General features: G+C 48.4%; 76 protein-coding genes (1 of these 76 running past the window's edge). 33 read left to right on the forward strand and 43 right to left on the reverse strand.

Annotation, left to right across the window (positions count from 1 at the left end; genetic code table 11):
- On the reverse strand, positions 1-885 hold the 5' portion of the coding sequence (gene dsdC, locus ACVA53_RS04390) for a DNA-binding transcriptional regulator DsdC (RefSeq protein ID WP_446504572.1). It extends 18 nt beyond the left edge of the window; the window shows 885 of its 903 coding nt (coding positions 1-885); the start codon lies at positions 883-885; the stop codon falls past the left edge of the window.
- Between the two features lie 144 nt (positions 886-1,029).
- On the reverse strand, positions 1,030-1,617 hold the full coding sequence (locus tag ACVA53_RS04395) for a TfoX/Sxy family DNA transformation protein (protein ID WP_255044730.1): 588 nt from the start codon (positions 1,615-1,617) through the stop codon (positions 1,030-1,032).
- A 292-nt stretch (positions 1,618-1,909) separates the two neighbouring features.
- Between ACVA53_RS04395 and ACVA53_RS04400 the strand changes: the two genes are divergently transcribed.
- The 3 genes from ACVA53_RS04400 to ACVA53_RS04410 all read left to right on the forward strand — a co-directional run bounded on the left by ACVA53_RS04400 (position 1,910) and on the right by ACVA53_RS04410 (position 4,692).
- Positions 1,910-2,491 carry an LON peptidase substrate-binding domain-containing protein gene (locus ACVA53_RS04400; RefSeq protein ID WP_255044729.1) on the forward strand — a complete coding sequence of 194 codons (582 nt, stop codon included), beginning with the start codon at positions 1,910-1,912 and terminating at the stop codon, positions 2,489-2,491.
- A 98-nt stretch (positions 2,492-2,589) separates the two neighbouring features.
- Positions 2,590-3,513: an HDOD domain-containing protein gene (locus ACVA53_RS04405; protein ID WP_446504573.1), complete on the forward strand. Its 924-nt coding sequence runs from the start codon at positions 2,590-2,592 to the stop codon at positions 3,511-3,513.
- A 279-nt stretch (positions 3,514-3,792) separates the two neighbouring features.
- Complete coding sequence (locus ACVA53_RS04410; protein WP_446504574.1) at positions 3,793-4,692, forward strand: lysine exporter LysO family protein; 900 nt, start codon at positions 3,793-3,795, stop codon at positions 4,690-4,692.
- A gap of 531 nt (positions 4,693-5,223) precedes the next feature.
- On the opposite strand, the gene ptsG is transcribed toward ACVA53_RS04410, so the two are convergent.
- The 14 genes from ptsG to yceD all read right to left on the reverse strand — a co-directional run bounded on the left by ptsG (position 5,224) and on the right by yceD (position 17,665).
- Positions 5,224-6,654, reverse strand: a complete 1,431-nt coding sequence (gene ptsG, locus ACVA53_RS04415) for a PTS glucose transporter subunit IIBC (RefSeq protein WP_446504575.1) — start codon at positions 6,652-6,654, stop codon at positions 5,224-5,226.
- A 463-nt stretch (positions 6,655-7,117) separates the two neighbouring features.
- On the reverse strand, positions 7,118-7,897 hold the full coding sequence (locus ACVA53_RS04420; protein WP_446504576.1) for a TatD family hydrolase: 780 nt from the start codon (positions 7,895-7,897) through the stop codon (positions 7,118-7,120).
- 51 nt (positions 7,898-7,948) lie between these two features.
- Positions 7,949-8,926 (reverse strand): DNA polymerase III subunit delta', encoded by a 978-nt coding sequence (holB, locus tag ACVA53_RS04425; protein WP_446504577.1) that lies wholly within the window; start codon positions 8,924-8,926, stop codon positions 7,949-7,951.
- A gap of 1 nt (position 8,927) precedes the next feature.
- The gene (tmk, locus tag ACVA53_RS04430) at positions 8,928-9,557 is read right to left on the reverse strand and encodes a dTMP kinase (protein ID WP_255041435.1); all 630 of its coding nucleotides are present in this window, start codon (positions 9,555-9,557) and stop codon (positions 8,928-8,930) included.
- Positions 9,557-10,570: an endolytic transglycosylase MltG gene (gene mltG / locus ACVA53_RS04435; RefSeq protein ID WP_446504578.1), complete on the reverse strand. Its 1,014-nt coding sequence runs from the start codon at positions 10,568-10,570 to the stop codon at positions 9,557-9,559. The genes tmk and mltG overlap by 1 nt, the downstream gene beginning before the upstream one ends.
- Positions 10,564-11,373 (reverse strand): aminodeoxychorismate lyase, encoded by an 810-nt coding sequence (gene pabC / locus ACVA53_RS04440; RefSeq protein WP_446504579.1) that lies wholly within the window; start codon positions 11,371-11,373, stop codon positions 10,564-10,566. The genes mltG and pabC overlap by 7 nt, the downstream gene beginning before the upstream one ends.
- A gap of 88 nt (positions 11,374-11,461) precedes the next feature.
- A complete protein-coding gene (gene fabF / locus ACVA53_RS04445) occupies positions 11,462-12,700 on the reverse strand; it encodes a beta-ketoacyl-ACP synthase II (protein ID WP_255041432.1) in 1,239 nt (412 codons plus the stop codon).
- Between the two features lie 88 nt (positions 12,701-12,788).
- The gene (gene acpP, locus ACVA53_RS04450) at positions 12,789-13,025 is read right to left on the reverse strand and encodes an acyl carrier protein (RefSeq protein WP_016961388.1); all 237 of its coding nucleotides are present in this window, start codon (positions 13,023-13,025) and stop codon (positions 12,789-12,791) included.
- Positions 13,026-13,182: 157 nt separating this feature from the next.
- Positions 13,183-13,917 carry a 3-oxoacyl-ACP reductase FabG gene (fabG, locus tag ACVA53_RS04455; RefSeq protein ID WP_255041431.1) on the reverse strand — a complete coding sequence of 245 codons (735 nt, stop codon included), beginning with the start codon at positions 13,915-13,917 and terminating at the stop codon, positions 13,183-13,185.
- Positions 13,918-13,942: 25 nt separating this feature from the next.
- A complete protein-coding gene (gene fabD / locus ACVA53_RS04460) occupies positions 13,943-14,866 on the reverse strand; it encodes an ACP S-malonyltransferase (protein WP_446504580.1) in 924 nt (307 codons plus the stop codon).
- Between the two features lie 96 nt (positions 14,867-14,962).
- Positions 14,963-15,919, reverse strand: a complete 957-nt coding sequence (locus ACVA53_RS04465; protein WP_446504581.1) for a beta-ketoacyl-ACP synthase III — start codon at positions 15,917-15,919, stop codon at positions 14,963-14,965.
- Positions 15,920-15,924: 5 nt separating this feature from the next.
- Positions 15,925-16,950, reverse strand: a complete 1,026-nt coding sequence (gene plsX / locus ACVA53_RS04470) for a phosphate acyltransferase PlsX (protein WP_255041428.1) — start codon at positions 16,948-16,950, stop codon at positions 15,925-15,927.
- Between the two features lie 9 nt (positions 16,951-16,959).
- Positions 16,960-17,130: a 50S ribosomal protein L32 gene (gene rpmF / locus ACVA53_RS04475; RefSeq protein WP_006231206.1), complete on the reverse strand. Its 171-nt coding sequence runs from the start codon at positions 17,128-17,130 to the stop codon at positions 16,960-16,962.
- A 19-nt stretch (positions 17,131-17,149) separates the two neighbouring features.
- Complete coding sequence (yceD, locus tag ACVA53_RS04480) at positions 17,150-17,665, reverse strand: 23S rRNA accumulation protein YceD (RefSeq protein ID WP_255041421.1); 516 nt, start codon at positions 17,663-17,665, stop codon at positions 17,150-17,152.
- Between the two features lie 302 nt (positions 17,666-17,967).
- On the opposite strand from yceD, the gene ACVA53_RS04485 reads away from it, so the two are divergent.
- Entirely contained in the window at positions 17,968-18,549 is a 582-nt protein-coding gene (locus tag ACVA53_RS04485) for a Maf family protein (protein WP_446504582.1), read from the forward strand.
- Between the two features lie 114 nt (positions 18,550-18,663).
- Here the strand turns inward: ACVA53_RS04485 and rluC are convergent, their stop codons facing one another.
- Positions 18,664-19,617: a 23S rRNA pseudouridine(955/2504/2580) synthase RluC gene (gene rluC / locus ACVA53_RS04490; protein ID WP_255041419.1), complete on the reverse strand. Its 954-nt coding sequence runs from the start codon at positions 19,615-19,617 to the stop codon at positions 18,664-18,666.
- A 438-nt stretch (positions 19,618-20,055) separates the two neighbouring features.
- Here rluC and rne point away from each other — a divergent pair, with 438 nt between their 5' ends.
- On the forward strand, positions 20,056-23,451 hold the full coding sequence (gene rne / locus ACVA53_RS04495) for a ribonuclease E (protein ID WP_446504583.1): 3,396 nt from the start codon (positions 20,056-20,058) through the stop codon (positions 23,449-23,451).
- A 275-nt stretch (positions 23,452-23,726) separates the two neighbouring features.
- Positions 23,727-25,283, forward strand: coding sequence for a SulP family inorganic anion transporter (locus ACVA53_RS04500; protein WP_446504584.1), 1,557 nt, complete (start codon positions 23,727-23,729; stop codon positions 25,281-25,283).
- Between the two features lie 161 nt (positions 25,284-25,444).
- Here ACVA53_RS04500 and ACVA53_RS04505 read toward each other — a convergent pair whose 3' ends face one another.
- Complete coding sequence (locus ACVA53_RS04505; protein WP_255041416.1) at positions 25,445-25,909, reverse strand: low molecular weight protein-tyrosine-phosphatase; 465 nt, start codon at positions 25,907-25,909, stop codon at positions 25,445-25,447.
- Between the two features lie 207 nt (positions 25,910-26,116).
- Between ACVA53_RS04505 and ACVA53_RS04510 the strand changes: the two genes are divergently transcribed.
- The 3 genes from ACVA53_RS04510 to ACVA53_RS04520 all read left to right on the forward strand — a co-directional run bounded on the left by ACVA53_RS04510 (position 26,117) and on the right by ACVA53_RS04520 (position 28,133).
- The gene (locus ACVA53_RS04510; protein WP_446504585.1) at positions 26,117-26,902 is read left to right on the forward strand and encodes an adenosylcobinamide-GDP ribazoletransferase; all 786 of its coding nucleotides are present in this window, start codon (positions 26,117-26,119) and stop codon (positions 26,900-26,902) included.
- Between the two features lie 17 nt (positions 26,903-26,919).
- Positions 26,920-27,525: a cob(I)yrinic acid a,c-diamide adenosyltransferase gene (gene cobO / locus ACVA53_RS04515; RefSeq protein ID WP_446504586.1), complete on the forward strand. Its 606-nt coding sequence runs from the start codon at positions 26,920-26,922 to the stop codon at positions 27,523-27,525.
- A gap of 173 nt (positions 27,526-27,698) precedes the next feature.
- Positions 27,699-28,133, forward strand: coding sequence for a phosphate-starvation-inducible protein PsiE (locus ACVA53_RS04520; protein WP_255041413.1), 435 nt, complete (start codon positions 27,699-27,701; stop codon positions 28,131-28,133).
- Positions 28,134-28,734: 601 nt separating this feature from the next.
- Here ACVA53_RS04520 and ACVA53_RS04525 read toward each other — a convergent pair.
- The gene (locus tag ACVA53_RS04525) at positions 28,735-29,775 is read right to left on the reverse strand and encodes a metal-dependent hydrolase (RefSeq protein ID WP_446504587.1); all 1,041 of its coding nucleotides are present in this window, start codon (positions 29,773-29,775) and stop codon (positions 28,735-28,737) included.
- A 191-nt stretch (positions 29,776-29,966) separates the two neighbouring features.
- On the opposite strand from ACVA53_RS04525, the gene ACVA53_RS04530 reads away from it, so the two are divergent.
- Both ACVA53_RS04530 and ACVA53_RS04535 read left to right on the forward strand, forming a co-directional pair.
- Entirely contained in the window at positions 29,967-30,419 is a 453-nt protein-coding gene (locus ACVA53_RS04530; protein WP_255041410.1) for a CBS domain-containing protein, read from the forward strand.
- Between the two features lie 122 nt (positions 30,420-30,541).
- Positions 30,542-30,949: an ester cyclase gene (locus ACVA53_RS04535; protein WP_255041406.1), complete on the forward strand. Its 408-nt coding sequence runs from the start codon at positions 30,542-30,544 to the stop codon at positions 30,947-30,949.
- A 76-nt stretch (positions 30,950-31,025) separates the two neighbouring features.
- Here ACVA53_RS04535 and ACVA53_RS04540 read toward each other — a convergent pair whose 3' ends face one another.
- From ACVA53_RS04540 to apbC, 3 genes are all read right to left on the reverse strand, one after another.
- Positions 31,026-33,179, reverse strand: a complete 2,154-nt coding sequence (locus ACVA53_RS04540; RefSeq protein WP_446504588.1) for an AsmA family protein — start codon at positions 33,177-33,179, stop codon at positions 31,026-31,028.
- Positions 33,180-33,372: 193 nt separating this feature from the next.
- Entirely contained in the window at positions 33,373-34,017 is a 645-nt protein-coding gene (gene udk, locus ACVA53_RS04545; protein ID WP_255041403.1) for a uridine kinase, read from the reverse strand.
- A 206-nt stretch (positions 34,018-34,223) separates the two neighbouring features.
- Complete coding sequence (apbC, locus tag ACVA53_RS04550; RefSeq protein WP_446504589.1) at positions 34,224-35,315, reverse strand: iron-sulfur cluster carrier protein ApbC; 1,092 nt, start codon at positions 35,313-35,315, stop codon at positions 34,224-34,226.
- A 169-nt stretch (positions 35,316-35,484) separates the two neighbouring features.
- On the opposite strand from apbC, the gene metG reads away from it, so the two are divergent.
- The 10 genes from metG to ACVA53_RS04600 all read left to right on the forward strand — a co-directional run bounded on the left by metG (position 35,485) and on the right by ACVA53_RS04600 (position 48,822).
- Entirely contained in the window at positions 35,485-37,536 is a 2,052-nt protein-coding gene (metG, locus tag ACVA53_RS04555) for a methionine--tRNA ligase (RefSeq protein ID WP_446504590.1), read from the forward strand.
- A gap of 784 nt (positions 37,537-38,320) precedes the next feature.
- Positions 38,321-39,694 carry a V-type ATP synthase subunit B gene (locus tag ACVA53_RS04560; RefSeq protein WP_255041396.1) on the forward strand — a complete coding sequence of 458 codons (1,374 nt, stop codon included), beginning with the start codon at positions 38,321-38,323 and terminating at the stop codon, positions 39,692-39,694.
- Between the two features lie 3 nt (positions 39,695-39,697).
- Positions 39,698-40,321, forward strand: a complete 624-nt coding sequence (locus ACVA53_RS04565; RefSeq protein WP_255041395.1) for a V-type ATP synthase subunit D — start codon at positions 39,698-39,700, stop codon at positions 40,319-40,321.
- Positions 40,318-42,123, forward strand: coding sequence for a V-type ATP synthase subunit I (locus ACVA53_RS04570; protein WP_446504591.1), 1,806 nt, complete (start codon positions 40,318-40,320; stop codon positions 42,121-42,123). The genes ACVA53_RS04565 and ACVA53_RS04570 overlap by 4 nt, the downstream gene beginning before the upstream one ends.
- A 3-nt stretch (positions 42,124-42,126) precedes the next feature.
- A complete protein-coding gene (locus tag ACVA53_RS04575) occupies positions 42,127-42,576 on the forward strand; it encodes an ATP synthase subunit C (protein WP_255041393.1) in 450 nt (149 codons plus the stop codon).
- 10 nt (positions 42,577-42,586) lie between these two features.
- Positions 42,587-43,270, forward strand: a complete 684-nt coding sequence (locus ACVA53_RS04580) for a hypothetical protein (RefSeq protein WP_255041392.1) — start codon at positions 42,587-42,589, stop codon at positions 43,268-43,270.
- A 47-nt stretch (positions 43,271-43,317) separates the two neighbouring features.
- The gene (locus ACVA53_RS04585) at positions 43,318-43,998 is read left to right on the forward strand and encodes a DUF2764 family protein (protein WP_446504592.1); all 681 of its coding nucleotides are present in this window, start codon (positions 43,318-43,320) and stop codon (positions 43,996-43,998) included.
- A 20-nt stretch (positions 43,999-44,018) separates the two neighbouring features.
- A complete protein-coding gene (locus ACVA53_RS04590) occupies positions 44,019-45,857 on the forward strand; it encodes a V-type ATP synthase subunit A (protein ID WP_255041390.1) in 1,839 nt (612 codons plus the stop codon).
- Positions 45,858-46,420: 563 nt separating this feature from the next.
- Entirely contained in the window at positions 46,421-47,731 is a 1,311-nt protein-coding gene (locus tag ACVA53_RS04595; RefSeq protein WP_255041389.1) for a dicarboxylate/amino acid:cation symporter, read from the forward strand.
- A 239-nt stretch (positions 47,732-47,970) separates the two neighbouring features.
- Positions 47,971-48,822 carry a hypothetical protein gene (locus tag ACVA53_RS04600; RefSeq protein WP_446504593.1) on the forward strand — a complete coding sequence of 284 codons (852 nt, stop codon included), beginning with the start codon at positions 47,971-47,973 and terminating at the stop codon, positions 48,820-48,822.
- 50 nt (positions 48,823-48,872) lie between these two features.
- Here ACVA53_RS04600 and ACVA53_RS04605 read toward each other — a convergent pair whose 3' ends face one another.
- The 6 genes from ACVA53_RS04605 to lrp form a co-directional block, all read right to left on the reverse strand.
- Entirely contained in the window at positions 48,873-50,246 is a 1,374-nt protein-coding gene (locus tag ACVA53_RS04605; protein WP_446504594.1) for a YjiH family protein, read from the reverse strand.
- 235 nt (positions 50,247-50,481) lie between these two features.
- The gene (gene serS / locus ACVA53_RS04610; protein WP_255041386.1) at positions 50,482-51,789 is read right to left on the reverse strand and encodes a serine--tRNA ligase; all 1,308 of its coding nucleotides are present in this window, start codon (positions 51,787-51,789) and stop codon (positions 50,482-50,484) included.
- Positions 51,790-51,916: 127 nt separating this feature from the next.
- A complete protein-coding gene (locus ACVA53_RS04615; protein WP_255041384.1) occupies positions 51,917-53,257 on the reverse strand; it encodes a replication-associated recombination protein A in 1,341 nt (446 codons plus the stop codon).
- 109 nt (positions 53,258-53,366) lie between these two features.
- Entirely contained in the window at positions 53,367-53,981 is a 615-nt protein-coding gene (gene lolA, locus ACVA53_RS04620) for an outer membrane lipoprotein chaperone LolA (protein WP_446504613.1), read from the reverse strand.
- An 83-nt stretch (positions 53,982-54,064) separates the two neighbouring features.
- Complete coding sequence (locus ACVA53_RS04625; protein ID WP_446504595.1) at positions 54,065-57,421, reverse strand: DNA translocase FtsK 4TM domain-containing protein; 3,357 nt, start codon at positions 57,419-57,421, stop codon at positions 54,065-54,067.
- Positions 57,422-57,834: 413 nt separating this feature from the next.
- Positions 57,835-58,329 carry a leucine-responsive transcriptional regulator Lrp gene (gene lrp / locus ACVA53_RS04630; protein ID WP_255041380.1) on the reverse strand — a complete coding sequence of 165 codons (495 nt, stop codon included), beginning with the start codon at positions 58,327-58,329 and terminating at the stop codon, positions 57,835-57,837.
- Positions 58,330-58,485: 156 nt separating this feature from the next.
- On the opposite strand from lrp, the gene ald reads away from it, so the two are divergent.
- From ald to cydC, 4 genes are all read left to right on the forward strand, one after another.
- Positions 58,486-59,607, forward strand: coding sequence for an alanine dehydrogenase (gene ald, locus ACVA53_RS04635; protein WP_255041379.1), 1,122 nt, complete (start codon positions 58,486-58,488; stop codon positions 59,605-59,607).
- 198 nt (positions 59,608-59,805) lie between these two features.
- Positions 59,806-60,768, forward strand: coding sequence for a thioredoxin-disulfide reductase (gene trxB / locus ACVA53_RS04640; protein ID WP_255041378.1), 963 nt, complete (start codon positions 59,806-59,808; stop codon positions 60,766-60,768).
- A 79-nt stretch (positions 60,769-60,847) separates the two neighbouring features.
- Complete coding sequence (gene cydD, locus ACVA53_RS04645; RefSeq protein ID WP_446504596.1) at positions 60,848-62,620, forward strand: heme ABC transporter permease/ATP-binding protein CydD; 1,773 nt, start codon at positions 60,848-60,850, stop codon at positions 62,618-62,620.
- Positions 62,613-64,334, forward strand: coding sequence for a heme ABC transporter ATP-binding protein/permease CydC (gene cydC / locus ACVA53_RS04650; RefSeq protein WP_446504597.1), 1,722 nt, complete (start codon positions 62,613-62,615; stop codon positions 64,332-64,334). Before cydD ends, cydC begins: the two co-directional genes overlap by 8 nt.
- A gap of 121 nt (positions 64,335-64,455) precedes the next feature.
- Here the strand turns inward: cydC and rimJ are convergent, their stop codons facing one another.
- Positions 64,456-65,037 (reverse strand): ribosomal protein S5-alanine N-acetyltransferase, encoded by a 582-nt coding sequence (rimJ, locus tag ACVA53_RS04655; RefSeq protein WP_446504598.1) that lies wholly within the window; start codon positions 65,035-65,037, stop codon positions 64,456-64,458.
- 168 nt (positions 65,038-65,205) lie between these two features.
- Here rimJ and ACVA53_RS04660 point away from each other — a divergent pair, with 168 nt between their 5' ends.
- Positions 65,206-65,685: a methylated-DNA--[protein]-cysteine S-methyltransferase gene (locus ACVA53_RS04660; RefSeq protein WP_255041374.1), complete on the forward strand. Its 480-nt coding sequence runs from the start codon at positions 65,206-65,208 to the stop codon at positions 65,683-65,685.
- 102 nt (positions 65,686-65,787) lie between these two features.
- Here ACVA53_RS04660 and tyrR read toward each other — a convergent pair whose 3' ends face one another.
- The 6 genes from tyrR to pspA form a co-directional block, all read right to left on the reverse strand.
- Complete coding sequence (gene tyrR, locus ACVA53_RS04665) at positions 65,788-67,323, reverse strand: transcriptional regulator TyrR (protein WP_255041373.1); 1,536 nt, start codon at positions 67,321-67,323, stop codon at positions 65,788-65,790.
- A 405-nt stretch (positions 67,324-67,728) separates the two neighbouring features.
- Positions 67,729-68,763: a YcjF family protein gene (locus tag ACVA53_RS04670; RefSeq protein WP_255041372.1), complete on the reverse strand. Its 1,035-nt coding sequence runs from the start codon at positions 68,761-68,763 to the stop codon at positions 67,729-67,731.
- Positions 68,760-70,157, reverse strand: coding sequence for a YcjX family protein (locus tag ACVA53_RS04675; protein WP_255041370.1), 1,398 nt, complete (start codon positions 70,155-70,157; stop codon positions 68,760-68,762). The genes ACVA53_RS04670 and ACVA53_RS04675 overlap by 4 nt, the downstream gene beginning before the upstream one ends.
- Before the next feature lie 220 nt (positions 70,158-70,377).
- Positions 70,378-70,764, reverse strand: coding sequence for an envelope stress response membrane protein PspC (pspC, locus tag ACVA53_RS04680; RefSeq protein ID WP_446504599.1), 387 nt, complete (start codon positions 70,762-70,764; stop codon positions 70,378-70,380).
- Positions 70,761-70,991, reverse strand: a complete 231-nt coding sequence (pspB, locus tag ACVA53_RS04685; RefSeq protein ID WP_255041367.1) for an envelope stress response membrane protein PspB — start codon at positions 70,989-70,991, stop codon at positions 70,761-70,763. The genes pspC and pspB overlap by 4 nt, the downstream gene beginning before the upstream one ends.
- A gap of 90 nt (positions 70,992-71,081) precedes the next feature.
- Entirely contained in the window at positions 71,082-71,747 is a 666-nt protein-coding gene (pspA, locus tag ACVA53_RS04690) for a phage shock protein PspA (protein WP_255041365.1), read from the reverse strand.
- A gap of 171 nt (positions 71,748-71,918) precedes the next feature.
- Here pspA and pspF point away from each other — a divergent pair, with 171 nt between their 5' ends.
- From pspF to ACVA53_RS04720, 6 genes are all read left to right on the forward strand, one after another.
- Complete coding sequence (pspF, locus tag ACVA53_RS04695) at positions 71,919-72,953, forward strand: phage shock protein operon transcriptional activator (protein ID WP_446504600.1); 1,035 nt, start codon at positions 71,919-71,921, stop codon at positions 72,951-72,953.
- 127 nt (positions 72,954-73,080) lie between these two features.
- Positions 73,081-74,706 carry an ABC transporter substrate-binding protein SapA gene (gene sapA, locus ACVA53_RS04700; RefSeq protein ID WP_446504601.1) on the forward strand — a complete coding sequence of 542 codons (1,626 nt, stop codon included), beginning with the start codon at positions 73,081-73,083 and terminating at the stop codon, positions 74,704-74,706.
- Position 74,707: 1 nt separating this feature from the next.
- Complete coding sequence (locus ACVA53_RS04705; protein ID WP_255041361.1) at positions 74,708-75,670, forward strand: ABC transporter permease; 963 nt, start codon at positions 74,708-74,710, stop codon at positions 75,668-75,670.
- Positions 75,657-76,544, forward strand: a complete 888-nt coding sequence (sapC, locus tag ACVA53_RS04710; protein ID WP_255041360.1) for a putrescine export ABC transporter permease SapC — start codon at positions 75,657-75,659, stop codon at positions 76,542-76,544. The genes ACVA53_RS04705 and sapC overlap by 14 nt, the downstream gene beginning before the upstream one ends.
- Positions 76,544-77,545, forward strand: a complete 1,002-nt coding sequence (locus tag ACVA53_RS04715; RefSeq protein ID WP_446504602.1) for a peptide ABC transporter ATP-binding protein — start codon at positions 76,544-76,546, stop codon at positions 77,543-77,545. Before sapC ends, ACVA53_RS04715 begins: the two co-directional genes overlap by 1 nt.
- The gene (locus ACVA53_RS04720; RefSeq protein ID WP_255041357.1) at positions 77,542-78,366 is read left to right on the forward strand and encodes a peptide ABC transporter ATP-binding protein; all 825 of its coding nucleotides are present in this window, start codon (positions 77,542-77,544) and stop codon (positions 78,364-78,366) included. Before ACVA53_RS04715 ends, ACVA53_RS04720 begins: the two co-directional genes overlap by 4 nt.
- 85 nt (positions 78,367-78,451) lie before the next feature.
- Here the strand turns inward: ACVA53_RS04720 and ACVA53_RS04725 are convergent, their stop codons facing one another.
- The 8 genes from ACVA53_RS04725 to aroA all read right to left on the reverse strand — a co-directional run bounded on the left by ACVA53_RS04725 (position 78,452) and on the right by aroA (position 86,841).
- Complete coding sequence (locus ACVA53_RS04725; RefSeq protein WP_446504603.1) at positions 78,452-79,717, reverse strand: MgtC/SapB family protein; 1,266 nt, start codon at positions 79,715-79,717, stop codon at positions 78,452-78,454.
- 142 nt (positions 79,718-79,859) lie between these two features.
- On the reverse strand, positions 79,860-80,555 hold the full coding sequence (gene pyrF, locus ACVA53_RS04730) for an orotidine-5'-phosphate decarboxylase (protein ID WP_446504604.1): 696 nt from the start codon (positions 80,553-80,555) through the stop codon (positions 79,860-79,862).
- A 312-nt stretch (positions 80,556-80,867) separates the two neighbouring features.
- The gene (lapB, locus tag ACVA53_RS04735) at positions 80,868-82,037 is read right to left on the reverse strand and encodes a lipopolysaccharide assembly protein LapB (RefSeq protein WP_446504605.1); all 1,170 of its coding nucleotides are present in this window, start codon (positions 82,035-82,037) and stop codon (positions 80,868-80,870) included.
- Positions 82,038-82,043: 6 nt separating this feature from the next.
- Entirely contained in the window at positions 82,044-82,328 is a 285-nt protein-coding gene (locus ACVA53_RS04740) for a LapA family protein (RefSeq protein WP_255041352.1), read from the reverse strand.
- Positions 82,329-82,525: 197 nt separating this feature from the next.
- Positions 82,526-82,816: an integration host factor subunit beta gene (gene ihfB, locus ACVA53_RS04745; RefSeq protein ID WP_107349510.1), complete on the reverse strand. Its 291-nt coding sequence runs from the start codon at positions 82,814-82,816 to the stop codon at positions 82,526-82,528.
- A gap of 72 nt (positions 82,817-82,888) precedes the next feature.
- Positions 82,889-84,559 carry a 30S ribosomal protein S1 gene (rpsA, locus tag ACVA53_RS04750; protein ID WP_107349509.1) on the reverse strand — a complete coding sequence of 557 codons (1,671 nt, stop codon included), beginning with the start codon at positions 84,557-84,559 and terminating at the stop codon, positions 82,889-82,891.
- Positions 84,560-84,658: 99 nt separating this feature from the next.
- On the reverse strand, positions 84,659-85,342 hold the full coding sequence (cmk, locus tag ACVA53_RS04755; RefSeq protein ID WP_446504606.1) for a (d)CMP kinase: 684 nt from the start codon (positions 85,340-85,342) through the stop codon (positions 84,659-84,661).
- 218 nt (positions 85,343-85,560) lie between these two features.
- Positions 85,561-86,841, reverse strand: a complete 1,281-nt coding sequence (gene aroA, locus ACVA53_RS04760) for a 3-phosphoshikimate 1-carboxyvinyltransferase (RefSeq protein ID WP_446504607.1) — start codon at positions 86,839-86,841, stop codon at positions 85,561-85,563.
- Between the two features lie 134 nt (positions 86,842-86,975).
- Between aroA and ACVA53_RS04765 the strand changes: the two genes are divergently transcribed.
- A complete protein-coding gene (locus ACVA53_RS04765; RefSeq protein WP_446504608.1) occupies positions 86,976-87,521 on the forward strand; it encodes a lipocalin family protein in 546 nt (181 codons plus the stop codon).
- The last annotated feature ends 169 nt before the right edge of the window (positions 87,522-87,690 follow it).

Consider the following 87,690-nt stretch of genomic DNA (forward strand, 5'->3'; position numbering starts at 1 on the left):
CCAATCAATAAACGCTTTCACCCGTGGTGACGTTGCCATTTCGTTACGGCACACTAAGAAATAGTTTTGGGGTGAGGCCACCGAAAGCGTAAAGGGCCTAACAAGCCGCCCGGACTCGAGCTGCTCGGCTATAAACGACGCCCGACCAATAGCGACACCAATTCCCCGCTCCGCAGCCTGCAGTGCCAAATCAGCTCGGTCAAATGTACAACCCACCTCTGGCAACACCACGCCATTTTGCTGTGCCCAGTACTGCCATTCATCGTTTATGCCTGCTCTTGCCCATGGCGCGGCATCATGCAACAACATGCAAGAAGTTAATTTTGCAGGATTACCGTATAAGCCATGTTGATCGGCATACTCATGGCTACAAACAGGTACCATGCTTTCGTCCATCAGCTTGACCACATGCAGCCCGGTGTATTTTCCGTTGCCAAAGTAGATAGCACAATCGAAAGACTCGGTATGGAAGTCCACCAGCTCATTACGAGTTCGCAGATGAAAACGCAGTGCGGGGTATTTTTCCAAGAAACTATTCAGTCTTGGTAACAGCCAGCGCTGAGCAAACGTGGGGGGGACTGACACATTGAGATCACCGCTTAACTCAAGGGTACGCAGATCCCTCAGCTCATTCGCTATATCACCAAAATTAAGCGCAAGAACTTCCTTTAGCCGCTTGCCTTCATCGGTTAGTGTGAGCTTTCTAGGCTGGCGAATAAACAGTTTTACGCCTAATGAATCTTCCAAATTTTTGATTTTATGGCTTACCGCACTTTGCGTCAGGCATAAAATCTCCGCCGCGCGTGTAAAGCTCATCTGATCGGCTGCAATAAGAAAGCAATGGAGCCCAGATAACACAGGCCCAGTCAAACGTGGTAGTCGCATATATCATTAAACAACATGGATTTATCAACACATGATATACCTAAATGTCCTCAGATTCTTGCTTCTAATCACTGGTGGACATAAAGACAAAAGCCACTGCTCATGACAGTGACTTATTTATCATTTAAAATTATTTGTTAGATCTTATTGTACATCTCGTAATAAGCGTTGCTTTTGTTCTTCTTTCAGTAATGTCCAATGGCAACCATCAATGGCTCCAGCAAACATCCACAACAACTTCACATCAAGATCTTTACCGTGGCTCTGCCGGACTTTACGAAAGACCTCAACCGCTCCCAGCGAGACAAAGCTACTAACATCTGGAACGCCGGCTTTTTTCACCATCCGCTCCAACGTCAAACGCATGTTAGGTAAGTCCCTAATTCTTTTGCTTTTATCTGACATTTTGTAATTCTTATCAGACGTTGAAATAGCAATTGACTCCTTAATTAAGTTCGCACAAGCCTTTGCATCTGTTTGGTAAATTTGGGTAATGTCGTAGTAATTGACAACGGCAGTGGTGCTACGTTTGATGTGTCTGAACTTTTCGCAACCGAGTAAAGTAAAATGTTGGTCGAGATTGCTCCCCCCCCGAAGGAATACAGCCTTATCGGTAATGATGGCGTACATTGCGTTTTCTATAAAAATGCCTGTACCACCGAACATGGAGCGTTTTTCAAACACGCCAAATTCACGCAAATAATTAAAGATCTCTTCCCTGAACCCTAGCAAAATTCATCTCCCATTAATTGTTAATGGCTTATTTTTCCTGAAGCGCCGAATAGAATCGCGTCATTAAATTGACTTTGACACAGCAAATTAATAATCGCCACATATGAAACAGTGAACACTTAAAAGTGAGAATTCAGACATATTACAGGACAAAAAATAAGCACTTTGGGGCAAATACGACCGTATTTTTTTATGGTGAAAACTGAACGAGTATCCCAAAATATACAGTAGGCACTATCTTTATTCTTATCGTCGTCTTGCACACATTGGGTATCCTTTTTTAGGCAATATCATGAATGAAATCGCCCTTTATCCATCCAATGTCCATATACTGCCAGGTGGCAGGGGCTCATTTACCCTGATAGAAAAGCGCTACCTGAGGATGCTAAAGGAAGCGTTAGCTAAGGATCTTCCTTTTGCCGTTTGTATGATTAACGAATCAGAGGTCGATAGTGAACTCAAACAAATCCCTGCTATAGCAACCCAATGCAACATCATCAACTTTGATCAGTTGGAGTCTGGCTTGTTATCTATTGTGGTTGAAGGGGTACAGAAAATTCGTATTCATGACATCCATCTCGAACAAGACGGGTTGATGAAAGGCAATTGCACACTTTATCCAAACTGGGGGGGTGACACTCTAAGGCCCAAAGATGAAGAGTTGGTTGATAAACTAAAGCTATTTTTTCAATCCATGCCAGAAATCAGCTCTCTGTACCCATCACCACATTGGGATGATATATCTTGGGTATGCCAACGCTGGATTGAGGTGCTACCGCTTGAGGTTCACTACAAGCAACTACTGATCACCCAAAATAACGCTACGTTAACCGCCCGCTTCCTACACAAATTGTTTCACTTGCCTGAAAACTAGTCAGATAAACATCCTGTAATGAATTTGTGCCATCGCCACTATCTATCCCCTCTCAGTCCCGATAGAATAGCCATGTCCAGACTTTTCGTAATGCAGTAATGACTCACGTATCTTTTTTTTGGCTAAAACCTGAAAACGACAAGATAATTAAGGGATTAGAGTCAGAATTCTGCTCTCTAGTTAAATCAGCCGTGCAAAAAGACAGGCTTATCCTTCCCCCTATCCCGTCCGTTCTCAGCAAGCTTCAACAGCTATGCAATAACGACGAAACTACCGTTCGCGATGTTGCCGATCTTCTCATCGATGATCCTGGTATCACCGCCTATATCGTCAAAATATCCAACACAATGATGTTCAACCGTCGCAATGTGGTTTGCCATGATATCTATAACGCAGTCAGTCGGTTAGGTATTTTTAGGGTAAGGGATATCATTACCGCGAAGGCCATCGAGGAGCTCAAGCTGCGGTATCACTTCAGCAAAGAATGCAACCAACTCCTCAAGCAGAGTGCCATTCGCTCGCGTCAGCTCGCTGCCACCATGGCATTAATCAGCCATGGCTTGGCCAACCACGAAGAGTTCCCCAAAGAACTAGAGCCGGAAAAAGCGTTGCTAGCAGGGCTGTTTGCCGATATTGGCCTATTCAGCCTGATCCATGAATACCAGTCCTATCTTGATAGTGGTAACTATCTCGATATCGATATCGCCAAGTATGTTTTCCAGCATAGCTGCCAAGAAGCCAGTAAGGTGATCCTTAAGCACTGGGGCTTCGACGACGATTACCTAGAAGTCGCAACCAACCAACCTCTTAAACACCCAACGCTAAATGACAATACTGGCTATCTTGATGTCGCACGTATGGCCCATCACCTGCTGATGTTCAAGAGTAATGATGATGCTATCGACGAACACCATGTCGAGCTTGATCTCGCTGGTGCCGAAGTGATGTATGAATTAACCAACCTCCCTGCGAAAGAATTTAATCTGCGCCTCAAAATGGTCATTAGCAATAGCGGCCTTTAGAGTTCTGTTCTGAAACTCTCTTCCGGCATACAGTAAGCGCATCAATTTGCTGAGAATGGTTATTGACCCATTCTCAGCCTTACTGATAAGCTGCTGAAAATATACCAAACCCAGTCATATTCTGTTCATATCAGAGTCATCTCGCCATTTGAGTTCAACCCAAATTGATGAAGACATAGTCGCTTTACATCAACGCAATTTTAGGTAGAAATCGAGAGGTAAAGAGGCTCCCAAGGGCTAGTTTATGGATAACCAGCCTCAACACTCACAAGGACCCACATGTTCTCTGGCATGCTCTATATTTTCCTGCCGTTGATTATCGGCTACTTCATTACCATCAATAAGCCTGCAGTACTGGCGTTTATCAACACTCAGACCAGCAGGCTGGTTCTGGTGATCCTGACCCTTATGGGGCTCAGTTTGGCCGGACTGGATAATATTGGGCAAAACCTCAACCAGATCCTCACTTACACCCTTGTATTCTTTTTAATGATCAGCGCCTGTAATCTGCTTGCCCTGCCAGTGCTAGACAAACTGATGCCAACTGAGACGGCTCATGGACACCAAACACTGCCATTGCGCGATATGATTTTAGAATCAATGAAGCTCATCGTAGTGGTTGCAGGCGGGTTGATTGTCGGTCTAATGACAGGTATCGAACTAGGCTGGGTAGATCAAGCTAGCGAAGTGATATTGCTATTACTGCTTTTCCTTATTGGCATCCAGCTCAGAAACAGCGGGATGACTCTGAAGCAGATTTTGCTCAACAAGAAAGGAATCATCATCGCGTTAACGATTATTGCTACCTCTCTGCCTGGCGGCTTGATTGCCGCATGGCTGCTTGACCTTCCCTATAACCAAGGCTTAGCGATGGCTTCTGGGTTCGGGTGGTATTCTCTGGCGGGTATCTTAATTGGTGACAGCCTTGGCCCTGTCATGGGCGGCGCTGCTTTCCTTAACGAATTATTGCGCGAGCTAGTCGCCCTGAGCCTGATCCCTATGATGATCAGCCGCTACCCGAGTACTGCGATCGGCTATGCTGGTGCCACCGCGATGGACTTCACCCTACCGGTGATCCAAAACTGTGGCGGCATACGCTGTGTTCCGATTGCAATTGTCAGCGGGTTTATTCTCAGCTTACTTGTACCAGTATTGATGCTGTTCTTTTTGTCGTTGTAAGAGTTGGCTATTGGCTATTGGCTATTGGCTATTGGCTATTGGCTATTGGCTATTGGCTATTGGCTATTGGCTATTGGCTAAAAGAGTTTAAGCAAAACTATTTTTGCATCAATTAACTCAGATCCTTGTTTATCTAAATGAGGGTACCCAAAATCTAAGGTATCCTCTTTTACTCTTATCAATGCATTCCTATGACACTAGCCAATAACTGTGTGCCTTAGGCTAAGTCACTTTACTGCCAACCAGTAATTCCAATCTCTTTACCACTAGCCTCCTTACCACTAGCCCATGACCTAGCGCCTCTAGCCAAGCTCTTATACCAACCTACATAAATATTTGATCAGTCTGCAGGTTAAAATCGCTGTTCTCTACGTTAGATATTTTTAATTAGAGCCACTAGTTACTGCAATATCTGCCTTGATAACAACGATTTTTCCAGTGCAAATACTTGATCAACGACTTATCCAGATTGGTATTAAAAGCAAAAAGGGAAGCCGAAGCTTCCCTTTGTTATAGATTTAATGGTTCGTATTAGTTGTTACGAATCCACTCATCCATGTCTGATTTCAGGTTGTCAGACTTAGTACCGAAGATAGCCTGAACACCACCACCAGCAACAACCACACCGGCTGCGCCTAGTTTCTTCAAGCGATCTTGGTCAACATTATCAACGCTTGCTACAGCAACACGTAGACGAGTGATACATGCGTCAAGGCCTGTGATGTTATCTTTACCACCGAATGCCATCACTAGGTCTTTCGCTAGCTCAGAGCCTTCAGCTGCAACGCCTTCGCCTGCTTCTTCTTCTTCACGACCTGGTGTTTTCAGGTCAAGCTTGGTGATTACAGCGCGGAATACTACGTAGTAAATTGCAGCGTAAATTAGACCAACACCAATCATTAGACCCATCTTCTGTGCGTTACCAGACAGAACTAGGAAGTCGATTAGACCGTGTGAGAAAGAAGTACCGTGTACAAAACCAAGGGTGTTTGCAACAACGTATGCAGAACCTGCTAGTAGAGCGTGGATTCCGTACAGTACTGGAGCAACAAATAGGAAAGCGAATTCGATTGGTTCAGTAATACCTGTTAGGAATGACGTTAGTGCAGCAGAAACCATGATACCCATTACTTTTGCACGGTTTTCAGGCTTAGCACACTGAGCAATAGCAATAGCTGCAGCTGGTAGACCGAACATCTTAAACATGTAACCGCCTGCTAGCTGACCGAAGCCATTACCAGCAATACGAGATGCTTCATCAGCAACAAGGTAACAAGTAAGAACACCGTTCTGTGTTTCGCCAGCAGCGTTAATACACGTACCTGCTTCGAAGAAGAAAGGTACGTTCCAAACGTGGTGTAGACCAAATGGGATCAGAGAACGCTCAACGATACCGTAGATACCGAATGCAACTGTTGGGTTCTGGTGAGCAGCCCACTCAGAGAACGCTGCAATTGCACCGCCTACTGGAGGCCAAATGATAGAAAGTAGAATCGCAAGACCAATTGCACAGAAACCTGTCATGATTGGTACAAAACGCTTACCAGCAAAGAAACCTAGGTATTCTGGAAGTTGGATACGGAAGAAACGGTTAAATGCCCAAGCAGCAACACCACCGACAAGGATACCACCAAGTACACCTGTGTCGATTGCTTCTACGCCCATTACGCTAGCCATAACACCAAGCGTCGCCGCCATAATGCCGTAGCCAACGATAGCAGCAAGACCTGCTACGCCATCATTGTTAGTGAAACCTAGTGCTACACCTACTGCAAATAGTAGTGGCATTTGGCCGAATACAGAACCACCTGCGGATTCCATAGTTTGAGATACTACTTCTGGTAGCCAACTAAAATTAGCGGCACCAACGCCTAACAGAATACCTGCAACCGGTAGTACTGATACTGGAAGCATCAGCGACTTACCGACTTTTTGCAGGTTTGCAAAAAGGTTCTTGAACATAATGTGCTCCTGAGTGAGTGTTTTATTTAGATTTTCAGTTTTATCAGCGGCCTACCCCCGTAGCCATCTGCCGATAAGACCGTCATTTTTAATACAAGTTAAGTATAAAATGTGGTGCTAAATATAACTTGATAACCATCAAAATTACCAATAGGTCATGAAATATAATTTCAAAACTCAATATAGATCACAGTTGAAATTTCGACTACCAAAGAGAAAAAATAACCATAAGATCATGAAAAATATAAATAATACGCCATAAACACACACCTACAACAACCTGTAATTATCTTTCAGTAATGTAAGCTGTGTTACTTTACGTTACGAAGTTAACTATCAACTTTTCTTGGTGTTTTTTAATGCTATTTGCAGGATTAATTTAAACATATTGAATACTGAATAATTAAAAGACAAATAGTATAAAAAAAAGGAGCCTTAGCTCCTTTTTTCCTCCTTCTCGACCTCAACTTCGTTTTGCGTGCGAAAAAAGGGTAAAGAAGTTGTCAGTGGTTACCCGTTCGACTTCTTCGACCGACACCCCTTTCAACAGGCCAATATGCTCTGCAACTTCACGTACATAAGCTGGCTGGTTCTGTTTACCACGGTAAGGGATCGGGGCAAGGTACGGTGAATCGGTTTCGACCAGTAGGCGCTCCAATGGCAACTGGCTAACCACATGCTTGAGTTCCGACGCTTTGTTGAAAGTAACGATACCCGAGATAGAAATATAGAAACCTAACTCGATAGCAGCCTGTGCCATTTCAAGGCTCTCGGTAAAACAATGCAGCACACCGCCACACTTTTCGGCGCCTTCTTCGCGCAAGATCTGCAAAGTATCTTCACGCGCCATGCGGGTATGAATAATAAGAGGCTTATTGAGTTCAACCGCCAAACGCACATGCTGGCGGAAAATCTCTTTTTGTTGCTCGGCAAGCTCCGGTTGATAATGGTAATCAAGGCCGGTTTCACCGATGGCAACGACACGCTCATGTCGAGCAAATTCTTTCAGCGTATCGAAATCAAAGCCTTCTTCAATATCCAAGGGATGGACACCGCATGAAGCAAATACATTGTCATGCGGTGCAATCATCTCCATCATAGTCGGAAAGCTTTTCAGCGTTACACCAACCGACAGGCAGTAATCAATGCCACGGGCTTTTGCCTTGGCCAACACATCATCAATCCCTGTATGAAGTTGCTCGTAATCTAATTTATCCAGGTGACAATGCGAATCAACTAGCACGTTTCTTTCCTCAGTATTCTGTACATTAACGGAGCCTCGTTCATTGAGGCACTATGGGTGGTTCATGAAACCTGTTAACCACTCGACAATCAACAGCTCTGCATTCAGCCCCGGATGACGTTCCAGTTTCTGATATAGGCTGTTGGCCTCTCTGATTTGCTCAAGCAAGGTCATGGGTGCAATAACCGCTGCAGCCTGCTCAACCAAAGGCAGTGACTCACTATGGACCAAGTGCGTCGTCACGCCTTGTTGCCACTTCATGCAATCGACAAGGAAGTAGCTCAACCACTTGAGACTGTTGTGGCCTTCTTTGGTACATAACCCAGCAACATCATATAAGCCGAAATTCGGCGGCCGCAAAAAATCACCAAAAACAGCCAATAATTTGGTGTAACGAATATCTTGGCCCTGCTCAATGAACTGCTGGGTTGCAATCGGTGCGGAACCATTAAGCCTGACCGTTTCCAACTTGATACTCTGCATCAACTGCTTTTCCACCCAGCGCTTGGTTTCCTGCTCTTGTGGCATCGCCAACCGCCACTTGTTACAGCGACTGTTGATAGTCGGCAGCAAGTTATCCAGTGACGACGCCAACAAGACAAACTGGCAGCCGGACGGTGGCTCTTCCAAGGTTTTCAGCAACGCATTTGCCGCCGCTTCCCCCATGCTATCCGCACCATCAATCAGAAGTATGCGCTCACCACCAAGCTGTGAGGTTTCAACAGCCCAACGGTTACATTGCCTGATCGCATCAACCCCGATCTGCTTACCATCTTGCACAGGGGCTATTACGTGAAAATCTGGGTGGGTGCCAGCGTCAAACAACTTACAACTATGGCATACTCCACAAGGCTCACCACCAGCACCTGCAGCCCCGTTCTGACACAGCACGGTTTTTGCCAGGTGCCTAGCGAGCGCTTCTCGTCCGCTGCCATGAGGCGCCACAAGAAGAATAGCATGATGCATCCGCCCCTGAACCAGCAGCTGTTGCCAACCTTGCCATAGATTTTCCTGCCACGGATATAGCATGTTACTGCTGCTCCAACCAGTGTTTAACCGCACCGCGAATATCAGCCGTTACATCTTCTAGCGACTGACTCGCGTCAATAATGACAACACTTGAATCGGCTTTAGACAATTCCAAAAAACGTGCTCGAGCACGGTGGAAAAAATCGATATTCATTTTTTCGATACGATCCAACTCACCTCGGCCACGGGCACGCTCAAGGCCTAGCACCGGATCGATATCCATATAGATCGTAAAATCAGGACGAAAGTCACCCAGTACTGTATCGCGAAGCCGCTCCATTACCGCACGGTCGAAACCACGGCCACCACCTTGGTAGGCTTGAGAAGACATATCATGACGATCACCGACCACCCAACGTCCTTGGTTCAAGGCAGGCTTGATGACGTTTTCAACCAGCTGCGAGCGAGCAGCGTAAAGCAGTAACAGTTCAGCCATGTCTGTCAAAGGTTCGTCAGGGTGGCCTTCCTTAACCAAGGCACGCATTTGCTCGGCCAGCGGTGTACCGCCCGGTTCGCGGGTCGACGTAAACTCTTCGATCCCCTGCTCAGCCAACACTTGAGTTACTTGCTGGATGGCAGTGCTTTTCCCTGCGCCTTCCAGCCCTTCAATTACGATAAATTTACCAGTCATTATTGTTGTCTTAGTATTCTTAAATATTCACGTACAGCACGGTTATGTTCTGTCAGTGTTCTCGAAAATTTATGGCCGCCTTTGCCATCAGCCACAAAGTAGTAATAAATGCTGTCATCCGGGTTGACCGCGGCGAGAACCGATGCCTCGCTTGGCATTGCAATCGGCGTCGGCGGCAGGCCGAAAATGGTATAGGTGTTATATGGTGTCGGTGTTTGCAGATCGCGTTTGCGGATCCTGCCTTCGTACTTATCACCCATACCGTAGATCACGGTTGGATCCGTCTGTAAGCGCATACCTTTATGCAGACGGTTCATAAATACCGATGACACCAAGCCGCGTTCGTTATCCACCGCCGTTTCTTTCTCGATGATTGATGCCATAATCAGGGCTTCGTACGGGGTTTTCAGTGGAATTTCAGCATCACGCTCATCCCATGCCGTGCCCAACAGGTTCTGCATGTCACTGTAAGCGCGGCGAAGCAGTTCCAAATCTGACGTACCAGCTGTGTAATGGTAGGTTTCAGGCAGCAGGTAGCCTTCCAGCTTTTCGATATCGGCACCCAGAGCTTGAGCAATTTCCGCTTCGCTCATCCCGTCTGTTGCATGGGTCACGTGCGGGGCTTGTTGGAGCTGTGCCAACCAGTCAACAAAGCGCTCACCTTCAACCAACGTGATGGCAAACTGGTGTTCACGGCCAGAGGCAACCAGCGCCAATACGTCCTTTAGCGTCATCGCCGGGGTCACTTGGTACGTACCCGACTTCAGGTTTGCCAGTTGCGGTTCTAGCCTTGGGATCCATCGCGTCCATGGCGACTCTACTATGATGTCTTGGCTAGCCAACTGATTGAGCAATCCGCGGTATGATGTCCCGGCCCTTACCGTCAATAAGACTTCTTGTTGGTTTTCCACTTGTACATCAAGTGATGACTTCACTTGCTGATACGACCAACCCAGTCCACCGGCAGCCGCCAGGCCCAGCAGGATTACAGCAATCGCCAATTTCTTTAGCACGAATACAACCTCTTGTTCAGCTCATTCAGCAAGGTCTGCTGAGTGAATGTTATTCCATTTATTTCATTTACTGGCACTAACGCCATAAGGGCATTAGTAATAAAGACTTCATCAGCACAAAGCAAGCAATCGAGAGTCGAATTGACAATTTCTAAACAATAATCCAGTTCGGTTACCAACTGAAATATATGCCGCCGCATTACCCCCCTCACACCGGACAATTGTAGGCTTGGAGTGTATAACGTATTCCCCCGGCGCCAAAAGATGTTCGAAGCGATGGACTCCACCACGTTACCGACAACATCCAGTACCACGGCATCCAACCACTGGTGCTGCTCGGCTTCCCGCTTCAGCAGCACTTGCTCAAGGCGATTGAGGTGCTTGTATCCGGCCAGCATCGGTGAATGTGACAAACGTTGCTGGCACACCCCTAAGGTAATACCGTCTTGTTGCCACTGCAGGTAATGTTCGGGCCAAGCAAACTCCGACACTACCACCTGCGTATCGCTGCAACCGGAAGCACTGTACCCCCGGCCACCGCTCCCACGGCTGATCAGTACCTTGAGCCCACCTTTGTCAGGGAAACGGGTAGCAAGCTTACTGACAGTTGTCGCTAATTCATCCCAGTTCGGCTCGGCTATATCCAGTAGCGAGAGCGTTTCTTTTAAACGCTCAAGGTGAAAAGGCCAAAGCCGGATCTCACCACTTTCTACCAGCATAGTCGTAAAACACCCATCGCCGTACTGCATGGCTCTGTCGGTCACTGTTATCTGGTTGTCAGGTTTTCCGTTGATCAGGATCATCTTGCTTCCTGCTCGATATTCTCGAAAGATAGATAAAAAAAACGGCCCGGTGCATAACACCGGGCCGCTCAATGATAACAGGTTATCGTTAGATTTTCTTGAACAGCAACGAGCCGTTTGTACCACCGAAACCAAACGAGTTACACAGTGCGTACTCAAGATTTACCTGACGCGCTTCGCCTGGTACGTAGTCCAGATCACAGCCTTCATCAGGGTTTTCTAGGTTAATTGTTGGCGGCACCACTTGATCAATCAGAGTCATCGCCGTGATGATGGCTTCAACAGAACCAGCAGCACCTAATAGGTGGCCAGTCATAGACTTAGTCGAAGATACCATGACGTTATCAGCAGCAGCACCCATCGCACGCTTAATGCCAAGCGTTTCGGCAACGTCACCAGCAGGGGTTGATGTACCGTGTGCATTGATGTAGCCGATTTTATCAGCATTGATACCCGCATCACGGATACATGCTTCCATTGCCAATGCGCCACCAGAGCCGTCAGCGCTTGGTGATGTCATGTGGTAAGCATCGCCACTCATGCCAAAGCCAACAAGCTCAGCATAGATTTTTGCACCACGTGCTTTTGCGTGCTCGTACTCTTCTAGCATCATCATACCGGCACCGTCGCCAAGTACGAAACCGTCACGGTCTTTGTCCCATGGGCGAGATGCGCCCTGAGGATCATCGTTACGGGTAGATAGTGCTTTCGCAGCGGAAAAACCGCCCATGCCTAGAGGTGTTGATGCTTTCTCAGCACCACCTGCTAGCATCGCATCGGCATCACCGTATGCGATCATGCGTGCAGCATGACCAATGTTGTGAAGGCCAGTTGTACACGCTGTAGAGATTGCGATGTTTGGACCACGTAGACCATGCATGATCGACAGGTGGCCAGCAATCATATTGACAATTGTCGATGGAACAAAGAATGGGCTGATTTTGCGCGGACCCTTTTCCATCAAAGATTGATGGTTAGCTTCAATTAAGCCAAGACCACCAATACCAGAACCGATAGCTACGCCCACGCGGGCTGCATTTTCTTCAGTAACTTCAATACCAGAGTCTTTTAACGCTTGTACGCCTGCTGCAATGCCGTATTGGATAAACAAATCCATTTTACGGGCATCTTTCTTCGTCATGTATTCTTCACAGTTGAAGTCTTTGACCATACCAGCAAAACGAGTAGCGAATGCACTAGCATCAAAATGTTCAATAGTGCTGATACCGCTAGTACCGGCTAGAAGTGCTTTCCAAGATGATTCAACAGAATTACCTACCGGTGATAGCATACCCATGCCAGTAACAACTACGCGACGCTTAGACACGATTTATTTCTCCGGGAATTGAGGATAAAACAGATTTCAAAAGAAAAATTCAGGCGGTCATGGTGACCGCCTGGGGGGAGTTCTTTAATTACTCAGAAGCGCCAACAACGTAGTCGATTGCAGCTTGTACTGTAGTAATTTTTTCAGCTTCTTCGTCTGGAATCTCAGTGTCGAATTCTTCTTCAAGAGCCATTACTAGTTCAACTGTATCTAGAGAGTCAGCGCCTAGATCGTCAACGAAAGATGCTTCGTTCTTAACTTCAGCTTCGTCTACACCTAGTTGCTCGATGATGATTTTTTTTACGCGTTCTTCGATGTTGCTCATTAATCTATTTCCTTAAAACAAGAATTCGCTAATGCGATTTGCTGTAGTTTATTCAATACTGCAAAAGTTGCAATACTCAAGATGCTGGTCAAACCACGATTTTCAGTGAAAACAAGTTGAGTTTGACTTGCATCATCAAGTTATGCAACTTTTTTGATTAAATCATGTACATGCCGCCATTGACGTGCAATGTTTCACCGGTCACATAACCAGCATCTTCAGAGGCTAGGAAAGCCACAGCGGCTGCAATTTCACGCGGATCGCCAAGACGGCCAGCCGGAACACCAGACAGTGTCGCGGCGCGCTGATCGTCTGTCAGAGCCTTGGTCATGTCCGTTTCAATGAAGCCCGGAGCCACAGCATTTACTGTAATGCCACGAGAAGCCACTTCACGTGCCATCGACTTGGTAAAGCCAATCAAGCCCGCTTTAGCGGCTGCATAGTTAGTCTGGCCTGCGTTACCCATAGTGCCCACAACCGAGCCAATGCTGATAATACGGCCATGACGTTTTTTCATCATCGCGCGCAATACCGCTTTCGACAAACGGAAGATAGAGGTCAGGTTAGTGTCCATGATGTCCTGCCATTCGTCATCTTTCATACGCATTAGCAAGTTATCACGGGTAATACCTGCGTTGTTAACTAGGATGTCAACATCACCAAATTCTTCTTTGATCTGCTTAAGCACTGCTTCAATAGATTCAGGAGAAGTGACATTCAGCGCAAGGCCCTTACCATTGTCACCCAGATAAGCGCTGATAGCTTCTGCGCCGTTCTCAGAGGTTGCAGTACCGATAACGGTTGCACCACGTTCAACCAGAATCTCGGCAATCGCACGACCGATACCACGGCTCGCACCTGTTACCAGCGCAATTTTTCCTTCCAGGCTCATTGTTAATCCTCTTTGATGAAATTGGTTACTTAGCAGCGTCAAGGCTGGCGGTGTCGTTAACCGCTGCGCTGCTCAGTGAACGATTGATTCGTTTTGTTAGGCCAGTCAATACTTTACCCGGGCCGAACTCAAGCAGAGACTCGATACCTTCAGCAGCCATGCGCTCCACAGACTCGGTCCAGCGTACTGGGCTGTGCAGCTGCTTAACTAGCGCAGCCTTAATTGCCGCAGGATCCGTCTCGGTCGCCACGTCAGCGTTGTTGATAACGGATAGTACTGGCGCTGAGAAAGTAATGCTCTCGAGCGCTTCTGCCAGCTTATCAGCAGCAGGCTGCATCAGTGCACAGTGTGAAGGCACAGACACAGGCAGCGGCAACGCACGCTTAGCACCGGCTTCTTTACAAAGTACATTCGCACGTTCAACAGCGTCTTTGTTACCTGCGATAACAACTTGGCCTGGAGAGTTAAAGTTTACCGGTGAGCACACCTGATCTTGCGCGGCTTCTGCACACGCCTTGGCAATAGCGTCGTTGTCCAAACCGATAATGGCAGACATTGCGCCAACACCTGCCGGCACGGCTGCTTGCATTAGCTGACCACGTAGCTCAACCAGCTTAACCGCATCTTTGAAATCAATAACACCCGCACAAACTAGTGCTGAATATTCGCCTAGGCTGTGGCCTGCCACTACTTCAGGCTTTGCACCACCAACTTCTTGCCATACACGCCAAATCGCAACTGAAGACGTCAGAAGTGCAGGCTGAGTGCGGTGAGTTTGGTTCAGGTCTTCAGCTGGGCCGTTTTGTACCAGTGCCCACAGGTCATAACCTAATACGTCAGATGCCTCAGCAAAAGTTTGCTTAACCACATCATACTGCTCAGCCAATTCGGCCAGCATACCTACGGCTTGAGAGCCTTGACCCGGAAATACAATCGCGAACTTAGACATTCGAGAATCCTTATTCTATGTAACTGAAAACTCAGTTTTGCTAAATCGGGCGAGATGGCAACGCCAACCCACCCAAACTAAATATAAAGAAGATGTTTAGAACTTCACCAGCGCCGAACCCCAGGTGAAACCACCACCAAAGGCTTCAAGCAGCAATGTCTGGCCACGCTGAATACGGCCATCACGTACCGCTTCGTCCAGCGCCGTTGGCACGGTTGCCGCCGAGGTATTACCGTGGCGATCAAGGGTGACAACTACCTGATCCATAGACATAGAAAGCTTCTTCGCTGTTGCTTTGATAATGCGCAGGTTTGCTTGATGCGGTACCAGCCAATCAAGCTCTGACTTGTCCATGTTATTGGCGGCTAACGTGTTTTTAACTAAGTTAGACAGTTGGGTTACTGCTACCTTGAACACTTCGTTACCGGCCATGTATAGCCACTTGTCATCGCTGAAGTCCTGACCATGCTCAGGCACACCAAGGCTTAATAGCCCACCAAAGTGGCCATCTGCGTGCAGGTGGGTCGAGATGATACCCGGCTCTTCGCTCGCTCCGACAACAACAGCACCAGCAGCATCACCAAACAGGATGATCGTCGAACGATCATTTGGGTCACAACGGTGCGAGAGCGCATCGGCACCAATCACTAGGACGTTTTTCGCCATACCTGTTTTGATATGCTGATCGGCAATACTCAACGCATAGACGAAACCAGAACAAGCTGCAGCAATATCAAACGCCGGACAGCCTTTGATATCCAGCATACCCTGAACCTGACAAGCCGCCGATGGGAACGCGTGGCTCGCACTGGTCGTCGCGACGATGATCAGGTCAATGTCATCTTTCTCAATGCCTGCCATCTCAATAGCATTCAATGAAGCCTGATACCCCATTACCGCGACAGTTTCGTCTTCGGCAGCAATGCGACGCTCTCGAATACCGGTACGAGCGACAATCCACTCGTCATTGGTTTCAACCATATGTTCTAAGTCGGCATTAGAACGTACTTGCTCTGGCAGATAGCTGCCAGTACCTAAAATTTTGCTATACATGAAGACTAATAATGCCTCTCGAGTAAGACTTCTTCCAAACGATCACTGATTTTTGTCGGTATTTGTCGTTTGACCTCGTGTACCGCTTCACCAATCGCATTAGTAAAGGCGGTTGTATCAGCACTTCCGTGGCTTTTCACCACAATACCGCGCAATCCTAACAGACTCGCGCCGTTATACTGGTCGGGGTTCAACTGTTTCAAGCTGTTAAATAGGTCACTAAATAGCCACCTCGCTATCAGCCGTTTCAGTGGATTACCGTAAATAGCACGTTTAATCGCACCAATAAACAGATTTGCCACCCCTTCACTGGTTTTAAGGCTGACATTGCCTACAAAACCATCACAGACAATAACATCGGCTTTACCACTGTAGAGCTGATCCCCTTCGATATAACCGATGTAATTGATATCCGGTGACTCGGTCAGCATCTCAGCGCAGCGCTTGACGAGATCGTTACCTTTGATCTCCTCTTCACCGATATTGAGCAACGCAACCCGAGGTGGCGTCACATGTCCTTGCTCAGCCAGCACCGCCCCCATTACTGCGAACTGGAACAAGGTATCGGCATCACATGACACATTGGCCCCTAAGTCTAGCAGCCAGGTCTTGGTCTCGTTTTGAGTTGGAATAGCAGACACCAGCGCGGGACGATCCACTCCGGGTAGTTGCTTGAGGATATAACGAGACAAAGCCATTAAAGCTCCGGTATTACCAGCACTGACACAGGCATTAGCAGTGCCTTCGGAAACGGCTTCCAGAGCGGCGCGCATAGATGACCCTTGACTCCGGCGCAAAGCCTGAGAAGGACGGGTATCGTTTGCAATGACGTGATCGCAATGGACAATGCGTAGACGAGGGTGATTCGTTTGATTCAGGAGGGATAGTTCGGTAGTGATCGCACTTTGATCACCAAATAATATGACTTTGAGCTCAGGGAATTGCAACAGTGCCTGCACGGAGGCAGGCACTGTTACTTGAGGACCGAAATCCCCACCCATTGCATCAAGTGCAACGGTTAGACCACTCAAGGCTCAACCTTACTTGTTGATAACCTTGCGACCACGGTAGAAACCGTCAGCTGTCACGTGGTGACGTAGGTGAGTTTCACCACTTGCAGAATCTACAGACACAGCTGCAGTTGTTAGTGCATCGTGTGAACGACGCATGCCACGTGCTGCACGTGATTTTTTGCTCTTTTGTACGGCCATTAACCCTACTCCTGTTAAATTACTTACTTAGATTTTTCAATACTGCAAACGGATTCGGACGCTCATCAGCAACGGGGATCTCACCAAAAGTCATGTTTCCGCTGGCTTTGCAGTCAGCTTCCTCATGCATAGCGACTTGAGGTAATTCCAGAATCAATTCGTCTTCGACGATTTGAACCAGATTGATCTCACCATTTTCGTCGACATCAGCCGGCTCATAAGCTTCCGGTAAATCGTCTGCTGCCTCTGGTTTGAGGAGCGGACTGTAACAGAACTCAACACGATATTCGTGTTTGAACCCTTCCTGACATCTCTGACAGGTCAGCATCACTTCAACATCTGCGCTACCGCGCATAAATGCGATTCGACGCTGGTCCAAGTCAAATGACAAGGTGACGTTTGCATCACGTGTTACGCTCTGCGTTGATTCGGTCAGACGCTCAAGTAGTTCGGCTTTGATGATGCCATCATAGTCGAGTTTTTTTTGAGCAGCGCGAACCGGGTCAACCGTAAGCGGCAATTTTACCTTTTGCATAGGGCGCGAATATTAGCCTTGTAATCAGTTTGAGTCAAAGGAAATGTGCGTGAATTAACACCATTTAGTCAATTCGTATACTCAGTGTTAGATACAAGCACTGCAGCACTGCCACTTCCACCATTTTGTCTGTTATCTGCCTATCCACCAATAACTTGTATGGCAGTCAATATCAGCTCAAATAACACACAAAAACTGGCGAAAACCCAACCGATAGACCAACTTTACCTATCATTATAACGTAGCCATCGCAAAGCAAGGTGCGTAGACTACCACAACCTAGCATTAACCCGGTAATAGTCATGTGCCAACCTTTACTCTTGGCTTCAACCTCCCCTTTTCGCCAATCACTATTGCAAAAACTCGGCCTTCCTTTTACGACAGCCAAGCCTGAAACCGATGAAACACCACTACCCGGCGAGCAAGCGCAGCAACTTGTCACTCGCTTAGCCCAGAGCAAAGCCATGGCATGTGCCAGCGAGTACAGCGAGCATCTCATTATTGGCTCCGATCAGGTCTGCGTGATTGATGGCGCGATCATCGGCAAGCCCCATACGGTTGAGAATGCCTGTCGCCAACTAAAAGCAGCCAGCGGTAAAACCATCACCTTTTATACTGGCCTGTGTCTACACAACGCCAAAACAGGCGAGAGCGAGGTGATCTGCGAACCCTTCCATGTCCACTTCCGCCAGCTCACTGATACCGAAATCCGCCATTATGTTGAACGTGAGCAGCCACTCAACTGTGCGGGGAGCTTCATGTGTGAAGGACTGGGTATAGCGTTGTTTGACCGCCTCGAAGGCCGCGATCCTAATACCCTTGTCGGCTTGCCACTGATTGCGCTGCGAGAAATGCTCGCCAAACAAGGTATCAGCGTATTGTAAGCACAGTTTGATAAAGGCAATGTTGTAGCCCCACCATCACCCGAACAAAAAACGGCAGGAAACCCTGCCGTTTTACTGTATTGAACGCGCGTTATAGAAAAGGTTACACCTTTATTATTGCACCTTACTACTGCGTAACTTCTCCACTGCCAGCTGAAGCTTTCGCTCCATCGGCGCACTGATGTCCATCAGCTCTTCGCTTTGCGGGTGGGTGAACTTGATGTTCGCCGCGTGCAGGAACAAACGATTCAAACCTACCTTTTTAGTAAAGGCATCAAAGCGTGGGTCGCCATAGCGATCATCCCATGCAATTGGGTGGCCGGTATATTGGCAGTGCACGCGAATTTGGTGGGTGCGGCCCGTTACCGGGCTGGCCTGCACCAACGTCGCTTGGTCAAGTCGCTCCAGTACCTTGAAGCGAGTATCGCACGGCTTACCATTCGGGTTAACCCGGACGATACTGTTCACCTCATTTTTGAGAAGCGGCGCAGTCACTTTCTTGCAGCTCGCCTTCCACTCCCCCATTACCAAAGCAAAGTAGTACTTCTGTACTGTCTTATTACGGAACTGCTCTTGCAGCTTGCGCAACGCGGAGCGTTTTTTTGCCACAAGCAGAATGCCCGACGTATCGCGGTCGATGCGGTGGACCAGTTCGAGGAAGCGTGCATCAGGCCGCAATGCACGCAATGCTTCAATAGCACCGAACTTCAGGCCACTGCCGCCGTGTACTGCCGTACCGGATGGCTTGTTGAGGATCAGCATGTGGTCATCTTCATAGATAATGCACGCTTCAAGCTCTGCCACTTTATCTAACTTGGTGCTGATCGGTGCTTGGTCTTCTTTTTCCGGTATCTTTACCGGAGGAACCCGAACCAGGTCACCGTCCTGCAATTTGTATTCTGGTTTTATACGTTTTTTGTTCACTCGCACTTCGCCTTTACGCAGAATGCGGTAAATCATACTTTTTGGTACATTTTTTAGCCGTGCACGGAGAAAGTTATCGATCCGCTGGCCTGCAAAGTCATCAGATATTTCGATGAAGTGCACTTTTGGTTTATCATCTTTCATGGGTTTCATTCTAACATGCATGCAAAGCAGATTGCCGCAAAAAAGTCACCCTGCTATCATTGGCGTGCACAGGTAGGAAAATTTGCCTACTTTGCCGACAGGGTGAACAGAATAACACCCGATTGATGACTATATATACCGCTCTGATGAAAAACGCAGCATGTGGCGTAAGACGTTTAATTCTTCGGAGTGTTTTTTTAGTGCCCTTTAGCAACGAAAAAATTACTGGTGTGACAGATACCGCCGTAACCATCGGTGAACCAGCTGTGCATTTTCAGATCTAAACATCTTGGTACAGTTGGATGATACGTGTTGCCACATAGCACCCCTGAATTCCAGCCGTGAGGTTGCATTTAAGATCAGACTTGGGGTCCGGCACCACCAGTAAAGACACGTAACTAAGTGCACTAGCACATGAAAAAAAACGAGTACAATATAATGAAAAGAATGTTGATTAACGCAACTCAGAAGGAAGAGTTGCGCGTCGCATTAGTTGATGGGCAGAAGCTGTTCGATCTTGATATCGAAAGCCCTGGCCACGAATCTAAAAAAGCAAATATCTACAAAGGACGCATCACACGCATCGAACCAAGTCTGGAAGCAGCGTTTGTTGACTATGGTGCTGAACGCCACGGTTTTCTCCCTCTTAAAGAAATCGCCCGTGACTATTTCCCTTCTGACTACTCTTACCAAGGCCGACCGAACATTAAGGAAGTGCTGAAAGAAGGTCAGGAAGTAATTGTTCAGGTTGATAAAGAAGAGCGAGGCAACAAAGGCGCCGCCCTTACTACCTTCATCTCTCTAGCAGGTAGCTACCTGGTACTGATGCCGAACAACCCACGTGCAGGCGGTATTTCCCGTCGTATCGAGGGTGAAGAACGTACACAGCTAAAAGCGGCACTTAGCACGCTGGAATTGCCTCAGGGCATGGGCCTGATTGTACGTACTGCCGGTGTTGGTAAATCAGCTGAAGATCTGGAATATGATCTTAACTACCTACTTAGCCACTGGGAGCGTGTAAAAGACGCTGCTGACTCGGCGGCTGCGCCTTTCCTTATCCACCAGGAAAGTAACGTCATCGCCCGAGCTATTCGTGACTACCTTCGCCGTGACATCGGTGAAATCGTTATCGACAGCAAAAAAATCTTTGACCGTGCCCGCGATCATATCCAACAGGTTCGTCCAGACTTCCTGTCACGGGTAAAACTCTACGAAAACAGTGAAACACCACTGTTCAACCATTACCAGATTGAAAACCAGATTGAATCAGCGTTCCAGCGTGAAGTTCGTCTGCCTTCTGGTGGTTCTATTGTTATCGACCCGACTGAAGCGCTGACGTCTATTGATATCAACTCTGCCCGTGCAACCAAGGGTGGTGATATCGAAGAAACAGCACTACAGACCAACCTTGAAGCCGCTGACGAAATCGCACGCCAGCTTCGCCTACGTGACCTTGGCGGTCTAGTGGTTATCGATTTCATCGATATGACACCAGTACGCCACCAGCGTGAAGTTGAAAACCGACTACGCGAAGCCGTCCGCATGGACCGTGCACGCGTTCAAATCGGTCGTATTTCTCGCTTTGGTCTATTGGAAATGTCGCGCCAGCGCCTAAGCCCATCACTAGCTGAAGCCAGCCACCATGTGTGTCCTCGCTGTACGGGTACAGGTGTCATTCGTGACAGCGAATCGCTATCACTTTCAATCCTTCGTCTTATTGAAGAAGAAGCGCTGAAAGACAACACCTCTCAGGTGTTGGCAATAGTGCCAGTGGCAATTGCCTCTTACCTGCTCAACGAGAAACGTCGATCTGTACAGTACATTGAGAAATCTCACAATGTACGTGCAATCATCGTACCTAACGCCAGCATGGAAACACCTCATTTCGAAGTGGTCCGTGTCCGTTCTGGTGATGAGCACGATGCGTTGTCTTACAACCTGCCAAGCGCACTAGAAGCACTGCGTGAAGCTGAAGCGGCGGAGTCTTCTGCACCGCAAGAGCGTGTGACGAAGAAACGTGAAGAGCCTGTTCTACAGGGCTTCAGTGCGCCTACGCAAGCACCTACTACCCCGAAAGCTAAGCCTCAGCCAGCGAAGAAAGCAGCTGCGCCGGCTCAAGCTGTCGAGGAAAAGGCAGGTTTCTTCAGCCGTATTTTCTCTGCAATTGCGAACTTCTTCTCAAGCCCTGAGCAGGAAGAGCAACCAAAAGAGAAGAAAGAAGACAACCGCCGTGACCGCAAGGACAATCGTCGTAACCAAGACAACCGTCGCGGTGAACGTCAGGAAGGCCGCCGTGGTGATCGCCAGCAAGACAACCGTCGTGGTAGCAAAGATAACCGCCGTGGTCGTCAGGAGCGCCCTGATCGCCAAGAGACTGACAACAAGAAAAAGCAGCAGGTTGCTGAACAGCGTGAACAACGCCAAGCTCGTCGTCGCAATGAAAAAGCGAAAGACAAGCCTGAGCAAAACGATGAGAAGCCAACCCAGCAGCAGCGTAAAGACAAAGATCAGAAACGCCAGCGTCGTGACCGTGATGATACCCAAGCTCAAAAACCTCGTCGCGAGCGCGATCAGGAAGCCAAAGCTAAAGTAGAAAAACCGGTTGTCGAAGAGCAGCGTCAGGAGCAGGAAAAGACGGCGAAGGTGAAGCAACGTCGCCAACGTCGTGAAATGCGTAAAACAGTACGTATTACCGACAATGCAGAAGTGAAAGCTGTTGAAACAACTCAGCCTGCTGTCGCTGAAGTGCCTGTTGCTAAGTCTGAGCTTCAAGAGCTTGGCACCGCCATGGCTCAGGAAGCTAAAGCTGTTACTGATAATGCTGAAGAGAAGAACGGTGAGCAAGAAGGCCAACGCCGTAACCGTCGCTCTCCTCGCCATCTTCGTGCAAGCGGCCAACGTCGTCGTCGTATCCGTGATACCCGCCCAGAAAAGGGTGAAGAAATGGAGCAGATGGTGACAGAAGCTGTCGGTCACGCTGTTGAAGAAGTTACCGAAACCCTGAACGATATCGAAAATGTTGTTTCTATCGTCGAGAAGCCTAAAGCCGTTGTCCGCCTGAAGAACGGTGTCGCATCGCCTGAAATGGCAATGGGCAAAGTATGGCCTTCTGCAACGAAACCAGCCGTTGCCTCTCTTGAAGCACCGGTAGAAGATGTTGTTAAAGCAACTGAGGCACCTGCTGTTGTTGCTGAGCAAACAACCGCTGAAACCGCTGCAGTACTGGGTGGTGTTGCTATGCCAGAGCTAGCGATGGGCAAAGCCTTCCCGCTACGTGCAGATGTTGCAGAGGAAACAGCTGAGCAAGCACCTGTTGTTGATACACCAGCTGTTGAAGAGACAGTCGTTGAAACACCAGTTGCTGAAGAGCCAAAGGTAGAAGCACCTGTTGCTGCTGAACCTGCAGAGCCACAATCTGCAGAATCAGACGTAGCCGCCGCTATCGCTGCCGCTCAAGCTGCAATGCTGGGAATGCAGACTCAACAACCGGTTGAGGTTGAAGTGACTGAAGCAGCACCTGCTGCAGCGGTTACTGAGCCTGAGGTTCAGGTAGCAGAAGCTGAAACCAAAGCGCCAGAAGTTGTTGTAACTCATGCGGAAACGGTTGTTTCTAACGTTGAATCAACAGCTCAGGTTTGTGCAACGTCTCCGAAGGGGCTACATGCAACAGCTGCGATGGCTAAAGCACCAGCTCCAGTAGAAGCCGCAGAACCGATTATGGTTGCTATTGCACCACTTCGTGACGAACGCTTTGCTGCTCGCCAGGCCGGTAGCCAAACGGCAACCAACCACGCGACAGCGGGTGCTAAATCAACAATGCCAAGCGCTGAATAAGTTAACGCTTGCAACCTAACAAAAAGCCATGCATATAATTGCATGGCTTTTTTTTGCCATCCATTCTGCCATTAATATTGCTTTGCAACCGCTGCAATTTTTCACTCACAACATTACCAGCATCAAACTTTCTTACACTAAGTAACAGGAAAGACGAACAACTCAGCTTGAAAGTTGAACCTAGTCACACTTTTCTGTAGGATCAGCGACTTTGTAGTGCCTTAGTCGCCTAGCGGCTCCAATCAACGACCATAGTCAGAACAAAACCTATAAGCATGTTTGAATTCCCACAATTTTCGAGACAATCCGTCAAGAATGACGTTCTTTCGGGGCTAACTGTTGCCCTTGCCCTAATACCTGAAGCGGTTGCCTTTGCCTTCGTAGCAGGCGTTGATCCAATGGTTGGCTTGTACGCAGCCTTCATCGTCGGCTTGATCACGGCCGTGCTTGGAGGGCGTCCGGGAATGATTTCTGGCGCTACCGGCGCCATGGCTGTTGTTATGGTCAGCCTTGTGGCCGAACACGGTATCCAATACCTCTTTGCTGCCGTCATGCTTGCCGGTGTTTTACAAATCCTTGCCGGTGTGTTCAAGCTCGGTAAGTTTATTCGCATGGTACCGCACCCGGTAATGATTGGCTTTGTTAACGGCTTAGCTATCGTTATTTTCCTGGCACAACTTGGTCAATTTAAAGTACCAGATGCTTCAGGTGATCTGCAGTGGATGCAAGGCTCTCAGCTTTACATCATGCTGGGACTAGTTGGCCTGACCATGTTTATTATCCACTTCCTGCCAAAGCTGACCAAAGCAGTACCCTCTTCACTGGTGGCGATCATCACAGTAACGGTACTGGTACACGGTCTTGGCCTAGATACCCGTACCGTCATTGATTTCGTTCGCACCATGAGTGGTGATGGCAACGCAACACTAGCAGGCTCGCTACCAACCTTCGCGATTCCTGAAGTAGGTTTCAACATGGATACCCTGCGTATCATCCTGCCATACTCTTTGATTCTGGCAGCGGTTGGCCTGATTGAGTCGCTACTAACACTGACTGTGATTGATGAAATGACGGGTACCCGTGGTCAAGGTAACCGCGAATGTGTGGGCCAAGGTGTGGCAAACGTCACCTGCTCTGTGTTCGGCGCTATGGGTGGCTGTGCGATGATTGGCCAATCGATGATTAACATCAATTCAGGTGGCCGTGGACGCCTATCCGGTATCACCGGTGCTGTCGGCCTGCTGTTGTTCATTCTGTTCGGCTCGTCACTGATTGAAGTCATCCCGCTAGCAGCTCTGGTTGGCGTAATGTTCATGGTCGTGATCGGCACGTTTGAGTGGGCTAGCTTCAAAATGGCACGCAAAGTACCAAAACACGATTTCTTTGCCATCATTTTGGTTACTGGTGTTACGGTCGCATTCGACCTTGCCTTGGCAGTTATTGTCGGTGTGATTTACTCAGCACTCGTCTTTGCCTGGAAACACGCTAAGCACATCTATGCGTCTAGTTACCTCGATAACAACGGCTCAAAGGTATACGCACTTGACGGCCCACTCTTCTTCGGCTCAGTAGCAAACTTCCTAGAACTGTTTGATGCCAAGAACGATCCAGCAGATGTGATCATTGATTTTGCCAAATCACGCGTTGCTGATCACTCAGCAATTGAAGCTATTGATACCATCGCTGAACGTTACGCATCCCAAGACAAGACCCTGCATATCCGCCACTTGAGCCCGGAATGTCGATCTCTGCTTAAGAAAGCGGGTAACTTGGTTGAGGTTAACATGATGGAAGACCCAACCTACAAGGTCGCGACCGATACCCTAGGTTAATCTGCTGTATTAACCACGTGCTCAGTTAGCATTAGAAATAAAAGCGCCCGCATCTATTTAAAATAGATGCGGGCGTTTTTTAGTCAAAGTGACCGCATTTATAATACCAATCTGGATAAGTCGTTGATCAAGTATTTTCCAGTGCAAGACTGATCAAATATTTATGTAGGTTGGTATAACCTATCAAGTAACTCCTCAGAAGCTTCCTCGACCAAATCGAGTACATAGTCAAAGCCACGTTTACCGCCATAATAAGGGTCAGGGATCTCCTCGACATCAGGACGGCCATACTCAAGAAAGAGTGCCAGTTTACGCTGCAAATGGGTTGGGCAAGCACGTTTCAAATCGCGTAGATTATCGTTATCTGCCGCCAAAATCAGATCAAAGGCTTCGAAGTCCCCTTGGGTAACCTGTCTGGCACGGATCCCGTCAAAGCAGTATCCGCGCGCCTCAGCGGCGGCTCGGGCACGGTGATCAGGCTGTTCGCCTTGATGAAAACCAATAGTACCAGCAGAATCGACGTCAATATCCAGCCCACGCTCGGCCACTTTAGCCCGAAGAACGGCTTCAGCCGTTGGTGAACGACAGATATTGCCCATGCATACCACTAAAATCCGTTGTGTCATCGTCACTCCTTTATCAAGGCTTGTATTACTGAATTTGCTCTAAGCGTAACACTTCTCGATCATTTTAAAATCGTCCATATCCGTGTTGGCGCGCCTTATCTCCACCTCAGTATTGCCGTCCTTGGCCAGCCTCATCGATAACTGGTATCTTCTGTCTGATTGAAGTAACGTATTCGTTTTCAGACTCTTACAGCAAGGCTGCATACCATGAAGGTGCATTACCAGGCATTTAAACAGCAGGTGCAGATATTCCTAATCGCACTCGCCTTCTTTACCCGTATTCCCATCCCTGCCGATACACCCTATTCTCCAGAGTTATTAAACAAAGCAAACCGCTATTTTGCCTTAGTTGGCTTGGTTGTCGGGTTGGCAAGTGCGATAAGTTTCTGGCTGTCACAACTTATATTACCGGTTTCTGTCGCTGTGATCATTGCTATGGCGGTAAGCCTGCTGCTGACTGGTGCTTTTCATGAAGATGGCTTGGCCGATGTGTTCGATGGTTTTGGTGGCGGGTGGCAACCTGAGCAAAAACTCGAGATCATGAAAGACTCCCGACTAGGTACTTATGGGGCCTCAGCACTGTTTGTGGTACTGGCAATCAAATGGTCCAGCCTAACAGCCTTGGCTGAGATATCGCCGGCGTTGACCACGTTAGCACTGTTGTGCCTGCATGGTTTGAGCCGTGCCGCTGCTGCCAGCCTCATATTCAGCTACCCATACGTTCGCCTCGATGAGCAAAGCAAAGTCAAACCACTGGCTAATCAGCAAAGCCAACAAGATTTGTGGGTTTTAATTATCACCAGTTTCTTTATATTACTGTTATTCCCACTGCCAATGGCACTTTTACTCGCAGCAGCCCAGCTACTGATTCGTTATGTCTGTGGCCGCTGGTTTACCCAACAATTGGGGGGCTATACTGGAGATTGCCTTGGTGCATGTCAGCAACTTGCTGAAGTAACCGGCTATCTAGTCATATTGGCAATGGTAGCCTAACAATAATAAGGATCATCATGGTAGATCAAACCCAGAAAGACAGCCGCTACAAAGCACGGCAGCAAAAAGTAAAAGATGAAATTGATGCGCGTGTCGCTTCAGCCCAAGAAGAAAAAGGGCTCTTTCTGATCATTACCGGCAATGGCAAGGGAAAATCTACTTCAGGTTTTGGCACCATTGCCCGCGCTGTCGGCCATGGCCAGAAATGTGGTGTCGGCCAGTTTATCAAAGGGACATGGGACTGCGGTGAACGTGCCCTGCTCGAGCAGCACGATGTCGATTTTGCCGTTATGGCCACCGGCTTTACTTGGGAAACCCAAAATAAAGAAGCGGATACAGAAGCTGCCCAAGCAACGTGGGCGGAGTGTAAAAAAATGTTGGGAAATGATAGCTATGATGTCATTCTTCTTGATGAGCTGACTTATATGGTGACCTATGGCTATGTTGAGCTTGACGAGGTTATTGAAGCTATCACTAATCGTCCGAAGACCCAATCAGTCATCGTGACCGGCCGTGGTGCACATCGGGAACTTATTGAAATAGCTGATACTGTCTCCGAAGTTCGCAACGTGAAACATGCATTTGAACGTGGTGTCAAAGCCCGCAGGGGGGTTGATTGGTAAGCCGCCAATAAACAATGCTTCCCCAGGGTAGCCACTCGAATTGCAGCAGTGGCTACTTTTCAATCTCGACCTTTGTCACATTTTTTACTTGACCCTTGATGGGAAAAAGCCAATATTTGGCTCATAACAGGTCTTTGATGAAAGATCGATTACAAGTCTTACAAGGGACACAAATGCCTTCACATTTACCAAAGAAATTCAGTGCTATTTTCCTAAAACTATTTCATCTTCTCGAAGCTATCTTGCTGGTAGCTATCACCTTGGCAACCTTGGCAGCCATGATCAATGAATTCATTGTCATCTATACCAACCGCCAAATAGCACTAACTGATATCTTGCTCATGTTTATTTACCTTGAAGTGCTGGCCATGGTTCAGCAGTTTGTCACCAACGGTAAGATCCCGGTTCGCTACCCAATCTACATTGCTATTATGGCAATAGCCCGCTATATCACCCTCGGCATGAAAGAGCTCGACGGCGCCTACATAGTCTGGCTATCCGTTGCCGCCTTTATCTTGGCGGCATCAACCTTGCTTATCCGTGTTGGTCACCATTACTGGCCATACGAGGATGCGAAAGAGCCCGGCTATCGTAATTCGCACGACTAAATAGGCTCGGTAAAAAGTAAAAAGGGAGTGATATTCACTTCCTTTTTTTAAATACCGATATTATTCTTGATGTGATTGAGGCTTCTTGGATTTTCCCAGCTTATTCTTATAGTAAGCCTCTGCTTTTTTGACGATCTTAGTGTGCATTTTTGCCCTAAGTGACTCAACGTCTGTCGCCGTCAAAACCCGCTTTAAACTGTTAATTGCTACTTCTCTCATTCTCTAGGTTATATCAACCATCACAACCGTTAATCTTCAACCAATAAAGGCACTTTTTAACAATTATATACTCAATTAAATGCTTGGTTGAATGTTTTTCATCCGAATTTACATAAATTTAATTATTAAAACGTAAGTAATACCAACCTGGATAAGTAGTTGATCAAGTATTTGCACTGGAAAAATCGTTGTTATCAAGGCAGACATTGCAGTAACTAGTGGCTCTAATTACAAAATATCTAACGCAGAGAACAGCGATTTTAACTTGCAAGACTGATCAAATATTTTTGTAGGTTGGTATAAATATATAAAAACCAGCGACCTTAGTCACTGGCTTAGCTCTCAGTAAAGGCTAACAGGGGAAGACTGGTCGCAGTAACCCTTATCGGCTTACCAGCGGTACAGCTTGCTGCGGACATTCAGAAATATGGCATAAATTAGCATCAATATCTTGGCTGCCTAGCAAGCGAAGCCATAGGTTCGGGATCTGAGCCAATCTCGCCCTCGGGCTTTCAATTCGTACAGGCTCGATAGCTACCCACTCGTTACTCTTTTCTGCTAGGGCAAATTGGAAAGCGAGCTGCTCCCCCATTCCCAGGCGCAGATCAGATACAACTAATTCAGATTGACGCTGATCATAGCGGATAAACCCGCCAGTGAAATGCTCAAGCATCCGTTGGTGCTCGGAAACGACCCCTTTAGGCCATGTGCCTAGCGGTTTATCTAAAAAATCAATTTCAACATCAGCGTCAAGTATCGATGACAGGCCTTCGAGGTAGCTATGCTCACCTTTGACCACGACTCGCCATAGTAAAGTGTTCAACGGGGTCGGAGTAATAAACGTTGGCTGCCCCGCGAAAGGCGTGCCTGCCAACTGCTGTTCAACCCGACTTTCAATCGTATTCATTGCGACGAGTGACCAGACAATATACAGCGATGAAACAGCCAAGCCAGCACTACAAAGTTTTGCCATCCGGTCACGCCATATCACGCTTGCCAATACAGCTAACAGTAATGGCACAGTATAGAGCGGATCGATGATGAATAAGCTCGGAGTTGCAATTGGAGTATTAATTGGCCAAAACAGCTGGGTACCGTAGGCGGTAAAAGAGTCAAGCAGCGGGTGGGTCACCAAACAAGCTGCCACCAATAGCCAAAGATGACCGAGACTAAAACGGGTTGGCCGCATCTTTTGCCAGCCCCAACTTAGTAGCAACGAGAACGGGATGAGAACAAACAACGAATGGCTAAAACCACGATGCTTCACCATATCCGATACAGGATCACCATAGCTGATTATGACATCAAGATCTGGCAGCGTGCCCAAAGCGGCACCTGCCAACAAGATCTTCGGGGAACACTTCCTACCCGCCACCGCACCGGCGACCGCCGCACCCAATGCCGCTTGTGTTACTGAATCCACAACTATTCCTTCTTCATTTTTGAAGTTGCTACCTTAACAGAGCTAATATTCGACACGCAATTTATTACTATTATGTTTTTTTATTGAAACATCTCTGATAAAAAACTGGGGATGGCTCGCAGATCAGCTGCGCAATATTCGCTACGGTAAATCAGGCAACACCCATCAACTTTGAATAAAAGGAAGATGCAATGCCAACAAAAGTCTCTGAATACATGACCCGCAAAGTCATCACAATCTCACCTGACACTGGCCTAAGAGAAGCCTTCTTCTTGATGCGCGATGAAAATATCCGTCACTTACCCGTTGTGAATGATGAAGGAGCGCTCGTCGGTATCGTGAGTGACAGAGAATTACGCCGCCCGGGCTGGGTTGATGAATCCCCAGAGATCGGTCATGAATATCACCTAACGGATGAATGGCATATCAACGATGTCATGATCCGAGATATTGTGCATGTACGAACCTACGATACCCTCACCAAAGCCATCGGAACAGTATTGGATTTCCAGGTTGGCGCCGCACCGGTGCTGGATAAAACGGGACAATTGGTCGGGATGCTGTCGGCCATCGATCTGCTAAAAGCCTTCCAGGATATTCTGGAGAGCCAGAAATCCTCAAAAAAGAAGAAGCAGTTAGCTTAAACTAAATAATCATAGCCCTACCCAACTGTAGGGCTACTGATAAACATTTAACCCTGCCTAACAAAGCCTACTCAGATATATCGTCTATCTTTACCTATGAACTCCTTCATGAGTATATAGCGATGACCTTAGCAATTACCAAGTACGAGCAAGTATGGATTGATGGGCTAAACAGAGGTGATGTCTCAGGCGCTGATGAAGCCTTCGCTGCCAACAGTGTTATTCACATGGCGGGTGCGCCAAGCCCCAGTCTATCAGTAACAGAATTCAAAGAGTTGGTCAGTGGATTATTACGGGCTTTTCCAGATTTGCACCTGACCGTTGATGATCAGATTGTATCTGGTGACAAAGTAGCAACGCGCTGGACAGCCACTGGGACGCATACCGGCTCGCTTGGCGATATAAGTCCATCCGGTGAAAAAGTGCAGTTTGAAGGGCTAATTCTAGACCATGTTGTTGATGGCCAGGTTATTGAGCGGTGGGAGCAATGGGATCAAATGGGCATGCTTCAACAACTAGGAGCAGTATAACTTGCCATAAAATGAAAGAAGGAGAGCTATTGCCCTCCTTCTTACTTAGTCACATTGTCACTTGCGACATTAAGTGTTAATTAAACAGGCCCTTCAGCAGCTTATCCGCTGCCTTCTTGATATCGTCGTCCTTGGCCTTATCACCTAGCAACTTCTCTAGCCCACGTTCAACTTCGCGCTGCGCCTTCTGCTCCAGCTCATTGTTCTGCTTAAGCAACTGGGCAATATTGAGCGAGAATGTCGGCTCACTCCAGTTGCCTTTAACATCAATAGGCACGGTGAGATCAGCAACCTCATCAATCTCTTTCCCCCCCTGCCCTTTACTGGTGGCAACAACGGAAGTGTTTACCGAAAAATCAATCGTTTCATTAACCAAGCTGGTCGAGCCGTCACCATTGATACGGATCAGTGGTGAGTCGATATCAAGGTTGCTGGTTGAAGCAACACCATTACCCAGTTTGATGGTTGCAGTCATCGCCGAGAAGTCCGTTTTCTTCTCTTCCTTAACGTATTCTGCTTTCTGGCCTTTAAGCGTCGCACGGGCTTCACGGATCATTTCTGGAATATTGACGCCGTAAATTGCCCCGTCGGCAAAACGGATATCGATTGTACCGGTAATATTCTCGCGGATACGCTTCTCAGCCAGGCCGGTACCCGATACATTAACCGTGATATCGCCACTCCCTGCCAGGGTATCATTTTGCGCTACATCCACCAGCAAAGGTTGAACTTGTACGCCTTTGATCTTCTTGGTTACACGGTAGGTTGGCAGCTTGCCGCTAGCATCGATTTTGGCTGTGGTATGAATTGTGCCTTGATAAAGCTTGGCATCAAGACCGCTCAGATCAAACACACCATTTTTCACCGTCATCGCCAGCGTCACATCACTCATATGAGCATTAGCGGCTTTGAACTGGCCAACAGCAAGTTTACCGGCCAGATCGAGTGTTTTCAGCACACTCAGATCAGGCTCTTGGTCTGTTTCCTTCTCACTCGCCGCACCCGTATTCGCTCCGGCAGTGCCAGCTTGGTTCGAATCGTCACCTTGCTTAGATGAGGCACTCTCATTCCCTGTGCCAAGGAAAGCATCGACATCTATATTGTCAGACGACAAATCAAAGCGGATCACCGGAATATCAGCCGATTGGAAAGAGGCATTACCTTTCAAAGCCAGCTCATCAACGGCGGCTTTCAGCGTCGTTAATTCAGCCAACCCTTTCTCCAGGTTGTATTTAGCATCAGCTTCTAGGCCAACCTTCATTTCAGGCCGTGGCAAACTGGCCCCTTTAAGATCGGCATTAAGCTTGGCACCTTTCAAGCTGATAAGCTTGATCGCATCATCGACCATCAACTGCGTAGAGCCTTTAGTACTGAAACTCAGATCTGGTATTTCACCGTCAATAGCGAACTCAATCGTTGACCAATCACCCAGCTTAAAGCTATCAAGCGAAATCGTCGCATTGCGGATATCATTAACCGCATCTTTGGCACTTGCTTTTAACGACAGCGCTTTAATCTCGGCACCATCTAGCTTCTCGGCAATCAGTAGCTCCGTTTGTCCTTCAGCACTGAAGCCCAATTCTGCGGCACTACCTGCGATATTAAACTGGGCTGCCGTCCATTCTCCTGGGGCAAATTGATCCAAAGTGAAATCAAGTCGATCGACTTCCGTTTGGCTGCCCGCTTTATCATCAATGATAAGCGCACTGGCATTGCTGATTTCAACCCCCGCCAAGCTGATCTGCCAAGCTTGCTGTTCAGCTACCTGTGCCGGTTCGCTTACAGATGGCGGCTCTGCCGGTGTTCCTGTTGACTCTGCAGCAGGCTCGGTAGCTTCTTGACCCGATAAACCATCAAGGTTACTGACACCATTTTCGAGAGTTTGAATAAAGACTCGCCCGCCCAGCAAACTGACATTGCCAATTTCTAGCTGCTGGGAAAATAGCGGCATCACCGAAACTGACAGTTCAGCTTGATCGAACTGGGCCAAATTCGGCTCGGCAAATCCTTGCGGGTTTTTGAATTCTGTCTTGCCAATATCAAATCCGATACTCGGAAAAAAGCGCCAGCTAATGTCGCCTTCGATCACGAGGTCACGTCCAGTCGCTTTTTTTACCTGCTCGGCAATCATCGGCTTAAACTGATTCGGATCAACCAGTGCCACCAAGGCAGCAATACCGACAACGGCAATCACCACAACAGCGAGCAAAGCCATTATTATTTTTTTCATTACATCCCCATCTTTTCATCCATGCTCATCAAACGAGCCTAGCGCCAAAGTTACCTGATCCCATTGTGGCATATAGCCCAACGACTTCAAGTGATTGAAGTCTATACCCAACCTACAGCCGCTATGTTTTTTCCAGGTAAAAAAATAGGCAGCGTAATGCTGCCTATTGCTAATCAAGTATCAGAACGAACTATTAAGCACGTAGCAACTTGGCAATGTGTGCTTTCAGTACGTCAATCGCGATACGGTTCTTACCGCCACGAGGAACAATAATGTCTGCGTATTGCTTCGATGGTTCGATGAACTGCATGAACATCGGACGTACCGTCTTTTGGTACTGCGCAAGCACAGATTCCATCGTACGGTCGCGCTCAGCAACATCGCGTTGTAGACGGCGAAGCAAACAGATATCAAGCGGTGTGTCCATGAAGACACTTGCATGCATAATGTCACGCAGGCGTGGGTCAGTCAGCAGCAGAATACCTTCCAGGATGATCACCTTTTTAGGTGTCAACGACGTGGTTTCAGTCATACGCGTATGTTCGCTGTAGCTGTACTGAGGAACTTCCACCGCTTCACCGCGGATCAACTGCTCAAGGTGATCACAAAGTAGATCGTGATCCAAGGCATTTGGGTGGTCGTAGTTGGTCTTTACCCTTTCATCCATGCTTAGGTGGCTTTGATCGTTGTAATAGCAATCTTCCGTAATAACACCGATCTGATGATCGCCTACTTTTTCTTTTAGCTCTTTATAAACTGTGCTGGCAATCAGACTTTTACCGGATGCAGAGGCACCTGCAATACCGATAATAACGCATTGGTGAGAGTGTTCAGACATATCAGAAAGCACCTGTAAAACAACGTGGCGTAGTGGACAAACCGTAATAAACAGACCATCACCCATCACTCATTGTGTCGGGAAATGGCTTAAATAGGCATAAATAAACCGCATGATTATAGGCAGATGTAAGGGCAGATGCCAGAAAAAAAGCGGCATCTGCCACGTTTGCTCAGAAACTCTGCAGCTTTGACAAAAGCAATGGTTTACATTGTACGAATTGTGATCTGCTCGGCTACTGGCGTACCTTGCCAATACAAACGGCTGGCAACAGAGCCGGCCAACTGAATGTAAGCCTGAGCCTGCTCTGAATCAGGTGACGCAGCTACTGTAGGCTTACCATTATCGATATCTTCACGGATTTTGATATGCAAAGGCAACTGTGCCAGCAGCGGTACGGCATATTCCTGTGCCATGCGTTCAGCACCACCGGTACCGAAGATCGGCTCATGATGACCACAATGACTACAAATGTGGTAACTCATGTTCTCAACCACACCTAACACCGGCACATCAACCTTGTTAAACATACTGACACCCTTTATTGCATCAGCCAACGCCAAGTCTTGCGGGGTGGTCACCACTACCGCACCCGTCACCGGAATTTGTTGGGCCAATGTCAATTGGATATCACCGGTACCCGGTGGCATATCAATCACCAAGTAGTCCAAATCCGGCCACCAGGTCTCGGCGATGATTTGAGACAAGGCTTTCGACGCCATTGGACCACGCCAGATGGTCGCGCTGTCAGCAGGCACCAAATACCCCACCGAGTTGGTATACAAGCCACAAGACTCAATCGGCATCATCATCTTGCCATCCGATGACTGAGGCTTCTCATCAACCGTACCCAGCATCATCGGCACTGATGGGCCGTAAATATCGGCATCCAATAAACCGACTTTGGCACCTTGGGCCTGCAGACCCAATGCAAGGTTTACAGATGTCGTTGATTTACCTACCCCGCCTTTGGCAGAGCTGACTACGATAATGTTCTTCACACCATTTAACGGCGGCTTGTCACCAGAAGCCAATGGCGCGATACGACACCCAATATCAAACTTGATGTCGCTGCCGATATGGTGGAGCTGTTGCTGGCTGATGATCCACTGCTCTAAAAGTTCAGCCACTTGGCTAGCAGCAAACGGAAAAGTCACTGAAATTTTACCGTCAGCCGACACCGATACGACATTCGTCGTCTCGGCCCATTCGTCATGCAACCAAGGATGCTCAAACTGGTTCAACCAACGGCAAATATCTGCCACGCTTTCAAAACGGGTTACTGAGTCACTGCTCATGATCTTTTAGCGCTCCACATTTATTGTTTCTTTACATCCTAACACCTATGCCTATTTAGCGCTCCATTTTACCGTGATTTACAGCAGATCCTCCTAGGCAAGGTGCTATCCATCAGGTAGTATTTACAGCTACGTTTTTTATTACCCATCATGAGCGAAATAAGACATTATGGCTGCAAATCCAAGAAAAATTCTGGTGACCTGCGCCCTACCGTACGCTAACGGTTCTATCCACTTGGGCCACATGCTTGAGCATGTGCAAGCGGATATTTGGGTGCGCTATCAGCGCCTTCGCGGCAACGAAGTTCATTTCATCTGTGCAGACGATGCACACGGTACTCCAATCATGCTTAAGGCCCAGCAGATGGGTATGGATCCTGAGCAGATGATTGCCGAAGTGAGCAAAGAGCACCAGGCTGACTTTGCTGGCTTCGATATCAGCTTCGACAACTACCACAGCACACACTCAGAAGAGAACCGTGAGCTGGCGTCGTTCGTCTACACCCAGTTGAAAGACAATGGCTACATCACCAACCGTACGATTTCTCAACTGTTTGACCCAGAGAAAGAAATGTTCCTACCGGATCGTTTCGTAAAAGGTACTTGTCCTAAATGTAAGTCTGAAGATCAGTACGGCGACAACTGTGACAACTGTGGTGAAACTTACAGCCCAACTGAGTTGATCAACCCGAAATCTGCTGTTTCTGGTGCGACACCAGTGATGAAAGATTCTGAGCACTTCTTCTTCGACCTGCCTCAGTTCGAAGACATGCTGAAAGCGTGGACTAAGTCTGGTGCCCTTCAGGATGAAACGGCCAACAAGATGCAGGAATGGTTCGAGTCTGGCCTGCAGCAGTGGGACATCTCACGTGACGCGCCTTACTTCGGCTTTGAGATCCCTGGCGAGACTGGTAAATACTTCTATGTATGGCTAGACGCACCTATTGGTTACATGGGCTCATTCAAGAACCTATGTGACAAGCGTGACGATCTAGACTTCGATGAGTTCTGGAACAAAGACAGCTCAACCGAGCTTTACCACTTCATCGGTAAAGACATCGTATACTTCCACAGCCTATTCTGGCCAGCCATGCTGGAAGGTGCAGGTTTCCGTAAACCTGATAACGTATTCGTCCACGGCTACGTAACAGTAAACGGCGCGAAGATGTCTAAGTCTAAAGGTACCTTCATCAAAGCAGGTACTTACCTAGAGCACCTAGACCCTGAATGCCTACGCTACTACTACGCAGCGAAGCTAAACAGCCGTATCGATGACTTGGATCTTAACCTTGAAGACTTCACCCAGCGCGTAAACAGCGATGTGGTGAACAAGATTGTTAACCTCGCATCTCGTAACGCTGGCTTCATCGCTAAGCGCTTCGAAGGCAAGCTGTCTGACAATTTCGCTGAGCCTGAGCTATACGCCGAGTTCGTTGCTGCAGCAGATCGTATCGCCGAGCTATACGAAACCCGTGAATTTAGCCGTGCTATTCGTGAAATCACAGCCCTGGCTGACAAAGCGAACCAGTACGTTGACGAAAAAGCCCCTTGGGTTGTCGCTAAGCAGGAAGGTAAAGATCAGGAACTACAGGAAATCTGCTCTGTCGGTATCAACCTGTTCCGCGTTCTGATGGCTTACCTGAAGCCGGTTATGCCTCAGCTTGCTGAACGTACAGAGGGCTTCCTAAACGAAACCCTGACTTGGGAAGGTATTGCCCAGCCACTGACTGGTCACGAAGTGACTAAGTTCAAGGCGCTATTCAACCGTATCGATGCTAAAAAAGTTGAAGCTATGGTTGAATCTTCAAAAGCGGATGCAGCAGCAGAAGCGGCAGCAAAAGAGAAAGCTGAAGCAGCAAAGACTGAAACCGAACTAAGCAAAGAGCCAATTGCAGACGAAATCGAATTCGATGATTTTGCTAAAGTTGACCTGCGTATTGCTAAGATCGTTTCGTGTGAAGCTGTACCTAAGGCTAACAAACTGCTGAAACTTGAGCTTGACCTAGGCGGTGAAACTCGCCAGGTATTTGCAGGTATCAAATCGGCTTACAGCCCAGAAGATCTGATTGGCAAGCACACCGTAATGGTGGCCAACCTGAAGCCGCGCAAGATGAAGTTCGGCATGTCTGAAGGTATGGTGCTGGCAGCGGGCCCTGGTGGACAAGATCTCTGGATCCTTGAACCACACGAAGGTGCACAGCCAGGCATGCGCGTAATGTAATACGCCAGCCTTGGTGGAAACCAAAAACAAAACCAGCTCAATTGAGCTGGTTTTTTTATTCGCTGACGGGCTCTCTACTCCTTATACCAATCTGGATAAGTAGTTATCTATAGATTGCACAGGAAAAATTGTTGTTATCAAGGCGGAGGTTGCAGTAACTAGTGGCTCTAATTACAAAACCTCTAACGCAGCTAACAGCGATTTTAACCAGCAAGATTGATCAAATACTTATGTAGGTTGGTATTAATCACTTCTCAAAGCAATTATCAAACACTGCACTAATAAACTCACGCCACCTTGTTCAAAAAACCGCCAGATACATGGTTTCATTTACATCCATTTCATTTACTTTTTTTACATGTGTTAAAGGGCACAATATTGACGATAACTTATTTTTCAATTTTTAAGTTTGCCGGACAACTCGCAGAAATAAAATAAACTCAATATCGCACCTTTCTGAGCCTTAATGTAAAAACAATTAAAAATCAACTAATTAACAATTAAAACCATATCATCAACTAATTATTTCTACGATTATACCAACGATAAATCCGATGCATGAATTCGATTTTCCCGATGTGACAGAAATCATTTGTTACAATCAGAAACCAACTGAAACAACACATTAGTACCAAATAGACTACATCCGCATAACCTTAGGAATTGTGCTTTGAATGAATCCTTGTCTTGAATAGGCAAGCTGTTCAAAAGCGGGTCGAAAATGAGCAGGGCTAACCCTCATCATTTAAACACTCATCCCTCAGGCAGTTATCAAGGTATTGTGATGCCACAGAGTCTATTACGTTATACCAACATACTCAGCATTGTTGGTGATTTGATCAGGGTCGAAGTACCCAACCTCTCCTCAAACAATTCGAAGGCCAAATACGGCGATCTTGCGATGATTGAGCAAAACGGTGAAAACTACTCGCTTGCTCAAATCATCAAAATCGACAACGAAGAAGTGTCCCTTCAAGTCTTTGCTGGCTGTAAAGGTTTATCAACCAATGCCGCCGTTTGCTTTCTTGACCAGCCGATGCAGGTCACTTATTCGCCCAATATCCTTGGCCGTATCTTTGACGGTGCTGGACAACCAATTGACCACGGCCCAGAGCTAGAAACCGATCCCAAGGTCGAAATAGATGGCCCTTCGGTTAACCCGGTTCGTAGAACACTTGCTTCACGCATGGTGCGTACCAATGTCCCGATGATCGATGTATTCAACACTTTGGTTGAATCACAGAAGATCCCAATCTTCTCGGTTGCCGGTGAGCCGTACAACAAATTCCTTGCCCGTATCGCCATTCAAGCCGAAGCTGATGTGGTGGTCTTTGCGGGAATGGGTCTCATTTATGATGACTACCATTTCTTCAAAACCCAATTTGAGGAAGCGGGCGTATCATCGCGTACCGTGATGTTTGTCAACCAAGCCTCGGATCCTACCGTTGAGCGTTTGCTGGCTCCGGACATGGCACTATCTGTTGCCGAGCACTTCGCCGTCGATGAAAGTAAGAAAGTATTGGTACTGCTGACCGACATGACCTCCTACGCCGATGCGATGAAGGAAATTGGTGTCGCAATGGACAAGATACCAGCCAACCGCGGCTACATGGGGGATCTGTACTCGCAACTTGCCAAGCGATACGAAAAAGCCTGTGATTACAAAGGGGCAGGCTCAGTCACCTTACTCGCTGTTACGACCATGCCGGGCAATGATGTGACCCACCCAGTACCGGATAACACTGGCTATATCACCGAAGGTCAGTTCTACCTTCACGAAGGTGTACTTGACCCATTCGGCTCCCTGTCACGTCTAAAGCAAATGGTGGTAGGTAAAGAAACCCGTGAAGATCATAGCGCCATCATGAGTGTAATGATCCGTTTTTACTCCGATTCTGTGGAAGCCCAGCAGAAACAAGCAATGGCATTTGAACTGTCGGAGTACGACAAGAAAACCTTGAAATTTGGCAAGTACTTCAAAGACAACTTCATGACACTGGATGTTGATATGAGCTTGGAAGATGCTTTGGACTTCAGCTGGAAGATCCTTGCTGAGTGTTTTGACCCAGAAGAAACCCTGATCAAAGACAGCTTACTGGAAATGTACTGGCCTTTCCCAGAGCAGTTGGATCTGGAAGCAGAAACTACAGAGGGTTAATTCATGGCAAAGGTAGCACTTAACAAAAGCTCGCTGAACAAGCAAAAGCGGAGTTTAAAAACCTACAACCGCTACCTGCCTGCGTTGGAACTGAAACGTCAACAACTGATGCTGGAGCGGAATAAAGCCGAGCAAGCCTTGGAGCAAGCCAAGCAGCGTGTCGTAGAATTACGTGCACTGGTTGAGGAAGCCATTCCCATGCTTGCTTGCAAAGAAATTAACGTCAATAACCTGGTCAAGGTGACAGACGTTAAGCTTGCCACCCAGAATATTGTTGGCTGCCGGGTCCCGATCGTCGAATCAGTCGATGTCGAACTGACCCCATACAGTTATCTCGCGCGCCCACACTGGGTCGATAGTGTGGTACGTCAACTGAAAGAAATGGTTCGCCTGCGTATTGAACTGGCTGTGTACCAGCAACGCTACGAATTAATCAGTGAAGCCACGCGAATTACAAGCCAGCGCGTAAACTTGTTCTCGAAGGTCCTGATCCCTGATACCCAAGAAAGTATCAAGCGGATTGGTATCTATCTATCGGATCAAGAGCGTGCTGCGGTAATGAACGCCAAACTATCGAAACAAAAAGTGTTGGCGCAACAAGATAAAACGCAGGGAGGCCAATCATGAGTATCAAACAGTTAAAACGCTTAACGCTCGGTGGCCAAGCCTCTCGCCGGGACGAAATCCTGATGGCGCTGCAGGCTTTGGGCTGCATGCACCTTATTCCGTTAAGTCAGAGCGATGGCGACAGCAACCATGCTATCGCCATGCAGCAACCCACAGATGCCAGCGAAGCGTTGGCATGGTTGAGTCGTGTCGAGCGCAGGCGCCGTCCGATCAGGGACAAGGATCTGGTTGATGTCGATGAATTGGTTGCGCAAATTCTCGAGAACAAACGGCATATCCGCCAGCAGCAAGACAAACGTGACTTGCTCAAGGAACGCCTACAACTGTTACGCCCATGGGGGGAATTCGAACTACCAGATATATGTACAATCAACAACTTGAGATTCTGGTTTTACCTATTGCCACTGAAAAAACTCACCGCGATGTCAGCTGTAGACCTACCTTGGCAAGAGGTACACCGTGATCAGAAAAACGCTTACGTGGTGATTGTGTCTGAGTCTGAACCCGACCCGGCCTTGCTACCTGTTGATCGTTCGCACATCGGGGGGAATAGCCTTTCTCTCGTTGAAGAGCACCTTGAGATTGCCGAGCAGCATCTAGAGGACTTACTGGCAGAGCGCGAAGCGTTAACCCGCTGGATCTACCCGCTGAGCCAATCACTGGCTGCCAGTCAGGATCACGCTGAATTACTATTGGCCTCGTCAGGGGTGCAAGATGAAGGTGAATTCTTCCTAATCCAAGGTTGGATGCCTGCCGATACCCAAGATGCAGTTATCGAACTGGCCAACGTTTATGGCTCCGCTGTGCTGTTTGAAGATCCCAAAGCCGATGACCAACCACCTACCCTACTGGAAAACTCCGAGTTAACCGGTGGTGGCGCAGAGGCGATGGGCTTTTTCCAAACCCCTAACTATCGCGCCTGGGATCCGGGCAACCTGGTGTTCTATTCGTTCTCATTGTTCTTCGCCATGATCATGAATGATGCCATGTACAGCGCCATTCTCGGCCTGATCATCTTGTTCTTCCGTGACAAGTTCGATGCCTCTGAAGAAGGCAAACGACTGAAGAATATGGGCCTATTCATGTCTGGATTGGGGATTTTCTGGGGTGTACTCGCTGGCAGCTACTTTGGTATGTCACCGAGTGAAGGCAGTTTCTGGGGATTTTTCAACATCATAGACATGAACGATTATGGCGCCATGATGCGACTTTCAGTCTTTATCGGTGTTATGCACCTGATCATTGCCAACACGATGACCGCCTACATCAACCGCTCACAAAAACGGGCCTTTGCACCACTTGGCTGGGCGGCCCTGATGTTCGGTGGCATGTTGCTCTGGTTTGGCGTTACCGGTGCCATCTGGAGCTGGTTCGGTAAAGGTTTGGGCGGATTACTGATGCTAGGTGGTGCCGGTCTTGTTTGTGTTTACAGCAGTGACCGCCCCATCAACAGCCGCAAAGATCTGGCCCTTCGCGTTCTCGACGGTGCCAAGGCGATTTACAACATCACCAGTGCCTTCGGTGACATCTTAAGCTACATGCGCTTGTTTGCACTGGGCTTATCCGGTGCTTCGCTGGCAATGACATTTAACTCACTAGCAGGTCAAGTTGTTGAAGCACAACCCGTTTCTGGGGTGCTTTTTGCCGGCCTGATCTTACTGCTTGGCCATATCCTGAACTTCGCGCTCTGTGTCATGAGCGGCGTGGTACACGGTATGCGCTTGAATGTAATTGAATTTGTTAACTGGGGTCTATCCGACGAAGGATACCCATTCAGAGCTTTTCGGAAGAAAGAGGATTAAAACATGGAACAATTTGTTATTGCACTTGGTTGGTTAGGCGCATTCGCCCCTGTTGCTCTAGGTGCTATCGGTTCAGCGATCGGCTGTTCGGTAGCCGGTCAGGCCGCATGTGGCGCCATGTTAGATGTCGAGTCTGGCTATGGTAAATACATTGGCCTATCAGCGATGCCTTCCTCACAGGTTATCTACGGTATCGTAATCATGTTCTCCCTGTCAGCGATTGGTGTTAACGCTGAGACAGCAGGCGGCTTATTCGGTGTCGGTCTGATGACAGGTTTCGCTTTGCTTTTCTCAGCTGTTTATCAGGGACAAGCGGTTTCAGCCGCAATTAACGCGTCAAAAAACAAGCCTGAAGTATTCGGCCTGTCTATTGCTCCAGCAGCAATTGTTGAAGGGTTCTCAGTCTTTGCTTTCGTCTTTGCGCTAGTGATGGGTGCCAACATCGGTGCATAAGGAACAGACCATGCCAGTAGAAAATCAAAATACAACACCTGTTTCGACAGGGATCAAGCAACTGGTCGACACCCTACGCCAAGAAGGTGTGGAGGCCGGAAAAAAAGCAGCAGATCAAATCATTGCCGAGGCGCGTGAAGAAGCATCGACAATTGTCGCCGAAGCGCGCGACAAGGCAGGCCTTATTCTGGGCAATGCGCGTAAAGAAGCGGACTTCATCTCAACTGCGGGAAAACAAGCCTTTGAAATGGCAAATCGTAATGCCATTTTGGAGCTAAAAGCTTTCCTACAAGATGAGTTTTCCAAGCAGATCCAAGCGACAGTTGGTACCCAGTTGACAGATGAAAAGCTGTTGCAGCAGATGATCCTTGAAGTTGCAGGTCGCAATGCCGTCAATTCCGATGAACCGGTTGAGGTTATCTTGCCAACCCGAGTAGTGGGTGTAAATGATCTCAGTGCCAACCCTGAAGAGCTCAAGGAAGGGACATTGATCCACTTTGCTGTGGCGCAAGCCGCTGAAATGCTTCGCGAAGGTGTCACTTTCAATGTCAGCGAAGATAACAAAAATGCCGTTGTGTTCCGCCTGAAAGACAAAGATATCGAAGTGGCACTGTCGGATGAAACCGTCACTCAGATGATGCTTAACCACCTCCAACCACGTTTCCGCGCGTTGTTGGAAGGTATCGTCAAATAAGTGCAAGAGGCAGGTTTGCCCTGTCTCTGCTTTAACAAGGAACGTATATGTCTGATAAAGCATATCATGGCTTGTTGACGTCACTGCCGCATATCGACTCTCTGTTTGACAGTAAAATCACGCCGATTTCACGTTACCAGCTAGAGCGACGGCTAAGCGCCTTGTCATTTGATGAACGCAAGCATCTCAACATGATTGAGCAAATCATGCACTGGGATCGCACCAACAATGATGCCGATGATGCCGAGCTGATCAAGTTTGCCACTTGGGTACGAAGCGAAGTAAAGAGCCAAGTACTTCGGGAGCTCATTGATTGGCGTTTGGATATGCGAAGTGTGGTTGCAGCACTTCGACGCAAAAAAGCCGGTGAAAAAGCACCAGCCGGACCACGCTGGAGTTTCGGCACCCGTTACGAATTTATCCGCCGCAACTGGAGTGCACCCTACTTCAATCTGCATTTCACCTTTCCGTGGCTACCGGATGTTGCTCGTTACATGGAGCACGACCAGAGCCTCGACGTTGAAAAGGCCCTGCTCGAAGCCGTTTGGGAGCAGCTTGACCGCATCAGTACCAAAGAGCGCTTTAGCTTTGAAGCCGTGGTGATTTACCTATTGCGCTGGAATCTGGTTTCTCGCTGGACAACTTACAACAGTGAGATAGCCATCGAGCGATTCGACCAACTCGTAGAAAGTGCACTGGGTGAATTTGCCAGTGATCTACCGCATTAATTTTGACAACAGGTTGTTCAATGAGCACGGAATTAATCAATAAAACGCCGACTGCCCACGTTACGGCAGTCATTGGCGACACACTGACCATCCGCCTTAACGTTGGCGATAACGGCCAGTTAATAAAAAACGAAGTGGTATATGTACTGCCTAGCCGTAAGCAAACCGATGGCCTTGATGAACTGTTAATGGCCGAAGTATTGCGCGTGCGAGGCGACTCTGCCGATATTCAAGTTTACGAAGATACCCGTGGTGTTGCTGTGGGTGACAGTATTATCCAGACCGGAGAAATGCTGAGTGTGGATTTAGGGCCGGGGATCTTGGCCCAAATATATGATGGGTTGCAGAACCCGCTCGAGCGTCTGGCCCAAATCCATGGCAAATTCCTCAAACGCGGTGTTCAAGTTGATGCCCTAGATAAAGCCGACACCTGGGCCTTCAATGCCGTCGCCAAAAAAGGCGACAAACTCCGCGCCGGCCAATCACTGGGGACCGTTCAGGAAGGCCGCTTTACCCACCAGATTATGGTGCCCTTCTATATTAAAGGGGAGGTCGAAGTAACCTGGATCCAAGAAGGTAGCTTTACCATTGATACGGTTATAGCCCACATCACCGACAACCGTGGTAAAGAGCACAACCTAACCATGGTACAGAAATGGCCTGTGCGTCAATCTATTGCCAACACCTTGACTAAAAATGGTGGAAAAACTCAACGTAAATTCCCTAACGAGCCACTGGTTACCACCACTCGAACCATTGATACCTTCTTCCCTATTGCCCGTGGAGGAACCGGTTGTGTGCCAGGACCATTTGGATCGGGGAAAACCGTCCTTCAGCACGGGATTTCCCGCCACTGTGATGCAGATATCGTTATCGTGGTGGCCTGTGGTGAGCGCGCCGGGGAAGTAGTAGAAACCATCGAGGAATTCCCTCACCTACCCGATCCTAAGCACGGCGGCACCCTGATTGATCGCACCGTGATCATCTGTAATACCTCATCCATGCCGGTTGCTGCCCGTGAAGCCTCTATTTATACCGGTCTTACTCTGGGTGAGTATTACCGCCAAATGGGCTATAACGTGCTGTTGCTGGCTGATTCCACGTCCCGCTGGGCGCAAGCGATGCGCGAAACATCCAACCGATTGGAAGAGATCCCCGGTGAAGAAGGGTTCCCTGCTTATATGGACTCGGCTATCAAAGGGGTCTACGAACGTTGTGGTGTCGTCGATAACGAAAACGGCACTGATGGCTCGCTGACTATGATTGGCTCGGTTTCCCCGGCTGGCGGTAACTTCGAAGAGCCGGTAACCCAGTCGACACTGGGTACAGTCAAGACCTTCCTAGGCCTATCCTATGAACGTGCCTATAAACGCTTCTATCCGGCTATCGATCCCCTAATTTCTTGGTCTCGCTATCTTGATCAGCTTGAAGGTTGGTATGCAGATAAACTTGGCCCCGAGTGGGTACCGACGGTTAAAGAGATGAAAGCACTACTCTCTACCGGAGACAGCATTGGTCAAATGATGCAGGTAACGGGTGAGGAAGGTATCTCGTTGGAGGACTACGTGGTTTATCAGAAAGCCTTGTTTCTCGATATGGTTTACCTGCAGCAAGATGCCTTTGATGAGGTCGACGCATCATGCAGCTTCGAACGCCAGCAGTTTATCTTCGGCAAAGTCGTTAATGTCATCCGAACCCATTACGACTTCACTGACAAAGCGGAAGCACGTAAGTACTTTACATCCATGACTCGTTACTTCCGAAACTTCCATTACGCAAAAGACAATACCGCGGAATACCACGACTATATATCCCGTATTGATATGCTGTTGGAAGATACAGTCAGCACGGCAGTATAATCATTAAAAACAGAAAGTTAAGTATGGCAGCCAGCATATTTGTAAGCAAGCAGTGCTGGTTTGCTATACCGACTATCTCGTGACAATAAAATAATTTCGGTATAAAAATACAAATCCGCCCCACATACAGATACATCACACCAACTAACACGCCATATGACAGAATCAATCACCATATGATCACCCTAAAGCAGATGGTTTAACTTAAATTTCACACCGTATGCTTTACACGCATCTAACACTACGAAATCCTACCAAAGCGAATGTTAATAGGAGCTTTTTCTACCCTTTAAAAGCAGAGCTAAACTCGCTCAAACCTCAGCATCGTTTCGGTCAAAACGATTTATCAGCACAAAAAACGCTCAAAAAACAGCCCATGCGTTAAAATTCAGTTAATAAACATGTTTTCAGAATATCATTCTGCCCGAAAAAGTGTGATCTAAAACAGATCTTTGATTATTGCACAGCATTTTACTTCGCTTTAACACGTGAAGTGCTGTTAACCTGCTCCGCGCTCTGATGAAAGATTTACAGAGTGAATAAATATAAGGAGTGTTTTATTCATGCAAGCACAAAAGAAAAAAATGTCCCTGACCGGCCGCATCGTACTCGGCATGGTAATGGGCATCCTGACAGGTTTCGCTATTCGATCACTTTTTGCTGAAACTTCATTTGTATACGAATACATAGTGAATGGCCTGTTTAATGTCGGTGGCTCAATTTTTATTGCTAGCTTACAAATGCTAGTTGTACCGCTTGTCTTTGTTTCGCTGGTATGTGGTACAAGTACGCTAAAAGATATCAGTACGCTGGGTCGTTTAGGTGGTAAGACACTTGCTTTCTATATTACAACCACAGCAATAGCCATCACACTTGCACTGGTCATGGGTAATGTCTTCCAGCCAGGTGCGGGGGCTGACCTAGCAGCAGCTTCTAACTTTGCATCTAAAGAAGCGCCATCTCTGGGTCAAGTTATCATCAACATGTTCCCAACCAACCCAATCAACTCAATGGCGCAAGGGAACACATTGCAAATTATCGTCTTTGCAATCTTGTTTGGTATTGCGATCAGTGCCGCGGGTAAACCGGGTGAACGTATTGCAAGTGTGTTTGCTGATTTAAACGACGTCATCATGAAGCTGGTTGCTTTGCTGATGAACATTGCCCCATTCGGTGTGTTCTTCTTAATGGCGCGATTGTTCACCGGTCTTGGCCTTGATGCAATCTTTAACCTATTTGGTTATTTCTTGGTTCTATCTTGTACTCTATTGCTGCATGGCTTTGTGGTATACGGCACACTATTCAAAGTGTTTACAGGTTTGAGCCCTAAGATCTTCCTGAAGAAAATGGAAGATGCAATCATGTTCGCTTTCTCAACCGCTTCTTCAAATGCGACCATTCCTGTAACGATGGAAACGGCAACCAAACGTCTTGGTGTTAAAAACCGTATTGCATCATTCACCGTACCACTTGGCGCAACCATCAATATGGATGGTACTGCGATCATGCAAGGTGTGGCGACTGCCTTTATTGCACAGGCTTTCAATATTGACCTTACCATGGGTGATTACTTGATGGTCATCGCAACAGCAACTCTGGCTTCTGTAGGTACAGCAGGTGTACCAGGCGTTGGCCTAATCATGCTTGCAATGGTTCTAAATCAAGTTGGCTTACCGGTTGAAGGTATCGCAATTATCATGGGTGTTGACCGCCTGCTTGATATGATCCGTACTGCAGTCAATATTACCGGCGACAGCTGTGTAACCTGTATTGTAGCTAAAACGGAAGGCGAACTAGATGAAGAGTGCTTCAACGACCCGCACGCGGGCGAAAAAGAAGAAGAGGTCCACTTGCACCCTATCTCTAACTCGTAGTCACGCGATGACAATAAGATAGCTTTCCTCTATATCAAAAGCTCCCATCGGGAGCTTTTTTGCACCATAACGTATCAGCCCTGCACCATTTTCGCACTCGCCAGAACGACCGAATTATCATCAAGATATAAATAAATGAATAATATAGATTAATTATTTATTTCATTTGCTCCACAATGGAATAATGTTTGCAGCATTACTCATCATAATCAAACTTATGCGATTGGAAGGGAGACTGTATGCTTTATTTTATTCTTACCCTCTGTCTTATTGGCATAGTGCTAGGCGTTATCACTATCCGCTCCCAACAACAACGAGATATGTTGCAAAGACGCTTCAACCAAATCATTGGTCTACGTCAGTTAATTCACCTGCTGCGCTTCCATCGACGCCAATCTCATCAGGCATTGAAAAAAACACCACAAATCACTCAAAACCTGAGTGAGTCCATAGCTATTAAGACCTTAACCCACAGCCTGATCAACCAAGCGGAAACCTCCAATAAACCGATGTATCGCATTCTCAATAAACAGCTCGATACGATTTTGGATGAATGGCCCAAGTATTCCGTTCAGCGTAATCAATCCACGCACGGAAAAGCGATTCGTCATGTGCTGTACCTCATTGACGATACCCTAACCCAATGTTTGATCACTTCAGAAAAAGAAGAGCTATTCAAACACTACCAAGGCACTTGGCCCATCATGCTCAATGCCATCGACAGCTTGAGCCGTTTCCGTTATGCCATTGAAAACTACAAGTTGGGCAGCGACGTAATGGCTAGGGAGCTAGGACTTCATATACAAATTCTCAAGCGCAGAATGGCACAGTTACATTTACCTAATGAACCTTCAGTGCCGCCATTGATCATCGAAAATCTTTTTAGCCATTATGAAAGCATCGATTTGAATGCTCATGACAAGGAGTTGGTTAAATACCAACTCTACCAATTCTCTTTGGAAGCCTCAGATACCCTATTTCACCTGTTTGATTTGGTGCTCGCCCATATTGGTAATGAATTATCGATTAAACTGCCAGAACTGACGGTAAGGGAAGACAAGAAGGTGGTTCAAATAATTGCCCGGTCTTGAGACCGGGCAATTGAAGGGGATAAGGAGCAGTGTTTAGAGCTTAGTATTGATTAGAAAATCAAATGGGCTATCGCGACGATAAGTGGCAATGTCACCAGCGTACGCAGAATGAATATAGCCGCCAACTCTAGGAAGTTAATTGGCACCTTACTGCTGAGGATCACAGAACCGGTTTCAGACATGAAGATAAGCTGGGTAACAGACAGTGCAGCGACAACAAATTTGGTTAATTCAGCATCGATGCTTGATGCTGCAATGATTGACGGTACATACATATCAGTAAAACCCACCAGCATCGTTTGTGCTGCGGCCTGCGCCTCTGCAACATTCAGTAACTCAAGCAGCGGGACAAAGGGGGCGCCCAGTAGGGAGAATAGCGGAGTGGTTTCTGCGACCACCAGACCTAAAGTACCGATTGCCATCACAACAGGAAGAACACCAATCACCATATCTAGTGCGTTATGAACACCTTCTTTAGCCACCGAACCGAGGCTTTTTACTTTATCAGCACGCTGCAGGGCCATGTCCATGCCGAAGCTCATTGCCGACTGACCTTCCGGTACTAATTCGTCATCACGATTTGGAGCGGTTCCATCTATGTAGAGGTCTTTTTTGTAACACAGAGGTGGCAGAAACTGAATCACCATGGCAGCGACCACACCAGACAAACAAATCGCCGCATAGAAAGGGACAAAATAGTTCTGTAGGCCAACCTGGGTCAATACCACCAGCGAGAACGAGATACCAACCGGTGAGAACATGGTAGCAACCACTGCCGCTTCACGGGCAGTGTATTTTTTCTGTTCGTACTGCTTGCTGGTCAAAATCACGCCGACAGTGCCATCACCCAGCCAAGATGATATACAGTCAATCGCTGCACGCCCCGGCAGCCTAAATACCGGACGCATGAATTTGCTAAGTAACGTACCCAATAGCTCAAGCAGCCCGAAGTTTAACAACAGAGGCAGCAGCAATCCGGCAAAGATAAAAGTCACGAACAACGACGGTAGCAAATCATGCAGTACCAGCCCGCCGGTATTACCATTCCAGAACATTTCTGGGCCGACTTGATACAAGGCAATCAATGTAAAAGCAGCACCTAGGCTACGAATAACTAACCAAGTTGGGCTCAATACAAAAAGGCGAGTTAGCAACGGAGATTGAGTCACAAAAGTAGGCTTTGCCACACTGGCCAACACTGAAAGAACAGCAGACAAACAGATAACCGCCGTTACCGTAGGTAGAATAGCATCACCCAGCAAAGCTTTGAAACCTTTGGCCATCAGGGCTAGTGGAAAAGTAAAGTCACCGTTGACGGTAAGCGGAGCTAAAAAAAAGAACAACCCCAGTATCGAGGGAATGGCGAACATCAGCACGTTCCGGCTGGTTTTGTAGTTGCTTTGGGCTAAAAGGGTATCTGTCATTCTACTGCTTCCTGAATGATTAAACTTTCAATAAAAATGCATAACTCATCAATAACGCGATTATATCGAATATCAATGACGACACAAGCGCAAACTGACAAAATAATCATATTTATCGCATAAAAAACCACTCAATATCTTCAATGGCAGCTATTTCTGTTGAAAACCATTGATGATAGCTATAAAAAAACCCAGCCAATTGGCTGGGTTTTGTAGTTTGCAACAGCGGTATAAATTAACCGATGTGTGTAGCGTTGTTCATGTACTTGCGAAGAGCTTCAGGAATACGGATACGACCGTCTGCTTCCTGATTGTTCTCAAGGATAGCAACCATAGTACGACCAACCGCTAGGCCAGAACCGTTCAGAGTATGAACTAGCTCAGGCTTCTTTTCACCTTTACGGCGGAAGCGCGCTTGCATACGGCGAGCCTGGAAGTCACCACAGTTAGAACAAGAAGAGATCTCACGGTAAGTTTCTTGTGCAGGAACCCATACTTCTAGATCGTAGGTCTTCACAGCGCCGAAGCCCATATCGCCTGTACATAGGATCACCTTACGGTATGGCAGCTCAAGCAGCTGAAGTACTTTCTCGGCGTGGCCCGTTAGCTCTTCTAGCGCGTCCATTGAATCTTCTGGACGAGTGACCTGTACAAGCTCAACTTTATCAAACTGGTGCATACGGATCAGGCCGCGAGTATCACGACCGTAAGAACCGGCTTCTGAACGGAAACAAGGCGTGTGCGCTGTCATTTTAACAGGCAGATCCGCTTCATCAGAGATAGTATCACGCAGCATGTTGGTTACAGGAACCTCTGCTGTCGGGATCAAAGAGAGAGTACGAGGCTCTTCATCGTTCACTTTCTCAGTCAGTGGCTGAGTGTGGAACAAATCAGCACCGAACTTAGGCAGCTGACCAGTACCGAATAGGCTGTCAGAGTTCACTAGGTAAGGAACATACATCTCTGTGTAGCCGTGCTCGTCAGTGTGAAGGTTCAGCATGAACTGAGCAATCGCACGGTGTAGGCGAGCAAACTGGCCTTTCATCACGATGAAACGTGCACCAGACAATTTAACAGCACTTGCGAAATCAAGGCCGTCAGCCATTTCGCCTAGGTCAACGTGGTCTTTAACTTCAAAGTCGTAAGACTGTGGTTGGCCCCAACGAGAGATTTCAACGTTTTCGTTTTCATCTTTACCTGCAGGAACAGAGTCGTCTGGCAGGTTAGGGATCGTTTGTACAATGGCATCTAGCTCAGCCTGAAGCACTGCAAGTGCTTTTTTCGCGTCATCCAGCTCAGAGCCAAGGTTACCAACTTCAGCCAGGATACGCTCAGCTTCTTCGTGATCGCCCTTCGCTTTCGCTTGGCCAATGGACTTCGATCGGGAGTTACGCAATGCCTGAAGCTCTTCAGTTTTCACCTGAAGTGACTTACGTTTTTCTTCTAGGGAACGTAGTAGTTCTACATCAAGAGTATAACCACGGCGCGCTAATTTTTCGGCTGTTGCGTCCAGCTCAGTTCGAAGTAATTTAGAATCTAGCATGCTAATCCTGTGCTCAAATGGCTCTAAAGTGCACATTATTTAGCCAAATTGATGGCCAAATAATTTTTAATTCATAAGGCGTTAGGCAACCTAACGCGGATCCCTCAACAATACCCAAAAAGCCCTATTATTGATAGCGCTTTGAAGTGCTTTTTGCATCTAAAGAAGCAAGATAATCTAACTTTTCGGAAATTTTGGTCTCTAAGCCCCGATTTGTCGGCTGATAATAGCGAGTACCCGCCAACTCCTGCGGAAAATAGCTCTCGCCTGCAGCATAGGCGCCCGGCTCGTCATGGGCATAACGATACTCCTGACCATATCCCATCTCTTTCATCAGTTTGGTCGGCGCGTTACGCAAATGGTGCGGCACTTCATAGTCAGGATAGTTAGCAGCATCTAACTTGGCTTGTTTAAATGCGGTATACACCGCATTACTTTTCGGTGCACAAGCCAAATATACAATCGCCTGGGCTATTGCGCGTTCGCCCTCATAGGCCCCGACCCGGGTAAAACAATCCCAGGCCGATACGGCTACCTGCATTGCACGTGGATCAGCATTGCCAATATCTTCCGAGGCTATTGCCAGCAGACGGCGGGCAACATACAAGGGATCGCACCCGGCCTGCAGCATACGTGCAAACCAGTACAGACCGCCATCCGGACTCGATCCACGAATCGACTTGTGCACGGCAGAGATCATGTCGTACCACAGATCACCCTTGTTATCGAAACGAGCGATCTTCTCACCCGCCACCTCGGCCAGTAAGGCAAGAGTGATCAGCTTGTTGCCCTGCTTATCCTCATCTGCCATATCAATCAACTGCTCAAGGTAATTTAGTGACATCCGGGCATCACCCCCAACCAATTCGGCAAGGCGTTCTTTCACTTCATCGACAAAGACCAGATTGCTCTCCGACACGCCACGTTCCTTGTCTACGAGGGCTTGCTCGATGACTTCAAGGATGTCTTCGTTCTCCAGAGACTTAAGCTTGTAGACCCGGGCGCGTGACAACAATGCGTTATTTAGTTCAAAAGATGGATTTTCAGTCGTTGCGCCAATAAAGGTCACAGTGCCGTCTTCGATATGAGGCAAAAAGGCATCCTGCTGGCTTTTGTTAAAGCGATGGACCTCATCCACAAACAAAATGGTACGGCGGCCGGCCATCTTATTATCACGGGCTTTATCGATAGCTGCACGGATATCTTTAACACCCGATGTTACAGCCGATACACGTTCAACTTCAGCATTGGCATAATGGGCGGCCACCTCTGCAAGCGTGGTTTTACCGGTACCCGGCGGTCCCCACAAAATCATCGAATGCAGGTGTCCGGCCTCCAACGCACGCCTTAGGGGCTTGCCTTGGGCCAGAATATGTTTCTGACCAATGTATTCCTGCACGGTTCGTGGGCGCATTCTGGCTGCCAACGGACGGAAGTCCGATGAAAAATCCAGGCTGAAATTACTCAAAATCACCGCTCCTTAAACAAAATTAGGTGGTACTGCCGTACCACCTAAATCAATCTGGTTCACTGTTTGCTATCGCCTCGGGACATAAACCTGGGCGATTCGCTCTAGCTTAATTACGCTGGTCATCCAGCTCAACCCCTTTCGGCGGGGTAAAGGAGAACAGGCCCGAGGCTGGTGTTTGCTTCTGGAACTTCGTCAGTTTGAAATTACTGCGCTGACCATCTTGTTCAACCACAGAGAAACTACGCACCACACCCGACTGGGCCACGGTTACAACAAACTGCCCCATAGAGGACGCACCACTTTTCGGGGTCAGGGTAAAAGTGTCAGCCGTTTGCGACACATTGTAATTAGCCCAGTCTGAAGCGCTATTGCGGGTCAGCAGTACGAATGGCGTTTGATCCGTCGCGTCATTAAGCCACATCGCGGTTACTTGCTCGATAAACGGGCTGTAATACCACAGTGTCTTGCCATCAGAGATCAAAATATTCTCGTCTGGAGTTTCCGTATTCCAACGGAACAGGTTTGGTCGTTTGATGGATACATCACCAGTGCCTTCCACCAGCAAGCTTCCCTCTGGGCTTACAACGGTTTGGGTAAAGTCAGCACTAAAAGCATTCACTTTGCCCAAACGACTACTCAGTTCCTGCTGTGGATTCGCCAGTGCTTGACCCGCCAACAACAACGGGCTGGCAACCAACATACTCAAAAGCACTTTTTTAATCATTCTGTTAAACCTTTTCTGATACCTACTATTTGATCGTAGCAGGCATGGTAATTACGGGTTGTCTTGTGTTTTATCAACGGTTAATCACGAGGGGCTGGCGGTGGTGCCAAAACCTCACGATTACCGTTATGGCCTGGTGCACTAACGATGCCATGCGCCTCAAGCTGTTCGACAATGCGGGCAGCACGGTTGTAGCCAATCTTAAACCGACGTTGGACACCAGAAACTGAACCACGACGTGACTCTGAAACAAATGCAGCCACTTCATCAAACAGCTGATCGAGATCATCCTCTCCAGCGACCGGGGTCTCTCCCGGTAGCAGGCCTTCACTTCCTTGGTCAGCTTCCAAGATCCCCTCGATATACTGTGGTTTACCACGAGCTTTCCAGTCATTCACCACGTTGTGGACATCTTCATCCGAGGCAAACGCACCGTGGACACGGACGGGATGGTTACTCCCAGCTGGCAAGTACAGCATGTCACCCATACCCAGCAACGACTCAGCGCCACCTTGATCGAGAATGGTTCGGGAGTCAGTTTTGGTCGATACGGTAAAGGCCATACGGCTCGGGATATTAGCCTTGATAAGACCGGTGATCACATCCACCGATGGACGCTGTGTCGCCAGCACCAAGTGGATTCCTGCCGCGCGCGCCTTCTGCGCAAGGCGGGCAATCAACTCTTCAACCTTCTTACCCACCACCATCATCAAGTCAGCAAACTCGTCGACAATAACAACAATGCTTGGCATTTTGTCCAATAACGGCGGGTACTCGTCCATACTATCGCCTGGCTTCCAGAGTGGGTCATGAATAGGATGCCCCGCTGCAGCGGCTTCTTCCAGTTTGGCATTGTAACCAGCCAGGTTACGTACACCGCATGCCGCCATTAGCTTGTACCGGCGTTCCATCTCACCCACACACCAGCGCAAGGCATTGCTGGCGTCTTTCATGTCTGTGACCACTTCGGTCAATAAATGCGGAATACCCTCATAAATCGACAATTCCAGCATTTTCGGGTCAATCATAATGAAGCGACAATCTTCCGGCTTGCACTTATACAGCAAGCTCAAGATCATGACGTTCACCCCGACCGACTTACCCGACCCCGTTGTACCGGCTACCAGCAAGTGTGGCATCTTACACAGGTCCGCCACCACGGCTTCACCAGCGATGTCGTAACCTAATACAATCGGCAGCGCTCCTTTCTTGTGCTGGAAGTTATCACTGTCGACGACTTCAGACATATACACCGTTTCGCGGTTCACATTCGGCAGTTCAAGACCTATGTATGGCTTACCCGGGATCACTTCAACCACACGAACGGCAGATGCTGATAAGGCGCGCGCCAAGTCTTTGGCAAGACCGGAAATACGGCTCACTTTCACACCCGGCGCAAGATCGAGCTCATAACGGGTAATAACTGGGCCAGGGTATACCCCAACGACCTTGGCTTTGATCTTATAATCGGCGAGTTTCGATTCAACCAGCATTGCGGTCTGCTTTAGCTCTTCCTCGGTCGTCGATTGAACGTTTTGTTTCGGCGGGGCCAATAGATCGATGGTTGGCATCGGCGACGTTGGTTTTGGCAAATCCGCTTCCCGCTTCATCAAGAACGGATTATCCAAACCTGCAGCTTGGGCTTGAGCTTTCTGGGCGTCGCGGATCTTCTTGAGGAAGGCTTCTTCATCATTCAAGTCTTGATCGCTGCTGTTTTCGATGTGGTCCTCGCTATCGACAGGGGCCATTTCACGCTCAGCCCGTTCCAGCTCAGACATCCCATCCTGAACACCAATTTCAATATCATGAGCTAACTCGATATCGTTTGGCTCAATGCTATCAACCGGTACTTCTTGTCTGCTTTCTACCATACCCGTCACCTCCTGTTGAACTGGTTCATACATACCAGTTTGAGCAACATGAGGTTCTGTTGTAACAGGCTCAACGTGAACCGGTGATGAATTATCCTCTGCCACGTCAGGAATGAACTCATCATTGTTAAATGACATGCTCGCAGAGGGCGTTGCTTCGCCCTGCCGTTGTACATGTTCAGCTTGTGCGACTGACGACATCGTCGTAACGTCAGCAACCGTATCGACTGCTGGTTCAAACGCAGGAGCTGCAACGGGGGCTCGTTCAGTAGCCGTATGCTCTGTATCCATCACCGCGGAAGAGGCCGTACTAGACGAAACATCACCTTCTTGCGGTGTTAATTTACCTTCATCGATATATACAGAAAAGTTCTCATCGATATCCAGCTGCCTTTCAAGCTCGGCGATTGACATCCCCTTGGCTTGCTGGGTCGAATTCACCTCAACAACCTCTTCAGCACTCGATGTGGCTGTACTTTCTGGTGTCGTACTTTCTGTTGTCGGGGTGTCCGACACACTAGACAAAACAGGTTCAACCGATGTAGCCACCGATACTGGCTGTATCGGCTCAGCCATCGCCACATTAGCGACGGTTTCAGCGTTAGCCTCCGCATTGGCAGCAACAGCAGTTGCCGCAGCGGCTGTGGCAACCACGCTGTTAGCATGAACTCGAGCCTGACGTTGACGCTCAGGCATTACAATTTTCGGTTCGCTGGTATTCAACAGCGGATCGGCAGCATGCTGAGCTGACTGTTCAAAACTTGGCTCCTTACGGGCAAAGCGATTTCTTTCCTCAACCTGCGGTGGCGTTGTACGGCTACTCGAAGCCAGCAAAACATCGTCCGCATCAGGCTCTGATTCCGTTTGTTGCATCGCCAGTTGGCGGCCGAATTCAGTCTGATGCTCATCCGGGATATCAGCCGCAAAAGGTGTCAGCGTCTCTGATTTATCTGAGCGTACTTTGTTAAGTAGCCATGCCATAGAGCCGAGTACCGTCTCCCCAATGATATCGACAATGGTCAACCAAGAGATACCAGTAAACAGGGTAAAGCCCACCGCCCAAGCAAACATCAGGATCAGCGTCGCGCCCAGTAAATTGAACATTGGCAGCGCCATATTTGACACCACATCGCCAATCACACCGCCAGAGGAGAAATACCAGATATCATCAAAATTAAGATCAGCTAGCCCGCAGCTGGCGACAAAAATGCACAACAAACCAAGCAGGCGGGTACCATATATCATGTAATCCAACTTGAGAGGCTGTTGCCGCCTGCGGAACAATATCCAAGCTGCGAGGATGATCACTGCAGGAAGTGGGTAGGCAAGCGAACCAAATACAAACAACAAGGTATCGGCAACCAAAGCGCCGAAGGCCCCTGCTTTATTTTGCACTGGCCCTTCCCAAGCTGTTTGGGACCAGGAGGGATCGGCAGGATCAAAACTTAACAGCGCAACCATGATGAAAATCGCCGACAAGATGCCGATGATAAGAAAGCTTTCCAGTAAGCGCTGTCCCCCGGAAAGACGCATTTTAGGCTGCTTCTTGCCCTTTACTTTCCTCAAAAAAACACTCCGATGTAACAAATTGCTTAATGCCCAACCCATTCTGCCTGCGGACAGATGCGTTGAATCTTTTTAACTATCAGAACAAGGACATCCCTGCTCGGTGTTATTATTATACCAATAGCTGATAGCGTGTCAGGCGCCAGTAAAAATAGGGCCTGATGACCTAACGCATATCTTATACTAAATAGCGTCAGTTTTTGCCATTTTGAAAAGATGAATATAGGAAGAGACAACGAAGTTTTCACAGGAAGTGTTGAAAATACAAGCACCTTGCGTTAGCAGTGGCTAACTAAGTGTTGCGTGGTCATTGTTTACTTTTCATTTATCAGACCACAGAAACAAATCAAGCGGCTGAACGCCGCTTGATTGATATACCCAAAAACCTTAGGTATAGACCTCAACAGTGAAGCTTAACGAGTTTTGATCACAAGGTTGTTGGTCTGCTTCACTTCTTCCATCACCACATAAGTGCGGGTGTCGTTCACCCCAGGAAGACGCAGTAGAGTTTCACCTAACAGCTTACGGTAAGCTGACATGTCTGCCACACGGGTTTTCAGCAAATAGTCGAAATCACCGGATACCAAATGGCATTCCTGAATATCTTCCAGTTCCTGTACCGACGCATTAAACAGCTCAAACACATCTGGCGCACCACGGTTTAGCGTGATCTCTACAAAAACTAACAGAGAGGCATCAAGATACTGCGGGTTTAGAAGCGCGGTATAGCCACTGATGTAGCCCTGACGCTCTAGACGGCGTACACGCTCAAGACATGGTGTTGGAGACAAGCCAACACGCTTGGATAACTCTACATTTGAAATACGACCATCTTTTTGAAGCTCATTCAAAATGTTGCGGTCAATACGATCCAATTCCTTGGATGGTTTCTTCTTGGTATCTACCATTTTTTATTCCACCTTCTTACTTCCTTGCAAAAAAATATACTACAGATTTCTATTTTTTAGAATCAAATACTGTGTTAGTCAAACTATACTGCCATTAGATCTGCATTTACATCCTTGTCAATAGCCAATCATACTGGATGCCAAGGGAGGAGCAGCATGATTATTGGAGTTCCAAAAGAAATCAAAAACCACGAATACCGTGTTGGCCTCGTTACCAGCAGTGTCCGTGAGCTCACATCACTCGGTCATCAAGTCTTGGTCGAAACCCTGGCCGGAGTCGGGATCGGGCTGTCAGACGTAGACTATGAAAACGCTGGCGCTACAATTATTTCTAACGCTAAAGAAGTTTTTACCAGATCAGAGATGATTGTCAAAGTAAAAGAGCCTCAAGCAGAAGAAAGAGCCATGCTGAATAAAGGGCAGATTTTATTCACGTATCTCCATCTTGCACCAGATTTTCCGCAAACAAAAGACCTGATTGATAGCAAAGCTGTCTGTATTGCTTACGAAACCGTCACCGATTCCTCAGGAAAATTACCGCTGCTAGCCCCTATGTCTGAGGTGGCGGGCAGAATGTCTATCCAAGCAGGAGCCCAAACACTAGAGAATTCTAACGGTGGCCGTGGATTGCTGCTCAGTGGCGTTCCAGGCGTCGAGCCAGCCAACGTGTTGATTTTAGGGGGCGGGGTCGTCGGCTCCAATGCCGCGCGCATGGCGGTGGGGATGCGTGCTAATGTCACCCTGCTTGACCGTAATCTCGATACCCTCAGAGCACTCGATTGCGAGTTCAAAGGAGCGGTAAATCTCACCTACTCAACCACTGAGACCATCGACCGATTGGTGCCTGAAGCCGACATTATCATTGGTGCGGTGCTGATCCCCGGGGCTGCAGCACCCAAGCTGATCACCGCTGATCACGTCAAGAAAATGAAGGCCGGATCGGCACTAGTAGACGTCGCTATTGATCAAGGAGGTTGCTTTGAAACCTCTCACCCGACCACCCATACAGACCCCACCTATATCGTCGATGGTGTGGTGCATTATTGTGTAGCCAATATGCCTGGAGCCGTCGCAAGAACGTCTACTTTTGCGCTAAATAATGCAACGCTACCCTATGTAATAAAGCTCGCGAACCTCGGTTACAAAAAAGCCCTGCTCGCTGATCCCGGATTCCTTGCTGGCATGAATGTGATATATGGTAAAGTTACTTGTAAAGAAGTTGCCGACAGTTTTGACTTGCATTTCACTGATCCGACTGTCGCTATCAGCATGCACTGACCTTGAATGGTTATAACTAATAATTATAGATTATGCGAAAATAATCTAAAACAACTTATCCCTGCTGCCGGGTATTAAACTCGGCAGCCTGATTTTACAGGGAAAAGACCACGCTACAATCCCCTCTTTCCATAGCGCCTCAATTTACCTACAATCACTCATCATAAGATCAAAAACCTCATTCAGCCTGGAGAAGTAATGAGTAACGTAAGACATTGTAAACTGCTCATCCTTGGTTCTGGTCCTGCTGGCTATACTGCCGCAGTGTATGCTGCTCGTGCCAATCTTAACCCAGTCATGATTACGGGCATGCAGCAAGGTGGTCAGCTTACCACTACCACAGAAGTTGAAAACTGGCCAGGTGACGCCGAAGGTCTAACAGGCCCAGGGCTGATGGATCGCATGAAAGAACACGCAGAGCGATTCGAAACAGAAATCATTTTTGATCATATTAGTGAAACTGATTTTAGTCAGCGTCCTTTCCGTCTTAAAGGCGACAGTGGCGAGTACACCTGTGACGCATTGATTATCTCAACGGGTGCATCAGCCAAATACCTCGGCATGGAATCAGAAGAAGCCTTCAAGGGTCGAGGGGTTTCAGCTTGTGCTACCTGTGACGGTTTCTTCTACCGTAACCAGAAGGTTGCCGTTGTGGGTGGTGGTAATACTGCTGTCGAGGAAGCACTGTACCTATCTAACATTGCTTCGGAAGTTCACCTAATCCACCGCCGTGATACGTTCCGTTCAGAGAAAATCCTGATCAAACGACTGATGGACAAGGTCGAGAACGGCAACATCATCCTACACACCGACCGTGTGCTGGATGAAGTATTGGGTGACGAGATGGGCGTAACAGCTGTCCGTATCAAAGATACCCAGTCAGAAGCGACTGAAACCCTTGAGGTGATGGGTGCCTTCATTGCTATCGGCCACCAGCCAAATACGGCTATTTTTGAAGGCCAGTTAGCAATGAACAACGGTTACATCAAAGTACAGTCAGGTACTGAGGGGAACGCAACCCAAACCAGTGTAGAAGGTATCTTTGCCGCTGGTGATGTAATGGACCACACTTACCGTCAAGCCATCACATCAGCCGGTACTGGCTGTATGGCTGCACTTGATGCAGAGCGTTACCTCGACGCGTTAGAAGAACAAAAATAATACTCTCGGCCACCGCCCAAGGTGGCCTTTTTAGCCTTCACCTTTAAGCCTGCTCTTCTGAGCAGCGCAAGAATTTAATATGGATAAACAATTACAACGCGATTTAACCAAATGGTTGAAATCACAGAGTAAGCTGGCAAAGCGCTGGCTCATGCTCAGTGTCGGCCTGGGGTTCTTGTCGGGGTTGCTACTCGTTGGCCAAGCAGCTTTGCTTGCCCATATCCTGCACCAACTCATTATTGAACACACAGATAAATACCAGCTCGTTTCAAGCTTCGGTGGGCTGTTTGCCATTGTCGGTCTCAGGGCTGCCTGCAGCTGGGGGCGCGAGATCTACGGCTACCGCTGCGGCGAACAGATCCGGCTGCATATCCGGCAGTTGATCCTGCTACGCCTGCAACAATTGGGTCCCGCCTATATCAAAGGCAAACCTGCCGGCGTCTGGGCCAGCTTGGTACTTGAGCAGGTAGAAGAGATGCAAGACTTCTTCTCCCGCTACATTCCGCAGATGTCGATCGCAGTATTGGTTCCTATGGTGATTTTATTTGCAGTCTTCCCGCTCAACTGGGCAGCAGGCATGATTTTCCTCATCACCGCACCGCTAGTGCCAATGTTCATGGCTCTGGTTGGTTTGGGGGCTGCTGATGCCAACCGCCGAAACTTCAAAGCACTGCAACGCCTGTCCGGTCACTTCTATGACCGATTACAAGGCTTATCGACCCTGCGCTTATTCAATCGCGCTGAAGCTGAAGCCGAAAACTTACATGCTGCATCCCATGTCCTGCGTAAGCGGACCATGGAAGTATTGAGAATGGCTTTCCTGTCATCGGCTGTGCTGGAATTTTTCTCGGCACTCTCAGTCGCCATTACCGCAGTATACTTTGGCTTCTCGTTTATCGGTGAACTCAACTTTGGTCACTACGGCGTGCCTATCAGCCTGTTTACCGGTCTGTTCATTTTGGTACTGGCGCCGGAGTTCTACCAACCACTGCGTGATCTGGGCACTTTCTACCATGCCAAAGCACAGGCTATCGGTGCAGCAGAGTCAATTGTTGAATTTCTTAACAGCGATGCTGATGGCATGAGCCAAGGGCAAACGAACCTGGAATCACCAGAGACCATTTCGATTACAGCCGATCAACTGGAAGTACTGAGCCCGCAAAGCCAAGTACTGGCAGGCCCGCTGAGCTTTACCATCCATCCGCACGAGCAGGTTGCACTTGTCGGCCCAAGCGGCGCTGGCAAAACCAGCCTGCTCAATGCCTTGTTGGGCTTCCTACCCTACCGCGGTAGCTTGAAAATCAACGGAACCGAGCTCAAAGAACTCGATCACAGCCAGTGGCGACAGGCCATAAGCTGGGTCGGCCAAAACCCACTACTGTTACACGGTACCGTCCGCGACAACATTACGCTGGGTAACCCATTGGCCACCGAAGAACACATCAAGCAGGTCTCTCAACAAGCCTATGCTGATGAGTTCATCCAGCGCCTAGAGAAAGGTTACCACCATCAGGTCGGTGATCGCTCTGGTGGCCTGTCTGTCGGCCAAGCCCAGCGTATTGCCGTGGCTCGGGCCATGCTGCAAAGCGGTGCCTTCTGGATATTGGATGAACCAACGGCAAGCCTAGACGCCAACAGCGAGCACTTAGTCTTGGAAAGCCTGAAAAATGCAGTGAGCGGTCAAACCACTCTGATGGTGAGCCACCGTCTCGATCAACTGGCCGCAATGGACCGCGTTCTGGTGATGGAAAACGGTAAACTGGTCCAAAATGGTTCTTTCGAACACATCCGCCAGCAAGGTCTGCTTGCAGACATGCTAGCCCACACTGACAAGAGGGATCTCGATGCGTGATTTAATCCCTTACCTCAAACTCTACCGTAAACACTGGTTCGGCATGACACTTGGCATGTTGCTTGGCCTAGGCACTCTTTTGGCTGCCATGAGCCTGTTGACCCTATCGGGCTGGTTTATTACGGCCTCAGCCGTTGCAGGCCTCACCATTGCCCGTGAAACCTTCAACTATATGCTACCGGGTGCTGGTGTACGAGGCTTCTCTATTGCCCGTACGGCGGGCCGCTGGGGCGAGCGAGTGGTCAGCCACAACGCAACCTTCAAACTGCTGGCTGGCTTGCGTTTGTTCTTTTTCCGCAAGCTGACTCCGTTGATCCCGGGTCGACAGACCAACCTACGCGATGCTGACTTGCTCAACCGCTTGGTCGCCGATGTCGATGCGATGGACCACGTCTACCTGCGCTTGGTTAATCCATTACTTATCGGTGTCATTGGGTTACTGGCTATCACAGGCTTCCTTGCTTGGTTTGATGTCACTATCGGCCTGACCCTTGGTGCCATTTTACTCAGCCTGATGCTGATCTTGCCGGTTCTCTTCTACCGTCTAGGTAAATCCAACGGTGAAACCCTGACGATGGCCAAAGCCACTTATCGGGTGAAAATGCTGGACTGGATCCAGGGCAATGCCGAGTTGCTATTGTTTAATGCCGAGGAGCGTTACTATCAGGCCGCCCTTAATGAGCAGCAAGCGTTATTAGATGCACAACGGAAAATGGCCAACCTTACCGGCCTTGCCAATGCGATCCTGATGGCGGCAACGGGCTGGACACTGGTACTGATCACCTGGATAGCAGCTGATGGCATTGCCGGGCAAGCACCAGACCCGTTTGTAGCCATGGTCGCCTTTGCCACCATGGCCAGCTTCGAGCTAATGATGCCTGTGGCTGGCGCATTCCAGTACTTGGGGCAAACCCTGACATCTGCCCGTCGACTTAATGAGATCATTGAAGCGACCCCAGATACACCGTTTGATCCTAACGGCCATACCGCAGAGGTTGAGGGTACGCTGGATCTCCAGAATATCAGCTACACCTATTACGGCAGTGACGAACCAGTATTGAGAAATATCTCATTGACCATAGGCAAAGGCGAGAAAGTCGCACTGCTAGGTCGAACTGGTTGCGGTAAATCGACCCTGTTGCAGCTGATCACCCGCAACTGGGATCCGCAGCAGGGGCAAATCACCCTCGATGAAGTACCGCTGCCCCAATGGCAAGAAGCGCCGCTGCGCCAAGCAATTACTGTTGTTAGCCAGCGTGTTGATGTCTTCAACGGTTCGCTGCGCGAGAACCTGCTGCTTGCCAAGCCGCAAGGGACTGACGAAGAGTTCTGCAACGTGCTTACCAACGTTGGCCTAGACGCTTTGCTGGAAGGTAAAGGGCTGGATACATGGCTTGGTGAAGGCGGACGTCAGATCTCTGGTGGTGAACGTCGCCGTATCGGTATCGCCCGTGCCCTGCTGCACGACGCACCAATCCTACTTATGGATGAACCGACCGAAGGCCTTGACCGCCGTACTGAGCAGCAGATCATAGCTTTGCTATTGGAACACGCCAAAGACAAGACCGTGCTGTTCATTACCCACCGATTGGTTGGTTTGGAGCACATGGATCATATCTGTTTGATGGATGAAGGTGAAATTATCGAGCAAGGCAAGCACCACGCACTGCTGAACCAAAATGGTCGATACACCGAGCTTTGGCAACGTATCTAATACCAATCTGGATAAGTAGTTGATCAAGTATTTATCTCGGTTGGTATAATGCCACACGGAATAATCCATAACGAAAACAGGAGCCACATGGCTCCCGTTTTTTTATTTGAAAATATTGGTACTACAGCGGCATCGTCCAATTTTTATTGATACAGGCCGTCAAGATATGATCTTCCCACTTACCGTTAATCAGCAGGTAGTCTTTCGCTTTGCCTTCAAATTCAAAACCGCATTTTTTCAAGACTGCCTCACTCTTCGCATTACGGGGCATATACGCGGCCATAATACGGTGGAAGCCTTGATCTTCGAACATCCAGCAATTGGCGGCAGCCAGTGCCCTACTCATCAACCCTTGCCCTTGGCAGTCCTGCTCCAATGAATATCCGACATGGCAAGCATGGAAAGGGTGACGGACAAGATTGCTGTAATTCACCACACCACAAATCTCATCGCTGCCTTTTTGCTGGATAACAAAGTAGTAAGCCATTTTGTGCTTATGCAATTGCATAAGCTGTTCCAGCCGTCGCTGCCAACCTGTTTCGGTAAAAAAAGCTTCTTCACGCAACGGCTCCCAGGGCTGTAGGAAAACCCGGTTTCGCTGATAATAGGCAGTAATGGCCGCAACATCTTTAGGAGTAACAAGCCTAACCGTCGCATCACCTATATCGATTGATGTTGCTCGGCTGATAATCGAATGAAACAACAGCACCTTATCCTTATGCCTTACACTATGTTGAAACGTTAGCACAGCCCGTGGATGATGAATACACCTTCGCTATAAACTTATTTCATGACAAAGAATTGGCCGTATGTTTGAACTATCATTGTGATAGCCGCGCCGCGTTTGACGCTAACCAACACAGTGAAGATTATGTATTACGACCACCTTGATACGGAATTGGGCAAAATATATTTATTGGCAGACGAGCAAGGACTACGGCAACTGACCATTGCCAGTGGCGGATTTGCCCCAGACAGCCACTGGGATCACGACCCGGACTTCATGGCGCCTTACATCACCCAGCTCGCTGAGTATCTCGATGGAAAAAGAAAGCAGTTTACCCTCCCCCTAGCTCCTCCCGGCTCAGAGTTCCAGCAACAAGTATGGCAAGCCATTTGTGAGATCCCCTATAACAGCCATCGCTCATACCAACAAATCGCCACACAGATTGAACATTCCACCGCTCTTCTCGCTATCGGTATGGCCAAGAACGTCAACCCAATCCCTATTATCATCCCTTGCCACCGCGTCGCCTCCGAAATCGAGGCCCAGCAAAGCTGTCGCTACGGGCAAGGACTGATCTGCCAGCTCAGAGAGCTCGAACAAGGTAAGCTGACGTTGTTGAAGTAAGCAGGCTATCGCCTATAACCGCTCTTGCCAAGGGCTGGAGAAAAAACGCCCGATGATGTTCATCGGGCGTTTGAATAAACGATTATAACTGGATAGATCAGCTTAATGCTTACCGATCCCGTATTCACGTAACTTGTTAGCGACTGCGGTATGTGAAACCCCCAGCCTTTTCGCCAGTTTGCGTGTCGACGGATAGCTGCGGTACAAGCTATTCAAGATACCCGACTCATAGCGCTTCATAATTTCGTCAAGCGAGCCATCAAGGATCTCCTCGCTAAGCACTGTCGCTGACTCGTTTTCTGGCAACTGGATATCATCGACTTTGATTTCCGTCCCTTCGAGTTGGGTCATGGCCCGGAACAGTACATTGCGCAGCTGGCGAATATTACCCGGCCATGCATATTGGCTAAGATATTGGGCAACTTCGGCAGAAATCGCTGGCTTCTGCTGTTGCAGCTCTTGAGCAAACTGACTCAGGAACAAATCGGCCAACGGAACAATATCCGCTGTTCTTTCACGCAGCGGCGGGACGGTCAAAGCCAATACATTCAAGCGATAGTACAAGTCTTCCCTAAATTTCCCGGTCGCGACAAGTTCAGGCAGCTTCTTCTGGGTCGAACAAATAACACGGACATCCACCTTCATCTCCTGCTCTTCACCAACACGACGGAACGTCCCATCCTGTAGGAAACGCAACAGTTTGATTTGCAGGTGCTCTGACATCTCGCCGACTTCATACAAGAAGGCAATACCGCCATCGGCTTGTTCGAAAATACCTTTCTTGCCCGGCTCGGTCGCAGTTGCCGCCATACCGAACAACTCCGTTTCGGCAGCGTTGTCTGGCATAGACATGCAATTGACCAGCAGGAACGGGTTATCACGACGCAGTGAGCGTTGATGACAAGCCCTTGCCAGCATCTCTTTACCAGTCCCCGTTTCACCCTGGATCAATAATGGTGCATCCAGCATAGCCAGCTTCTTCGACTGCGATACCAGCTGCTTGAAACGGGATGATTGGCCGACAAGATGCTCGAATCCATTGTCACCACTAAGCTGGCGCATCGCCAATGGCATCTTGGCTTCCGAGAGGGATTTGAGCAGGATAACCGCACTGGCCAGTACCTGTTCTTCCGTTTCGTCGGTCACATAGACCGGCATGATTTCCATCATGTAGTCGAGGCCTGACTGCACCACCAGCTCGCTCCGGCGGCTGGCATTATCATTTTCAAGCCAGTTATGGATATTAAAGCCGACGAAAGTTTGGATATGTTCGCCGACAATCTCCTCACGGGGTTTGCCAAGCAAGACTTCTGCTGCGTCATTGGCAAGATCGATTTTGCCCTGCAAGCTAATAGAAAAAAACGGATCGGGTAAGGCTTCCAGTAACGCTTTAAGCTCTTTGTGTTCACGTTCGCTTGGCATGAACTGGATCTTTCTAACATCAGTCACCCCATCCAACTGGCGGATCTGTGACATCAACTGGCTAAACTGCTCAAATTCAACTTCGGGGCAATTTAAATAAATGATCCCAACCCGGTCAATTTCAATGCCCCGTAAGTCAATCTGCCGGCTCGCAAGGATATCCAGCAGCTCTCGGGTCATGCCAAGTCGGTCTTCACAAAAGACTTGTAGCCTCATATTAATTATCTTCCAAGGTGTCAGGAATTGTTGACACAAGAAGTTTGCGCCTTCCCTGTAATGGAGTCAAGTCATTGGCGTTCGTAGCTGAGAGGTTGCGCACTATCAATCCATTACCGAATCAATATCGGCCTAATGAATAAAAAAATCGAAGAGGGATGAAGGGGTGGAAAGAGTGGAAAGAAGGCCGCTATGGGCCTTCATTTAGTAATGAAAAATTTCCCTTACGATAAGCTTGGTCTTTATACCAACCTACATAAAGATTTGATCAGTCTTGCAGGTTAAAATCGCTGTTCTCTGCGTTAGAGGTTTTGTAATTAGAGCCACTAGTGACTGCAATATCTGCCTTGATAACAACGACTTTTCCAGTGCAAATACTTGATCAACTACTTATCCAGATTGGTATTAGCGTTCTTTATGGGTCAACTGGCTAAGCAGATCTTTACGAATTTCACTCAGCTTAGGCTGCTGCTCGGGTTGCCATGGCAGCGGACGCATCAGGTTAATTGCCTTGAGTCCTAACCTGCCCGTCAGCAGACCAACACCGACACCTTGGGCAACGCGGGTCGACATTCTGCCCGCCAAGTCCATCGAGAGCATATCCATACCGCTATCAGCAATGACTTCACTGGCACCAGCTACCGCCATATTGGCAAGCACTAACTTTACCAACTTGATCCGCGACCAATACCCCAACTCGACGCCATAGACCTTAGAGACTTGGTCAATCAATCGGAAATTTCTCCATGCCACCAGCAGCATATCCGCCAAGGCCAACGGACTAACCGCCACCATAACGGCGGCTTCACTGGCATATTTCGCCACCAGTTTACGTGCCAGCTTATCTTGTTGCCCCAGTACCATACGATCATAAAGCTGCATCACCTCACGGTCATTATGGGTGGCCGCCAATGACTGCAACCATTTGTCATAGCCAGCATGCTCTTCCATCACCTTGCCCTGTTTGGCTAGCCGGGTACAAAACGCTTTGGCTTGACCGATACCATCGGCCTCAAGCAAGGCTTGCGCCTGCTCTCGCTCACTCTGACGACGCTTAAGGCGACGCAAGCTCATTAGCTCACGTCCCAGTGCCGTGATCCCCGCACTGGCAATACCGGCAACAATGACACTCCAGCCCAAGGCAAGCCAATCACCGCCCTGATAGGCCGTCACGACATAATCCACCGTTTGCCACCCCACCATGGCTGCACCGCCAACCATTAAGCCTTTTAGCCAACCAGAACGGCGCTTGGGCTTACTGCGCAGGGCTCGGTCGAGCTCTGCTTCAACATCCGGTTGTTCGGTATCCATTGCCTCGGGTAAGAAACTCTTGTCCTGCTCGGCAAACTGCAACTGTGACGTCAACTCAACCTCGACGGTATCCGCTTTTGGCTTTGATGGCTCATCAAAAACGATCTTGCTTTTTAACGACTCACTCATCGCAATTTATCTCCCAGCAGGTATTCCATTGCTTTATCCATCCGGATATGTGGCAATGGTTCGTCGCTTTGCATTTCAAGCGGACGGAAATTAATAAAATCAAAGCCCGATTGCTGCCAGAAAGTGTCGTTTGGCAAACGGCGTGGCACTTCACCAGGAAATAAGGTCTTGGCATCACCGTCAATTTGGTGCCCTCGCAGGGCTGGCACCTGTCGACCGTGATAATCGACGAAGCCCGGCTCGGTGGCCTGAATCGAAGACAGGCTGACACAATCCATCTTGATCCCCTCAAATGATGCGGTTTGCCATGCTTCATTGACAAGCTGCTGTAGCAAACTCACCAAGTTAGGATGTTGCTCAGGCGTGACATGATCGGCTTTAGTTGCCGCAAACAGTACCTTATCGATTCTGGGTGAGAACAAACGTTTTAGCATTGAGCTACGACCGTAACGAAAGCTCTGCATCAGCTGGTCTAGCGCCTGGCGCATATCATTGAATGACTCCGGCCCAGCATTGAGCGGCTGCAAACAGTCAACCAAGATGATCTGGCGGTCGAATTTGGAGAAGTGCTCCTTATAGAACGCCTTCACAACATGCTGCTGATAATAACGGTAGCGGCTTTTAAGCATACCGAGATTGGTCTCTTCATTGGCATCAGCCCATTGCTGCTCGGTGATTTTTTCGAGCCAGACCATCGGGAAGAACTGCAATACCGGTGCACCCGCCAGCTCACCCGGTAGAACAAATCGGCCCGGTTGCACCCAATGTAATCCACCTTCTGCTTTGCACTTATACAAATATTCGGTAAAACGCGCCGAGACCTGTTCGATCAACGTCTCGTCTGCCGGCGCCAATGGGTCGAAAGATTCGGCCATCGCCAACCAATCCGATGCCAACTCGGCACGCTTACCTTTCAGGATCTGGGCCTGCTGACGTGACCACGCCATAAAATCCAGCTCTAACAACGGTAAGTCCAATAACCATTCACCTGGATAATCGACAATATCCAAATACAATGTTGCCGTCTCTTGCAACAGCTTCATCGGCCCACGCTGGGGCTTGTAACGCAGTGCCAAACGGGTCTGGCTAACATCGCGCGTCGGCTCGGGCCAACTTGGCGGTGCCGAGAGCAGTGCGCCCATCCCTTCTTCGTAAGCAAATTTAGGCACATGCATATCAATTTGTGGCACCCGCTTGGCGCCCAGAAGTTGATCATCCCTAACGGCGGTGAACAGCGGCAATCGCGGGTTAGTACTCACATGCATAAGCTGATTAACCAGTGAAGTAATGAAAGCGGTCTTGCCCGCCCGGGACAGGCCCGTCACCGCCAAACGGACATGGCGGTCTAGACTCCGGTTCACCAATTTGTTCAACTCATTGCTAAATCGATTCATAAACTTTCCTGAAAATGTCAAACACAGCACAGAGTGGGAAACGATAACCCTGACTATAAACCCCGGCTTATTAACCTCTGATGAATTGGCTTGTTAACCACATAGACACCAAGTTAACACCATCGAACCAAGTCAACCTCGTGCCCTCCGCCTTGGTTGGAAATGGTTTGCTGGAGACAAGAAAAGCAGGCCATTGCCTGCTTTTCTGGTTACTCATTAGTTATAGGTTGCGAAACTCTCGGTCGACTTTGAACGCAGAAGAGGTCACATAGGCCTCCATATCGCGCAACTCATGTTCCATATTATCGAGCTCATTCTCGACATTCTGTAAGATTTGGCCTGCTGGTTTTCCTGCTTGCCATGTTTTTTGCTTAACCTGATGCTCGCGAAAAACCGTCTGTTGCTGAATGCGCTCCTCGGGCATTTTGTCGAGGATCAGCCAAGCGGCAACATAGGCCAGGGTGACAATGAATCCCACCCCGAGTAAAAAAGCTGACACAGTGAGGATCCTCACTAACCAGATTTCCATACCAAAGTATTCGGCAACTCCGGCACAAACGCCACCTAGCTTGCCGTTTTTCGGGTCGCGAAAAAGGGTCTTATTCATGACTTGCGCCTCCACTGCGGAACTTCCGAATCCAAGATACGCTCCAAAGTCACAATACGATCTTGCATCTGCTCTGCGCGAGCCACCAGCTCCTGTAGTTTCTGCTGATCATCACCAGACAACCCTTCACTTGCGTGCTTCTTGCTACGATAGTGGAGGATCAACCACAGTGGGGCAACAAAGATCATGAATACGACTAACGGCCCTACAATAAACCCCATAGACATTACTTTTCTCCTTTTATCCGCGCAGATTCAATTCATTAGATTGTCATAATAGCCACTGCCATCATAACAACCAATTTCTGTTAAGGTGAATTACTCTTTGTCCTTGAGGTTGGCTTTCATGCGCTCAAGCTCTTTTTCGATTTCATCTTGCGCCTGCAGATCAGCAAACTCATCATTCAAGTTCTTGCCGCGTCCAATGCTGTAACTGTCAGCTTCTGCTTCCATCTCATCGATACGGCGTTCGTACTGCTCGAATTTCGACAACGCTTCATCAACCTTACCGGTATCCAATTGACGGCGCACATCACGACGAGTATCGGCCGCTTTATGACGCATCACTAACGCCTGCTGGCGGGCGCGGGTCTCTTGCAGCTTACGCTCTAACTCAGCCACTTCCGTTGCTAGCTTCTCGATGGTCGCTTCCACCAGTTTGTACTCTTCATTTAATGTCAGCGCGACATCGTTAAGCTTCTGCTTTTCAATCAGTGCAGCACGAGCGAGATCTTCACGGCCTTTCTGAATGGCCAGGCTAGCTTTATCTTGCCAGTCACGGCTTTGAGCCTCAATCGCCTGAATACGGCGCTGAAGTTCTTTCTTGTCAGCCAATGCACGCGCAGAAGAGGTACGCACTTCAACCAGCGTATCTTCCATTTCCTGAATGATAAGACGGATCATTTTCTGCGGATCTTCAGCCTTATCCAACAGTGAGTTGACGTTGGCATTCACAATATCGGCAAAACGAGAAAAAATACCCATAATTACATCTCCTAAATATATTTGCGTTCTGTTCCAAAACAGTAACTATGTTGACTATTACAACAAACATGCCAACTTTATGTCTTTTATATATCATATACTTAGCTTTGCACCTCAACAGTCGCCCTGCTAAGGTATAAGTAATTACGCTAACTATTAGTGAGATTTACCATGCGAAAGACAGATAACCTCATCGGCGAATCCGAGGCGTTCCTCACGGTACTGGATCAAACGTCACGCCTTGCACCGCTTGATCGCCCTATTCTGATCATCGGCGAACGAGGAACCGGTAAGGAGCTCATCGCTCAACGCCTGCATTATCTGTCGCGCCGGTGGGACCAGCCCCTCGTCTCGCTTAACTGCGCCGCGCTGAGTGAAGGCGTAATTGACTCCGAGCTGTTCGGCCACGAGGCCGGCTCATTTACCGGCGCTAAAGGCCGACACCAGGGGCGGTTCGAACGCGCCGAGAACGGGTCCTTGTTCCTCGACGAGCTAGCAACAGCACCGATGGGAGTACAAGAAAAACTGCTCAGGGTGATTGAATACGGCGAATATGAACGAGTGGGGGGCAGCAAAACTTGCCAGGCCAATGTCCGGTTGATCTGCGCTACCAATGAAAACCTGCCGCAACTGGCCGCAGAGGGTAAGTTCCGTTCCGATTTGCTCGACCGCCTTGCCTTCGACATCATTCACTTACCGCCATTGCGCGAACGACAAGAAGATATTTTACCCCTTGCCGAATACTACGCCGTGAAAATGTGCCGCGAGCTCAACTTCAGCTTTTTCGCCGGGTTCAGTCAGCAAGCCCAGCAGCAACTGCAAACCTACCCCTGGCCCGGCAACATCCGTGAACTTAAAAATGTGACTGAACGCTCCGTCTTTCGCCATAGCCTCGAGAATGAGCCGGTCGATACCATTATTTTTGACCCGTTCACGCCACCTTGGCAACAAGAGAAAGACAATGAGAGCAGCAATAAAAACCATACCGAACCCAGCTCTTCCACTGAAAAGCTAGCGACCAGCAACGGCATGTGGGAACTCCCCATTGATTTTCGCCAGTGGCAACAAGATCAGGAGGTTGCCATTCTTCAACAGGCTCTCGAGCAAGCACAGTATAATCAGCGTAAAGCCGCTGACTTACTCAGCTTGAGCTACCATCAACTGAGGGGACTGCTGCGCAAGTACCAGTTGGTCGGAAATGACTAAAGCAATGATCTGTACACTTTCTGGCCATAAAGAACCTAGAAATAACAGGTATTTTAATGAGGTGACTTGGTGACAGACTGGGTTAATGGTAAATTTATAATCTTGTTTCCAAAAAATTTCTTATCCTATGAGCGCCTATACTCGTCTTTTGCTTGTGTGCGTCAGCCTTGCCGGCCTGATTGGCTGTAGTGATGACCCGCAGCAGGATAGCAATATTCGCAGCCGTGGTTTCGTCTATTGCGGACAAGATAAGCCAACAACCTTTAATCCACAGCTAATCGATGGTGGATTGACGGCTGATACCTTGGCTGCGCAACTTTTCGACCGTTTGTTACTCCTCGATCCTGTTAGTCACCAGCCTCTTCCATCGCTCGCCGATGGCTGGAGTAGCAGTGATGATGGCTTAGTCTATACCTTTAACTTAAGACAAGGTGTTGAGTTTCAAACCACTGATTGGTTCAAACCTACACGCCAGTTCAACGCTCAGGATGTGGTGTTTAGCTTTAAGCGAGTCATTCAACCGGATCACCCTTTCCATGCGATCTCCGGCGGTCGCTACCCTTGGTTCGACAGCCAGGGGTTTGCCAACCTGATTGAAGATATTGAGGTTGTTGCCCCTCTCACAGTAAGGTTTACCCTAAGCCGGCCTGATAACGCTTTTTTGTCCAATTTGGCAACGACCTATGCGGTGATCCACTCGCAGGAATATGCCCAGCAAACGCTTCGCGCAGGCAAGCCCGACCAACTGGACTCCTTACCCGTTGGTACCGGGCCGTTTTTCCTCGATAGCTACCAAGCCAATGATTTTGTTAGGCTTAACCGCCACGAAAACTACTGGCAGGGTAAAGCGGCTATGGAGCAAGTGGTGTTCGACATTGCCAGCCGTGGTACAGGCACACTGGCCAAACTGCTGAGCAACGAATGTGACGTACTGTCATCACCCGTTGCTAGCCAACTGCCCGTTATCAGTGCTGACGATAATTTTAGCCTTGATGCCCAAACAGGTATGAACGTGGCGTTTCTGGCCTTGGATAGCAACCAGCCAGAGCTGAGTGATATTCGGGTTCGTAAAGCCATCAACCATGCCATCAACCGTGAAAATCTGCTCAATTCAGTCTACTACGGTACAGGCACCAAGGCCCGTAGCCTCTTGCCGCCAATGTCTTGGGCTTACAACCATGGTAGCCAGGCGCTGGATTATGACCCAGCAAAAGCACTTGACCTACTTAAAGAAGCCGGTTACGACAAAAACTTAGCACTGACTTTATGGGTGCCGCTTGAGCCACGCCCGTATAATCCAAGTCCTCGCAAAACGGCAGAATTAATCCAAGCGGATCTCAATGCTGTCGGGATCAAGGTAGACATCATCACCCAAGATACCGTCAACCGCTTTAGTGCGATTGATAAGTACAACAGTGATTTGATCTTAACGGGCTGGGTTGCCGATAACGGCGATCCGGATAATTTTCTGCGTCCGCTGCTATCTTGCGATGCCAAAAAAGCCGGCCTGAACGTGGCCAACTGGTGTAACCTCAGCTTTGATAATCTACTCGAGCTGGCATCCAGAACCCCTAAACTGAACCAGCGGCTTAATTATTATCACCTTGCCCAAGATATCTTGGATACCGAGGTACCGATTGTCCCATTGGCCCATGGCGTCCATTTCCAAGTTCACCACAAGTCCCTGGAAGGCTTGCAGATGAGTCCGTTTGGCACCCGCTCCTTCTCGACAGTCTTCCGGAGCGAGATCTAATATGTTTATCTATACCATTCGTAGGCTAAACCTCTTTCTGATCACCCTGCTGATCCTAACCTTGATCGGCTACAGCATTTTGCGGCTAGACAATGCGCCACTGTGGAGCACCGGGTCATTCTGGTCTGGTTGGGTGATATACCTCGAGAACCTAATGGCCGGCCACTTAGGCATGAACCTCCAAGGCGAGCCAATCGTCAACGAAGTGATGGCGGTTTTCCCTGCCACACTAGAACTGAGTTTCTTTGCTTTTGTGCTTTCACTGATCATTGGTATCCCTGTGGGTACCCTTGCAGGAGTCAAGCGCGGAAAATTCATAGACACCACCATCTCATCCATCACTCTTGTGGGTTACTCAATTCCACTATTTTGGTTGGCGATGTTGCTTATTATGCTGTTTTCTTTGAAATTAGGCTGGCTCCCCGTCTCTGGCCGCTACAGTTTGCTGTACGAGATTGACCATGTCACCGGTGTTGCCCTAATCGATGTGATGCTATCTGACAAGCCTTACCGTGCTGAAGCCCTGATGGATACCATCAGACACCTTGTACTGCCCACTGTGGTGTTAGCAATGGCACCGACCACCGAGGTGATCAGGCTAACCCGTGCATCGGTGTCAGATGTCATGGATCAGAACTTTATCAAAGTTGCCCAGACCAAGGGCCTGTCGATGTTTGAAATCATTATCCGGCATGTGCTGAGAAATGCCATTCCACCGATCATCCCGAAACTGGGTATGCAATTTTCGACCATGATGACCTTTGCAATGCTAACCGAATCCATCTTCAACTGGCCGGGGATCGGCCGCTGGTTACTTGATGCCATTTCAACTCAGAACTATGTCGCCATTCAAGCCGGTGTGATCACCGTGGGTACCTTTATCCTGATTGCCAATATCCTGTCTGACTTGACCGGCGCCCTTGTCAATCCTCTCGTACGGAAGGAATGGTATGCTATCAAATAACATCTATCAGGAGACTAAGATCCCAACCCAGCGTGAGCGGGCTTGGCAAAATTTCAAAAACAACTCCTTGGCGATGTTTGGTCTATGGTGCTTGGCTCTCCTCAGTGTCATTACATTGCTGGCATCTTGGCTCACGCCCTACGATGCCTTCAGTCAGGTCGGTGAGCTGCTCATGCCACCGTCATGGGATACCACAGGTAAAGTCGAGTACTTCTTCGGTACCGACGATCTTGGCCGCGATATGCTGAGCCGCTTACTGCTCGGTTCTCGTTTAACTTTTGGCTACGCCGTGCTGGTGGCTATTTGCTCCGCGACGATTGGGATATTGATCGGCGTATTGGCCGGTATGACCCGAGGCTTAAAATCAAGCTTCCTCAACCACGTTCTTGATACCGTGCTGTCTATCCCTTCTCTGCTGCTGGCAATCATCGTTGTCGCATACATGGGCCCGGGCGAGATCAATATCCTGCTGGCTATTTGGCTGGCACTCATCCCACGCTTTATCCGTGCCGTGTATACAGCAGTACACAACGAGGTAGAAAAAGACTACATCATGGCGGCACGCCTTGATGGTGCCAACAACTTCTACCTGCTGTACAACTCTATTTTGCCCAATATCCTGACCGTGCTGACCAATGAGTTCACCCGGGCAATTTCGATTGCAATTCTAGATATAGCTGCACTGGGTTTTCTTGGCCTTGGCGCTCAGGCACCGATGCCGGAATGGGGTGCAATGCTGGGTGACTCCATCGAGCTGATCTATCTTGCTCCATGGACGGTTACCTTGCCAGGACTGGCCATTACATTCAGTGTTTTGGTTGTAAACTTAGTAGGAGAAGGACTCCGCCAAGCCATCAATGCGGGGATTGACTGATGCCACTCTTAGATATTCGTAACCTGACCATTGAGATCGATACGCCGCAAGGCATGGTCAAAGCCGTTGAACGGATGAGCCTAACCATCAATGAAGGCGAGATCCGTGGCTTAGTAGGCGAATCTGGCTCGGGTAAAAGCTTGGTTGCCAAAGCCATCGCGGGTGTGGCCAAGAGCAACTGGCGGGTCAGTGCCGACCGCCTACGCCTCGGTGATGTTGACTTGCTGGCCCTATCTGCGCGCGAGCGTCGTCGCGTTGTCGGCCGGGAAATCGCGATGATATTCCAAGAGCCGTCCTCATGCCTTGATCCGTCTGAGAAAGTCGGTGCGCAGTTGGAAGAAGCGATTCCCTCTGCGTCATTCGATGGCTATTTCTGGCAGCGGTTCTACTGGCGTCAGAAACAGGCTATCGCCCTGCTGCACAAAGTCGGGATCAAAGATCATCGTCGAGTGATGCGGAGTTACCCTTACGAGCTGACCGATGGGGAATGCCAAAAGGTAATGATTGCCATGGCTATCGCCAACCGTCCACGCTTGCTGATCGCCGATGAACCAACCAATGATCTGGATCCGATCACCCAAGCACAAATTTTCCGCTTATTAAGCCGAATGAATCAGCTGGGTAATACCACCATCTTACTGGTCAGCCATGATCTGACCACCGTGACCCAATGGGCAGACCGGATCACTGTTATGTACTGTGGTCAATCTGTCGAATCCGCCAATCGACAACAACTATTGGAATCGCCGCATCATCCCTATACCGAAGCTTTGCTGCGGGCCATGCCGGATTTCAACCTCGATAAGCTGGCCCATAAAAGTAAGCTGGAAACCCTACCGGGATCGATTCCTCCGCTTCAGCACCTTCCTATTGGTTGCCGACTTGGGCCCCGCTGCCCGCATGCACAACGTAAGTGTGTTGAAGTGCCAAAACGCAGGAAGATCAAAAACCACAAGTTCAGCTGTCATTTTCCGCTGAACATGGAGAGAAATACCAAATGAGTGCGTTACTTGAAGTCGAGAATCTCAAAAAAGACTACCATTACCGCTCAGGCTTGTTTCGCCGCCGCACCATAGAAGCAGTAAAACCGGTCTCGTTTAGCTTGGAAGCCGGGGAAACCATCGCTTTTATGGGAGAAAACGGCTCAGGTAAGTCCACCTTAGCGCGTATGCTCTCTGGGGTGGTCGAGCCTACCGAGGGAGTGATCCGGGTGAATGGCGAGCCGCTAACGCACCGAGATTATCAGACCCGCTGCAAGCTGATCAGGATGATCTTCCAAGATCCCAACACATCGCTCAATCCGCGGATCCAGATCGGTAAAATCCTCGAAGGGCCGCTGAAACGAAATACCAACATGACACCGCAAGCCCGTGAGCGCCGGATCATGGAAACCCTAAAGCGTGTGGGTTTGCTGCCTGAACATGCTTATTTTTACCCGCAAATGCTGGCGACAGGCCAAAAGCAGCGCGTATCACTGGCACGAGCCTTGATTCTGCAGCCTTGTATTATAGTGGCGGATGAAGCACTTAACGGCCTCGATATGTCGATGCGCTCTCAGATCATCAACCTGCTGCTTGAGCTTCAGGAAGAAATGGGACTGTCATACATTTATGTGTCGCAGCATATGGGGGTGATCAAGCATTTCTCAGATAGGGTTATCGTGATGCAACACGGTATGATTGTTGAGGAAGGCAAAACCAATGAGGTGTTCGACAACCCGCAACACGCACTGACCCAAAAGCTGCTCGACAGTCACTTTTCCGCCCCATCCCATGACAGGAGCAACCGTATTAGCCGGTCAACACCGAAAATAGAATGCTAATACTGTGCTATCAAACGGGGCACTGCACTGGGCGATCAGAAACGGGCCTCTCGCCCGTTTTTATCTCTACTCGATCTGATATTGGCTAAGCCAACATCACCGCCAAGCCACCAAGCATCACTGCACTGATCACAGGCAAAGCAACATATTTTCGTAATCCAGGCTCGCCGACAAACCACGCCATCCCCATTTTTACCAAGCTGTTCACAGCAGCTGCGATAAAAATCCCCATCGATGCTGTTGCTAACATCTGGCCACCGGCACTCTGCCGGCCCAACGCCAGAGTGATAGCATCGACATCAGTGATCCCTGAAATAGCCGCCAGCAACAAAGTCCCGGTATTACCAAACCACTCCTGCAACCCGCTAGCCAGCAAGATAATCAGTAGCAATATAAGCCCAAAGCCCAGTGCTGACGTCAGCGCCAGCGGGTTTTGCTTCATCTCGGGGTTGGTCTGGTTATCGACTTTGTTCCGCTGCCATATCCACCACGCCGGCAAGTAGAAGCCAAGCATCATCAACAACATAGGTATCCACAGCAACTCGACCAGCTGCCGGTTTACCACTGAGCATACAAAGAGAATACGAGGAAACATGGTCCCACAGCTGAGCAAGATCCCACTGCCTAGCAAGCCATTAAGTTGAGGCTGCTGCTTCGACAAGTGGGAAAACTGTAATGTCAGCGCGGTCGACGAACTGAGCCCGGCAAACAGGCAGGTCAGCAAAATACCTTTTTGTGTCCCGCCGATTTTCATTGCAAAGTAACCGACAAAGGAAATACCGGCGATCAATACCACCATCCACCAAATTTCGTAGGGATTGATGGCTCCCCACGGTCCCATCGGTTCATTGGGCAGTAACGGCAGCAATACAACAGAGATAAGCAACAAACGGAGGGCGGCATCCAGCTCATACTCCTGCAAACGCTGCAGGGCTGCGTGCAGCTCTTGTTTGTTATCAAGAATGATCGCGGTGATCACCGCAGCAGAGACAGCCAAAGTAGGGTCACCAACAATCGCCAGTACCCCGAGCAGAAAGGTAATTAACGCCCCCACCAAACCAGTGATACTGAGGTTAGTTTTCCATTTTAGACGCTGGGAATAAGCGACGGACAAGACAATGGTCAGTGCAACAAACGACAAGCCGAGAAATAGTTCAGAGAAATGCTCAGCCAGCAGCCCGCAAATACCACCGAGCAGACCCACTAGCGAATAGGTACGGATCCCGGCAATTCGGCTCCCTGCCGCTTCATTACGATCGACCCATCCACGCTGGATACCAATGATAGCACCAAGCAGCAAGGCAATAGCCAACCGAATATAAGGGGACGTTAACGCTAAATCCGAGTCCATAGACCACCTAAACTAGATTTCCTTAATCTAGTTTAGGATGAGCAACGACGAGCAACTGTCTGCTCTATCACGAATTTTATATTGACATATAAAAAAACAGGCCCTCATGAGGACCTGTCTTTACAAAATAAGCAGCTGTCAGTTAAGCAAGTGTTTTGTTGATTTCAGCTAGAACCGCTGCTGGATCAGCCGCTTTGGTAATTGGTCGACCGATAACCAAGTAGTCAGAGCCAGCCTGCACCGCTTCAACTGGGGTCATGACACGGCGCTGATCGCCTGCTGCGCTACCTGCAGGGCGGATACCCGGGGTAACCAACTTAAACTCGCTTCCCAGTTCCGTTTTCAGCATAGTTGATTCATGGGCAGAGCACACTACACCGTCAAGGCCGCTGTTCTTCGTCAGACGAGCAAGATTCAAAACATGATCTTTTGGCTCAGCTGTAATGCCGATACCTTGCAGATCTGAGGCTTCCATACTGGTCAGTACCGTCACACCGATAAGCAGCGGGCGATCTTTGCCGAACGGTTCAAGAATTTCGCGTGAAGCCGTCATCATACGCTCGCCACCGCTGGCATGGACATTAACCATCCACACACCTAAATCGGCCGCAGCAGCCACAGCGCGTGAACAGGTGTTAGGAATGTCGTGGAATTTCAAATCTAGAAATACAGAATGGCCCCGCTCATGCAGTTTACGCACAAAGTCAGGGCCAAAAAAAGTAAACATCTCTTTGCCAACTTTCAATCGGCAACTTCCCGGTTCAATCCGGTCAACAAAGGCTAACGCCTCGTCTTGGTTTGGGTAGTCGAGAGCGACAATTATTTTTGGATCTAACATGGCATCTCCTGCTTAGTCATAAGGTCAAACTAGCTCAGCTTGCTGAGCGCGCTCAGGATTGTACAGCAAAATAGTTTTTTATCGAGCATTAATTGATAATCAACACCAAACAGCCAAAAAGTGCACTCAATCTATTTAGCCAATCGTTTATTCGAGCCAGTTAACTTTTCGGTGCACTTTTTGCTGCGGGAAATAGCATGAAAAATGTTAACTTGCGATATTTGGCCAAATTAGGCCCCCTTTAATTACAAAAAAGCCTACTTGAGCTTCAAGTAGGCTTTTTATAATGGTTTTAGCATCTATTGCTAGGGGTTATTCGCCATCCAATCCTCGGATCGGTTTTATTGCTCCCCACCCTTTACAGGATGGACACTGCCAGTACAAGGAGTGGGTAGCAAAGCCACATTGGCGGCAACGGTAATGGGGCTTAATTTTAAGCTGCTCTCCCACCAAGCCACGCAGTGTGGTCAAACTGTCTTTTGCTCTGCCGTCCTCAGCCTCGTCCAAATGATAATCCATCAACTGGTAAAAGCCCTTCATGGTCGGGTTCTTCTGCAACTGACGGGTCATAAAGGTCTGGGCCATGGTTGGGCCTTCCCGCTTGGCAATCTCATCAGCCAGCATTAACTCAGCTGTTGAGCCGGCTTTTTGCTCAACACAGTAACGCAGATACTTAAGCCAACCAGATTCATTATCCATCGCTTCGTAGCACTGCAACAGAAGTGGCAACGCCTCACCGATAAATTCGAGATCCTGCTCAGCAACACGCTCAAGCTGTTTAGCGGCCGTTTTGAACTCTTCTTCGGCTATAAAAATTTTCGCCAGCATGATACTGGCCCTGACACAGGTTTTATCAGCCGATAAAGACTTCTTGAGCAGCTGCTTGGCTTTATCTGGATTCTGCGCACTCATTTCAAGCATCGCCATTTCACACCAGTAATGAGCAATATCGTGCTTGAGCTTACTCTTACCCATTTTGACCAGGTGGGTAGCAATATTGATTGCCTTTTCCCATTCACGGGTCTGCTGGTAGATGGTCAGAAGTTGCTGCAAGGCTCCTTTGCGATGATCAGGTTCGTCTAGCAGCTGCTCAAAGATTTTTTCGGCGCGATCAAAAAAGCCTGCAGCCATGTAGTCCTGCGCTAATTGCTGCAAAGCGAGGTTACGCTGGTCGATGGTGAGGTTTGGGCGGGCAATTAAATTCTGGTGAATGCGAATCGCACGATCAACTTCTCCCCGGCTTCGGAACAGATTTCCCAAAGCCAGGTGTGTATCAATAGTTTCGCTATCAACCTGGAGCAGCTCAATAAACACATCGACTGCTTTATCGGACTGATCCGATAACAGCAAGTTCAAACCTGTCACGTACTGACGTGACATGTGATGAGACTGCTCTTGTTGCTTATTACTAGCGCTCCTGTTACCCATATACCAGCCGTAAGCGGCTGCGATAGGCAATAGCAGGAACAACAGTTCTAGCATTAAATGTTATTCCTTAACTGGTTCGGCTCGCAGCTGATCCAATTCTTGTTTCTGCTTTTGTACTTTCTTGCTCAAGCGGTTTTTGGTGAAACGGGTCTTGAGGTATAACAAGCCACAAATCAGCCAGCCGATCACAAACCCGGAACCGAAGGCGATACCCAGCAAAGTAGAAAGCTGGAATTCTCCCTGGGCTAACAGAAAGTCAAAGTTAACCAACTGCTGGTTTTGGGCACCCAGTGCAAGGGTAACCAAGAAACATGCAGCCAGTAAGAGTACAGTCAGTATCTTCATCGTGAATCCTTCTCACTTGAACGAAATGGAGATGATACCTATCTGGTAAAGGCAATGCCCCAAAACAGAAAAACATCTGGTATAAACACAGAAGGGTATGGCCTGATTATGCAAGATTTTACCTCATCAGACCATGATCAATACGCATAAAAAAACGGCATACTTAACAGCATGCCGTTTTTTTGTTCTAAACGCGGTTAACTAGCAATTGACAAGTTAACACGGTCGCGTAATTCCTTACCAGGCTTGAAGTGAGGAACGTACTTGCCGTCCAACTCAACTTTGTCACCTGTTTTCGGGTTTCGACCTACACGTGGAGCACGGTAATGCAACGAGAAGCTACCAAAGCCACGGATTTCGATCCGGTCACCCTCGGCAAGTGTCGTAGCCATATGCTCAAGGATTTCCTTAATTGCATCTTCTACCTGTTTGGCAGAAAGATGTGTTTGTTGACTACATAGTCTTTCAATTAATTCAGACTTTGTCATAAACACTCCGTTTTTAGTATGTTTCTCAATAGTATAACCGCTTGGGAGGAAAAGTGATCCCCCCTCGCTCAATTATTCGCCTTTAGCCGCTTTGAAAGCGTCAGCCATTGCGCTACCGAAAGAAGCATCATCTTGCTTGTTCAGGTTAGCCATAGCTTCTTGCTCTTCAGCAACGTCTTTAGCGCGTACAGATAGGTTGATTACGCGGTTCTTACGGTCAACGCCTGTGAATTTAGCTTCAACAGAATCGCCAACAGAAAGAACTAGAGTTGCGTCTTCAACACGGTCAACAGATGCTTCAGAAGCACGTAGGTAACCTTCAACACCTTCGATTAGCTCAACAGTTGCGCCTTTAGCATCAACTGCAGTAACTGTACCAGTTACTAGTGCGCCTTTCTTGTTAACAGCAACGTAGCCGTTGAACGGGTCTTCTTCGATCTGCTTAACACCTAGAGAGATACGCTCACGCTCAGCGTCAACCGCTAGAACTACAGCAGAGATCTCGTCGCCTTTCTTGAAGTCGCGAACTGCGTCTTCACCAGCAACATTCCAAGAAATGTCAGATAGGTGAACTAGACCGTCGATGCCGCCTTCAAGACCGATGAAGATACCGAAGTCAGTGATAGACTTGATCTTACCAGTTACGCGATCGCCCTTAGCTTGCATTTCTGCGAATGACTGCCATGGGTTAGCTTTACACTGCTTAAGACCTAGGCTGATACGACGACGTTCTTCGTCGATATCAAGAACCATAACTTCAACTTCGTCGCCCACGTTAACAACTTTAGATGGGTGGATGTTCTTGTTAGTCCAATCCATCTCAGAAACGTGTACAAGACCTTCAACGCCTTCTTCGATTTCAACGAAGCAGCCGTAGTCAGTTAGGTTAGTTACGCGGCCAGAAAGCTTAGTGCCTTCTGGGTAACGCTTAGCGATAGCTACCCATGGATCTTCGCCTAGCTGCTTAAGACCTAGTGATACGCGAGTACGCTCACGATCGAACTTAAGAACTTTAACGTTGATCTCGTCGCCAACATTAACGATTTCAGATGGGTGCTTAACGCGCTTCCAAGCCATGTCAGTGATGTGTAGAAGACCATCAACACCGCCAAGGTCAACGAATGCACCGTAGTCAGTAAGGTTCTTAACGATACCTTTAACTTCCATGCCTTCTTGTAGAGAAGCAAGAAGCTCATCACGCTCAACGCTGTTTTCAGATTCGATAACTGCGCGACGAGAAACAACTACGTTGTTACGCTTCTGGTCTAGCTTGATTACTTTGAACTCTAGCTCTTTGTTTTCTAGGTGAGCAGTGTCACGAACTGGACGCACGTCTACTAGAGAACCTGGTAGGAACGCACGGATGCCGTTAAGTTCAACTGTGAAGCCGCCTTTAACTTTACCGTTGATGATACCAACAACAGTTTCAGCGTCTTCGTAAGCTTTCTCAAGAACGATCCAAGCTTCGTGGCGCTTAGCTTTCTCACGAGATAGCTTAGTCTCACCGAAGCCGTCTTCTACTGCATCTAGTGCAACGTCAACTTCAGCGCCAACTTCGATTTCAAGTTCGCCAGCAGCGTTCTTGAATTCTTCAGCTGGGATAGAAGACTCAGACTTAAGGCCTGCGTCAACTAGTACGTAACCGTTTTCGATAGCTACAACAGTACCTTTAACGATCGCGCCTGGACGTGTTTCTAGTTCGTTTAGAGACTCTTCAAAAAGTAGAGCAAAAGATTCAGTCATTATTTAATCTTCAATGTGATTAACAACCATGGGTATCCTACCGCATGGGGTTGGTAGTAATGTCAGTTATCATCCGTGACACCGACTCCATCTGCCGAATTATTCGGCTGATAATTTCGTTTCAATATGGGCCAATGCCAGTTCAATGACTTGGTCAATAGACATCTCTGTAGAGTCTAGCACCAAAGCATCAGCCGCGGGACGTAACGGTGCGACCGCACGGTTGCGATCTCGATCGTCACGTACCTGAATTTCTTTCAAAAGGTGGTCAAAGTTAACATCTAACCCTTTCTGTTGCAACTGCTTCATGCGACGACTCGCACGTTCTTCAGCACTGGCATCAAGAAAGAACTTGACTTCTGCCTGAGGAAAAACAACGGTGCCCATATCGCGACCATCTGCGACCAAACCCGGAGCCTCACTGAAGGCTCGCTGGCGACGAAGCAACGCTTCACGAACACGTGGCAGCGCTGCCACCTTAGAGGCTGCCATACCGGTTTCTTCTTTACGAAGCTCACCCGACACATCTTCCCCTTCAAGGATCACCTTTACCAACTCGCCTTCGGCCACGAACTGCACATCCAAGTGGGCAGCCAAAGGGACAAGTGCGTCTTCAGACTCAAGGTCAACACCATGGTGCAACGCCGCAAGGGCCAGCACACGGTAAATAGCGCCAGAGTCCAATAGCTTCCAGCCCAGTTTTTCTGCCAATAGCATACACAGCGTGCCTTTACCGGCTCCGCTTGGTCCATCGACAGTGATCACTGGTGCGTGAGTAGACATAGGTAATCTCCAAACTTGTTTAAACCAAAGCAGTAATACCCATCGCCACGCCATCAAGGACATACCGATACTTATTACCACTCTCAAACGGGGGCATATTATACGAGAAAAAAGTTGTGATACCAATCAGTAATCAGACTTAAAGCCAAATCCCCTTTGGGAAAAAGAAAAAACCCGCCAGCAAGCGGGTTTTCTTTATAGATAGACAGACACCGTAACTAGTTGCTTAACGCAGCCAATTTTTCGAAGTAATCCGGGAAGGTTTTGGAGGTACACTTCGGGTCATTAATGGTCACCGGTGTATCACTTAGCGCCACCAGCGAGAAACACATCGCCATACGATGATCGTCATAGGTATCGATCGCAGCATGAGTAAGCTGTGCTGGCGGGGTAATGGTAATAAAATCCTCACCTTCGAGAACCTCAGCTCCGACTTTACGCAGTTCGGTCGCCATCGCCGCCAAGCGGTCCGTTTCTTTCACGCGCCAATTGTAGACGTTTCGGATTGACGTCGTACCTTCTGCAAACAAGGCCGCGGTGGCGATAGTCATTGCTGCATCGGGGATATGATTGAAGTCCAAATCGACCGCTTTTAGTTCACCGCGGCGGGCAATCACATAGTCATCACCCCACTCAACGTCAGCACCCATCGCTGCCAGTGCATCGGCAAACTGAACATCCCCCTGAATACTCTTCTTACCAATACCTGTTACTTTGACTTCACCGCCTTTAATCGCCGCAGCGGCAAGAAAGTATGATGCGGAAGAGGCATCGCCTTCCACCAAGAAATCACCCGGTGCCTGATAGGTCTGGCCGCCTTTCACCACAAATTCTTGGTAATCGCGGTTTTCCACCTCAACACCGAACTGGGCCATGATGTGCAAAGTAATATCAATATAGGGTTTCGATACCAGTTCCCCTTTAATACGGATCACCGTATCTGCCGATGCCAGCGGAGCAGACATCAAAAAGGCCGTTAGGAACTGACTCGAGATTGAGCCGTCGATTTCTACTTCACCACCTTTCAGGCCAGTGCCTTTGATCTTGAGTGGTGGATAATTGTCGTTTTCCAAATAAGTAATATCGGCACCCGCGGTACGCAGAGCATCAACCAAGTGGCCAATTGGACGCTCTTTCATCCGTGGCTCACCGGTCAGGATAAATTCACCATCCCCCAAACAAAGTGCCGCAGCCAACGGGCGCATTGCAGTACCGGCGTTACCCAAAAATAATTCCATTGCCGCGGCTGGCTGGAACACGCCGCCTAGGCCCGTGACTTCACATACGGTTTTGTCGTCAGAGAGTTGATAGCTTACTCCCAGCTTGGTCAAGGCTGTTAGCATATGACGGATGTCATCACTATCAAGGAGGTTAGTCAGTCGGGTCTTACCGCTTGCTAACGCTGCCAATAGCAAAGCTCGGTTCGAGACGCTTTTGGAACCAGGCAAATTTACGGTGCCATTAATTTTACTGATCGGCTGTAACGTTAAACTTTCCATCTGTTATTTCATTAATCCTGTTTGGTCGCAGTCATTGCAGATTAACCAATAATGCCTCAGTTCGCTAGTACTGAATTGAGTTTCTAAGCGGCCATTTTGCTATGCTATTTAAAGCCACCAAGGACGGAGGAACCATGAAGAAAAAACTCATTACCATTACCCGAGCAACGTTCGCGTTATTATCATCTATTCTACTTGCAGGCTGTACCGGCATGCCCCAATCGGTCGAGCCTGTCTCTCCCTTCAGTGTCGATAAGTACCTTGGCACCTGGTACGAAATTGCCCGACTCGACCATAGCTTCGAGCGTGGCCTAAGTCATGTCAGTGCCGTCTATACTCTCAATGATGACGGCTCAATAAAAGTCATCAACCGAGGCTATGACACAGAAGAACAACAATGGCAGCAAGCTGATGGCCGGGCTGTCTTTGTTGATGATACCGACAAAGCGCACCTCAAGGTCTCTTTCTTCGGCCCCTTCTACAGCAGTTACGTCGTCTTTTTTCTCGAACCAAACTATTCGATCGCCCTCGTCAGCGGTTATAACACCGATTATCTGTGGCTACTCGCCAGAGAGCCAGTCATGGATGAAGCACGAATCGACCGCTATGTTGCCATCGCTGAGCAAGCGGGGTTCGCAACAGACAAACTGCTATACCCTGACCAGTTGCAGAAAATGTAGCAACTCATACCAATCTGGATAAGTAGTTGATCAAATATTTATGTCGGCTGGTATCAAATAAGGTACCTATGAAAAAGCCGCTTCATCAAAGCTAATGCCATTCGGTTAAGCACTAGCGCTTATATCTCAATGGATATCGGCTAGGAATATAGAGCACTGAACGTGGATA

This window comes from Photobacterium sp. DNB23_23_1 (genome assembly GCF_052873815.1).

Bases quoted from the DNA above. Each gene is read 5' to 3' on its own strand.
- pspA (WP_255041365.1), bottom strand. From the start codon at position 71,747: ATGGGTATTTTTTCTCGTTTTGCCGATATTGTGAATGCCAACGTCAAC.
- yceD (WP_255041421.1), bottom strand. From the start codon at position 17,665: ATGCAAAAGGTAAAATTGCCGCTTACGGTTGACCCGGTTCGCGCTGCT.
- ACVA53_RS04740 (WP_255041352.1), bottom strand. From the start codon at position 82,328: ATGAAGATACTGACTGTACTCTTACTGGCTGCATGTTTCTTGGTTACC.
- ACVA53_RS04500 (WP_446504584.1), top strand. From the start codon at position 23,727: ATGTTTGAATTCCCACAATTTTCGAGACAATCCGTCAAGAATGACGTT.
- ACVA53_RS04575 (WP_255041393.1), top strand. From the start codon at position 42,127: ATGGAACAATTTGTTATTGCACTTGGTTGGTTAGGCGCATTCGCCCCT.
- ACVA53_RS04405 (WP_446504573.1), top strand. From the start codon at position 2,590: ATGACTCACGTATCTTTTTTTTGGCTAAAACCTGAAAACGACAAGATA.
- pabC (WP_446504579.1), bottom strand. From the start codon at position 11,373: ATGATCCTGATCAACGGAAAACCTGACAACCAGATAACAGTGACCGAC.
- cydC (WP_446504597.1), top strand. From the start codon at position 62,613: ATGCGTGATTTAATCCCTTACCTCAAACTCTACCGTAAACACTGGTTC.
- trxB (WP_255041378.1), top strand. From the start codon at position 59,806: ATGAGTAACGTAAGACATTGTAAACTGCTCATCCTTGGTTCTGGTCCT.
- pspF (WP_446504600.1), top strand. From the start codon at position 71,919: ATGCGAAAGACAGATAACCTCATCGGCGAATCCGAGGCGTTCCTCACG.
- fabG (WP_255041431.1), bottom strand. From the start codon at position 13,917: ATGAGCCTGGAAGGAAAAATTGCGCTGGTAACAGGTGCGAGCCGTGGT.
- ACVA53_RS04520 (WP_255041413.1), top strand. From the start codon at position 27,699: ATGCCTTCACATTTACCAAAGAAATTCAGTGCTATTTTCCTAAAACTA.
- ACVA53_RS04765 (WP_446504608.1), top strand. From the start codon at position 86,976: ATGAAGAAAAAACTCATTACCATTACCCGAGCAACGTTCGCGTTATTA.
- holB (WP_446504577.1), bottom strand. From the start codon at position 8,926: ATGCTATATCCGTGGCAGGAAAATCTATGGCAAGGTTGGCAACAGCTG.
- rpmF (WP_006231206.1), bottom strand. From the start codon at position 17,130: ATGGCCGTACAAAAGAGCAAAAAATCACGTGCAGCACGTGGCATGCGT.
- ACVA53_RS04660 (WP_255041374.1), top strand. From the start codon at position 65,206: ATGTATTACGACCACCTTGATACGGAATTGGGCAAAATATATTTATTG.
- ACVA53_RS04580 (WP_255041392.1), top strand. From the start codon at position 42,587: ATGCCAGTAGAAAATCAAAATACAACACCTGTTTCGACAGGGATCAAG.
- cobO (WP_446504586.1), top strand. From the start codon at position 26,920: ATGGTAGATCAAACCCAGAAAGACAGCCGCTACAAAGCACGGCAGCAA.
- sapC (WP_255041360.1), top strand. From the start codon at position 75,657: ATGCTATCAAATAACATCTATCAGGAGACTAAGATCCCAACCCAGCGT.
- ACVA53_RS04530 (WP_255041410.1), top strand. From the start codon at position 29,967: ATGCCAACAAAAGTCTCTGAATACATGACCCGCAAAGTCATCACAATC.
- ACVA53_RS04670 (WP_255041372.1), bottom strand. From the start codon at position 68,763: ATGAGTGAGTCGTTAAAAAGCAAGATCGTTTTTGATGAGCCATCAAAG.
- cydD (WP_446504596.1), top strand. From the start codon at position 60,848: ATGGATAAACAATTACAACGCGATTTAACCAAATGGTTGAAATCACAG.
- apbC (WP_446504589.1), bottom strand. From the start codon at position 35,315: ATGAGCAGTGACTCAGTAACCCGTTTTGAAAGCGTGGCAGATATTTGC.
- rpsA (WP_107349509.1), bottom strand. From the start codon at position 84,559: ATGACTGAATCTTTTGCTCTACTTTTTGAAGAGTCTCTAAACGAACTA.
- ACVA53_RS04590 (WP_255041390.1), top strand. From the start codon at position 44,019: ATGAGCACGGAATTAATCAATAAAACGCCGACTGCCCACGTTACGGCA.
- ACVA53_RS04560 (WP_255041396.1), top strand. From the start codon at position 38,321: ATGCCACAGAGTCTATTACGTTATACCAACATACTCAGCATTGTTGGT.
- ACVA53_RS04675 (WP_255041370.1), bottom strand. From the start codon at position 70,157: ATGAATCGATTTAGCAATGAGTTGAACAAATTGGTGAACCGGAGTCTA.
- ACVA53_RS04465 (WP_446504581.1), bottom strand. From the start codon at position 15,919: ATGTATAGCAAAATTTTAGGTACTGGCAGCTATCTGCCAGAGCAAGTA.
- ptsG (WP_446504575.1), bottom strand. From the start codon at position 6,654: ATGTTCAAGAACCTTTTTGCAAACCTGCAAAAAGTCGGTAAGTCGCTG.
- ACVA53_RS04595 (WP_255041389.1), top strand. From the start codon at position 46,421: ATGCAAGCACAAAAGAAAAAAATGTCCCTGACCGGCCGCATCGTACTC.
- tmk (WP_255041435.1), bottom strand. From the start codon at position 9,557: ATGACTGGTAAATTTATCGTAATTGAAGGGCTGGAAGGCGCAGGGAAA.
- acpP (WP_016961388.1), bottom strand. From the start codon at position 13,025: ATGAGCAACATCGAAGAACGCGTAAAAAAAATCATCATCGAGCAACTA.
- ACVA53_RS04605 (WP_446504594.1), bottom strand. From the start codon at position 50,246: ATGACAGATACCCTTTTAGCCCAAAGCAACTACAAAACCAGCCGGAAC.
- ACVA53_RS04505 (WP_255041416.1), bottom strand. From the start codon at position 25,909: ATGACACAACGGATTTTAGTGGTATGCATGGGCAATATCTGTCGTTCA.
- ihfB (WP_107349510.1), bottom strand. From the start codon at position 82,816: ATGACAAAGTCTGAATTAATTGAAAGACTATGTAGTCAACAAACACAT.
- lapB (WP_446504605.1), bottom strand. From the start codon at position 82,037: ATGCTAGAACTGTTGTTCCTGCTATTGCCTATCGCAGCCGCTTACGGC.
- lrp (WP_255041380.1), bottom strand. From the start codon at position 58,329: ATGGTAGATACCAAGAAGAAACCATCCAAGGAATTGGATCGTATTGAC.
- pspB (WP_255041367.1), bottom strand. From the start codon at position 70,991: ATGTCTATGGGGTTTATTGTAGGGCCGTTAGTCGTATTCATGATCTTT.
- ACVA53_RS04585 (WP_446504592.1), top strand. From the start codon at position 43,318: ATGTCTGATAAAGCATATCATGGCTTGTTGACGTCACTGCCGCATATC.
- ACVA53_RS04535 (WP_255041406.1), top strand. From the start codon at position 30,542: ATGACCTTAGCAATTACCAAGTACGAGCAAGTATGGATTGATGGGCTA.
- rluC (WP_255041419.1), bottom strand. From the start codon at position 19,617: ATGAAAGATGATAAACCAAAAGTGCACTTCATCGAAATATCTGATGAC.
- metG (WP_446504590.1), top strand. From the start codon at position 35,485: ATGGCTGCAAATCCAAGAAAAATTCTGGTGACCTGCGCCCTACCGTAC.
- ACVA53_RS04600 (WP_446504593.1), top strand. From the start codon at position 47,971: ATGCTTTATTTTATTCTTACCCTCTGTCTTATTGGCATAGTGCTAGGC.
- ACVA53_RS04705 (WP_255041361.1), top strand. From the start codon at position 74,708: ATGTTTATCTATACCATTCGTAGGCTAAACCTCTTTCTGATCACCCTG.
- ACVA53_RS04510 (WP_446504585.1), top strand. From the start codon at position 26,117: ATGAAGGTGCATTACCAGGCATTTAAACAGCAGGTGCAGATATTCCTA.
- tyrR (WP_255041373.1), bottom strand. From the start codon at position 67,323: ATGAGGCTACAAGTCTTTTGTGAAGACCGACTTGGCATGACCCGAGAG.
- pspC (WP_446504599.1), bottom strand. From the start codon at position 70,764: ATGAATAAGACCCTTTTTCGCGACCCGAAAAACGGCAAGCTAGGTGGC.
- ACVA53_RS04565 (WP_255041395.1), top strand. From the start codon at position 39,698: ATGGCAAAGGTAGCACTTAACAAAAGCTCGCTGAACAAGCAAAAGCGG.
- ACVA53_RS04715 (WP_446504602.1), top strand. From the start codon at position 76,544: ATGCCACTCTTAGATATTCGTAACCTGACCATTGAGATCGATACGCCG.
- ACVA53_RS04720 (WP_255041357.1), top strand. From the start codon at position 77,542: ATGAGTGCGTTACTTGAAGTCGAGAATCTCAAAAAAGACTACCATTAC.
- rne (WP_446504583.1), top strand. From the start codon at position 20,056: ATGAAAAGAATGTTGATTAACGCAACTCAGAAGGAAGAGTTGCGCGTC.
- fabD (WP_446504580.1), bottom strand. From the start codon at position 14,866: ATGTCTAAGTTCGCGATTGTATTTCCGGGTCAAGGCTCTCAAGCCGTA.
- ACVA53_RS04570 (WP_446504591.1), top strand. From the start codon at position 40,318: ATGAGTATCAAACAGTTAAAACGCTTAACGCTCGGTGGCCAAGCCTCT.
- ACVA53_RS04410 (WP_446504574.1), top strand. From the start codon at position 3,793: ATGTTCTCTGGCATGCTCTATATTTTCCTGCCGTTGATTATCGGCTAC.
- ACVA53_RS04725 (WP_446504603.1), bottom strand. From the start codon at position 79,717: ATGGACTCGGATTTAGCGTTAACGTCCCCTTATATTCGGTTGGCTATT.
- ACVA53_RS04400 (WP_255044729.1), top strand. From the start codon at position 1,910: ATGAATGAAATCGCCCTTTATCCATCCAATGTCCATATACTGCCAGGT.
- ACVA53_RS04485 (WP_446504582.1), top strand. From the start codon at position 17,968: ATGTGCCAACCTTTACTCTTGGCTTCAACCTCCCCTTTTCGCCAATCA.
- ald (WP_255041379.1), top strand. From the start codon at position 58,486: ATGATTATTGGAGTTCCAAAAGAAATCAAAAACCACGAATACCGTGTT.
- aroA (WP_446504607.1), bottom strand. From the start codon at position 86,841: ATGGAAAGTTTAACGTTACAGCCGATCAGTAAAATTAATGGCACCGTA.
- sapA (WP_446504601.1), top strand. From the start codon at position 73,081: ATGAGCGCCTATACTCGTCTTTTGCTTGTGTGCGTCAGCCTTGCCGGC.
- serS (WP_255041386.1), bottom strand. From the start codon at position 51,789: ATGCTAGATTCTAAATTACTTCGAACTGAGCTGGACGCAACAGCCGAA.
- pyrF (WP_446504604.1), bottom strand. From the start codon at position 80,555: ATGTTAGATCCAAAAATAATTGTCGCTCTCGACTACCCAAACCAAGAC.
- ACVA53_RS04540 (WP_446504588.1), bottom strand. From the start codon at position 33,179: ATGAAAAAAATAATAATGGCTTTGCTCGCTGTTGTGGTGATTGCCGTT.
- cmk (WP_446504606.1), bottom strand. From the start codon at position 85,342: ATGTCTACTCACGCACCAGTGATCACTGTCGATGGACCAAGCGGAGCC.
- udk (WP_255041403.1), bottom strand. From the start codon at position 34,017: ATGTCTGAACACTCTCACCAATGCGTTATTATCGGTATTGCAGGTGCC.